Genomic DNA, 115,343 nt, shown 5'->3' with positions numbered 1-115,343 from the left:
AAAAACTTTTAAACAAAAATGAATGGGGTGTGTTTTGTGAGTGTGAATTTTCAAGCAATTTATCAGAATTTGAAAAAATCAATGAAGAAAATTTCAATACTTTTTTAAATCTTGCTTTTGATTTGTTAAGTCAAGAAAAAAAGATTTATTTGAAAGATAAAAATGGCATTTATGAATTTTCTTTGTTTAAGAACGAATTTATAGGAGATTTTTTACTTCCTTGTGATATTAAAGCTATAAATTCAGTTTTTGTTTGTTCAAATGAAAATTTAAAACTTCTTGCAAGTTTGGAAAAACCTTTGATGAAGCTAAGGCTTAATGCCATATTTAGAAAAAATCACAATCTTGATTTTAATGATTTTAAAATCAGACTTGCTAGGGATTTGTTTTGTTTTGCTTTAGGTTTAAAACTTTTTGAAAATGAATATAAATTTTTAAGCGTAAAAAAGATAGAAGAATATCAAAAAGATTTTTATATCAGTGCTTTAGATGAGCAAGTGGTGGTTTTGGAAGGCTTTGAATTTATCAATGCTAAGGCAAGAGAGCTTATTTTTTCTAAAGAAGATAAAAATATGGCAAGAATTTCTTATCTTGTAAGCCGTTATAAAGAAAAGGCTTTTATTTTAGAGCTAAGTAAAGATGATGAAGATATTTTGCTTATCAACAAAGAGCTTAATTTGCTTAAACTTTGCTTACCAAAACACAGCAAAGAGCTTTATGAAGAGATCAAAAAAGATGAAATTGGTGCAAGGCTTTTAGAAAATTTTAGCAAGGAATTTCCTCTTTTAGATGAAAATTTTGAGCTTCAAAACAATTTTTATTCCTTGTTTGGCTTAGTAGGAAGAGTGCTAAATTTGGGTAAAAATTTACAAGAGAGTGTTAGCGAGCTTTTAAAAATCGCTGATGAGTCAAAAATGCCTCGTGGAGTAAAGATTGATTATCGTTTGAAAGAAGATAAAAGTTTTGATTATACAAGAACTTTAAGATCTGCTATGAGTTTTATGTTAGCAGGTGTGGATAGTGCTAATATCGCTTATGGAGCGGTTGAGAGTTTGGCTTATTTCTTGCGTGATACTTATGATGAATTAAGAGAGAAAAAGCAAAGCGACTTAGCGCTTATAAGCGGCTCTTTGTTTGAACATAAATCTTTACTTAAAAATACTTTAAAACATCTTAAAAATTGTCAGTTAAGCGATGTGCCACTTAGGATATAAGATCAAAATTTCAGGTCTAGTTCAAGGGGTGGGTTTTCGCCCCTTAGTTTATGAACTAGCTTTGAAATCAAAGCTTTTTGGAGAAGTAAGAAATGATGGTTTTGGGGTAGAAATCATCCTTGCTTGCACTCAAAAAGAATGTGAAAATTTCATAGAAAATTTAAAAAATCATCTCCCGCCTTTAGCAAGAATAGATCAGCTTATAATCACGCAAATTTCTATTTCAAACTATGAAAATTTTAGCATTACTCCTTCTTTAGAGAATACAAAAAGCACGCCTATGTTAAGCGATTTTGCGCTTTGTAAGGAGTGTAAAAAAGAATTTTTTGATGAAAAAAATCCACGCTTTTTGTATCCCTTTATCACTTGCACACATTGTGGGCCACGCTTTAGTATTATAAAAAGTCTTCCTTATGATAGAGCCCATACTTCCATGCAAGAATTATTGATGTGTGAGTTTTGTAAAAGCGAATACGAAGATCCTAAAAATAGGCGTTTTCATGCCCAGCCTATTAGTTGTCCTAAGTGTAAAATCAATGTTTTTCTTAAAAATCCAAAGGGTGAAATTTTAGCCAAAGATCAAGAAGCTTTTATACAAAGTGCGAAGTTTTTAAAGGAAGGTAAAATTTTAGCCATAAAAGGCATAGGTGGTTTTCATCTCATGTGTGATGCGTTTAATGAAGAAGCTTTAAAAACTCTAAGACTTAGAAAAAATCGCCCTAAAAAACCTTTTGCTTTGATGTGTAAAGATTTACAAAGTGCTAAAGAACTTGCCTTTATAGATGAAAAAGAAGAAGCTTTGCTTGGTGGGGTTTTAGCTCCTATTGTGATTTTAAAGGCAAAAAAAGCCTTTTCTTTAATCGCTCCTGATGTTGATAAAATCGGTATTATGTTAGCTTATACACCTTTACATCTTTTGCTTTTTGAGTATTTTAAAGGAAGCCTTGTAGCAACGAGTGCAAATTTAAGCGGAGAAAGTATTATTAAAGATGAGTTTAATTTGTGTAAAAAACTTGATAAAGTTTTTGATTTTTATTTGGATTATGATAGGGAAATTATCAATGCAAGTGATGACAGCATAGCTCAAGTGGTAAATGGTGAAACTATGTTTTTGCGTACTTCAAGGGGTTTAAATCCTTTTTATTTGGAAAGAAATTTTAATAAAAAAGGCACTTTTTTAGCTTTGGGTGCGGAACTTAAAAATGAATTTGTGATTTTTTATGAAAATAAACTTTTAATTTCTCCTTATATAGGGGATTTGAAAAGTCTTGATGTGCATGAGAGATTTTTTAAACTTTTAGAATTTTTTAAACAAAATTATGATTTGAAATTTGATGCGATTTTGTGCGATAAACACCCGCATTTTAGCTATGCAAAAGAATTTGAAGAAAGGATTAAAATTTCTCATCATTATGCGCATTTTTGTGCGGCTTATTTTGAATACGAAGAAAATTTTGCAAAAGATGAAAAGGCTTTAGCTTTTATTTGTGATGGAACAGGTTATGGCGAAGATGGTAAAATTTGGGGTGGAGAAGTTTTTGTAGGAAATTTAAAAGAATATGAAAGAATTGCACATTTTGAAAATTTCACTCTTATAAATAGTGATATTAAAAATATACAAAATTTAGCCTTAAGTCTTATTTTTCATTATGATTTAGAAGATAAGGCTAAGGATTTTTTAGCAAAAATTCCAAAAATTAAACTTAAAAATCTTAAAAAAATTTATTCTCATTCTAACTTACAAACAAGTTCTTTAGGACGCATTATCGATGCTTTTGGAAGTATTGTTTTTAACTTAGAAAAAAGTTCTTATGAAGCTCAAGTTGGCTTAATGTGTGAAGCTTTTTATGATAAAAATCTTGATTTTTCTTATAAGCTTTTTGTAGAAAAAGGGCAGGTTAATTTTAAAAATTTAATCCTAGGGGCTTTGCAAGATGAAAAAACTAAGGCGATTACAGGTATGTTTAATGCCTTGGCAAATTTTATCATAGATTTTAGCAAAGATTATGATTTAAAAGTGCTTTTAAGCGGAGGGGTTTTTCAAAACAAAACCTTGCTTGAAATTTTAAAAGCTAAAAATTTTGATTTTTTTATACCTTTAAAGTACCCTTGTAATGATAGCTCCATATCCTTAGGACAAATGGTGCATTTTTTAAATTTAGAAAAATAAAGCAAATATTCTAAAAACTCATAATTTTTTAATGCTTTTAAGGTTAAAATGAAACAAAAAATATATAAGGAAAGAAAATGTGTAAAGATTGCGGCTGCTCTATAAATTCAAGCCATACGCATGGTCATCATCACGACCACCATCATGAAAATCCAAGCTTAAAAGAGGGTAAAACCATAGAAGTGATTTCTAAAATTTTAAGCAAAAATGATGAAGAAGCTAAGCACAATAGAGCGCATTTTAATGAAGCTAACACGCTTTGTATCAATTTAATGAGTTCTCCAGGTAGTGGAAAAACCACGCTTTTAGAAAGCACGATTAAGGCTTTGAAAAATGAACTTAAAATTGCTGTGATTGAAGGGGATTTAGAAACCAATAATGATGCTCTAAGGGTAAAAAATGCCGGAGCTTTGGCGTATCAAATCACTACAGGACAAAGCTGTCATTTGGACGCTTTTATGGTGCATGAGGCTTTGCATCATTTAGCCATTGATGATGTGGATTTGCTTTTTATAGAAAATGTTGGAAATTTGGTTTGTCCTGCAAGTTATGATTTAGGAGAGCATTTAAATGTGGTTTTGCTTTCGATAACTGAAGGAAGTGATAAACCGCAAAAATATCCTGTGATGTTTAAAAAGGCTGATATAGTTTTAATCACAAAGGCAGATTTAGCTCATCATTTTGATTTCGATATTAAAGAGGCGACTAGGTTGATTAAAGAATTAAATCCTAGAGCAGATATTATCACCCTTGATGCAAAAAATGGCACCAATATGGAGCTTTGGTATAAGGTGCTTAAACTTAAAAAGGAGCTTTTTTAATGTGTTTGTCTATACCTTCTGAAATTTTAGAAATCGATGAGTTAAACAATGCTTTAGTACAAACTTTAGGCGTGAAAAGAAAAGTTAATTTGGATTTGATTGATGAACCTTTAAAACAAGGCGATTATGTATTAATCCATGTAGGCGTTGCTATGGAAAAAATCGACAAAGAAGCTGCACTAGAAAGCATTAAAACCTATCAAGAAATAGTAGAAAAAATGAATAGTGGAGAGATAAAAAGTGATGAAGGAGATTTGGGTTTAAATGAATTTCATCGATGAATTTAGAGATAAAGAAAGCATTTTAGCTTTAAAAAAACTCATAGAACAAGAACTTAAAAATCCTATTAATATCATGGAAATTTGCGGTGGGCATACGCATAGTATCATGAAATATGCTTTGCCTTCTATTTTGCCAAAGGAAATTAACTTTATCCATGGGCCAGGATGTCCTGTTTGTGTTATGCCAAGAGTTCGCATTGATACAGCTATCAAGTTAGCCTCCATGAAAGATACGATTTTTTGTACTTTAGGGGATCTTTTAAGGGTGCCTGGAAGTGAAATTTCTTTACTGGATTTAAGAGCTAAAGGGGCTGATGTTAGAGCGCTTTATTCTCCGCTTGAGGTTTTGGAAATTGCTAAGCAAAATTTAAACAAAAATATCATCTTTTTTGCTATAGGTTTTGAAACTACTACGCCTATGAGTGCTTTACTTCTTCAAAAGGTTATAGAAGAAAAAATAAATAATGTCTTTTTTCATATCAATCATATCACAGTTCCAGCACCTGTAGAAGCGATCATGAATGATGAAAATGTAAAAATCAATGCTTTTTTAGGTCCTTCTCATGTGAGTGTGATAACAGGTTATGGTATTTATGAGCCTTTAGCAGCAAAATTTAAAACCCCTATAGCGGTGAGTGGTTTTGAGCCAGTTGATATTTTAGAAAGTGTGTTAAATATCATAAAACAAAGCAATGAAGGCACTTTTAAAGTGTATAATCAATACAAAAGAGCCGTAAGCAAAGAAGGCAATGTTAAAGCACAAAATTTAGTAAAAAAATACTTTAGGGTGTGTGATTTTGAATTCCGTGGCTTAGGACTTATTAAAGATGGAGGCTTGGAGTTAAAAGAAGAATTTAGCGCTTACGATGCGAGTAAAAAATTTGATTGTACGGTTCAAAGTAAAAATGAAAGCAAAGCCTGTATTTGTGGGCAAATTTTAAGAGGTTTGGCCAAGCCTTATGATTGTAAAGTTTTTGGCAAGGCTTGTACGCCAAGAAGTCCTATAGGAAGTTGTATGGTTTCTGGCGAGGGTGCTTGTGCGGCGTATTATAAATACTCAAAGGTGAATGCATGAAAAATATTTCCTTAGCCCACGGAGGCGGTGGAGAAGAGATGAATGAGCTTTTAACTAAGCTTTTTAAGATCTTTGATAATGAAATTTTAAACGCAAATAATGATGCAGCGATTTTGGGAAATTTGGCTTTAAGCACGGATTCTTTTGTTTTAAGTCCGATTTTTTTAGATGAAGAGGTTAATATAGGTAAACTTTGTGTTTGTGGTTCTATTAATGATGTTTTGATGGTAGGTGCTAAGCCAAAATATCTAAGTTTAGGGCTTATCTTAGAAGAAGGTTTTGAGCTAGAAAAATTAGAACGTATTTTAAAAAGCATTAAAGAAGAATGTGAAAAATGTGGAGTTATGTTAGTTTGTGGCGATACTAAAGTTGTTCCTAAGGGTAAAGCAGATGAAATTTATATCAACACTACAGCCTTAGGTGAAATTATTTCTAAAAAAGAAAGTAAAAATATCAAAGCAGGGCTTAGCATACTTCTTTCAGGCGATATAGGAAGGCATGGAGCTAGTGTTTTAATCAAAAGAAATGAGCTAGAAGCTGATATTAAAAGTGATTGCAAGGCTTTGAATAAAGAGGTTTTAGAGCTTTTAGAAAAAGATATAAAGGTTGTGGCCATGAGAGATGCTACTCGCGGGGGGCTTAGTGCGGTTTTAAATGAGTGGGCAAAGCAAAGTGGAAATGATCTTTTGATCTTTGAAGAAAAAATCATCGTTCAAGATGAGGTTTTAGGACTTTGCGAGCTTTTTGGTTACGAAGCGTATGAGCTTGCAAATGAAGGCACTTTTATACTTTGTGTGGAAAAAGAAGATGAGTTAAAAGCCTTGGAAATTCTAAAAAAATACAATGTAAATGCGAGTATTATAGGAGAAGTTTTAGAAGAGAAAAAAGCACGCGTGATCTTACAAAACGCTTATGGAGCAAAACGCTTTTTAGAAAGTCCTAAAGGCGAACTTTTACCAAGAATTTGCTAATGCACGAATTAAGTATAGTAGAATCTTTAATCGAACTTTGCGAAGAAAATGCCTTAAACAATAAGGCTTGTAATGTGCAAGAAATTTATGTAAAAATCGGGCGTTTAAGTGGTATAGAAGTGGATCTTTTTAAGCGTTGTTTTGAAACTTTTAAAGAAAACTCAAATATTTGCAAAAATGCTAAACTTTTTATAGAGCTTGCTCCGCTTGAAATTTTATGCTTAAAATGCGATCAAACAAGTATTTTAGAAGAAAATGTTTTTAAGTGTCCTAAATGTCAAAGTATAGAATATAAAATCATACAAGGTGAGGACTTACATCTTATGCGACTTGTGATGAAATAATATATTTGGCGTTTTTGTTACAATAGTAAATATTTTATCGATATTATTATTTTAATATTTAACAACCAAGCTAAAAAATCATAAATTTTGAAATTTTATCTAAAAATGCAAAAACTAAAAAAAATATATTTTTAAATTTATTTTAAATAAAATTTAAAAATATTATAAAAATATTGATAATATTTCATACAAATTTATTCTTATTAAGATATTTTAATTTAAACTAAAAATTTAAACCAAAATTTTAATAATAATTTAAGTATAATTATTATATAGTCTTCACTATTTTCTTATTATAGTTTTATATTATTTTTAAATATAAACAAGAAAATATAAATATAAAAGGAAAGGGAATATTTATGAATAAAACTGCATTAACTAAAACATACACAAAAGATATACAAAATTCCTGTTTAAATTCTAAAAAGATAGTTTTATCTTTAGCTACTATTTCTTTTTTGGCAAGTTGTACTCATGCTACACTTACTCCTGAAATAAAAACTTACGAAGAGACAAATAGACATGCTAAAGCTAGGTCAGGTCTTCAATCTAGAAATTCGAATAATGAGACTATAAATAATTTACAAACTTCAACTAAAACTATAAGTGGCACCGGCAATACTCTAGTTATAGAAAGTAGTGGAACTATTACTATTTCTAATGGTGGGCAACAAGCAGTAAACTTTCAACCAAATTCTTCAACTTCTACCTTTTTAAATAAAGGAACTCTTATAGGTGGAAATAATACTGCTAGTGTTCAACTAGGAGCAAATGGAAATAACGGTGTTACCATAGAAACCTTTGATAATCAAGGTATCATAGGCAATGGTTCTTCTAAATTTGGAGTAACAGTTTTTTGGGGGGGGGGAGTAAAGATAACCCTAAATCTATAATCAATAATTTTAGTAATAGTGGAACTATTCACTCTAATACTGGTGAAAGTATTTATTTTGGTAACGCCAATATATCAAGTTTTGCTAATAGTGGGACTATTAAGAGTAAACAAGGCACAGGAGTAAATATATCTCAAGGAACAAGTATAGAGAATTTTAACAATACCGGAACCGGAATTATTGAAGGCAAGAGAATGGGTGTAAATGTTCGTTCAACAATAAATACCTTCGTCAATGACGGTTTAATTGCTGCAACGAACGATGGAATACAGATAAATGCTAATGTAAAAACATTAATAAATAAGGGAACCATAAAAGGAGATGCTATATCTATAAGATCATTAGGTGGAACTATAGAAACATTGACCAATGAAGGCATTATGTATGGTAAAAGTGCTGGTATTTACATGAACAGAAGTCTTGTTAAAACTCTTACAAATAGCGGTACCATTAATCAAAACAATTCGGCAACTTGGTCTGCTGGTATAAAACTCGAAAATGGTAGTATCATAGAAAATATCATCAACACAGGATCTATCCGTTCTAATGCTTTTGGAATATCTGTAACTGGTGGTAAATTTGGAACACTTACTATAAAAGATGGAGGTCAAGTTTATGGAAAATACTCGGCAATAGGAGTGGGTCGATCGCAAACTCTAGGAGATTTATATATAGATGGACGTTCAAATAATGGCACAGTAAGTGGAATTTATAGTGAAGAACATGGAATTTTATTAGAGAATAACTCACGAACTCAAAAAATAGAACTTAAAAATGGCGGCATTATAAAAGGTAATATCGATGGTATAAGATTGATAAACTCGGCCTCTTTAAGTGGAGAAATGATTTTATCTGGCGAAGGTTCTAGGGTAGAAGGTGGAAGAGGTGTTGGTATATTGAATCGAAGTGGAAAAATAGAAGGCTCTATAAAAGTAGAAGATGGAGCAACTGTTACGGCTACTTCGAATCGAGCCATAGCTAACTCTGGCTCAGGAAGTATAACAGGTGGTATTATTGTTAGTGGGAAAAACACTAAACTTGAAGGAAATATAATCAATACAGGTAATGCTTCTATAGGTAGTGATATCAAGATAGAAGGTGGAGCTAAGGTAGAAGGTGGTCTTGTTAATCAAGGTAATGGAAGTATCTCAGGAAGTGTTCAAGTAAGTGGTGGTAGTAGTATTGATTCCATTACCAATGAGGGTAATGGAGCTATTTCTGGTTCAATTACTGTAGATAAAGATAGTAAACTTGATTCTATCACTAACACTTCTACATCATCTACAGGTATAAGTGGTTCTATTACTAACAATAGTGATAATAAACTTGAAATTTCTAATTCAGGTAATATCGGTGGTAAGATTGAAAGTACAGGTAGTGCTGATATGGTGATTAGCAATAGTAATGGTGGAACTATTAGTGGCGGTATTAGTTCTTCAGGAAGTGGAAGCACTAGTATTTCCAATTCACAAGGCTCAACCATAAATAACGGCATCACTGTTTCAGGATCAGCACAAGTTGAAATCTCCAATCAAGGCTCAGTAGGTAAAGATGAAAATGGTAATACAGTAACTAACAATGGTAGTGGTAGTGTTGGAATCAAAGATTGGCTTGTTTCTACAGATAAAAACACAGGTAAATTAAACACTGTGGTTATAGGTGGAAGTAGAGCTTTTAATGTAAAAGTAGAAAACATCACCGTAGATCAAAGCAATGTTGATCTTGAAGAGCTAAACGATATAAACAACATCATCTCAGGTGTTAATCAAAACAATATTGGCAATATAGGAACCAATGGAAGTGGAGAAATATCTTTAAGCTATGATCCAATAACAGGAAAGCTTACTACAGATTTTAATCTTAATGCTTCCATATCAGGTGCAACCTTTAGATCTTTAATCTCTACTACTTCAAGAAGATCAACCTTTATAGATAATGTTATGGGTAATTCTATGCAAAGCTTTGCTTTAGCTTCTTCAAGTAAATCTCAAAGCATCGCTATGTCTGAAAAGGGTAATTTATATGCAGATGCAAGTGATTATATAAAGAGTGATTTAAATAATGGAAGCTATGGTTCTAATAAAGAACATTCTTTATTCATCCTTCCTTATACTTCTTCACAGAATGTTGAACTTTCTTTAAATGAAGAAAGTAAAGGACACACTAAAGGAACCATTATAGGTTATTCTACTTTAAAAGACAGTGGAATATATGGTGTGTATGCAGGTTATGAAGATACAAAAATGGGTTCAACTTATTTTGATATTAATAATAGAACCTATTATGCAGGTTTAAAATACTTTAATACCTTATTTACTACAGAAAAAGGTCAAGAAGTTTATATCAAAGCTCAAGGTAAAGCTGCTTTGATTAAAAATGATTTAACTGAAAAAATAGGAAATAATGAAGCTAAAGCTGAACCTAATTCTTATGCTTATGGAGTCAATACAGCCTTAGGTATGAATTTTATTTCTAATAAAGATATATTCTCTCCTGAAATAGGTCTTGCTTATGAAGGAGGTTATACTGAAGCTTTTTCTATGAAAGACACCATAGGACAAGCAACAGTTAAAGGTGGAGAAAGAACCTATGCAAACTATTTAAATCTTTTCTCTACTAAAACAAGTCTTACTTGGTTTAGAGATTGGTTGCCTAATTTAAAAACTTCAGTAGAACTTGGAGCTAAGTTTAATATCAATCCTAAAGTAGAAGCTGAGGCTAGATTTGGTAATATAAAAGTAAGTGATGAGTTTGATTTACCAAGAGTACAAAAATTTGTAAGCACTTCTTTTATCGTTCCTGTTAATGAAGCTTTCTATTTTAGTTTAAGCTATAATGGAATGTTTGATAAAGATGGCAATACCCATACAGGATTTGCTCAGTTTAATTATCTTTGGTAATCTTATAAAAGATAATACTTAGTTTAATTAGTTTACTCTCCTACTTGTTAAAAATTTCATCCTGATAATTTTAAAATTATTAGGATGGATGTTTTTAAGGTTATTAAACTCTTTTTAGATTGCAATCATTCTTTTAAAGTATTTTAAAAACTCAGTTAAGATTAACAATACAATCATTTTAAATTATTTTAATACGATTAAAAGAAGTGAAGAGGATTGAAGAGTAAAAATTAATTTTTTAAAATCCTTGCAAGTTTAAGCAAATTTGAAATTAAAAATTCTTTTTTTACGAGCTTAGAATTGGTTTTAAGCTCGTATTCGCATTTAAGCAAAAGAGTGAAAATTTCTTTATATTGTTCGATTTTTAAACTAAAGGCTTGAGAGCTTAAATTTTGTCCCACTTGAGGAGGTGGAGTATAGCCTAAAAGATCTTTAAAATCAATTTTACCATTGACTTTAGCATAAAGTGCGATTTTAAACAAACGATAAAAAGAATTATACAAAGAGTTGATTAAAGCAATTTCATTAAAATTATCTAAAATTTTTTCAAGTTCGCTTTTAAAGTCTTGTTTCTTTAAAATTTTATCAAAAAAGCTTTCAAAACTTCCTGTATTCAAACTATAGCAGTATTGTTCTATGGTTTTTTCATCTACTCTTAAACCACTAAATTTATTAAGCTCACTCGCAGCAAGATATAAGTTTTCATCAAAACTTGTAAAAAGAGTAAATAAAGCATTTTGAGTGATTTCAACCCCTAGTTGTTTTGCTTTTATGCTTAAAAGCTCCACGCCTTCTTTAGCTCCGTTAGCTTTAAAAAATCTTACAAAATGAGGAGAGAAAATTTTTTCTATATCGCTTTGTTTAGAACTTTCATCATAAAGCTCTAAAAGAAAGAAATTGTCCGTATTGTTTTTACAAAGTTCGACTAAAACTTTAAGATCTTTTGTTGGAATTTTTTTAGAAGTTTTAATTTCTAGTAATTTTTTTTCACTAAAAAGCGATCCTGCGCTTAAAAAATCACTCGCACGAGTGAAGTTGTATTCTTCAAAAAAAAGTTTCAAAGTTTCATCGGGCTTATATTTTTCTTTTATAAATTCAGCATAAAGTTCGCTTTGAAAATTATCTGCTCCATAAAGAAAGAAAAAATTAGGTATTGAATCTTTAGAAAGTAAGATTTGAAGCTCTTTTCTATACATTTTCTTCCTTTATAAGTCTTTGGGTGATTTTAGCATAAATTTTTGCCATAACTATATCCGCTTCCATGATTTGTACTTCAACATTTTCTAGCAAATTTACACGCGTATCATAAAGGATTATATCCGCTCCTTTGATTTCATCATCTAGTTTGGCTATGCAAACTCCATCATTTTGGACAACTAAAGCTTTAAATTTTTTGCCTATATTTTTAGCTGCCCATCTAGCAAATTTTCTATCCATAAAATCAAAAGCAACCTTATCCGCCTCTCTTTCAAGTGTGCTAAGATTCTCACAAGTGCTTTCTATGTTTAAAAGTAGATAATTAAAAAGTTTTTCATCGTTTTTTTGCTTGGCTTTTAAAAGTCTGTGCAAAATAAGATCAGAATACCTTCTTATAGGGCTTGTAAAATGTGAGTATTTATCAAAACCTAAGCCAAAATGTCCCGCATTGACGCTAGAATATTCCGCTTTTTTTTGTGCTTTGATGATGAGTTTATCTACTTCTGCTCTTAAATTTAACTCATCAGCTAAAGCTTGTATGTCGCGTATGAGCTCAGGAAGATTGGGCTTAAAATTTACATCGATGCCTAATTCGCGTAATTCATTTAAAAGCTTATCGATTTTTCTTACATCAGCACTTAAGTGATTTCTAAAAACACCTATATCTATGAGTTTTGCTGCGGCTTTATTGGCTAAAAGCATACAATCTTCGATCAAATTATGCGAAGGCGTGTCTTTTTCAAAAACTGTACTTTTTAGACTTAAATTTTCATCTAAATTCATTCTTAATTCTTCGGTGCGAAATTCAAAGGCATTTTTAAGACGCATTTTGCGTAAATTTTTTGTGATTTCAAAAAGCTCATAAAGCCATGAAAGCTCTTTTAAATCAGGTTTTTGTATTAAAATTTCATCAACTTCATCATAATTAAAACGGCGTTTTGAGTTGATAATACCTTCAAAAAGTTCTTCTTTTATGACTTTATTTTCATGATTGAGTGTGATTTTAAAACAATACGCTAAGCGATCTAAATGAGGTTTTAAAGAACAGATATTTTCACTTAAAGGACGAGGTAGCATAGGTATAGCAATATGTGGAAAATAAATAGAAAATCCACGATTTCTTGCTTCTTTATCTATAGCACTATAAGCATAAACATATTCGCTAACATCAGCAATAGCTACATAAATTTCTCGTTTTTGAGTGTCAAAATAAATCGCATCATCAAAATCTTTTGCATGTATAGGATCTATAGTGCAAAAAGGCAAGGCTCTTAAATCCATGCGATTTTCATACATACTCGCATCAACACTATCGCCGTTTGCTAGGGCTTCTTTGATACAAGCGTCGCTAAATTCGTTGTTTTTATTGAAAAGGGCTAAAGAGATTTTTTCATCTATACTTTCATCGTGGATATGCCCTAAAACTTCTATGATATTGTTATTTTCATTTTCTATTTTTAAAACTGTTCCTAAAGGTAGTGCTTTTAAGGATTTTTGAGAAGCTTTTAAGGCGGTGCTTAATCCTGTTTTGATATTCATTCCAAGTACGGCTTCGCCATACCTTTTGGTGATCACTAAAGAGGTTTCATTGGCTCTTTTTAGAACCAAAATCACCTTTGCACTGGGGCGTTTTTTCTTTAAAGGTAGAAGTTTTACTGCAACTATATCTTTATAGTTTGCACCTTTTAGGTTTTTGTTTTCTATCAAAAGATCTTTTTTAAAACTTTCATCAAAGCATTGTAAAAAACCTGTACCTTTGCTCGAAATATCAAGCACCCCAAAGGCAAAACCATTGTTAAGATAGTATTTGTTTTTGTGTTCTTTAATGATATGATTGGCTAAAAGCTCTCTTAAAATTTGTTTAAATTCATTGCTTACTTCGTGAGAGCTAATGCCATAACTAAGACTGTTTAAAAATTCTTTCACTTTTAATACTTTATGATTTTTTGTAAAATTCTTACATAAAGTTTATAAAAAAAATATGAAATTTATACTTTAATTGCTATAATAATACCTTTAATTTTTGAATTTTTAAGGAGTGAATATGGCTATTACAGTATATTATGATAAAGATTGTGATTTAAATTTAATCAAATCAAAAAAAGTAGCAATTATAGGTTTTGGCTCTCAAGGACACGCTCATGCGATGAATTTAAGGGATAATGGCGTAAATGTAACTATCGGACTTCGCGAAGGTAGTGTAAGTGCTGTTAAAGCAAAAAATGCTGGTTTTGAAGTAATGAGTGTAAGTGAAGCTTCTAAGATAGCGGATGTGATTATGATTTTAGCTCCTGATGAAATTCAAGCAGATATTTTTAATGTCGAAATAAAACCAAATTTAAGTGAAGGTAAGGCTATAGCTTTTGCACACGGTTTTAATATCCATTATGGTCAAATTGTTGTTCCAAAAGGTGTAGATGTTATCATGATAGCACCTAAAGCACCAGGACATACAGTAAGAAATGAATTTACTCTAGGTGGTGGCACTCCTTGTTTAATAGCTATCCATCAAGATGAAAGTAAAAATGCTAAAAATTTAGCTTTAAGTTATGCAAGCGCGATTGGGGGTGGACGCACAGGCATTATAGAAACAACCTTTAAAGCTGAAACAGAAACAGATCTTTTTGGTGAACAAGCCGTGCTTTGTGGTGGACTTAGTGCTTTGATTCAAGCAGGTTTTGAGACTTTAGTTGAAGCAGGTTATGAACCTGAAATGGCTTATTTTGAGTGCTTGCATGAAATGAAACTCATTGTGGATTTGATTTATCAAGGTGGTATTGCAGATATGCGTTATTCTATTTCAAATACTGCAGAATACGGCGATTACATCACAGGGCCAAAGATTATCACTGAAGAGACTAAAAAAGCGATGAAAGGTGTTTTAAAAGATATACAAAATGGTGTTTTTGCAAAAGATTTTATCTTAGAACGCCGTGCAGGTTTTGCTAGAATGCATGCAGAACGCAAAAATATGAATGATTCTTTGATAGAAAAAACAGGACGCAATTTGCGTGCTATGATGCCTTGGATCAGTGCTAAAAAATTAGTAGATAAAGATAAGAACTAAACATTGTCAAAGAAAAAATTAGTTCAAATTCAGCGTTATTTAATCATAGCTATACTTTTTTTACTTTGCATAGCTTTAGCTTTGGGAATTTTAGTAAAATATCAAAATTCCCAAGATGTTTCTTCTGTTAAGCCGGATTATTTTATTGATAAGCAAGAAGATTTAATTTCATTAAATAAAGATCATTATGAAATTGGTATTTTTCAAGAGAATGAGTTTGATAATAATAAATCTGTAAGTATTTTAGAGCAAAAAATTCAAGAAATTGATGATTTAAATACAAGTTTAAATGAGCAAAATTTAAGCAGTGTGGAGCAGAATTTAAGTTTAGAGCAAAATCAGAGTTTAGAACAAAATTTTATTCTAAAAGATACAAATTTAACCCAAGATCAAAATTTAACTTTTAATGAAGATATTCATTTAAATAAAATTTCTAAAAAACCAAAACTTGCTATTATTATCGATGATATGGCAAATGCAAGTCAGGTTAGAGGTTTAAAAGCTTTAAATTTAAAGTTAAATCCTTCTTTTTTTCCGCCAGATAAAAACCATAGCGAAACGCCAAAACTTGCTTTAAAATTTGATTTTTATATGGTGCATTTACCTTTAGCAGCGATTAATTACAATAAACCTGAGCTTGATACTTTAAATCCAAATGATAGCAAAGAAAGAATTTTTAAAAAAATTAAGCAAATTAAAAAAGATTTTAAGGATTTAAGATATATCAATAATCACACAGGAAGTTTATTTACAAGCAATGAAGAAGCTATGAGAAAGCTTTATGAGGTTTTAAAAAATCAAAATATATTTTTTGTAGATTCTAAAACTATAGGAAATTCTAAGGCAAATAAAATCGCTAAAGAACTCAGTATGCCTTATATACAAAGAGATGTGTTTTTGGATAATGAAGATGATGTTAATTATGTTAAAAAACAACTCGAAAGTGCAGTAAAACTTGCACAAAAAAAAGGTTTTGTTATAGCCATAGGACATCCTAGGAAAAATACTTTTAAAGCTTTAGAGCAAAGTAAGGATTTGTTAAAAGGCGTTGATCTTGTGTATTTGAGTGAAATTTATGGCAAGTGAAATTTTGCCTGATGAGTTTTTAGAACTTTTTAAAGATTTAAAAAAGCCTCCTAAAAAATTACACTATAAAGGAAATTTATCTTTATTAAAACAAGATAAAATCGCTATTATAGGTTCAAGGCGTATGAGTGTTTATACGAAAAATCGTGTTTTTTCTTTAGCGAGTATGCTTAAAAATGCTCATCTTTGTGTGGTAAGTGGCGGTGCTTTGGGTGTGGATATCACCGCAAGTATGGCAGCTATGCCAAATATTATAGGTATTTTTGCCAATGGTTTAGATCAAATTTATCCAAGAACTAATGAAAAAATCATTAAACAAATTTATGAAAATGCTTTGGCTTTAAGCGAATACGAAGATGATTATTTGCCAAAAAATTATGACTTTTTACTAAGAAATCGTTTGGTTATTGCTTTAAGTAAGGCCGTTGTAGTTGCACAAGCAGATATAAAAAGTGGTTCTATGCAAAGTGCAAAACTTGCTTTAGAACTCAATAAGCCTTTATATGTTTTACCGCAAAGACTAGAAGAAAGCACAGGAACTAATTTTCTTTTAAAGGAAAATAAAGCAAAGTTAATTTGTGATTTTAAAGAATTTGTAAGTGAGTTTGCAAGTATAGATATAAATCAAGATGAATTTTTAGAGTTTTGTAAAAAAGGTGTGAGTGTTGATGAGGCTTTAAAAATTTATGGACAAAAAGTTTATGAATATGAACTTGAGGGAAAAATTTCCATAGAAGGGCTTTTTATAAGGGTTTTAGCATGAGAGCTTTGGCTTTAGATATAGGTTTAAAACGCATAGGTGTAGCGCTTTGCATAGATAAAAAGATCGCTTTGCCTTTAGATGCAGTTTTAAGAAAAAATCGCAATCAAGCCGCTAATGAAATCAAAAATTTACTTAAAATACATGAAATTTCTTTACTCATTGTAGGCATTCCTAAGGGTGGATCAAGTGAAGAAGAAATGACAAGACGCATTAAGCATTTTGTTTCTTTGCTTGAATTTGATAAAGAAATTTGCTTTGTAGATGAAAGCGGAACAAGCAAAGAAGCTTTAGAATACGGCATAGCCAATACACGCAAAAAAGATGGTAAATTAGACTCTTTATCCGCTTTTATCATGATAAAGGATTATTTTGCTCTCTAGAATAGAAAAACTTTATACCAAAGATGAAATGCAAAATATTTTATCTTCTTTTACTCAAGAAAAAAATGTTTGTGTATTTGCAAATACTTTAAAAATTAGCATTGAAGAATTAGAAAAAGAATTTTTAAAACAAAAATTAAAATTTAAAAAGATCAATGCTTATTGTTATTTGTTTGATGCCAAAGATAAGGCTATCTTAAGTTCTATGAAAGCTTTTAATGAGGCGCACTTTTATATACAAAATTATTCTTCTTATTTGTGTGCTTTAAATTTAGAAGTCAAAGCAGGGCAAAGGGTTCTTGATATGTGTGCAGCTCCGGGTGGTAAAAGTATCAATCTTGCAAATTTTATGCAAAATACAGGTTATTTAGCTTGTAATGAGATAAGTAGGGATAGATTTTTTATTTTGCAAAAAAGTCTTAAAAATTACGGCGTGAATGCTAAAGTTTTTATGAAAGATGGTAAAAATATAGGCAATTTATGTCCTTTAAAATTTGATAAAATCTTACTTGATGCACCTTGTTCGACTTTTGCTAAAATAGGTTTTGATTTGGAAAAAAGTTATAAAGAAATCAAAAATATTGCAAAAACTCAAAAAAAACTTCTACATTCTGCTTTAAAGGCATTAAAAATAGGTGGAGAGCTTGTATATAGTACTTGCACCTTTACCAAAGAAGAAAATGAAGAAGTGATAGAGAATGCTTTAAAAAGTGAGTTTAAATTAGAGCTTTTAGATATTGATTTGGAAAATGTTGAGGCTAAAGTAGGGCAAAGTGAACAATTTGCTGAAATTTCAAAATGCAGACGGATTTTACCAAGCTTAGACTATGATGGATTTTTCATAGCTAAACTTAGGAAATTATGTTAATTAATAAAATTATTCACATTTAAATACAAATTCATAAAAAAACTTAAAAAACAATAAATAATTTTTTCTTTATTTTAAAGCTTAAAGTTCTATTTTTAAGTACTTTGAAAAGAAAATCACAGCGTGAAAAGGCTGTGAATAAAGTTGAATTTTTTTTAACCTTAAAAAGATGAAATTAGTCTGATTGTATTTTTTGCAGTTTTGGAGCTATTACAGCTTGACAATATCCTTGATCGGGATTATTTATAAAATAATGTTGATGATAGTTTTCAGCTTTATAGTAAGTTTGCAATCTTGAAATTTTAGTAACTATTTTTTTACTAAATATTTTTTGCTGTTCTTCAATGAAATTTTGAGCTAAAATTTTATCTTCTTCATTTTCGTAAAATATTATTGAGCGATATTGTATGCCAATATCTTCACCTTGTTTATCTATACTTGTTGGATCATGAATTTTAAAAAAGAGTATTAGGATTTCAAGAAGAGAGATTTGTTTTTCATCGTAATTTATTTTGACAACTTCTATGTTACCATCACCATTACACACGCTTTCATAGCTAGGATTTGGTTTTCCTCCGCTATATCCAACTTCAGTATTGATTACACCTTTTAGACGTTCAAATACGGCTTCAATACACCAAAAACAACCACCACCTAAAATGATATTTTTCATTGCGAGTTTTCCTTAATCTTAGCCCTTTCAAAGGGCTAAGATTATTTATAGTTTTTGATTGCTTTTTCTAAAATTTCAATTGCGGCTTTTTCATCTTTGAAGTCTTGCACTTTAACCCATTTATTTGGTTCTAAAATTTTATAAGTTTCAAAGAAGTTTTTGATTTTATTCAAAGTTGCCTGTGGTAAGTCTGTATAAGTTTTTATATTATCATATCTCGCATCTATTTTTGAATTTGGAACTGCAAGAAGTTTTTCGTCCATTCCACTTTCATCTTCCATGATTAAAACACCGATTAAGCGGCAAGGAATCACAGCTCCAGCTTGGATAGGATATTCATTAAGCACTAAAATATCTACAGGATCACCATCATCAGCCAAAGTATTAGCAATAAAACCATAGTTTGCTGGGTAAAACATCGCGCTAGCCATAACGCGATCTACCATGATAGCACCGCTATCTTTATCGATTTCGTATTTTATATTTGAGCCATATGGAATTTCAATTACGGCATTGATTTTATTTGGAATATCTCCGATTTTGATTTTGTTTAAATTCATTTTTTCTCCTTATATACTTTGAATTTTTTTAATCAGTTCTTTCATGTCTGCAACGATAGGTTCGATAGCGCGCTCTCCATCGATAATAAAATGAAGTTTTTTCTTTTGATAAAAATCTAAAATTTCATTTAAAGGTTCTGTATAAACTTTCATTCTATTGTAAAACACTTCTTCATTATCATCTGCGCCACGATTTCTGCCTAAAACTCTTTCTTTGGCAACTTCTTCGCTTACTCTTACTTCTATGACGCCTTTAAGACAAATTTCATTTTGCTCACTTAAAACCTTATCAAATTCCATCATTTGCTCTACGCTTCTTGGATAGCCATCAATGATGATAGTTTTAGTTGGAGCAGCTTTTAGAGCACAAACTATAGTATTTATAACAACATCTAAAGGAACAAGATTGCCTTTGGAGATAAAACTATCTATAGTTTTTCCAAGCTCACTCCCACTTGCTACTTCAGCTCTTAAAAGATCTCCTGTTGAATAGTGTGTAATATTTGTCGCATCTGCTTGTGCGATTAAACTAGCATCGGTAGTTTTTCCACTACCTGGTGCACCTATGATTAAAAACAATTCTTTCATTTTATATTCTCCCTTAATTTGATTCCTAATTCTCTCATTGCTTCATTGCTAGCAGGCGATGGTGCATCTGTCATTAAGCATTGCGCTCTTTGGGTTTTTGGAAAGGCTATAACCTCTCTTATGTTGTTTGCTCCTGTAACTAGCATGATGAGTCTATCAAGTCCTATAGCGATACCTCCATGTGGTGGAGCACCAAAACTTAAAGCATCAAGCAAGAAGCCAAATTTTTCTTTTTGTTGTTCTTCATCGATATTTAAAAGTTTAAATACTTTTTGTTGAATATCATTTTTATGGATTCTTATACTACCTCCACCTAGCTCAACGCCATTTAACACTACATCATAAGCAATAGATGAAATTTCTTCTAAATCAGTCTCATCAATATTTTTTGGCATGGTAAAAGGATGGTGCATCGCAGAATAACTTCCGTCATCATTTTGCTCAAACATAGGAAAATCAACAACCCATAAGAATTCCAAGGCATTTGGATCTATAAGTTTTAACTCGTTGGCTAAGAAAATTCTAAATCTTCCCATATAATCAAGCACGGTTTTTTTAGCTCCTGCACCGAAAAATACCACATCTCCTACTTCAAGCTCACAGCGTTTGCTTAGCTCATTTAAATCTTCTTCGCTAAAGAATTTACAAAGTGGACCTTTAAGCCCATCTTTTTTAACTTGTATGAAAGCTAAGCCTTGGGCGCCAAATTTACGCACAAATTCTTCAAATCTTTGCATTTGTCTTTTTGAAAAAATAGTATCGCCTTTTGGAACGCGTATGGCTTTGATGCGATTTTTCTTTGTATCTTTGGCAATATTTGCAAAAATTTCATTATTTGACTTAGTGAAAATATCAATCACATCAATAAATTTAAGATCAAATCTTAAATCCGGCTTATCAGAGCCATAATTTTCCATAGCGTCTTTGTATTGCATTTGTCTAAAAGGGGTTTGAATTTCTTTGCCGCAAGCTTTGAAAATATCTTTTAAAAAAGTTTCAGCTACCTTGATCACATCTTTTTGTTCGCAAAAGCTCATTTCAACATCAATTTGTGTGAATTCAGGTTGGCGATCAGCTCTTAAATCTTCATCTCTAAAACATTTTGCAATTTGAAAATAACGATCAAAACCGCTACACATTAAAAGTTGTTTGAAAAGCTGAGGGCTTTGTGGAAGAGCATAAAATTCACCCTGATGCACACGAGAAGGCACGAGATAATCTCTTGCGCCTTCGGGAGTAGCTTTGGTAAGAATAGGGGTTTCAACTTCTAAAAATCCCATATTTGCCAAAGAATTTCTAGCTGCTATACAAGCTTTAGAACGCAAGGCAAAATTTTCATAAAGTTTAGGATTTCTTAAATCTAAAAAGCGATATTTTAAGCGTAATTCTTCATTTACACTTTCATCAGCGATAGCAAAAGGAGGTACGGCACTTTCATTTTCTATGGTAAGTTTAGAAACAACTACTTCGATTTCTCCTGTTTTTAACTTAGGATTTACAAGTCCTTCGCCACGCGGACGAATAGTACCTTCTGTAATAAGTACAAATTCATTTCTTGCATTGGAAGCGATTTCATGAGCTTCTTTACTATCATTTGGATCGCAAACAAGTTGGATAATACCGCTTCTATCTCTTAAATCTATAAAAATAACTCCACCATGATCGCGGTAGCTATTTACCCAACCGCAAAGTTTAACGCTTTGACCAACATGGGAAATTCCCAAGTCTGTATTATAATGACTTCGCAAATTTATTCCTTGAAAAAGATTTTTTAAGATAATGAGCAAAATTATAGTATTTTTATTCTTTTGCTTTGCTAAGATTTGATATAATTTTTTATGCAAAATAAAATAGATTATAAAAATATTAAAAAAATTGGACTTGTTACGCGACCCAATGTGAGTTTAGATAAGGAAATTTTAAAACTTCAATCGATTTTATCTATATATAAAGTTGAACTTGTATTGCTTAAAGAAAGTTCTGAAATTTTAGATTTGCCAAAGTATGGATTGGATGATTTGTTTAAAATATCCGATTTTGTTATTTCTTTAGGTGGAGATGGAACTTTGATTTCTTTATGCCGTAAAGCTTGTGAATATGATAAAGCAGTTTTAGGAATTCATGCTGGACATTTAGGTTTTTTAACAGATTTTAAAGTTGATGAAGCTGAAAATTTTTTTCAAGCTTTTTTTCAAGGAGAATTTAGAATAGAAAAGCCTTATTTGTTAAGTATTTTTTTAGAAGATAGGCAAGGAAAAATTTTAGAAAAATTGGCTTTTAATGATGTGGTTATCAGTAAAAACAATCAAGCTTCTATGGCTCATATAGAAGTTTTTAGAAAAGAAAAGAAATTTAATGAATATTTTGGAGATGGGCTTATTGTTGCAACTCCTGCGGGTTCAACAGCTTATAATTTAAGTGCAAATGGACCCATAGTTTATACTTTAGCTCAAGCTTTTATCTTAACTCCTGTTTGTTCTCATTCTTTAACACAACGCCCTATTGTCTTGCCAAAAGGTTTTGAAATAGAGATTATGGCAAAGGATTGCATGCTTTGCATTGATGGGCAAGAAAATTATAAAATGAATGATTTTAAAAGTATAAAAGTGGGTTTAAGTGATAAAAATGTGGCTTTAATTCACCCAAAAAATAGGGATTATTTTCAAATTTTAAAAGAAAAATTACACTGGGGAAATTGATGATAAATAGAATTTTTATGAAAGAAAATCTTGGTTTTAAAAAGGCTGAGCTTGAAATTTCTAAAGGGCTTACCGTTTTTACAGGCCTAAGTGGAGCTGGAAAATCGGTCTTGTTTAAAGGAATTTTATCCGCATTTTCTTTGAGTGAAAGTGAGGCTAAAATTGTCGAAATAGAAGTAGATGATAAGTTGGATTTAGAAAGTTTTGGTATAGAAAGTGAAGAGGAGAATGTTTTTAAGCTCTTAAAAGAAAAAAACACAAAATATTTTATTAACAATCAAAGCATAGCGAAAAAAAGTTTGCAAAATTTAAGTAAAACTTTTATTAAGTATTTAAGCGCAAAGGAAAATAACGAATTTGGAAATGAAAAATTTTTAAATCTCTTAGATGCCTTGGAGATGCAAGAAAATACAAATTTTGTTTCCTTTTTAGAAGATTTTAAAAAAGATTTTAATGCTTATAGTCAAATTTCTAATGAGCTTAATGCAATTTTAGAAGAAGAAAAAAAAGTAGAAGAATTAAAAGAACTAGCTAGAGCACAAATTGAAAAAATTTCAAGCATTAATCCTAAAATAGGTGAGTATGAAGAGCTTTTAATACTTAAAAAAAAGCTTTCTAAAAAAGATAAATTAGAAGAAGCTTGGAGTAAGGCAGAGCGTATTTTTGAGCTTGAAAAAGTTGTTATTGAAGCTTTAAATTTAAGCGAAGTTGATGCGAGTTTTTTTAGTGAATGTTTAAATGAATTGCGTGTGATTTGCGAAAATCAAAAAATGGAAGATTTGGATTTTGATGTGGAGGCGCTTTTAGATCGCATTGAAAATTTATCCTATCTTATCAAGCGTTATGAAAGCATAGAAAATGCTTTAGAAGTTTTAAAACAAAAAAAATATGAGCTAGAGCATTATGAAAATTTAAGTTTTGAAAAAAAAGAACTTGAAAAAAAATTTCAAGAATTAAAACAAAAATTAGAAGAAAAAGCACAAATTTTAACTCAAACAAGAAAGAAAAACCTTAAAAAATTAGAAAAATGTTTAAATAATTATCTTAAAGATCTTTATATGAAAGATGCAAGTTTGACGCTTAAAGAAAATGAAAAAATTTCAATTTTAGGCAAAGATGAGATAATGCTAGATATTAATTTAGCTAATTTAAAAAATTTAAGTTCGGGTGAATTAAATCGCTTAAGACTTGCTTTTATAGCTACAGAATGTAATATTTTAAATGCAGGCAAAGGGATATTATTTTTAGATGAAATTGATGCAAATTTAAGCGGAAAAGAGGCTATGAGTATAGCTAAGGTTTTAGAGGAACTTTCTAAGTTTTATCAAATTTTTGCTATTTCTCATTTGCCTCAACTTTCCTCTAAGGCACATAATCATTTTTTAGTTGAAAAAAATGGTGAAGAAAGTAAGGTAAAAAAGCTTGATCAAGAAGAAAGAATTAAAGAACTTGCTAGGATGGTAAGTGGAGAGCTTGTTAGTGATGAAGCGATCGAATTTGCTAAGACTTTATTTAAGAATTAAGCGGATTTTTTATTTTGCTATGTTAAAATATATAACTATAAAAATTTCCTTTCTTTTGAAACAAATATAATAAAAAATTTTAGATATAAAGGTATTTTACACACTATGAATAAGAAAATTTTAATTATTGATGACAATAAAATGCTCGGCAAACTTTTGGCTAAAAAAATTCAAATGACTTTAGATTATGAGGTAGATATTGCTTTTGGTTTTGCTGAAGCTAAGGAGTTAATGAATAATGATTATTTTTTAGCTTTTGTGGATTTATGCTTGCCAGATGCCCCAAATGGTGAAGTTGTGGATTATGTTATAGAAAAGAAAATTCCTGCTATTGTTCTTACGGCTAGTGGTGATAAGGCTACTAAAGAAAAATTTATGGATAAAGATATATTAGATTATATTTTTAAAGAAAGTGAAACTTGCATTGATGAGATTATTAGTTCTATTGTAAAACTTAATCAATATGCAAAAACTAAAGTGATTGTAGCTATGAGCAAGCTACCTGAACGTAATGAAATTAAAAAAATACTTACTCAAAGACAATTTAATGTTTTAGCTGCGGCTCATGGTGAAGAAGCAATGAGTTATTTAAATGATAATAATGATGTTAAGCTTATTATAGCAGATGTCAATATGCCAGTAATTAGCGGTTTTGAGCTTTTGACTCAAGTAAGAGAACGTTTTAGTGATGATGAATTAGGTGTGATTCTTTTGGGGGATCATAATGATTCATTTGAAGCGAATTCTTTTAAAAATGGAGTTAATGAGTATTTGTTTAAGCCTTTAAGCAAAGAAAGTTTTAATTGTCGCTTAGATCGTTGTTTATCTTACATGGATGATAAAAAATTTTTAAGCACTTATAATGTTTTAGATCTTGTATCTGGGGTTAAAAATTATAATGCTTTAATCGATGGAATAGATGATTATTTTAACGAAATAGCAACAAAAGACGAGGAATTTGCTTTTGCTTTCTTAGATATAGATAATCTTCAAATGATTAACGATGAATACGGCCGTGAAGTTGGCGATGAAGTAATTAAAATCTGCGCCAATGAAATAGTTAATGAAACTAAAGGAAGAGATCTTGTAGGTAGATATAGTGCAGAAAAAATTTGTATTTTACTTAAAAATATATCCCAAGAAAGAGCGATTAAAATCTTTTCTCGTATACGAGTAAATATAAAAAAAGCTGGTGTTTTAGTTAATTTAGATGAAGTCTTTTTTACAGCTTCTATAGGCGTGGTTTTTGGAAAAAGTGGAGATAAGATTGATTCTTTGGTTGATAAAGCAAGTAAAATATTGTCTCAAGCAAAAGATAACGGCAAGGATAGAGTTGAAGTATGTTCTTAAATCTTGATTTTCAAGATGGTTTAAGGATTGTTGATACGCATTGCCATCTAGACAGTGAAGCATTTAAAGATGATTTAGATGAAACTTTAAATCGTGCTTTTAAAAATGGTATAGAGAAAATCATCATACCTGGTGCTGATATAAAAGACTTGCCTTATGCAGCTACAATTGCTCATAAATATAAAAATATTTTTTTTGCAGCAGGGGTGCATCCTTATGAAATTGATAATTATGATGAGAAAATTTTAAGGCAGTATTTATGCGATGAAAAGTGTGTAGCTGTAGGTGAATGTGGGCTTGATTATTTCCGTTTTAAAAGTGATCTTGCTGAAGAAATTCAAAAAGAAAAAGAAAATCAAAAAAAGATTTTTATCGCACAGCTTGAACTTGCTATTGAATTTAAAAAACCTGTTATCATTCACTCAAGAGAAGCAAATCATGATACTTATGAGATTTTACATGGGTATTCTAAGGATCTTGTAGGAGGAGTTTTACACTGCTTTAATGCAAGCGAACATTTGCTAACTCTTTTTGAAGATGGATTTTATTTTGGTATTGGGGGAGTTTTAACTTTTAAAAATGCTAAGAAATTAGTTGAAATTTTACCTAAAATTCCAAAAGATAGACTACTACTTGAAACTGATGCTCCATATCTTACTCCAGAGCCTTATCGCGGTAAAAGAAATGAACCTTTGTTAACTCAATTGGTAGCAAACAAAATGTGTGAAGTATTGAATTTATCAAGAAAAGAACTTCTAGAAATTTGTTTTAACAATTCTGAAAAATTATTTTTTAAAGGTTATTAATGAAAAAAAATTTATTGTGTTTTTTAATATGTTTTAATTTTCTTTTTGCACAAATTAATACTCCTGAATTTTATGAAAGACAAATGAATGTTTTAAGAAATTTAGATATTAATCCAAGTTTTATTAGTGATTTGATTTTTGTGCAAACTCAACAAGATATAAAATCAAAACATGCTCAAACTTTAATAGATAGTATGCAAAATTTTTCAAAAGTTACTCCTATGATAAGAAAAATTTTAGCCCAGCAGGAAGTTCCTGATGAGATTTTGTATCTAGCTATGGTTGAATCAGGCTTGAAAACTCATAGCGTTTCTAATGCCAAGGCTGTAGGGGTTTGGCAATTTATGCAACCAACAGCTAGAAATTTGGGTTTAAGAATCGATGCTTATGTTGATGAAAGGCGTGATCCAGTCAAGTCAACTTATGCCGCTACAAATTATTTAAAAGAGTTAAAAGAAGAATTTGGCAAATGGTATTTGGCACTTTTAGCTTATAATTGCGGAAATGGCAAGCTAAGACAAGCTATCAAGCAAGCAGGAAGTGATGATTTAAGTGTTTTATTGAACCCTGATAAGAAATATCTTTCTTTAGAAACTAGAAATTTTATAAGAAAGATTTTAACGCTTGCTTTTTTAGCTAATGATAGGGATTTTTTACTAGATAAAGATGCGTCTTTAATGAATTATGCTTTAAGCAATGAATTTGCAAAAGTTGATGTGCCTTCTTCTGCATCTTTAAAAGAAATAGCTAAAAATTTAAATATGGATCTTGCAACTTTTAAGAAATATAATCCACAATTTAAACATAATTTTACGCCTCCTGGTAAAGGGTATTATATGTATATACCACTTAATAAAGTAGCATTTTTTGATAAAAATTTTAAAGCAGAAAAACTTGCAAAGGTTGATACAACTATACCTATGACAAGAACTTATACCGTTAAGTCTGGTGACTCTTTATATAAAATAGCAAAAAATTATAATATAAGTGTTGATGAAATTCGAGAATTCAATAAAATAGCAAAAAATCATCTTAGCATTAATCAAAAATTAATTATACCAATCAAGGAGAATAAAAATGCAAATAAAAACAATTACACTAAAGTTGTCAGCCGTTAGTCTAGGGGCTTTATTTTTTAGTGGTTGTTTAGGCACTAGTTTTTTTTCTAGCTTGGATAATGCTCAAGTGTATTATCCTTCAAATGATTTTAAAAGCAGTCCTAGTTCTTCAGGGGCTAAAGGAACGATGAAGCCTTATACTATCAACGGTAAAACTTATTATCCTACTGTCGTAGCAGTAGGCGAAACTGCTGATGGTATTGCGAGTTGGTATGGGCCAGGCTTTCACGGCAAGAAAACCTCTAATGGCGAAACCTATAATCAAAATGCTTTAACCGCGGCTCATAAAACTTTACCTATGAATACCATCTTAAAAGTAACCAATCTAAATAACAATCGTCAAGTTACCGTTCGTGTGAATGATAGAGGTCCTTTTGTAAATAATCGTATTATAGATTTATCAAAAGGAGCTGCTAGTCAAATTGATATGATTGCTTCAGGAACAGCTCCAGTAAGGCTTGAGGTTATAGGGTTTGGATCAAGTAATTCGGGTAATAATATTGTACATTCTAATGTAAACTATGGAAATAGTGGAGAGATTGCAAATAATGGACAAATTTATGAAGGTGGAAATTTCATGGTTCAAATTGGAGCCTTTAAAAACCCAGCTGGAGCACAAACGATAGCAGCAAGATATAAAACTTATAGAACTTATAGCTCTACTATACGCACAAGTTCAGTGGATGGGTTAAATCGCGTTTTCTTAACAGGCTTTAGAAGTGAAGATGAAGCAAGGGATTTTGCTGCAAGTGGTGCATTTGCAGGCGCATTTGTTGTAAGAGAATAGAAATTATGACAGAATTGATTTTTTTGGATGTAGATGGCTGTTTAACTGATGGAAAAATTATTTATACTTCTAATGGAGAATTTATTAAAGAATTTGATGTAAAAGATGGAGCGGCTATTGAGGCTTGGCTAAAGCTTGGTAAAAAAATTGCTATTATTACAGGTAGAAATTGTCCTTGTGTTGAAAAAAGAGCTAAAGATTTAAAAATAGAAATTTTATATCAAGGCATCAAGGATAAGTTAGCTTGTGCAAAAGAAATTTTACAAAAACTTAATTTAGATTTTTCTCAGTGTGCGGCTATTGGGGATTATTTTAACGATAAGGCTTTACTTGAAAGTGTAGGACTTAGTTTTAAGCCAAAAGATGGTCATAAAGATTTAAATGTAGACATAGTGCTTAGCAAACAAGGTGGTAAGGCTGCTGTAGCACAAATGATAGAAATTTTAGTAGAAAAAAATCATCTAAAAGAAGAATGGAATAAGCTTTGGCTATAAAAATTTTTGGAATTTTAATTGCTCTTTTTACAATTACTTTTACGATTTTAAGTTTGCAAGATCCGTATTCTTTGAATTTGCAAACTAATGCTTTAAATTTTAAAAATATTGAGGCTAAAAATTTGAAAGCTTATGAGAGTAATGCTAGTACAATTAAGGCATATTATAAGGCAAATTCTTGGGTGAGATATGCAGATAGAGATGAATTTAATGACTTTATTACTTTAAATTTAGATTTTAATCTTAGTGCGAATCGTTTAGAGTTTTTCAATAAAGATATGAGCAAGGTTTTGTTTGAAGGAAATGTTACTTATATAGGTTCTAATAATGTCAAAATTATTTCTCAAGAGGTAGAATACCAACCTAAGGATAAAATTTTACACACAAATACTAATTTTAAAGCTCTGATCAATGGAAGTATTATTAACGGAAATACTTTAAACTATGATATAAAAAACAAAATTTTAAATATCCAAGGAGTAAGTGCGTGGTTGCAAGACAAATAATTTTATTGTTGGCTTGTGTAAGTGTAACTTGGGCAACTCAAATTGAAGTAAAAGCTTTAAATTTTTACTCAGATGAAAATAAGGGTGAAAGTATTCTTAGTGGAAATGTAGAAGTAATTAGGGGTGATGATATTTTAAATTCTGAAAAATTGATTATTTATACGGATAAAAATCGCAAACCTATTCGTTATGAAGCAATGCAAAATGCTAGCTTTAAGATTGTTTTAAAAGGTAAAACTTATAAAGGTAGTGGAGATAAATTTATTTATAATGTTATTAAAGATACTTACGAGATTAATGGTCATGCTTATATAAATGAGCTTGGAAGCAATCAAAAACTTTTTGGTGATAAAATAATGGTCGATAGAAAAGCTAATATTTATCGAGTAGAGAGCAAGGATCAAAAACCTGCTCGTTTTGTATTTGACCTTAAAGACAAATGATAATTAGTGCTAAATTTATCACTTCTTTAGTGAAATTTGATGAGAATTTGAGCTCAAATTTTAGTGAAGTAGCATTTTTGGGGCGTTCCAATGTCGGAAAAAGTTCTTTAATCAATTCTTTGTGTAAACAAAAAAATTTAGCCAAAAGTTCGGCAACTCCTGGAAAAACTCAGCTTATAAATTTTTTCGAAGTAGCTTGCAAAAGAAATGAAGAAAAATTTAATATCAATTTTATCGATTTACCAGGGTTTGGTTATGCAAAGGTTTCTAAAAATTTAAAAGAAATATGGAATCAAAACTTAGATGAATTTTTAAAATTAAGAACCTCGATAAAGTTATTTATACATTTAATCGACTCAAGACATACTCATTTAGAGATCGATGTAAATTTAAATGACTATTTGAAAAGATTTTTACGACCTGATCAAAAAATTTTAAAAGTTTTTACCAAATGCGATAAATTAAATCAAAGTGAAAAAGCTAAGTTAAAAAATGAATTTAAAGACTCTATTTTAGTTTCAAATTTGAATAAATTTGGCCTTGATTCTTTAGAAGATATTATTATCAATCAAACTTTAGGTCTTGATAAATGAGAAGAAATTTAAGTGCTTATAAAGCAAAATTTAATGGAGCTTATGTCTTTTTAGGATTTTTTTTTCTAATTTATCAGATTCTTGGTTCGACTTTTGTATATACCCCGTTACTTTATGGGATTTTTTTCTGTTATATGTTTTGCTTATTAGAAGAGAGAGAGAGAACTTTTTCAAAGCTTGATTTTAGATGGTATTTTTCTTTATTTTTTTTATTTTTTACTGATATAACTTATAATTTTTTTATTTTTTCATCTTGGTTGGCATTTTTTATTTTTTATTATCTTTGTGCAGATTGGATTAAGACAAATTTAAAAATTGGTAAATTTATCCCTGTTGTTTTTGTGCTTTGTGCTTACGGCATTATTTTGTTTTTGGATATGATATTGTCTTATATTGGAGATGAAAAAATTAAAATTTTAGGATGGGCGTATATTGTTTCAGTTTTTATAGAATGTTGTTTAACTTATGTGTTTTTTAAAGGTAAAATTTAAATGAGAATGCGTTTAGTTGTTGGATTTATACTATTGTTTTTTATATTTTTATTAAGTCGTGTGTATTATTTGAGTATAAAATCAAATGTATATTATGAAGAACTTGCCAAACAAAATGCCATAAAAACTGAATTTTTAGCACCTGTTAGGGGTCAAATTACAGATAGAAATGGAACTTTATTGGCTATTAATGATTTGGGTTTTAGTATTTCTATTAAACCTTATTTAAGTATTAAAAAGTCAAATAAAGGAATTTTAGATAAAGAATTATCTGAACTTACAAATTTATTTCCCGATTTAAATGCTAGTAAATTAGCAGAAATTTATAAGAGAAATGATTCTTACTATAATCAAGATTTTATTAAAGTTGTAGATTTTATACCCTACGATGAGATTATTCCGCATTATTCAGAGTTAAATCTTAATAAAACAATAAAAATAGATCCTGTTGTAAAAAGAAAATATCCTTTTGGAAAATTGGCTTCGCATATTATTGGGTATGTAGGTAAGGCAAATTTGCAAGATGTTCAAGAAAATGAAATAGCAAAACTTTCTAACTATACGGGAAAAAGCGGTATAGAACGCTATTATAATGATATTTTACAAGGAGAAAAAGGAACTAGGGTTTATAAGGTTAATGCCTTAAATCAAGAAGTAGAACAGCTTTCTTACACTCCTGCTATGTCTAATGATATAGAACTTACGATAGATATAGAGCTTCAGTCTTATTTAACTTCATTGTTTGAAGGGAATGCTGGAGCTGCTATAATTATGAATGTAAATGATGGATCTATTTTAGCTGCAGGGAGTTTCCCTGAATATGATCTTAATCCTTTTGTAACAGGGATTTCTTTTAAGGATTGGGATGAGCTTTCAAATAGTCTTGATCATCCTTTTACAAATAAACTTATAAATGGATATTATCCTCCAGGTTCTGTTGTAAAAATGGGAGTAGGGCTTTCTTTTTTAAATTCTAAAAATATTAGCCCGTCGACTCATTATGTTTGCAATGGAAGCATTGAGCTTGGAGGCAGGTTTTTTAGATGTTGGAATCGATCAGGCCATGGACCTGTGGATTTAAAACATGCGATAAAATATAGTTGTGATGTTTATTTTTATAATGGCAGTTTGCAAGTTGGAATCGATCAAATAAGTGAAACTTTATCTCGCATTGGCTTTGGAGCGAAAACAGGGGTAGATTTACCTAGTGAATTTGTAGGAACTTTACCAAGCAAAGAATGGAAGATGCAAAGATATAGACAATCTTGGTTTCAAGGTGATACTTTAAATACAGCTATAGGTCAAGGTAATTTTCTTGCAACACCTATGCAAATTGCTAGATATACGGCTCAAATCGCAAAAGGTGGAGAGGTTATACCTCATTTTTTAAAAAGCATAGAAAATAATAATACAACTATAGAAAATCAAATGGATGAAAATAAAAAAGAAATTTTTACTTTATTTGAAAAGAGTCAATTGCCTTATATAAGAGATGCAATGTATGCTGTTGCTAATGAGCAAGGAGGAACCTCTTATCGTTATTTGCATAATCTTGATGTGAAAGTTGCAGCAAAAACAGGAACTGCTCAGGTTGTGGGATTTTCACAGACAGATAAAAATAGGGTCGATGAAAAACAATTTGAGTATTATACTAGATCTCATGCGTGGCTTACTTCTTATGCTCCTTATTCTAAGCCAAAATATGTAGTTACCGTTCTTTTGGAGCATGGTGGGAGAAATATTACTTCAGGGGCAACTGTAGCTAAAATTTATCAAAAAATGATTGAACTTGGATATTTTAAATAATTTTTAGTTGTAAATTGAGTTTTTCAAAAAAAACTTTTTTAGCAATTGGTTTAAAAACCTTGTATTAAACAAATTATAAGTTTAATACAAGGAAAATTTATCTATGTTAACAAAAGTATCTTAAAAGATGGCTTTTGTTCTTTTTTCAAGCCAAACTAGAGCTTTTGGAAAATCACCTAGCTTAGGAGAAAGTTTTTCAAATACTTCTTTGTGGTAATTGTTTAACCACTCTTTTTCTTTTTCATCTAACATTTTTGTATCAATACAAGATATTTCAAAAGGACAAAGAGTAACAGGTTTAAAGTATAAAAATTCTCCAAAATCTTTATTTTTAGGATTTTCTACTTTGGTATGAATAACTAAATTTTCAAGTCTTATACCCCATTTGCCTACTTTATAAATACCTGGCTCTATGGAAGTTAGCATACCTTCTTTGGCTTTTGTTTTTTCAAGCATAGGGGATAGATAAGATAAAACTTGTGGACCTTCATGGACATTTAAAAAATATCCCACGCCATGTCCTGTGCCGTGCATATAGTCAATTTGTTCTTTCCATAAAGGTACGCGTGCGATTGCATCAAGTAAGGGCATAGCTACATCTTTTGGAAAAATTGCACTAGAAATGGCAATATGTGCTTTTAAAACCAAGGTATAGTCATGAATTTGTTCTGCATTAGCCTTTCCTATAGGCACAACGCGTGTAATATCTGTTGTGCCGTTTTTATATTGTCCACCAGAATCAATAAGTAAAAGCCCATCTTTTTTAAGATAAGCAAAACTGTCTTTTGTGGCTTTATAATGTGGATATGCTGCGTTTTTGTTAAAGCCTGCTATAGTGGCAAAGCTATCACTTATGTAGTACTTGCTTTGCGCTCTAAATTCGCTCGCTTTAGTATCTATGTCCAATTCGCTTATTAATTCTTTATTTTCTATCGCTTCTTCAAGCCAAGCAAAAAATTTACATAAAGCCACTCCATCTTCTATCATAGCATCTTGTATATGCGCTATTTCTTTTGTATTTTTAGCTGCTTTTAAATGAGTGCTTGGATTAATTTCTTGAATGATTTTTACGCTTTTGTCTAAAGAATTCATGAGTAAAGCGGTCATTTTTGAAGGTTCAATAAGCAAATTTGTATTTGCAAGTTTTTCAAGCTCCATGATGATTTCATCATAATTTTTAAGCCAAAACCCATCTAAATTTAATTTTTTTTCAAGTTCTGAATTTACTTTTTTCTGATCAACAAAAAGCAAAACTTTGTCTTCCAAGATTAGTAAATGACTTAAAAATACAGGATTGTAATTTACATCATTCCCCCTTAAATTTGTAAGCCAAGCTATATCATCAAGGCTGGAGATTAAATGAGAAGTAGCATTTAAATTTTTCATTTTTTGACGCACTAATGCTAATTTTTCTTTTCTTGAGTAAGAGCAGTATTCTAGTTCGTGTTCATAAATTTTTTCTTGTGGTAAAGTGGGACGATCTTTCCAAAGTGGACTTATCAAATCTATATGTTTTAAATTTGCCTTGCAATTAATCTGTAAATCTTTTTGTAAAGATAAAGGTAAAAGTGCAAAATCGATGCCTAAAATTTGATCTTCGCTTAAATTTTTTTCCAACCATTTGGTAAAAGTATTTTTAGCATCTTGCTTTTGTAAAAGTATGCCACTACCTTCTAATTCCTTTTGTGCTTGAAGCCAATATCTTCCATCTACCCACAAAAAGCCCTCTTCTTGCGTGATAAGAACTGTTCCAACAGAACCCTTAAAGCCACTGATAAAGACTCTGTTTTTGTAATATTCTGGTAAATATTCGCTCAAATGCGGATCCGCACTTAAGATGAGATAGGCGTCAATATTATTTTCTTTCATTAATCTTCTAAGTTCTAATACTCTTTGTTTGTAAATACTCATATTTTCTCCTTAATATTAATTTTTAGTATTTTATTGATAGGTTTTTTGAGTATAAGTAAAATTATAACAGCACCAAGTAATATCCACATACATTGGTAAAATAAATTTGGCAAATAAGCTATATTTTCTTCACTTGCTTTACCACCTATGAATCCAGCTAAAGCATTGCCTAATGCACTTGCTACAAACCAAAGTCCCATGATTTGATTTTTGATTAAATCAGGGGCAACCTTAGCCATTATAGAGAGTCCAATAGGAGACACGCATAGTTCCCCAAGTGTTAAAAAGAATATACTTATGATAATCCAAGCCATGGATATTGGTAAACCATTGTTGTTTATTAGATTTTGTGAAGCAAAGGTCATCATCATAAAACCAATACCGGCAAATAATATTCCTAAAGTAAATTTTCCAATGGAAGAAAAATATATATTTTTTTCTCTAAAAATATCCAAATATAACTTGCTATAGGAGCAAGTATGATGATAAAAATTGGATTAAAAGATTGAAACCAGTTTGTTGGAATTTTCCAATCAAAAATATTTCTATTTGTAAAATCTTGCGCAAAAAGATTATAAGCGGTAGGTTTTTGTTCAAAAGTACTCCAAAAAAAGTGGCCGCAAAGAATAAAACAATTAAAATTGTTAATTGCTGTTTTTCTCTTTTATTTAAGGTTTTAAAAACAAAAAAATATATGAAATAAATTACCAAACATAGTAAAATTACAATTAGAAGTTTTTTTGATAGTATTATGGGATTAATATCTGCAAGATTAATAAAAATTAGAAAAAATCCAATAATACTTAACAAGCTTATACTTAGTATAAGAGTTAAATTTTTACTTTTTTTAAATGGTTGTTCCCAGTTTTGCTTTAAAGTACAATTTTTATGAAATTCTTCAAGTTCAGGGGTAGCTTTAAAATATAAAATAAGCAAAGAGATTAGCATACCTAAACCTCCTATGCCAAATCCTAAATGATAATTCCATTTTGCTTGAACAAAACCACATATAAGAGGAGCAATGAATGCTCCAATGTTAATTCCTATATAAAAAATCGTATAGCCAGTATCGCATCTTGTATCATTTTGTTTATATAACATTCCAACTGTTACAGAAGCGTTAGTTTTAAAAAATCCAGTACCAATAACGATAAAAGTAAGCCCTAGGAAAAACATAGGTGTGCTTAAAATAGATAAGGCTATGCTAATATGTCCTAAAGTTATAATAAAAGAACCTAGAAATAAAGCCTTTTTTGCCCTGAATAATTATCAGTAATCCAGCCTCCAGGAAGCGTGCTGCTAAATACAAGCTCCTGCAAAAATACCATAAAAGCAAATCTTTCCCAAAGTTCTACCATTGATAGAGAGAATAAAGGCTTGCGATGACCTAGGAAATTTGTATCGAGTTTTTGTATTTCTTGTTTAGTCACTTCCCAATACCTTTCTTTTTTATGTTTAAAATATTTTAACTAATAGTAATAGAAAAATAATTAAATTACAATATTTTTAAATATTTTTTTATAATAATATTTAAAAATATAATATTTTAATATTATTATAAATTAACAAATTTAAACATTAAATCAAGCTTTAATTTTAAACCCTGTGTATTGTATAGTTTTATTTTATCAATTTTTAAAGCTATAGGAAGATTTTCTAAATTTTGTATAAAATTGAGTAAGTCTTTAAAGTTGCCATTTAAACTTAGAGAAACATAATTATAGTGAATAAAATTTTTGTTTTCTTGGGAAAATTTTATTTCATTAATGATTAAATTTTTGGATAAATTATTGATTTTTTTATTGAAAAAATCTTTATCATAAGAAAATAAATGCAATTTTTCTTTATAGTATTTTAATTTTTCTTCCTCTATTTTTATCTGTTTTGTTAGCTTTGTCTCTATTTCTTTAAGATGTGAATTTTCTATTTTTGCTTCATTTAATGCAAGGTAATTATGTTCTACTAATGTTTTTTGAAAAATATCTTCCAAAAAGTGATCGTGAATTTTAAAAGCTAAAAACAAAGCACAAAGACAGATAAAAGAAATAAAAAGAAATTTTTCCCTAGGATTTAAATTCTGCAAAAATACTTCTATTTTATTCATGTATGACTTCTAATATGATATTAAATGTTTCTTCATTTTTATCAAGAATTTTAAAAGCAGAATTTAGATTTTCTAATGCTCTTTTAAAGTGGTTTTCATCGATAAAAGAAAGAATGATTTTTGTTTGTTCAAATTCAAGATTTGTGATTTTAAGGTCATTGGAGTTAAGCCATGATATGATTTGATTTAGAATGATTGCCTTATTTTTGTCTAAATTGATTTCTTTTGTTATGGTGGATAAAATATGAAATTGTTGTTGTGTAGATGATATTTTATTGGAAAGAGTAAAGTTTAAATCTTGTATGTTTGTTAATAATTTTTGCTTATCTTGTTTTAGTTTAGAAATTTCTTCTTGTATGATAAAATTTTTATTTTGAATTTCCTTATTTTGTTTGTACTCTATAAAATCTTTAAATAATAAAATCATCATGCTAAGACTAAAGCTAAAAATAAATATTAATATAATTTTAAAAGAAATAGATATTTTTATTTTATTATGCTTGATAAAATTACAATTTTGATCTAGATTTTTTATACTATATGAACTTAATTTCAATAAACTATTTTTATCAAGAATATCATTTAGATTTAAACATTTTATTTGAGATGAGAAGTAATGTTTGATTGTATTCAAATCCTGATAAAGTAGCAATTTGCTTTCATAGTGTTTTAAAAGTTCTGTAAATCGATTTTGTTTAAAAAATAAATCCATATTACCTGGATTGAAATTTTCGATTTTTTTAAGATTGATAAATTTTCCTTCTTGGTAAAAATATAAATATAAAGTTTGATCATATAAATTTAAAACACAATAATCACTTTCCTCAATAAATCTTTCATCAAACAAAGCTTGAAAAATTAAAGGCTCAGGAAAGCAAAAACGACTTTTTTTCAATTTGTAAACAGGCGCTAAAAAACAATGATAAATTTCATTATGTTTAAAAAAAGCTATTTGATAGTCAAAGGGTTTGCTTAGCTTAAAATCTGCGGTTAAATTGTTAAAAAGTTCGTCTTCTTTGGATATTCCTGTTCTTTGAGCATAAAGCAAATCTGTAGATTTTATAAAATTTATTTTATTTAATGAATTAATTTTCATCATTTAAAAGTTTTTTTAAAAATTCTTCATCTTTTTGCCAGTTTTTTTTCACTGTTATGAAAAGCTTTAAAAGTACTTTTTTTTGTGCAAGTTTTGAAATTTTAAAGCGTGCATCTTTGCCTATCCTTTTTAAAGTTGCCCCTTCTTTTCCTATAAGCATACCCTTGTGAGAGTTTGTATCTGTGATGATATTGGCTTCTAGGATTAAAAGATTAGGTGTGTCTTTGGTGCGATTGATAAGCACTTCGCTACTATAAGGAAGCTCATCGCTTAAATTTTCATAAATACTTTCAAGTATGAAATCTCTATAAAGTTCTTTTTCGCTACTCGCACTTAAAAATTCAGGATCATAAAAATACTCATGTTCATCAAGGTATTTTACTATCTCATCTAACAAGCCTTTTTTATAGCTTTTTTTCTTAGAAGAATAAGGAATGATAGCCTTAAAATGTTGGCTAAATTTTGCATATTCGCTAAGTTTTTTTAAAAGCGTAGCATTGTCGGTTAAATCTACTTTATTTAAAGCGATGATATGTGGTACTTGTGGGTTTAGACTAAGGAAATTTTCATAGTCTTTTGTACTATCAAAAACACTTGCCACAAATAAAATCACATCACAATCTCCCATGGATTTAATAGCACTTTGGACAAGCAGTTGATTAAGCGTAGCACCGCTTTCGTGAAGTCCTGGGGTATCGATAAAAATGATTTGATTTTTTTCATGCATCACTATGGCTTTGATTTTACGCCTTGTGGCATTTTGTTTGTGAGAAACTAGGGCGATTTTTTCTTCTAATAAGGAATTGATTAAAGTACTTTTTCCTGCATTAGTACGCCCTATGATGCTAACAAAGCCACTTTTCACAAAATATACCTTGCAAGATCTTTATTTTCTATGATATCTCCGAGTTTTTCTTCTACCATTTTTTTATCCACTACGAATTTTTTACCCGCATACTCATCAGCTTCAAAGCTTAAATCTTCAAGTAATTTTTCTATCACAGTATGTAAGCGTCTAGCACCTATATCTTGCATTTCTTCATTGGCTCTTGAAGCTATTTTTGCTATTTCTTTAATTGCCTCATCATTAAAATCAAGTTCTAAATTTTCAGTTTTTAAAAGCTGAGAGTATTGTTTTAAAAGTGAATTTTTAGGGCGTGTTAAAATTTCATAAAGAGCTTTATCATCAAGACTATCTAATTCCACTCTTAAAGGAAAGCGTCCTTGCAATTCAGGGATAAGATCGCTTGGTTTGCTAAGATGAAAAGCTCCTGCGGCGATAAAGAGAATATGATCGGTTTTTAAAGTACCTATTTTTGTTTGTACATTTGATCCCTCGACTATAGGAAGTAAGTCTCTTTGCACCCCTTCTTTGCTTGGATCTTGGCGGTTTGAATTTCCGCTTGAAACAGCGATTTTATCGATTTCATCAATAAAAATAATCCCTTCATTTTCCGCTCTTTTTAAGGCTTCGCTTTTGATGCTTTCTTGATCTAGGATTTTTTCTCCTGCTTCGTTTTTTAAAGCATTTTTAGCGTCTTTGATTTTCATTTCTTTTTTGACTTTTTTGCTGCCAACGCCTATAACCTTAACTATATCTTGCATTGCACCCATTTCAGGAGGTAGGTTAGGATTGGTATCAAACATATTTTGTGAAATTTCTATCTCTATGGCGCTTTCATCAAGATCGCCATTTCTTAGTTTAGTTCTCATTTTTTCAAGACTGTTTTTATATTCTTCTTGTTTTTCATCGCTGATACCTTTTGGTAGAGGTGGCAAAAGTTTTTCTAAAATTTTATTTTCTATAAATTCATCGATTTTATCTTTGTTTTTTTCTCTTTGTTCGTTTTTTACTAAATTTAAAGCTGCATTGGCAAGATCTCTTACCATGCTTTCTACATCACGACCTACAAAACCTACTTCAGTATATTTACTTGCTTCGATTTTGATGAAAGGAAAGCCCATCATTTTAGCTAAACGCCTAGCGATTTCTGTTTTTCCTACACCTGTAGAACCTATCATCAAGATATTTTTTGGCACTATATCATCTTGCAACTCAGGGCTAAGTTGCATTCTGCGGTAGCGATTTCTTAAAGCTATAGCTATGATTTTTTTAGCTTTTTTTTGTCCTATAACATAATCATCTAAAAATTTAACGATTTCTTTTGGAGTTAGATTCATTTCTCATCCTCGATTACATAAGTTTTGATATTGGTATTGGTATAAATGCAAATTTCACCTGCGATTTGAAGACTTGATTTTACAAGTTCTTCTTCATCTAAATCGGTATGTTTTGCTAAGGCTCTAGCAGCTGAAAGTGCATAGTTTCCACCACTTCCTATGGCTGCGATTTGCCCATCTTCAGGTTCGACCACATCGCCTGTACCAGAAAGTAGAAAAATGTGATTTCTATCAAGTACAAGCATCATGGCTTCAAGTTTTCTTAGGTATTTGTCTTTTCTCCATTCTTTAGAAAAGTCAATTGCTGCTTTTAAAAGATCGCCTTTAGAACTTTGAAGGAGATTTTCAAACATATCAAAAAGATTAAAAGCATCAGCTGTTGATCCTGCAAAACCTGCTAAAACTTTGCCATTGTTGAGTTTTCTAATCTTTACAGCATTGCCTTTTAGCACCGTATTTCCAAAGCTTACTTGTCCATCTCCGCCAATTACGGATTTATTTTTACCTTTGTAAGCTAAAATCGTTGTTGCGTGAAACATTATTCTGCCTTTATATTTATGTTAAATTTAGCATGGATTGCGTGTCCAAGTTTTACGCTTACTTCGTGGACTCCTAAGCTTTTTAAGGTATCACATTCTAAACTTTTTTTATCGATTTCTATATGGCTTTGTTCTTTTAGGGCGTGAGCGATTTCATCTTTGGTTACGCCACCAAACAAACTTCCATTTGCACCTACGGGTTTTGAAATTTCAAGAGTGATTTTGCTAAGTTCTTCTTTGAGTTTTTCTAAATTTGCGATTTCAAAGCGTAAATTTTCAGCCTCTTTTTTCTTGTCGCTTTCATATTTTCTTAAAACTTCATTAGTAGCTGCTTTAGCAAAGCCTTTAGCGATTAAGAAATTTTGTCCGTAACCGTCTTTTACTTCTTTTATTTCTCCTGCTTTTCCAAATGCTTTTACATCTTTGATTAATAATACTTTCATTTTATTCCTTTATTAAAATTTTCTTCCATTTTTTCCTGCGATGATAAAACGCAAAGCATTAAGCTTGATAAAGCCTGCTGCATCTTTTTGATTGTACACTTCATCTTCTTCAAAAGTACAATAAGCTGCGTTAAACAAGCTATCGTTCGAACTTTCTCGTCCTATAACCATCACATTGCCTTTATAAAGCTCGAGTTTTACTCTGCCATTGGCGTGAATTTGAGACTCATCGATTAAGGCTTGAAGCATCATTCTTTCAGGCGAGAACCAATAGCCATTGTAAATTAAACTTGCGTATTTTGGCATGAGTTCATCTTTTAAGTGTGCTGCTTCTCTATCAAGCGTGATGCTTTCAAGCGCCCTGTGTGCTTTTAAAAGTATGGTACCACCTGGTGTTTCGTAACAACCACGGCTTTTCATACCTACATAGCGATTTTCTACTATATCAAGGCGTCCTATACCGTGTTTGCAGCCTAGTTCGTTAAGTTTGGTTAAAAGTCCTGCAGGACTTAGTTTTTCTCCATTTATCGCTACTAAATCTCCTTTTTGGAAATCAAGTTCTATAATTTCACTTTCATTTGGAGCATCTTTTGGGCTTTTACTCCATCTCCACATATCTTCTTCAGGTGCGTGTGCAGGATCTTCTAAGACAAGTCCTTCGTAAGAAATATGAAGTAAATTTGCGTCCATAGAATAAGGAGATTTTCCTTTTTTCTTAGAAATATCAATACCGTGTTTTTGTGCATAAGCAAGGAGCTTTTCGCGACTGTTTAAATCCCACTCACGCCATGGAGCGATGATTTTTAAATCGGGATTAAAAGCAAGATAACCAAGTTCAAAACGCACTTGATCATTTCCTTTACCTGTGGCACCATGACTTACTGCATCAGCACCTGTTTGCAGGGCGATTTGTGCTTGAGTTTTTGCTATAAGTGGTCTTGCTATACTTGTTCCTAAAAGATATTCTCCTTCATAAATCGCATTGGCTCTAAACATAGGAAATACATAATCTTTAACAAATTCATCTCTTAAATCTTTAATGAAAATATTTTCTTCTTTTATGCCTAAAGAAAGGGCTTTTTTTCTTGCAGGTTCGAGTTCTTCACCTTGACCAATATCTGCTGTAAAAGTTACAACTTCACAATTATACTCATCTTGAAGCCATTTTAAAATAATGCTCGTATCAAGCCCCCCAGAATACGCTAAAACTACTTTTTTTACTTCATTTTTCATAAGATATCCTTTGTTAAAATAGATTTGAAAATTGTAAAATTGTATCCAAATTTCATTAAAGAAAAGTTTTTACTTGCTATTTTCTTAAAAAATAAAGCAAAGGCGTAAGCAAATTTTGTTCCAAAAATTGATTTTTTTTGCTAAAATTGCTTTTATGAGAGTAGATAAATTTTTAAATGTAGTTAATATCACGAAAAGAAGAGCTATTTCTGAAGATATGTGTAAAAGTGGTGTAGTGGGGATTAATGGCGTTATTGTTAAAGCGAGTAAAGAGGTTAAGGTGGGTGATATTATCACTTTACATTTTACTGAATACACTCAAAAATATAAAGTCCTAGCTATACCTAGCACGAAAAGTATTCCTAAAAACGCACAAAATGAATATGTGGTAAAATTATGAAAGAATTTATTTTAGCAAAAAATGAGATCAAAACGATGCTTCAAATAATGCCTAAAGAAGGTGTTGTTTTGCTTCAAGGAGATTTGGCTAGCGGAAAAACAAGCTTAGTGCAAGCTTGGGTTAAATTTCTTGGTCTTGATGCAAGGGTGGATTCTCCAACTTTTTCCATTATGCAAAGATATGAAAATCATGATATTTGCATTTATCATTATGATATTTATCAAGAAGGTTTAGAAGGACTTTTAGCGAATGGTTTATTTGAAAATTTTTTTGAAAAAGGTTTGCATTTGGTTGAATGGGGCGGTGAAAATTTGAAAAAAACTTTAATGAAATTTGGAATTTCTACTATCCAGATTAAAATTAGCATTAAAGATGACAAAAGAAAGTATGAAATTTATGAGTAAATTAGAAATTGTAAATTTAGAAAAAATTATTAAAAAAACTAAGATTATACATGGAATTTCTTTAGAGGTTAATAGCGGAGAAGTTGTAGGACTTTTAGGGCCAAATGGTGCAGGAAAAACGACAACTTTTTATATGATATGTGGACTTATTTCCCCAAGTAGTGGAAAAGTTCTTTTAGACGGTTTAGATGTGACAAAAGATCCTTTAAACAAAAGAGCTAGATCAGGGATAGGTTATTTACCTCAAGAAAGTAGTATTTTTAAGGATTTAAGTGTAGAAGATAACCTGCTTTTAGCGGCTCAGATTTTTTATAAAGATAAAAAAATTTTACATGATAAAGTTGAGCAAATGCTTGAACTCTTAAGTATAGAGCCTATTCGTTTAAGGAAAGGTTTAAGTTTAAGTGGAGGTGAAAGAAGGCGTTGTGAGATCGCTAGAAGCTTGATGTGTGAACCTAAGTTTTTGCTTCTTGATGAGCCTTTTGCAGGTGTTGATCCTATAGCAGTGGCTGAAATTCAAACTTTAATTAAAGAGCTTAAAAGATTGGGGATTGGGGTTTTAATTACCGATCATAATGTGCGTGAGACTTTGGCTATTTGTGATAGAGCTTATGTTATAAGATCGGGCTCTTTGCTTGCTAGTGGGAATGCTGATGAAATTGCAACCAATAAAGACGTGAAAAAGTATTATTTAGGAGCGGAGTTTAAACTCCTTGATTGATGTTAAAGCAAAAAATCACCCAAGCACCCAAGACTAAAATTTCTCAAACTTTACGCTCTTGGTTGCCGATTTTACAAGCAAATATAGAGGATTTAAAAGAAAATTTAGATAAATTTGCTGAGGATAATCCTTTCTTAAATGTTCAAGATTCGATACAAACTCATGATAAGGGTAAGAATTATTTTGATTCATTTTATAAACATAATGTAAATTCGGCTTTTGTGGATAGTAAAGGACTTGCCAAAAAAAGTGTTTATGAGCTTTTAAATGAACAGATTCTTCCTCCTTTGTTTCCTACAAACAAATCTCAAGAACTTGCAAAAAAAATTATAGAATGCTTAAATGAGGAAGGATATTTTGAATACGATGAAGAATTTTTAAAAGAGTATTCTTTGGAAGAAATTGAGCGAGTAAGAGCAAGATTTAAATTTTTAGATCCTGTAGGAGTGGGAGCTAAAGATTATAAAGAAGCATTTTTATTTGCTCTTGAAAATATGGAGTTAGATGAAGATATTGATGAGTTTTGTAGAATGTTGATTATGGATTTTGAAAATATACAAAACTATACCAAAGAGCCTTTATATAAAGAAGCATTAGCTGTACTTAAGCGCTTTAGCACTCCCCCTTTTTTGGAATATTTTGAAGATTCTCGTATAATTGTTCCTGATATTTTTGTTTATAAAGAAAATGGTGAAATTAAAGTAAAAATCAATGATGATTATTATCCTGAAATTTCAATCCAAACTGATGGTTTAGAGCATGATTTTTTAAGTCATTACATCAAAGAAGCAAAAAATTTAGTTGATGCTTTAGCGATGAGAAAAGCTACTCTTTATAAAATAGGGCTTATGATAGTAGAATATCAATATGATTTTTTCATGGGAAAAGAGATAAAACCTATGACTTTTAAGGATTTAGCACTTGATTTAGAACGCAATGCTTCGACTATATCAAGAGCTGTGGCAAATAAATATTTAAGTTGTGAAAGAGGACTTATCCCTTTGCGTGATTTTTTTGCTTTTGCTCTTGATGAAGAGGGAGAGACTTCAAATGTAGGTGTTAAAGAATTTGTGGCAAATTTAGTAAAGAATGAAGATCGCAATAAACCTTTAAGCGATAGTAAAATTTTAGAATTAATCAAAGAAGAATTTAAAGTAGATATAGGGCGAAGAACTATTACAAAATATCGCAAACATCTTAATATAGCAAGCTCTACAGATAGAAAAAAATTATATGAACTTGAAGGATAAAATTCTATCAATCTATCAAACCCATTACACTTTTGTTTTATATTTAAATTTAATTTAAATAATATAAAAAATTATTGTTTTATTTTTAGAAATATTATTCTTTAATTTAAAAATGTGATACAATAATAACTGTTTTTAAATATTAATTTTCAAAGGAGTTAAAATGGACTTTTTAACAAGCCTTAGTGAGGGAGGGCAATTTGCAATCCAAATCATTATCGTTTTAATTTGTCTTTTTTACGGTGCAAAAAAAGGTGGTATAGCGCTTGGTTTGCTTGGTGGTATAGGTATTTTAATGCTTGTATTTGCTTTTCATATAAAACCTGGAAAACCAGCTATAGATGTTATGCTTACAATTTTAGCGGTAGTGGTTGCAAGTGCAACTTTGCAAGCAAGTGGTGGTCTTGATGTTATGCTTCAAATAGCAGAAAGAATTTTAAGACGCAATCCTAAATTTTTAACGATATTAGCGCCTTTTGTAACCTGCTTTTTGACTATACTTTGTGGAACAGGACATGTGGTTTATACTATTATGCCTATTATTTACGATATAGCGATTAAAAACGGTATTCGTCCCGAGCGTCCAATGGCAGCAGCTTCTATATCATCACAAATGGGTATTATTGCATCTCCTGTATCTGTGGCTGTTGTGAGTTTGACCGCTTTGCTTTTAAATGCTAATCATAAATTAGCGGGTTTTGATGGTTATATCAATCTTCTTCAAATTACTATACCTAGTACATTGTTTGGCGTATTGTGTGTAGGAATTTTTTCTTGGTTTAGAGGGAAGGATTTGGATAAAGATGAGGTATTTCAAGAAAAACTTAAAGATCCTGAATTTAAAAAATATGTTTATGGGGATTCTAAAACACTTTTAGGTGTTAAACTTCCAAAGAGCAATTGGGTTGCAATGTGGATTTTCTTAGGAGCTATTGTTTTAGTGGCTTTACTGGGCGTATTTGATTTTTTACGTCCAAATTGGGGTCAAGTTGTAAAAAATGGCATTCCTCAAGTAGATGCTTTAGGCAATCCTAAAATGGACGTTTTATCTATGGTCTCAGTCATTCAAATGTTCATGCTTTTAGCAGGTTCTTTGATTGTTATCTTTACTAAAACAGATGCAAAGAAAATTGGCTCTAATGAAATTTTTAAATCTGGCATGATAGCACTTGTTGCGGTTTTTGGAATTTCTTGGATGGCTGATACTATGTTTGCAGTTCATACTCCTATGATGAAAGCAGTGCTTGGAGATATAGTAAAAGAGCATCCTTGGACTTATGCTGTAATGCTTCTTTTGATTTCGAAATTTGTAAACTCTCAAGCAGCGGCTATTTCGGCTTTTGTTCCTTTGGCTTTAGGAATTGGTGTTGAACCCGGTGTGATTGTTGCTTTTGCAGCTGCTTGTTATGGGTATTATATTTTACCAACTTATCCAAGCGATTTAGCTACTATACAATTTGACAGATCAGGTACTACTCATATTGGTAAATTTGTTATTAATCATAGTTTTATTTTACCAGGTCTTATAGGTGTAATTACTTCTTGTATAGCGGGTTATTTTATCGCTATGGTAGCGGGCTATCTTTAAAAAATTTTAGCAGGATTGTTCCTGCTAAATTCTCCATTTATCTTTTTGTTTAATGTAAATAAAAATTATAAATAAATCATAAAATTAGTATTAATCAAAATATAAGCTTAACAAGGATAGAATAAATCCTATTTTGAATCAATGAGAAAGGGCTATCCTATGGATGTTATCTTTGCTTTTGCTTTTAGCTTTTGGTAGTTTATGATTTTTTATCCATTTTTGTGAAATTCAAACTAGGACATGCGGATGATGTTTTTACTAGTTTTAAGCTTAATACTTGCTCTTTATTTATTTTATGCTTATTATATCCTGAAAAATTTTAAAGGAAAAATATGCTAGAAATTTTAATAACACTGATTATAGCTTTTATATTGGCTTTAATTTTTGGAAACTATCTTTATAAAATTGCAAGCTGTAAAAAAAACTATTTTTGATTTTATTTTTAATCCAATTGATAACTTAATTTATAAAATTTGTGCAATTGATAGAAAAAATATGACTTGGCAAAAATTATTCTTTGCATTTAATTGCTTTTAATGCCTTAGTGGCTATTTTTTCTTTCGTGATTTTTTATTTGCAAGATAAACTTTTTTTAAATCCCAATTCGATAAATTCTATGAAAGGGGATTTGAATTTAAACACTGTAATTAGTTTTACTACAAATACAAACCTTCAGCATTATAGTGGAGAGAGTGCTTTAAGTTTGCTTTCCCAAAATACAGGCATTTTACTTGCTATGTTTGTTTCAAGTGCAAGTGGATATTCTGCTTGTATGGCTTTTTGTCGTGCTTTATGTGGTATGCAAATGGGAATTTTATGAAGATTTTACGCGTATTATTACGCGTTTGATGTTGCCTTTAAGTTTTATTTTGGCTGTAATTTTATCTCTGAAGGCGTGGTGTAAAATTATCACGCAAATTTTAGCGTGCTTACTTTAGAAAATAAATTTCAAAGCATTGCCACAGGTCCTGTTGCAGCTCTTGAGTCTATAAAACATTTAGGGACAAATAGGGGTGGTTTTTTTGGTGCTAATTCAAGCATGCCTTTTGAAAATCCTGCTTTACTTACAAATTTTTTGCAAATTTTATCCATGATGCTTATTCCTAGTGCCTGTGTTGTAGCTTTTGGATTGATGGTTTATCATAGAAAAGAAAGACAAGGTTTTGCTCTTATGGGAAAAGAAGGGGGAGTTATTTTTGGTGCAATGGGGATTATTTTTATCATTTCTTTGCTTTTAATTTATTTTAGCGAAAAAATGTCAAATCCAAATTTGGATTCTTTGGGTTTAAATGCAAATTTGGGAAATTTGGAAGGTAAAGAAATAAGATTTGGCACAGATGGTTCGAGTTTATTTAGTGCTGTAACTACTGCTTTTACTGCAGGAAGCGTTAATAATATGCACGATAGTTTAAATCCATTAAGTATCAGTGCTACTTTGCTAAATATGATGCTAAATGTAGCTTTCGGTGGCGAAGGAGTAGGGCTTATGAATATGATTATTTATGTGCTCTTAACCGTGTTTATTTGTGCATTAATGATAGGTAGAACTCCAGAATTCTTGGGTAAAAAAATAGAAAGCGCACAAATGAAGCTTATAGCTTTGGTAATTCTTATCCATCCTTTATTAATCCTTGTTTTAAGTGCATTAGCTGTTGTTTTTGCAAAAGATAGTATAAGCAATCCTAGCTTTCATGACTTGGCTCAAATTTTGTATGAATTTAGTTCTTCGGCAGCAAATAATGGTTCAGGACTTGAAGGTTTAAAAGATGATAATTTATTTTGGAATTTAAGCACAGCTTTTGCTATGTTTTGTGGGCGTTATTTGGTTTTAATAGCTCAGCTTGCTATAGCTGGATCGCTTTTGGCTAAAAATACACAAGAAAATACTGCAAATTCTTTAAAAACAGATAATTTAACTTTTATGTTTGTGCTTGTTTGTATTATATATATTTTTGCTGCACTTACTTTTTTTCCAGTGCTTACTTTATCAAGCGTTGCAGAATATTTATCTTTATGGCATTAAGGAGAGTCAATGTCTAAAAAACAAAATAAACTCATTACAAAAGAAATTTTAAATAATGCCATAAAAGGAGCATTTTTAAAATTTGATCCACGCTTGATGGTAAAAAATCCTGTTATGTTTATGGTGGAAGTTGGATCGATTCTTACTTTGATTTTAAGTATTTTTCCTACTTTATTTAATGGAAATTCTGATGAAAGAATTTATAACATCTTAATCACTTTTATTTTATTTATAATCTTGCTTTTTGCAAATTTTGCAGAAAGTATTGCAGAAGGAAGGGGTAAAGCCCAAGCAGCTACCTTAAGACAAAGCAAAAAGGATTCTAAAGCTAGACGCATAAAAAGTGATGGCAGTGAAGAAATGCTTAATTCTAGCGAGTTAAAAATAGGTGATATAGTTTTAGTTAAAGCAGGTGAACTTATACCTAATGATGGAGAAATTATAGAAGGTGCTGCAAGTGTTGATGAATCAGCTATTACAGGTGAAAGTGCACCTGTTATGCGTGAAGCGGGCGGTGATTTTTCTTCTGTTACAGGTGGGACTACGGTTTTAACTGATTTTTTAAAGATTAAAATTTTAGTTGGAGCTGGGGAAAGTTTTTTAGATAAAATGATCAATCTTGTAGAAGGTGCTGCGCGTCAAAAAACTCCAAATGAAATTGCTCTTAATACTCTTTTAATTGTACTTAGTTTGAGTTTTTTGGTGGTGGTTGTAAGTTTATATCCTTTTATGCAATTTTTAGGCGTGAGTTTGCCTATTTCATGGTTAGTAGCATTGCTTGTATGTCTTATTCCTACAACTATAGGGGGGCTTTTATCAGCTATAGGAATAGCAGGTATGGACAGGGTAACGCGTTTTAATGTGATCGCACTTTCAGGCAAGGCTGTTGAAAGTTGTGGTGATGTTGATACTATGATTTTAGATAAAACAGGAACGATTACTTTTGGAAACCGTTTGGCAAATGAATTTTATGAAGTTCAAGGTATAAGTAAAGAAGAAATGATTAAAGCTTGTGTTTTATCCTCTTTAAAAGATGAAACTCCAGAAGGTAAAAGCATAGTTGCATTGGCTCAAAAAATGGGTTATGAATTAGAAGGTAATGATATTAAAGAATTTATCGAATTTAGCGCTCAAAATAGAATGAGTGGTGTGGATTTGCAAGATAATATAAAAATTCGCAAAGGTGCTTTTGATGCTATAAGAGCTTATATAAGCGAAATGAATGGAAAAATTCCTAGCGATTTAGAAACGAAGGTAATGGAAATTTCAAATCTTGGTGGTACTCCTTTGGTAGTGTGTAAAAATGAAAAAATTTTAAGAGTGATTTATCTAAAGGATACAGTAAAACACAGTAAAACCAGGACTTAAAGAGCGCTTTGATGAGCTTAGAAAAATGGGCATAAAAACTTTAATGTGTACCGGAGATAATCCTTTAACAGCAGCTACTATAGCCAAAGAAGCAGGGCTTGATGGATTTATAGCAGAATGCAAGCCTGAAGATAAAATAGAAGCTATTAAAAAAGAACAAGCCCAAGGTAAGATAGTAGCCATGACAGGAGATGGAACCAATGATGCTCCAGCTCTTGCACAAGCTGATGTAGGTATAGCTATGAACTCAGGAACTCAAGCAGCCAAAGAAGCAGCCAATATGATAGATCTTGATTCTAATCCTACTAAAATTTTAGAAGTAGTTGAAATAGGAAAAGGTTTGCTTATTACTAGAGGCAGTCTTACAACTTTTAGTATGGCAAATGATATTGCTAAGTATTTTGCTATTTTACCTGCTATGTTTAGTGTGGTTTTACCTCAAATGCAAATTTTAAATATTATGCATTTAGCTACCCCGCAAAGCGCTATTTTATCAGTACTTATTTTTAATGCTATTATTATACCTTTGCTCATACCTATTGCTATGCGTGGAGTTAAATTTAAGCCTATGAAAAGCGAGCATTTGCTTTTAAGAAATTTAAGTATTTATGGTTTGGGTGGTATGATCGCACCTTTTATAGGGATAAAAAATAATTGATATTCCTATAGCTTGGATACTTAGAATTTTAGGAGTGTGATATGTTTAGAACTTTGCTTAGTTTTTTTGTGGTAATGCTAATATTGTGTACTCTTGTTTATCCTTTTGCTTTAAATACAGTTGCAAAATTTATTTTTCCTTATCAATCAAGTGGAAGTTTAGTAGATAAAGAAGGTCGTCCGACTTTGGATGTAAGCAAAGCGGTAGGTTCAAAGCTTTTGGGTCAAGATTTTAATAAACCTTATTTTCTACATTCAAGAACATCTGTGTCAAATTACAATACAAGCGATACAAATGAAAGCAGTGTAAGTTTAGGTGGATTTAATTATGCTATGTCAAATCCTGCTTTAAAAGAGCGTGTGCAAAAAGATTTGCAAAAATTTTTAGATGAAAATCCGCAAATTACAAAAGAACAAATTCCTTTGGATTTATTAAGTGCTTCAGGATCAGGTCTTGATCCTCATATCAGTCTTCAAGCAGCCCTAGTGCAAATTCCTAGGATAAGTCAATCTTCAAAAATCACCAAAGAAGAACTAGAAAAAATCATTCAAGAAAATACCGAGTCTAAATTTTTAGGGATTTTTGGGGAAGAAAAGGTTAATGTTTTAGCTGTTAATATAGCTATTGCTAAAGCCATGAAAAAAGAATAAACATGCAAAGACAAAGTCCTGAACAAATTCTAAAAAACTTGAGGTTAAAGCTAAGGAAGAAGAAAAAAACAAACTTGCAAAATTAAAAATTTTCTTAGGTTATGCTGCAGGTTCTGGAAAAACTTATGCTATGTTAAGTGAAGCTAGAACTTTAAGGGATAATGGAGTTGATGTTGTTTTAGGCTATATAGAGCCTCACGATAGACCTGAAACAATGGCTTTAACACAAGGTTTTGAAAGTATAGCTAATCTTGAAATTCCTTATAAAAATATAGTATTAAAAGAATTTGATTTAGACGCTACCCTTAAGAGAAAGCCTGCTTTGGTTTTAGTAGATGAGCTTGCACACACTAATGCTAAAGGCTTGCGTAATGAAAAGCGTTTTCAAGATATAGAAGAACTTCTAAAAGCAGGGATTGATGTTTATACTACTTTAAATATACAACATTTAGAAAGCTTAAATGATTTAGTCGCTAATATCAGTAAGATAGAAGTTAAAGAGCGTATTCCTGATCGTATTTTTGATGAGGCTGATCAGGTTTGAACTTGTTGATATTGAACCTAATAAGCTTTTAAAAAGAATGCAAGATGGTAAAATTTATAAGGAAAAACAAGCTAAACTAGCACTTGAAAATTTCTTTCGCCAAGAAAGACTTATAGCTTTGCGTGAGATTGCCTTAAGAAGACTTGCTTCAAGAGTGAATTTAAGAGCAAGTGAACAAAGGCTTATTAATGATGATTTAGCTTATCATACTGGAGAGCATATTTTAGTTTGTATTAATGCTTCAAATGCAAAGGTTATTCGTGCAGCTGCAAGACTTGCTTTAGCTTTTCATGCTAAATTGAGTGCGCTTTATATAAAAAATCCCAATATTAAAGAAGCAAAAGCCTTAGAAGAAAATATAGAACTAGCTAAAAGTTTTGATGCTGAAATCATTAGCGTATATGATGATGATATAGCAAGACAAATTGCAGAGTATTCAAGCCTTAGCAATGTCTCTAAAATTGTTTTAGGCAAAAATAAAGATAAAAAAAGTTTAAAGAAGAGATTTTTGAAGCTGTCGCTAAAAAAGCACCCAATATTGATTTATATCTTGTCAATGAAAATCAAATTTCTACTCCTAAAATACGAAGTAAAAAAGGTTTTGATTTTTTAGGTTTTTTAAAAATCACAGGAGTTTTGCTTTTAGCAACTTTTATAGCTTTTGTATTTCATAAATTTAATACTCAGCCAAGTAATATAGTTATGATTTTTATTTTAGCAGTTTTTGCTTCTTCTTTTATTTCTGACAATAAAATTTTCGCCTTTTATTCTTCTTTGGTAAGTGTTTTGATTTATAATTTTTTCTTTTTAGAACCTATTTTTAGTCTTAAAGTTCATGATAGTGGAAATATTATTACTTTTACAACTATGTTTATAGTTGGATTTTTAACAGCTGTTTTTACTAGAAGATTAAAATTGCAATCTAAAGAACTCACTAAAAGAGCTTATAGAACAGCTATTTTACTTGAAAATAGTGAAAATTTAGCAAGAGTGAAAAGCAAACAAGAGCTTTGGGAACAACTTGGAAATCAAGCTTTAAAATTATTAAATTTGCCTATTATTATTTATCCTATAAATAAAAACAATATTTTATCGAAACCTTTGCTTTTTTTTAACGATGATAAGCAAATGTTAAAAAATTGTTTTAGTGCCGATGAGATTGCTATTGCTCAATGGGTTGCAACAAATAAAGAAAGAGCAGGTGTTTGTACGAATACCCTGCCTAATGCTAATGCTATGTATTTACCTATAGAAGATGGGAAAAAACTAAAGGGGTTATAGGTATAGTTTTAAAAGAAAAACGTCCCTTGCAAGACTTTCAGTATGAAATTTTAAGTGCTTTACTTAATGAGGCAGGAGTTAGAACAAGGGATATATTTTTATTATAAATCCCTTAATTTATTAATCTCATCTCTAATTGCAGCAGCTTTTTCAAACTCAAGTGCTTTAGCTGCTTCAAGCATTTGTTTTCTTAACTCTTTGACAAGTTTTGCTCTTTCGTTAGCAGGCATTTTTTCTAGTTTTTTACCTTTGCGATAAATTTCGCCCAAATCCTCTTCATTTTTCAAGCTCTCTTCAATATGGCGTTTAACTGAAGTCGGCGTGATATTGTGTTTTTTATTATAAGCCATTTGAAGTTTGCGGCGTTCATTGGTGGTATCCATAGCTTCTTGCATGGATTTTGTGATTTTTTTGCAAAAAAGCAAAACCTTACCATTGACATTTCTAGCTGCTCTTCCCATGGTTTGGATTAAACTTGTAGCACTTCTTAAAAAGCCTTCCTTATCTGCATCCATAATGGCAATGAGTGAAACTTCAGGTAGGTCTAGTCCTTCTCTAAGTAAGTTAATGCCAATTAGCATATCAAAAGCACCGCTTCTTAAACCTCTTATAATTTCATTGCGTTCTATAGCATCGATATCTGAGTGCATGTATTTGACTTTTATACCAAGCTCTAAATAATACCTTGTAAGCTCTTCGGCAAGTTTTTTAGTCAGTACAGTTACTAAAACTCGCTCGTTTCTTTGTATGACTTTTTTAGCCTCATCAAATAAAATTTCAACCTGATTATCACTATCTTTTAACTCTATTAAAGGATCAAGCAGTCCTGTAGGACGCATGATTTGATGAAAGATGTTTTCTTTGCTAAGTTCAAGTTCTAAAGGTGCAGGTGTGGCTGAAACAAAAAGAAATTGACAATTTTTATGGATAAATTCATCAAACATTAAAGGACGATTATCCAAGGCTGAAGGTAAACGAAAACCATAATCTACCAAAGTTTGTTTTCTGCTTCTATCTCCTGCAAACATACCTCTAAATTGTGGTAAAGATACATGGCTTTCATCGACTATAACAAGAAATTTCCTATTTTTAATCGCAAAATAATCAAAAAGCGTATAAGGAGTATCACCTTCTTTAAGCCCTGTTAAATGTCTTGCATAATTTTCAACGCCTTTACACATTCCTGTGCTTGTAAGCATTTCAAGATCAAATTCAACCCTTTGTTTAAGGCGTTGATATTCTACGAGTTTATTTTCATGTTCAAAATAAGCAAGGCGTTCGTTAAGTTCTGCTTTTATGTCTTTTATCGCTTGTTTTAGTCTTGTTTCACCTACACTAAACTGGCTTGTAGGATAGAGTATGAAGCGTTTTAAATCTTTACCTTTTTTATTTTCTAAAACATTGTAATGATACATAGCATCAAGCTCATCGCCAAAAAATTCAAGTCTTACTACTTCATCTTCATAATAAGCTGGATAAATATCTATAATATCTCCTTGAACTCTAAAATCTGCACGATCAAAAAAATTATCATTTCTTTTATAACCCATATCTACAAGTTTTTTTAAAAGTTCTTTTTGTGAAATTTGCATACCTAGTTCAAAGATTAAAACCATGCCTATGTATTCATTTGGATTACCAAGTCCATAATTTGCCGAAACACTAGCTATGCAAACTACATCTTCATAACTTAAAAGAGAAGCAGTGGCACTCAGTCTTAAACGCTCTAAGTCTTCATTAGTGGAGCTGTCTTTTTCTATGAAAACATCAGTGCGTGGAATATAGGCTTCAGGTTGATAATAATCATAATAAGATATAAAATATTCCACATGATTTTTAGAAAAAAAGCCTTTAAATTCGCTATAAAGTTGTGCACAAAGGCTTTTGTTGTGACTCATGATAAGAGTGGGCATATTAAGTTCTTTAATGACATTTGCCATGGTAAAGGTTTTTCCACTTCCTGTAACGCCTAGTAAGGTTTGATATTTGTTGCCTTTTTTTATACTTTTTACTATACCTTTTATGGCTTCTTGTTGATCAGGACTAGGTTTAAATTCGCTGGTAAGTTCTAACATTTTTCTACTTTATTTTTATTTTTTGAAAAAATTTTAAAAGAAAATGCTTTAATTAAAAATTAATTGACAATAAAAACCTAAATTTAAATTTTTTTCTGCTACAATATCAAATAATATTTTCCATAAATTACAAATTTTTTAAGAAGGCAAAAATATGTTTGATGAAAAAATAATCAATACTATGACAGATAAAGTAAATGAATTAATTGAAAAGTATAACGAAGTTTGTGAAGCCAATGAGGCTTTAAGAAATGAGCTTGTAAGCGTTAAAGCACAAAATGAAGCAAAAAGTAATCAAATTATGCGTTTAGAAGAAGAACTTAAATCTCGCAATATAGAAAGCGAAGATATTTATAAGAAAATAGAGGCTGTTCTTGGCAGATAATCTAAAACAAGTCATTGTTAATGTTAATGCAAAAGATTTCATTGTTAAGTGCAGTGAAGAATTTGCAAATTTTTTAGAAGATGATATCGCTTTGATTTCTGGCGGTACTAAAAAAATAGAACTTAAACGCTTTGTAGATGCGTTTGTTAAAAAAAGTTATGAAAATTATATTTTAGAAAGAGAACTTAAGAAACTAATAAAAGCAATCAATGAAGAACTCCCGACAAAATGAATAAAGCTTTTACTCTGCTTGAGCTTGTTTTTGTGATTTTGATTTTGGGAATTTTGTCAAGCTTATCTTTATCTTTTATCAATACTACAAAAGATGAGGTTAAAATTTTAAAATTAAAAATGGACTATGAAATGCTAAGCTCAGCTCTTGCTTTAATGCGTAGTCAAATGAGACTTAAAAATTTAAATTTTCCAGAAATTTTAGATAATGCGCAAAACAATCAAGCCAAAGAAAAACTCTTTTATTGTTTAAATGATTGTGATTATTCTTTGCTTGATACACCTATTTATTCTGATTTTAAATCTTGGATAAAAATAGGTAAAAATCACTATAGATTTGCATTAAATGCTAAAGAGATGGTTGAATTTATTTATGATTCTAAAGAAGGTTTGTTAAAGTGTATAGGAAGTTCTAGATGCAAAGATCTGATATAAGATATTATGAACTTGCAATTTGTGGTTTGTATTTGGATAATTTAACTTTTCATAGTTTTGATGAAATCAAACCTTTAACACAAGTATTAGTGGATTTAAAAACTAAAAAAAACCTTAAAGCTATCGTGCTTAAAGAATGTCAAAAACCTGATTTTAAAACCGTAGAAATTAAAGAAATTACAGGGTATTTTCTAACTCCTTTGCAGTTTGAATTGGCAAATTTTATTGTTTATTATTATGCTTCAAAACTTGGTTTTGTTTTGGGTTTTTTTGAAACTAGTCCTAAGTATGAATGTCACAAAATGTTTTTTAAAGATACTCCTAAACTAAGCAATCAACAACAAAATGCCTTAAGTTTTCTTCAAAAAGAAAATAATTCCTTGCTTTTTGCTGATACGGGTAGTGGCAAGACTGAAATTTATATTTCTTTGATAAAAGAGTGTTTAGAACAGGGTAAGCAAGCTTTGCTTTTGATGCCAGAAATCGCACTTACTCCACAAATGCAAAAGCGTTTAGAAGTGTATTTTAAGGATAATTTTTTCCTGTGGCATTCTAAAATTTCAAAGAAAAAAAAGCAAGAATATTTAGAGCGTTTTTGCAAGGGAGAAGTGCTTTTAGTAGCGGGTGCAAGATCGGCTTTGTTTTTACCTTTTAGAAATTTAGGACTTATTGTAGTAGATGAAGAACATGATAATTCTTATAAGGCTTCTAACCAGCCTTTTATCAATGCAAGAGATTTAGCACTTTTTTTGGGTCAAAAAAATAATATTCAAGTGGTTTTAGGTTCTGCAACCCCATCTTTAACGAGCTTTTACAAACAAAAAAGTTTTAGATTAAAAGGAACTTTTTTTGAGAGTAAAAAACATTTTTTATATGATGAAAATGAGCTTGGTATAACGCCTATGCTTTTAAGTGAATTAGAAAAAAGTTTAAAACATCAAAAGCAAGCTATAGTGTTTTTACCTACAAGGGCTAATTTTAGGCAAATCATTTGTAAGGATTGCGGAGAAACGATAAAATGTCCTTTTTGTTCTATTGCTATGAGTATGCATAAAAAGAAAAATGTTTTAAAATGTCATTATTGTAATTATACTTCTTTAATAGAGCAAAATTGTCCAAGTTGCAAAGGAGAAATGTTAGAAGCTAGAAAAATGGGGACTGCTGAACTTTTAGAGCTTTTGCAAAATGCTTTGCCTTTAGCAAAAATAGCAAAATTTGATAGCGATGAAATCACAAGCGTTAAAAAGCTTAATACTATTTTAAAAAACTTTAATGAAAATAAGATCGATATACTTATTGGCACTTCTATGCTTGCTAAAGGACATGATTATCATAGTGTGGATTTGAGTGTGATTTTAGGGCTTGATGAATATTTGTTGCGTCCTAGTTTTAGAGCGAGTGAAGAAACTTTAGCTTTAGCTATGCAAGTTGCAGGCAGGGCAGGGCGTAAAGGCGAAGCAAGAGTACTTTTGCAAACAAAAAATAGAGCTTTTTTTGAAAGGTATATAGAGAATTATGATGCTTTTTTAAAAGATGAGTTAGAAAATAGAAAAGATCTTTACCCCCCATTTAAACGCCTTTTAAGAGTTCTTATAGAAGATAAAGATCAAAAAAGTGCACAAAAACTTTGTGAAAAATTTGCTTCTCAATTTAGAAATATCAAACAGGTAGAATTGGTAGGCTATGGAATTTGTGGAGTTGAAATGCTGTATGGAAAATATCGTTTTTATTTGTTGCTTAGAAGTGAAAATCATAAAGCTTTAGTGGCAATTGAAAATTATATTTTGCAATTTAAAAATGCAAGTGCGGATATTGATCCTATTGATTTTGTGTAAGTGATATGATTATTTATCTTTGTATATTTTTTCAAATTCTTTATAATATTTCCAAGAATCAATAATATGAGGATGTGTTTGTTTTAAATGATTTAGTTCATTTTCAAATATATTAAAAAAAGTGTAAATAAGTGATTTATTTTTTATAAAATAATCTATTACATCTTTTTCTTTCATCATTTTTGATTCTGTTTCATCTATAGTTATTTTAATTTGATATAAAAAATCATACAAATAATGTTTAATTGTTGAAAATAAAAGATTGTTTTGTTCCAATTGTTTAAAATCATTTTTGTCAATATATACACCCATATCATTACATAGGTCGTTTTTTATAATTTCTTGTATTATGTCTATTTTTTCATGATTGATATGTTTTCTGTCTAAAATTATGGGAATGCTAGAAGTTTTATCAATATTAAAATTTTTATTATTTTTAGGAGTATTAAGATAAAAGGTGTTTATTAATATCTTTAGAATTTGCATAGAGCGTGATAGGAAAAAGATAGCGAATATAACCTCTAAATTCTTTAATTTTAAATAAATCTAATTTATCTTTATGGGGGGGGGTAAAATTAAAATTTATAGCAAGTAAATTCATGGTATCGAAGGTCTTTGATTGGCGGATTTCTTCCATATCAAGATAGCATACATTGTCTTTGTTAAAATATTTTAATAAATAAGAGATGATAAAAACTCCTTGTTGTAGTTCGTTTATATCGATTTTAATTTTATGATTTTGATGAGTAAGATAGTCAATATAATAACGCCAATCATAAGTTAGATTAAATTCAGGGGGATAGTTTCTTAAAACTTTACTCCAATCTCTTCCCCAGCTATGCTTTAAAAGTCCCATTGGATCTCGAACTCCGCAAATAATCTTAGAATTAAAATCTAATAAAGATAGATATTTATCAAAATAAGGTAGATTAATTTCTGATATATTAATAGCATATTGAGCAATTGTATTATCATTTAGACACATGTAATTAATACAATATCTCTCTTTGCTATCAGGTGGTAAAACCCAGGAGGCAAAACAAGTTACATCGCAACATTGATTAAGGTATCTAAAAATGCTGCTGCTCCAACGCCATGTGGAGAAATATAGATAAATTTATAGTGTTTAGGCAGGGGTAAATTTAAATCCCAAGCTAATTCTGCGCAATGTCGACTAGAATCTATTTCTATAAAATTAGGATTGATTAAAGGTGGATAAGGATGTTTTGTTGATAAATATCTATCCCTAAATTCGTTAGAATTGAGCCAAGTGCAAATTGTTTCAATATTTTCCAAAACAAAGGTAAAAAAATTTTTCATTATTCGAATTTTTTAAAGCTTGTAAAAGAATTTGAGCTAGGGTTGGAGTTAGGTTATTTTTTATATAGAGTAAAAGATTTTGCATATAACCTCTTTTAATTGTATTTAATTTATATATAATTCATAAATATTTAAATGTCATGAAATTTAAATATATTATCAAAAATAAACTTTAATTAAAGCAATAAAAAGTTAAAATTTGATATTAAAATTTTTCAAAGAGTGAAGTTATGGAGTATAAAAGATTTAAAACCAGACAAATCAAAGTAGGAAATGTTTTAATAGGCGGTGATGCACCCATTTCAGTTCAATCTATGCTTTTTACTAAAACAAGAGATATAGAAGGTTCTTTAGAACAAATCAATCGTCTTTATTTTGCAGGAGCAAATATAGTGCGTTTGGCGTGCTTGGATATGGCTGATGCAAGGGCTTTAAAAGAGATTAAAGCTAAAAGTCCTCTACCTTTAATCGTAGATATTCATTTTAATCATAATTTGGCTGTATATTGTGCTGAATTTATCGATGGCGTGCGTATAAATCCTGGCAATATAGGCTCTAAAGAAAATATTAAAGAAGTGGTAAAAGCATGTAAAAAACGGGGTATCCCTATACGCATCGGTGTAAATCACGGCTCCATAGAAAAACAATTTAGTGATAAATTTGGTTATGGTGTCGATGCCATGCTAGAAAGTGCGATGTATAATATCAAGCTTTTAGAGGATTTAGACTTTTTTGATATTAAAATTTCCATGAAGACTTCAGATGCTCAAAAAACTATAGAAGCTTATGAGAGATTAAGACCGCTTTGTGATTATCCTTTTCACTTAGGGGTAACTGAAGCAGGAACTAAATTTCATAGCACTGTAAAAAGTTCTATAGCTTTAGGAAATTTACTTCTTAAAGGTATAGGTGATACTATGCGTGTTTCTATGACGGGTGAGCTTGAAGAAGAAATTCGTGTAGCAAGGGCGATTTTACAAGATAGCGGAGTGCAAAAAAGCGGAGTAAATATCATCTCTTGTCCAACTTGCGGTAGGATTCAAAGTGATTTGTTAAGTGCGATTAAAATCGTAGAGGAAAAAACTAAGCATATAAAAGAACCTTTAAATATCAGTGTCATGGGTTGCGTGGTAAATGCTTTAGGTGAAGCTAAGGGCGCTGATGTGGCTATAGCCTTTGGGAAAAATCAAGGACTTGTTATAAGACATGGTGAAGTTGTAGCTAAACTGAAAGAAAGTGAACTTGTAGATAGATTTTTAGCTGAAGTTGAAGATGAGGTTAAAAGTAGGGCTGTAAAAGAATAAAAGCCAAGAAGCAAGGTTTAACCTTGCTTTTAGAATGGCCATATCGCTTCTATAACTTTGCTACCCCAAGGTTTTCTTGTGCTTCTATCCACTTCACCTTCTGTTTTATAAAGAATTTTAGCATCTGCTATATATTTACTATCTATAGTATTGTCTTGACCGATGTCATAAGGACGAATAACACCGCTTAATTGTATGATTTGCTTCTCTCCGTTGATTAAAAGCTCTCTTGAACCTTCGATAAAATAATTACCATTTGATAAAATTTTAATTACACGTGTTGAAATTGTAGTATTGAAACTTTCATTTCTGCTTTGCGAGCCTGTTCCTGTGTAGTTGTTTGAACTATTGGTTTGAAAGCCTATATTAGAATAAGCATTGACTTTATTAAGAGCATTAGCTACCACTCCTGAACTTCCTGTTAAAGCACCTCCGCCTAAATTTGAGGTATTAGTTCTGCTTGTTGCTTTATTAGCTTGTGTGCTTTGAGTGGTACTTTCTTGTATAACAACTGTAACTAAATCATTTACATTCATAGCTTTTTTATCTGAAAATAAAGGATTATCTCCTTTGCCAAAAAGCGATCCTGGCGCACTTTCTATATTATTACTTTGTTTTGGTGCAAGTTCTTCTACATAAGCAGGTGGTTTCATTGAAATTTGCGGATCAACCGTTGCAGAACAACCAAAAAACACAAACGGTAACACATAAAATAAAACTTTTTTCATTTTCGTCCTTTAAAATATGAATTTTTATTTTTCTTTGTTAAAATTAGAAAAAGCAAAGAGTGTTCCACATTTATAAATTCAAGGAGAAAATGATGGCAAATCTTTATTTGATGAGATCTAGAAGTGATGAGTTAAATACTATTATTAGTACAAATTTGCTTAAAAATTATAGCAAAATTTACAAAAATATCGCAATTTATTGCCCTGTGATATACATACATCGCGTTCCTGTTTTGCAGGGTTGGTTGGAAGAATTTAATATCAATCAAACCGTAAAAAGCGCCTATGGTTTTACCTTTAGAGAGGCAATGGAAGAATTTAGCAAAGATCCTCATAATTTTTTTAATGTTATTTTAGAAGAATACGAAGAGTTAAAACGCAAATACGATTTTGTGCTTGTAAATAGTTTTTGCGAATTTGGAATACTTGATGGATTTGATCTTAGTATAAAATTAGCTAAAAATCTTAATACACCTATTGCTGCTATTATCAATGATGAAGATAAACTTATAGCTCAAAAATATTTCGATCATGCTCTAGATGGTCGTAATTATGTTTTGATTAATGAAAATTTTAATTTTGAAGAAGTGCAAAAACTTAAAGAATATGATTTTATAACTCCTCATCGTTTTAAATATGAATTGATTAAACAAAGTATAAAAAATAAAAAAACCGTTGTTTTGCCAGAAAGTAATGATGAGAGAATTTTAAAAGCTGCTGAAATTTTATTGAAAAGTAAAGTTGTTGATCTTATTTTATTGGGTGATGAAGAAAAAATCAAGCAAGATAGTGCTAAATTAAGTCTTGATTTAAATACTATACGGATTATAAATCCACTCAAATCAGAATATAATCAAGAATTTGCTTCTATTCTTTATGAAGCAAGAAAATCTAAAGGTATGAGTTTAGAAGAGGCTAGGAAGCTAGTTCAAGATAAAACTTATTTTGGAACTTTACTTATACACACTGGAAAAGCTGATGCTATGGTTAGTGGAGCATCAACTACTACGGCTGAAACGATTCGCCCTGCATTACAGCTTATTAAAACTAAAGAAGGTATTAGTTCCGTTTCAGGAATTTTCTTTATGGGACTTGAAGATCAAGTTTTAGCTTTTGCTGATTGTGCTGTAAATCCAAGCCCAAGTGCTGAGCAACTTGCAACTAGTGCCTATGTAAGTGCTATGACTGCTAAATCTTTTGGACTTGAACCAAGAATAGCTTTGCTTTCTTATTCTAGTGGTGATAGCGGTAAAGGAGAAAGCGTAGATCTTGTAAAAGAAGCATTAAAGATTGCTAAAGAAAAATATCCTGAGTTGAATATAGATGGTCCTATGCAGTTTGACTGCGCTTATGATCCAAAAACTGCAGCAAAGAAAATGCCAAATTCTAAGATAGCAGGTCATGCAAATGTGTATATTTTTCCTGATCTTAACGCAGCAAATATTTGTTACAAAGCAGTTCAAAGAACTGCTAATGCTTTAGCAATCGGTCCTATTTTGCAAGGTCTTAAAAAACCTGTTAATGATTTAAGTCGTGGATGTTTGGTAGATGATATTGTAGATACCGTAATTTTAAGTGCAATACAAGCTCAATAGAAAGGAATGATAAATGAAAATTTTGGTTTTAAATTCAGGTTCTTCATCGATTAAATTTAAATTTTTTGATAATAAAATCGTTAAAGCCAGTGGATTGGTAGAAAAAATTGGAGAGCAAAATTCAAAGGTTGTATTAAAAAATACTTTAAATAATGAAAGTTTTGAAAGAGAATTAACAATAAATAATCACGAAGAAGGCCTTAGTATAGTTAATGAGCTTTTTAAAGAATCAGGAATTTTAGCAGATTTAAATGCACTTGATGGCTGCGGTCATCGTATAGTTCATGGAGGAAGAAATTTAAGCGAGCATTGTTTAGTGGATGATTATGTTCTTAAAGAGATAGATAGGGTTAGTATTTTTGCTCCTTTGCATAATCCTGCGCATTTAGCAGGTATAAAAACAATGATCAAAGCTGCACCTAGTGTTGCTAATGCAGCTATTTTTGATACAGCTTTTCATTGCACTATGCCTGATTTTGCTTATATGTATGCTTTGCCTTATGATTTTTATGATAAGCATAATATTAGAAGATATGGTTTTCATGGGACTTCTCATGCTTATGTTAGTTCTAGAGCGGCAAAATTTCTTCAAAAAGATCAAAATGAATTAAATGTCATCTCTGCTCATCTTGGAAATGGTGCAAGTGTATGTGCTATAGAAAAAGGTAAGAGTATGGATACTTCTATGGGCTTTACTCCACTTGAAGGACTTATTATGGGAACGCGTTGTGGAGATTTAGACCCTGCTATTTTACCTTTTGTTAGTCATCTTAAGGGTTTAACTATAGAAGAAATAGATACACTGATGAATAAAAAAAGTGGAGTATATGGAATTTGCGGTTATAATGATTTTAGAGATATAGAAAGAGAGATAGAACAAGGTAATGATAAAGCACGCTTGGCTCTTGATATGTTTTGTTATCGTCTTGTTAAATATATAGGATCCTACTTTGCTGTGTTGCCAAAAACCGATGCTATTATTTTTACAGGTGGTATAGGAGAAAATGATAGTTTGGTTCGACAAAAAGTATGCGAGAGATTAGCTCATCTTGGTATCGAGTTAGATTTTAAACTTAACAAACAAAGGATTTTGGGCGAAAGAATGATAAATCATGCAAATTCTAAAGTTAAAGTGCTTGTTATTCCTACAGATGAAGAATTAGAAATCGCTAGAATTACAGAAGAACTTATCGGTAAAAATTAAATTTTAAAAACTATATAAATCTTTCATTTATATAGTTTTTAGCAAGGTTATATATTCACTTTGCTTTTCATTTAAAACTTTAAAAGTGCTTATCATGTAAGAAAATTCATCATCACTTAAACCATAAAGTTCTTTAACCAATAAATCATTTTTTGCTCTTAAGATATCATAAGCCTTTTTAGTTTTTGGAATTTCTTCATTTTTTATATTAAATTCTTGTTTTAGCTCATCAAAATGACGATTTTGATCATTGTAAAGCTGTAAAAGCAAAGCATTTTTAGCGAGGGTTTTATAAATTTCATTGTTTTGAATTTCTTCATCACTTGGTTGAGGCAGGGGAATTCTTTCTAAATAAGATTTGCTTACATTGATTTGCACCATATTTCTTATGATAAAATCAACCACTAAAGAATTAAACAAAGCTAAAACAAATAAAATTCTTTCATAAGGCACTATATCCATGCAAATTACATCATCTTTTAAAACATATTGTTTTGGAATGTTACTATAAGTACTATCAGCTCCACCGCAATTTTTTGGCAATAAAGAAGCTATCAAAGTTCTCTCATTTGTATCACTTGCAATTTTTCTATATCCGAGTCTAAAAAATTCTCTATCGTATTTTATTAATTTAGGATTTAATTCTTTCCCAGTAGCTTTTTTAGCTCTATAAAGTTCTTTACTTTTTAAACGCTCATCAAATTTAGCCTTTTCTAAAAAATAAGTAGCTTGGCTAAAATTTGCATCAAATTGATGTATCATTTTACCTTCATATAAGGGTAAAAGTCCTTCCCTAAACTCTTCTATAAACAAATCTTTATCGTTTGTCATATCAAGTTCTCTTCTAAAATCTATATAATCAAAAGACAAGTTTTGAAAAGCATTATAAGATTTTCTTAGAATTTCTAAAGCTTGTTTGTCTTTTAACTTCATTAAGGCTAGGTGAGTTGGGCTTAGCTTTTTGATATCTTTTAAATTTAGAGTTAAAATTTCATCTTTGTTTTTTAATGAGTTTATATCTGTTTTATAAAACATCATTTTGATTTTATGAGTGTGATTTGCTTGCGTGTTTTTTATAAGCATAAGAGCAAATTTATACCTTGAATCCACATCAGCAAATATAGCTTGTCTATTTTCAAAACTATAAAAATACTCTAAAGTTTTATTTTCTAAAATTTCTTTTCTTAAAGTTAAGCTTCCATCTTCAAACATCAAAGCACTAGGAAGTACATAAGCTAAATTTCCATCTTGTTTTAAAAGAGAAAGATTTTTTTCTACAAAAAGACGAAATAAATTTCCATCTCCACTGCCTTTGTTTAAAGGATAGGTTTTTTTATAATACTCGTTTAAATCATTTATATATGCTTTTTGTTTTTCGTAATTTTGCTTTATATAATCTTTTGCTAGCAAATTGTCTTGAATTTCTTTTTTCTTGCTAGCGATTAAGCTTCTATAATCGCTTTTGTATTGTGGAAAGAAATCGCTATCACTAAATTTAGTTTTATCCCAAGGTGGATTACCTATAATGATATCAAAGCCTTTAAAGACTTGATTTTCTGTGATTTCAGGAAATTCTAACTCATAGTTAAAGAAGTTAAATTCTTTTTGATATTTGCTAATGATAGCTTTTGCTTGTTCATTTTGGCTTAAATTTTGTATATCATCTTGACTTAGGGCTTTTAGAATTTGTAATTCTTCTTTGTTGACAAAATGAAGCGTGTTGATATAGTTTAGATATAAATTTAGTTTATTAAGTTTTGGTGTGATTTCATTTTGATAGATTTGTTTGGATTGTTTGATTTGTTCTTCGTTGGTATCTTTTAGGTTGTCAAGTTTTTCAAATACTTCTTGTAAAATTTCAAATTCTTGTGTTATGGAATTTGTAAAAAGGTTGCTTGAGTTTTGTTTTATCAAATCTTTAAAATCACTTAGATTAGAATTTATCAAAGCATTGCCGCACTTTATGTGGTGTTCTATAAAAGAAAGTGGGGTTGTAAAGATAAAACTATCTATCCAAAGGCTAAGTTTAGTAAGCTCTATGCTAAAAGGGTTTAAATCCACCCCATAAATAATGCGTTTTAGTAAAAGTCGTTTTAAAATATCACTCTCATCTACTTCATAGTCTTGCACAAAATCTTTTATATAGTTTAAAATATTTTCTTTTTCTTCTTCGTAAAGTTCTTTTAAATTTGTAAAATGATCAAAATCTGATAAAACAATGTGTGTAATAGCATTTAAAACTCCAACTAAAAAATGTCCACTACCGCAAGCATTGTCTAGTATTTTAAATTTCAAAATATTTTCATTGTTTAGTTTGTCTTTTAAAGCACTTTGGATTAAAAAATTAGCTATGGATTGAGGTGTGTAAAAGCTTGCGCTTGCTTTTCTTGAGTTGCTAGTATTTTTAAGGTAAATTTGTCCTTTTTTGTAAAAGGTGTATTTTTCTACTTTTTTTGATTTTTCTAAAATTTTAAAATCATAATTATCAAAATAACATTCTATTTCTTTTGATTTTTCTTTATAACTTACATAGTAAATATCTTCATTTGCTATTTCAAAAAAATAAGAAAGCAAGCCTTCATAAATCGTGCCTAAATGTTCTACACTTAAAGTTTTGTAATCTCTTTTAAAGCTTAGATTTTTATCTTTAAAATTTAATAATTGGTTTAAAATGAATTTTAAATCTTTATCGTTAAAGATTTTTGGCGTGCTTAAAAGAGCGGTTTTGCTTTCATCAAACAAACCGCCATTAAAAACAGGCATGTCAAAATTGCCTTTGCCTTTGTTGTAAATGTTGAAAATATTTTCAAGTTCTCCAAAGCCACCACTTGAGCTTTCATCTTCTTGTAAATTTTCAAGTAAGGTTCTAAGACTGATTTTACTTTTAAAATACTTATGTTTTTCCAGTATAATTTCAAATTTATCTTCAAAATAAGCAATAAATAAAAGCCTAAAGATAAAATATAAAGAATTTTCATAGATTAGTTTTAAATCCGCCTTTGTTTTATTGTAAATTCTAGAGCCTATGAATTCAAATAAAGATTCATTTCCATTGGTTCCGTAAATGATAGATTTTAAATCATCTTCTATTTTGATTTTTGAAAGTTTATTGTTTTGTAGAGTTATTTCTAAATGATCTTCTTTTTCTGTGAAATTAAAAGCGCTAAATACACTATAAAAATACGCAAAAGCTTCAATATTTTGATCTTCAATGATTTTTTCTAGATTGATTTCGTAAAAAACTTTGTTTGAATTCAGTATAGAATTATCATAAAAACGCCAAAATCTACCATTGGTTAAAAAACCATAATTTTTCTTAAGATTGCCTAGATATCTTAGAATTTGAAAGTGAGGGTTGTCTTTTACTTTTTTTATTGTCTATTTCTATATTATAAGCTTTTGACTCTAAAATGATTGTGAAATCATTGCTTGATTTTTTTGTTTCTTTGTCTAAATTTTCGTATTTTGTTTTTAATTTTTCATTGCTAAAAAGTAGAAAATCAGGTTTTTCCAATTTTCCTTGTATGATTTTTTCATCTTGTCTTACAAAGCACCACTCTAAAATTTCTAATACTTTTGATATAAATTCATCTTCAAATTGATGTTCGTTTTGTTTTATAAATTTGTTTTTGTCGTAAATTTTTGTAATTTTAGTTAAAATATCTCTAAAGGCTTTTTGATTTGCGTTGAAATTATAAATCTTAGGAAAGTCAATTTCTAAAGAATAGCTTGTAAAAAGATTATTGTTGAGGTATTTTTTAAGTTCTTGATAGTAATTCATGGCTTTCTTTCTAAAGTATTTTTAAAAATTTGACATTTTAAATTATATCTAAAAAATTTAAAGACTTGTGCTTATTTATGAAAATGATTTTTTAGTTGGAATTAATTTTCTTTGGATAAAATTTTAATTAAAAAATAAAGCGTGGATTATGAAAAAATTTAAAGAATTTAGCCTTCGTTTTTTATTTAAAGTATCAGAGCAACCTGTTCTTATAAGAGATTTATTAGAGGCAAATGCACTTTTTAACGATGGAATGCTTGTAGATCCTTCTAAGCTAAATTTTAATTTCAAAATTCTAAATTCTTATATTTATTTTGGTGTTTTTTGCGCTGTGATTTTATTGCCATTGCTTTTGATTACTCATTATTTTTTAACAAAGCTTGACTTTCATATAAGCATAGTGAGCGCTGTTATGGTTACTGCTTGTGTATTTATAGGATATGATATTTTTAAAGTTTATATTCGCAAAATAATCTCAAAAAAAATAATACAAAAAGCCTGGGCTTTACACTTTCCTTATTTTGCTTATGAAAAGTACTCTACAATGGCGGGTGAATTTTATAAAGAAGCTTTAAAAGAAGAAATTCCAAAAGCAAATTTAGAGCAGTATGTTTTAGATAAGATTATTCATTCTAAATAATCTAAAATTTGATTTTGGAATCGCATATTTTCAAGTCTTCTTTTTAAGTCTTTATTTTCCTCGTTTAAAACACTTTCTTCTGTTCTTAATGTAGCAATCTCTCTACTAAGATAATAAATTTGATTTCTAATATAAATTTGTGGGGCAAATAAAAATAATGCAAAACTAACAAGTAAAGCTGCAAAAAGAAGATGATTGAAGTTTAGGTTTCTATCTTCTTTGGTAGCATTAGAGAAGCCTTCTAGTAAAATATTTTTTGCCTTTTGAGCATCTTCATCATTTTGTTGTTTTTTTTGAGCTTGATTAGATGGTTTTGGAAGTTCTTGTTTATTTTCTTGTGGTGTTATTTTTTTTTGTAAATTTTCTAAACTTTTCTTGATATTAGGTTGATTTTTAACATCTAGTTTTTTTTCTATAATTAGAGGTTTTTGTATTTTAGTTTCTGTTTTTTGAATTTTTTCTATAGAATTTGTAAGTTCCTTTTTTTCTTGTTTTGTTTGAGTGGTAGCTTGATTGCTTTTTGTTTGAATTTGCGTTTTGGTTTGGATATTTTTTATTTCGTTTGCTTTTTTTCTGCTAAATAAAAAATTTTTTTTAGTTTTTTTATTTTCTTCTTTTCTTCTTTCTTTCATTTTGGAAAAAATTTTTTTAGCAAGAGATTGCTTTTCTTCTAATTTAACATTGATTAGATCTTCTTTTAAATATATATTTGATTTTTTAGCATGTTTTGACTCATACTCTTCATCAAGTTCTTCTAAGAATTTATTAGGAGTCTTTTTTTTAAAACGACGTCTTAAAATATCATCGCTAGAAATTTCATCTCTTAAATCATCATCAAGCGGTTTGCCTTGATTTATGGCGCGAGAAAATTTCAGCATTTTTTGGCGTATGTTTTGGCGTTCTTTTATAAAATCATCTTCTAGCATTATTTATTGTCCAAATTATTAAAATAAAAAGCCCGCATTTTAGCACAACTAGAGCGAGAATTTTTTAAAAGTTCTTCCTTGCTTGCACTTATAGCTTTTTTGGTTATTATTTGCCCTAGGCTATGGTTATTTCCACATTCGCAACGCATTATTTTTTCATCACAAATGCAGTTTTTTGACCATTTTTTGAAAAATTTTTTTACTATTCTATCTTCTAAAGAATGAAAACTAATGATTGCTAAAATGCAATTTTTTGGTTTTAAATTTTCTAAATGCCCAAGAAAATCTTTAAGCACTTTAAGTTCTTGATTTACTTCTATTCTAATGGCTTGAAATGCTAAAGTAGCTTTGGAAATTTTTCTATGATTTTGTTTACCTTTTCCTATGATTTGATAAAGCTCTTTGGCACTTTTGATTGGATTTTTACTTCTTTCTAGGCAAATTTTTTCAGCAATAAAATGTGCATCATGTAATTCTCCATAATCTTTAAAAATGGAAGTTAATTGCTCTTTTGTATAAGTATTAATAATCTCATAAGCCGATATTTTGGAGTTTTGATTCATTCTCATATCCAAAAAGTCAGAATTTACACTAAAACCTCTTTCGTTATTATCAAGCTGAAATGAAGAAACTCCAATGTCTGCTAAAATACCTCTTAATTCTTCTTTTAGTGAAATTTTTTCTAAAACTTCACTAAAATTACTTTGCATAAAAGTTATCCTATTGCGAAAATCTTTAAGACGTTTTTTAGAAAATTCTAAAGCTTGTTGATCTTGATCACAAGCAATGAATTTAAGATCAGGATGATTTTTAAGCAAAGCTTCACTATGTCCGCCAAATCCTAAAGTGCAGTCTAAAAAATAACCTGTTTTAAGATTTTTAAAAATCTCTTGAACTTCATTAAGCAAAACTGGGATATGAGGAATTTCCAAAATCAATCCTAATAAATTTTTATAAACTATAATTATAACTAAATTTCATTGTAAAAATCATAAAATTTAAAGAACAAATATTTTTTGGTAAAAATTTTATAATTAAACTCCACTTAAACACTTCTACGATACAATATCTGGTTTAAATTTAATCAAGGAATGATATGCTTACTTGGATGCAACATCACAAAAAATATCTTGTTGTTACTATATGGGTTAGTACTATAGCTTTTGTTGGCGCTGGCTTTTTAGGTTGGGGTGCTTATGATTTTAATCTCAATAGAAGTTCGAGTGTTGCAACTGTAGGAAATGAAAAGATAGGTTTTAGCGAATTTGATACTAGATATAGACAAATTTTAAGTTATTATAATCAAATTAGCAATGGTGCTTTAACTCTAGAAAATGCTGAGCAACTAGGCATTAAAAATATAGCTTTAAGCTCTCTTGTTGAAGATAAGCTTTTGTTAAATTTTGCCAAAGATTTGGGTATTGGTGTAAACGAGAATGAAATTTTACAAAAACTTGCAAATACTAGAGAATTTCAAGATCCTACAGGGGATTTTAACAAAACAATTTATTATGAACTTTTAAATGCCAATAATTTAGCTCCAAAAGATTATGAAACACAACTTGCAAATGAAGTAATTACCGATAAACTTAATCAAATTTTTAATATTCCTAGCAAAGATGAGGAATTAAAAATGTTAGCTTCTAGTTATTTCATGCAAGATGCTTTAAGTATTGCAAAAATTGATTATGACAAAAAAAATATTAAGATTAACGAAGAGGATTTAAAAAAGCTTTGGAATGAACATAAAGAAGATTATAAAACTAAAAAAATATATGAAATTTCAACTTATTTTTTGCCAGTTAGCAATGAGAAAATTGACGACAAAGAATTAGAAAAATTTTATAATCAAGATGAAAATAAACTAAAATATAAAGATTTTGCAGGTAAAGTGATGGATTTTCAGTCTGCTAAAAATGAAGTTGCTAAAGATTACGCCTTAATGCAACTAAAGAATGTGGCTAATGCTAAATTTTTAGATTTAAAAAATGGGAAAGATAATTTTCAAAAAGATCAAAATATTAGTGAATCTGATGTTTATTATCCAATTGATCTTTTGAATAAAGCTAAAAATGGAGATGTTTTACGGCCAGCACCTTATAATAACGGATATATCATAGTTAAACTAAATAAAGTAGATCCTATAAGAAATAAAACTTTTGAAGAAGCTAGAGAAGAAGTTTTACCTATGTATTTAAGCGAACAAGCTAGAAAAAATTTAGAAGAAAAAGCTAAAAATAGTTTAGTAAATTTTAAAGGCGATGATATAGGCTTTGTAAGTCGAGATAGTTCTCGCGAGAGTGTAAAGGTTAGCGATAAAATATTAAACGATTCTGAATTTGCTTATTTTTTAATGAATGTATTTAATACTGATCAAAATAGTTCTTATGTGGTCATTAATGACAATAAAGCAATATTATATAAAATAAATAAACAAAAATTAGATATGAACTCCGATAAATTTGAACAATACAAAGCTATGCTTGAACAAAATTTGCAAAATTTAAAAGCAAATGAGCTTAAGCAAGAACTTGTTGATGAACTTAAAAAGATATATCCGATAAAAATTTATTATAAAGGGAATTGATTTTGAATATATTAGGAATTGACTTAGGCTCAACCCAGACTTGTGCCATTATTGCTCAAAAAGATGAAGATGGATTAAAAATTATTGGTTTTTCCAAGTCGAAAACCAACGGGGTTAAAAAAGGTGCCATTACCAATATAGAGCTTGCTTCTAAATCTATTGAAGAGGCTGTTAGAAGTGCTGAGATGATGAGCGGAGTTCATTATGATAGGGTTGTGGTGTCTATATCAGGTGCTTATACTAAAAGCGTTGATAGCATAGGTGTTGTTAATATTCCAAATCATGAAATAGGCATTAAAGAAATTCATCGTGCTGTAAGTACAGCTAAGCATACTGCCAATCTACCAAGTGGTTATGAAATTATCCATGTTTTGCCTTATAATTTTAAGGTTAATGATCTTGAACATGTTGATGATCCTTTGGGAATGAGTGGTAATCGTTTAGAAGTTTCAACCCATATAGTGATTTCACAAGAATCTCATATTAAAAATCTTAAGAAAGCAGTTGAATTAGCTGATTTAAGAGTGGATAATATAGTTCTTTCAGGATATGCTTCAGCTATAGCTTGTTTAGATGATAGCGAAAAGGAATTAGGTGCTGTTTTGATTGATATGGGTGGAGCGATTTGTGATATGGTTGTTCATACTGGAAATTCAATTAGATATAATGATTGTTTGCAAATTGGCTCGATTAATATCACCCAAGATTTATCAATGGCATTGCATACACCTTTAAAAGAAGCAGAAAAAATCAAGCTTAATTATGCAGCTCTTTCACAACAGCCTAATACCCTTATACAAATTCCTTCAATGGGTGATGAAAGAAAAGTTAATGAAGTTTCTTTGGATATTATTTCAAACGTAATTTATGCAAGAGCGGAAGAAACTTTGATGATTTTGGCAAAAATCTTAAGTGATAATCGTTATGCCAATGCTATAGGTGGCGGAGTTGTTTTAACAGGTGGAATGACTAAGTTAGCAGGTATTGATGAGCTAGCTCCTGCAACATTTGATAATCGCTCAGTTAGACTGGCTACTGCAAGAAAAGATTTGATTACTGGTTTTAGTGAAATTTTTAATGATCCTGAAAATACTTGTGCTATAGGACTTTGTTTATATGGAGCGGGATATTTTACGCCTTATGAACTTGATTCTAATGAAAAATTAAGATATAAAGGGGAAATTGAAAATTTTAATCGTCAAATTAAACAAGATATTGTTTTGCAAAAAGATACAGAAAGTGAAATAAAATCTGATTTTTTTGATGAAAATTTGCAAGAAAATGATACAATTGCAATACAAGAACAATTAGATTTTAAAGAGCCAAAAGAAAAAAAACCTAGTGTTTTTTCAAATATCTGGCATAAAATTATGAATCAATTTTAACAAGGAGAAATTTTTATGAGTGAATTTTTAGTAGAAGAAATGCAACATAATAAAGGTGCAAAAATTAAGGTTATAGGCTGCGGTGGCGGTGGCGGTAATATGATTAACCATATGGTTAAAATGGGATTAAATGATCTTGATTTAATTGCAGCGAATACTGATGCACAAGCTATTTCAATTTCATTAGCAAAAACTAAAATTCAACTTGGCGAGAAAAAAACTAAAGGTTTGGGCGCTGGTATGCTTCCTGAAGTAGGTGCAGAAAGTGCTAGAGAAAGTTTTGAAGAAATAAAAGCAAGTCTTAGTCAAAGTGATATTGTATTTATTGCTTCAGGTTTTGGTGGAGGTACTGGAACGGGTGCCACTCCAGTTATTGCACAAGCAGCTAAAGAGATTGGAGCTTTAACTGTTTCTGTTGTAACTATGCCTTTTGCATTCGAAGGAAAACAAAGAAAAAAACTTGCTGAAAGCGGTCTCCTTGAGCTTAAAAAAGAAAGTGATTCTATTCTTGTAATTCAAAATGAAAAATTATTGAGCATTATTGATAAAAAAGCAGGCATTAAAGATGCTTTTAGGTTGGTTGATGATATTTTAGCTCGTGCTGTAAAAGGTATGGTGTCTATCTTACTTGATAATGGAGATATTAATGTTGACTTTGCGGATGTAAGAACCATCATGAGTCATCGCGGACTCGCGCTTATGGGTGTTGGTAGTGCTAGCGGTGAAAATGCTATAGAAGAGGCTCTTTCAAACGCTATAGAATCTCCTTTGCTTGATGGAATGGATATTAAAGGTGCCAAGGGAGTTATTTTACATTTTAAAACAAGTTCTAATTGCTCTTTGTTTGAAATTTCGGCAGCAGCAAATAGTATACAAGAAATTGTTGATGAAAATGCTAAGATTATTTTTGGTTCTACCACAGATGATAGCATGGAAGATAGAGTTGAAGTAACTATTATTGCGACAGGGTTTGAAGATAAAGATACAGTAGCTAAAAAATCTACCGAAGAAGCTCAAGCTTCTAAGAAAAATCCTTATTTAAGTCTTAAAAAGGTAAGCGGTGGTTACGATGAAGAGATAATGGCGCAAATTGAAACACCAACTTTCTTGCGTCGTCAAATGGATTAAAATTGATTTTTAAAGCAAGATTGAGTCAAATCTTGCTTTTTATAGTTTAAAATTCTCTCCTAATAATCTTTCAAATATTTATTTTTCTTTGTTTTTAAAAGTTGGAACACTCTTTGCTTTTATAGTTATAAAATCTTAAATTTATAGGTGAAAATATGCAAAATGGATATTATCAAGCAACTGGCGGAATGGTAACTCAGTTTAATAAACTTGATGTGATTACTAATAATCTTGCCAATATCAATACAAGTGGATATAAAAGAGATGATGTGGTTATTGCAGATTTTAAAAGGATTTTTAAAGAAACTCAGGATGAGTTGCCTATAGAAAATCACACAAGAGATTCATCTCGTTTTGTAAATACTACAATAGATGGCATCCCGCAAGTTTCTCAAGAATATACGGATTTTAGCCTAGGTTCTTTAAAGGCCACAAACAATCCTTTGGATTTGGCAATGACTAGAGAAGATGCTTTTTATTTGGTTCAGACCAAAGATGGAGAAGTAAGATTAACTAAAGATGGAAATTTTCAACTTGATGATGAGGGTTATTTGGTAAATAAGCAAGGATACAAGGTATTAAGTAGTGATTATTTTAATAATCCTCAGAATGCTGGCATACGCATTCCTAATGGTGCTGTTCAAATTAGCGTTGATAAAAACGGAAGCATTGAAGTTGATGGAGCTCAAAATGCAATATTATTTGTAGCACAAGTAGATGATATAAGAGCTTTGCAAAAAGATGGGGATAATGTCTATAAAATAGATGATCTAACCCGTATTAGAGATTTGAAAAACTCCAATGCTATTCGCCAAGGTTTTTCTCAGGGATCAAATGTTAATCCAGTTACTGAAATGGTAGGACTGATTGAAGCAAACAGAATGGTAGAAATGTATCAAAAAGTTATGACAGCTCATATGGATGACTTAAATCAAGAAGCTATCAATAAGCTTGCAGCTGTTAAATAATTTAAAATAAAATAAAAAAGGATTCAAGATGATGAGATCACTTCATACTGCTGCTACAGGAATGGTAGCGCAGCAAACACAAATTGATGTTACTTCAAATAACATCGCCAATGTTAATACAGCAGGTTTTAAGAAAAGTCGTGCAGAATTTGCTGATCTTATGTATCAAGTTATGAAGTATGCAGGAACTTCAACTTCAGCTACTACTCTTTCTCCTTCGGGTATAGAAGTGGGTGTGGGTGTTCGTCCAACAGCGGTAACTAAAGTTTTTACTGAAGGAAATTTAAAATCAACAAGTACTGATGGTCTTGATATGGCTATTGCAGGTAATGGGTTTTTTCAAATACAACTTCCTGATGGCACTATAGGATATACTAGAAATGGGCAATTTACAAAAGATAATGAAGGTAATATTGTAAATTCAGATGGCTATAGACTTTTACCTGAAATGACAATACCTGAAGGCGCAACAGCAATTAATGTTGCTACAGATGGAACCGTTTCTGTAATGCTACCAGGGGAGCAACAAGAAACTCAAATTGGCCAAGTGGAGCTAGTTCAGTTTATAAATCCAGCGGGTCTTCATTCTATGGGTGATAATCTTTATCTCGAAACAGGAGCAAGTGGTGCACCTGTTGCGGGTATAGCAGGACAAGATGGGCTTGGAACAATAAGACATGGATTTATAGAACTTAGTAATGTTCAGCTTGTTGAAGAAATGACAGATCTTATCACAGGACAAAGAGCTTATGAAGCGGGTTCTAAGGCCATTACAACAAGTGATGATATGCTAGGAATTGTAAATCAGCTTAAGCGATAGTTGATATAAAATAAATAATTTTTAATTCTTTTTTGTTTAATGGCGTGTTAAACGCCATTAAATTTTTAGCAAGAGTAGCAAGTTTTAAATTCATAAGCAGTTGGACGAGCTTCTACTGGCCAAACTTGTGTTTCAAATTTTAAATGCTGATAGTCATCGATAAAAATATCGCTCATTACAGGTTTTAAATAAGAATTATGTCGGATTAAAGCTTCTAAACTTCCTCTTAGAGTATGTGGTAATTGCTCTATCCCTTTTTCACGTATTTCATCCAAAGTAAGATCAAATAAATTTTCATCCATAGGACCCACAGGAATGGTTTTATTTTTGATTCCATCAAGACCTGCCATTAAAAGACTAACAAAAGCTAAATAAGGATTAGCAGTGCTATCAGGGAAGCGAATTTCTATACGAGCTGAATTTTTGCCTATGCCATAAGGAACGCGACAACTTGCTGATCTGTTTTGACAAGAATAAGTTAAAATACAAGGAGCTTCAAAGCCAGGAACTATTCTTTTGTAAGAGTTGGAACTTGGATTTGTAAAAGCTGCAACACTTCTAGCATTTTTTAAAATTCCACCTATATAATTTATAGCAGTTTGACTAAGTCCACTGTATCCATCTTTATCGTAAAATAAATTTACTCCATTTTTCCATAAGCTCATATGAACATGCATACCATTGCCATTATCTCCGTATAAAGGTTTTGGCATAAAAGTGGCAGTTTTGCCATTTAAATGAGCTACCATTTTTACAACATATTTATAAATTTGAACATTGTCAGCTGCTTCTACAAGCGTGCCAAAATTTACTCCTATTTCAGCTTGTCCTTGTGCAACTTCATGATGATGAACAAAAGTTTTAAGACCTACTTTTTCAAGGGTTTGAACCATTTCAGAACGAATATCTACTAAAGAATCAATTGGCTGAACTGGAAAATATCCACCTTTGTTTCTTGGCCTGTGTCCAGTATTGTAGCTATCGGTAAATTCTCTATCATCATTCCACTCTCCTTCTTCGGTATCAACTTCATACTTAGAACAATGAGTAGTATCAACTATTTTTACACTATCAAAAACAAAGAATTCATTTTCTGGTCCAAAGTAAGCAGTATCAGCTATGCCACTATTTTTAAGGTGTTCCATTGCTTTTTTTGCTATGCTTCTTGGACATTTTTCATACATTTGTCCTTTGTAAATATCATACACATCACAAAATACTATGATAGTAGGATCAGCCGTAAAAGGATCTAAAAAAGCACTTTGAGCATCAGGTTTTAAAATCATATCTGATTTTTCTATAGGTTGCCATCCATGAATTGAGCTTCCATCAAATGGAATGCCAGTTTGAAATGTTTCTTCATTGATTGCATGAAGATTATAGGTAATATGATGCCAAGTTCCTATCATATCTGTAAAACGAAAATCAACAAAAAGCACTTCATTTTGTTTGCAAAATTTGAAAAAATCATCTATATTATTAACAAATTTTCCCATATTTTTACTCCTTTATGTAATTAAATTTATAAAATTATATCATAAAATTTTTAATTAAGATTTAATTAATATATTTTTTTTAATAAATTTAAAAATTTAATTTAAAAAGATTAAAAAATAAAAATTTATATTTTTGTTTTAGATAAAATTGATTATAATTTTGAGCAATTATTGAAAATCTAGATTTAAAAAAGGGAAAAAAATGACTCAAGAAGAGCTTGATGCTTTGATGAATGGTGATGTTGATCTTGATTCAGAGACAGAAGCAGAGGTAAAAACCGAAGAATCGAATACCGAAGAAGATGCTTTGATGTTAGAAGATGTCAAAATAGCTGATTACAAACCTAATCCTAGCGTGGTATGGCCACCACCCCCACCAAATCAGGAGCATAAAGTTGTACATCAGTTAGATGATGTTACAAAAGATAGCGAGCTTAAAGCAACGGAAATGATGGATAAGCTTGAAAGTATTAATAATTTTTTTGCGGATTCTGAAAGTTTACTCAAAGAGATAAATAAAGCAATAGAAAAAAATATTGATATTTTTTCTAAACTTAGTGAAAAATTTCCTAATGTGGAAAGTTTCAGTGAAGCTTTAGAATTAAACAATCAAGCTAAAAAAAGTTCTAAGGAGATTGTCGGAAATCTTCAAAGCGGACAAGATGAAGTGATGATGGCAATGGATGCAATGCAGTATCAAGATATACATCGTCAAAAAATCGAACGTGTTATTAATGTAATGCGTGCTTTAAGCCGTTATATGAGTTCCTTATTTGAAGGTAAAATTGATGATAAAAAACGTGTAAGTTCTGCAGTGCATATTGAAGGTGATAGTACTGCTGATGTTGTAAGTAATGATGATATAGAAGCTTTAATTGCAAGTTTAGGGCAAAAATGATCATTCCTGAAATAGTAGCTCCTGCAGGAAATTTCACAAAATTAAAAATTGCTTTAGCTTATGGCGCAGATGCGGTTTATGCGGGTGTGAATAATTTTTCTTTAAGATCACGCACTGCAAGAGAATTTAATTATGAAAGTTTTGAAGAAGCTATTAAATATACCCATAAGTGTGGTAAGAAAATTTATGTTACTTTAAATGGTTTTCATTTAAGCTCCCAAATTGAAGGTTTAAAAAGACATATTTTAAAATTGCGTGAGATGAAACCTGATGCTTTTATTGTAGCTTCTGTTGGAGCTATGCGTCTTGTTAAAGAACTTGCACCTGAAATTTCTTTACATGTTTCTACTCAGGCAAATATTTTAAATTATTTAGATGCTCAAGTTTATAAGGATATGGGTGCTAAAAGGGTTGTAATTGCCAGAGAATTAGGGCTTAAAGACGCTAAAGCTTTAAAGGAAAATTGTGATATTGAACTTGAAGCTTTTGTGCATGGTTCTATGTGTTTTGCTTATTCAGGGCGTTGTTTAATAAGCTCTGTGCAAAGTGGAAGAATGAGCAATCGTGGATCTTGTGCAAATGACTGTAGATTTAATTATGAGCTTTATGCTAAAAATCCAGAAAATGGCACTTTATTTCGCTTAGAAGAAGATGAAAATGGTACTCATGTGTTTAATTCTAAGGATTTAAATCTTTGTTCTTATATAGAAAAAATCATGCAAGAAAATTGTATCAGTGCTTTTAAAATAGAAGGGCGTACTAAAAGCGAATATTATGTTGCGCTTACAACAAGGACTTATAAAATGGCCATACAAGATGCTTTAGAGAGTAAATTTGAGTCAAGTAAGTATGAAAAAGAGATTACTACACTTAAAAATCGTGGTTTTACAGATGGTTATCTTGTTTCGCGTCCTTTAGAAAAAACCGACACGCAAAATCATAATACAAGCATAGAAGAAGGTTCTCATCAAGTGCATGCTATAAGCGAAGATGGAAGCTTTTTTAAATGTAAAGGGAAAATCGTTTTAAACACGCCTTATGAAATTTTAGCCCCTTTAGGCGATGTGATTCAAACTTGCGATAATGAACTAGGTAAAATTTATCAAAAAGAGGATAAATATTTTATAGAGTTTAAAAAACTCATTGCTAAAAACAATAAAGAATTTAGCGAAATTCATAGCGGCAATGAACATGAAATCCAATTACCAAATAAAATCAGTGCATTAAGTTTTTTAAGAAAGGAAATATAGATGAATTTTGTTTCTATTTTAATGGGAAGCAAGAGTGATTATGAGACTATGAAAGAGGCTGCTAAAACTTTAGAAAGTTTTGGGGTAAAGTATGAACTTATTATCTCATCAGCTCATCGTAGTCCAAAAAGAACAAAAGAGTATATTGCAAATGCTGAAGAAAAAGGTGTGAAAGTTTTTATAGCAGCAGCTGGAATGGCAGCGCATTTAGCTGGAGCTGTTGCAGCTTATACAACAAAACCTGTTTTGGGAGTGCCTATGTCAGGAAGCAATCTTGCAAGTATGGATTCTTTGTTTTCTACGGTGCAAATGCCTAGTGGAATTCCTGTAGGAACTTTAGCTATTGGTAAGGCTGGAGCAATCAATGCTGCTTATTTGGCTATGCAAATTTTAGCTATTTATGATGTTGATTTAGCACAAAAGCTTAAAGAAGATCGTCTTGAAAAAGAAAAAAAACTTGTATCTGATTCAAAAGAAGTAGAAGTTTTATTATAAGGGATAAAAATGCAAACCTATCTTGAACTTGAAGAATTTTGTAAACTTGTGCATTTAAATGAAGATGTGGTTAAAGGTATGATGGCTAATGGGGCTTTAAATTTTAAAGAAGAAGAGGGTAAAATTTACATCGAAGCTCATCAAGGTACTTTTAGTGTAGTACCTGGTTCTGCAAAATCTCAAACTGCAATGGTAAATTCAATGACTTTAGCAGGGGAAAGTTTTGTTGAAAAAACAATAGGAACTATTTTAAATTTACATGAAAAAGTTTTAGATGCTAAAGATGAAACACTTAAAGCATTAAAAAATGAGAATAAATTTTTAAAAGATGCTCTTTATTCTATGCAAGAACTTTATGATGAAGATAGAAAAACTATAGAAACCTTAAACAATGAGCTAAAACATGCGCGTGAAGAGATAGAATTTCTCAAGCGTAAATATAAATTAATGTGGAGTAAAACTGCAGAAATTTTTGGAGCTAAGACAGAGCCTGATTTGGAAATGAATAAAAAATTAGAAAAACCTATTGAAAATATGGAACAATAAAGAGAGATACAATGACTTTTTCACAAATGATACTTAATTTACAAAATTATTGGCAAGAGCAAGGTTGTGCGATTATGCAACCTTATGATATGCCAGCAGGTGCAGGAACCTTTCATCCAGCAACTTTTTTAAGAAGTTTAGGAAAAAAACCTTGGGCAGCTGCTTATGTGGCTCCAAGTAGAAGGCCTACTGATGGACGTTATGGTGAAAATCCTAATCGCTTAGGTGCTTATTATCAATTTCAAGTTTTAATTAAACCTAGTCCTGATAATATCCAAGAATTATATCTTAAAAGTCTTGAAAATTTAGGTTTTGATTTAAAAAGTCATGATATTCGTTTTGTTGAAGATAATTGGGAGAGTCCAAGTTTGGGTGCTTGGGGTTTAGGCTGGGAAGTATGGCTTGATGGTATGGAAGTCACTCAATTTACTTATTTTCAGCAAGTTGGTGGTATAGCGGTAGATTTAGTAAGTGCTGAAATTACCTATGGTCTTGAAAGAATAGCCATGTATCTTCAAAATGTTGATAATGTTTATGATATAGTTTGGAGTGAATTTAATGGAGAAAAAATTAAATACGCAGATGTGCATAAGCAAAGTGAATATGAATTTAGTAAATACAATTTTGAAATAAGTGATGTTAAAATCTTAAATGAGCAGTTTGAAAACTCTTACAAAGAATGTAAAAATGTTTTAGAACAAGGATTAGCTTTACCTGCTTATGATTATTGTATGCTTGCTGCACATACTTTTAATCTTTTAGATGCAAGAGGATCAATTTCTGTAGCACAAAGACAAGATTATATGTTAAAAATTCGTGAACTTTCAAAAAATTGTGCTGAAATTTATAAGAAAAATTTAAATGAAGCTGAGTGAAATTTATAATTTTTTAGATCAATTAAGTCCCTTTAATATCCAAGAATCATGGGATAATAGTGGAATTTTGCTTGGAGATAGGGATAACGAAATTTCAACTGTTTATTTAAGCTTAGATATTGATGAAAATATCATTAAAGAAGCGAGTGAAAATTCTTTAATTATCACACACCATCCTTTGATATTTAAAGGTTTAAAAGATTTATATGACAAGACTTATCCTAGAGCTTTTATTAAAGAAATGATTTGTAAAAATATTTCTTTAATCAGTATGCATACAAATTACGATTTAAGTCATTTAAATACTTATTTTACGGAAGAAATTTTAGGTTTTAAAATTTCTTTTAAAGACGAATTTTTAATTTATGTAGAAAATTCTATGTCTTTTGAAGCTTTGTGTGACTGGGTGAAAAAAAAGTTAAATTTGCAAATTTTACGTGTAAGTGATTGTGGTAAAAAAGACATTAAGTGTATTGCTATATGTACTGGAAGTGGTGGGGATTTAATTTCTAAAGTAGATGCGGATTGTTTTTTAAGTGGAGATTTTAAATATCATCAAGCTTTAGAGGCGCTTAGTAATCAAATCAGTCTTATTGATTTAGGTCATTTTGAAAGTGAGAGATATTTTTCTCAATGTTTAGCAAAAGACTTGAAAAATTTGCCGCTACAAGTTATAATAACAGTTTCAAAAAATCCATTTCAATATTTTTAAGGAAAATAAATGAATAAATATCTCGAACAATTAGTGCTTTTATCAAAAATAGATCAAGAAATTGATAGTTATGAACCAAAAATAGACAGTATTAATAAGACTTTAAAAGATGCTGAGTTAAAAATAGGAAAAATCAACACAGATTTAGAAAAAATCGATGAAGAAATCAAAGATATAGAAAATCAAAAAGTGCAAAATAATGCTCATATTTCCGAGTTCTCGGCAAAAATTAAAGAGCTTTCTAAAAAAAGTGGTGTAGTAAAAACAGAAAAAGAAGCTAATGCTTTAAAAATTGAAGAAGATATTGCAAAAGAGCAATTAGACGCTGCAAATGATGAGATTGTAAGACTGGATAAAATTTTAGAGAATAAAGAAACTTATAAAAAAGAACTCGAAGAAGAAAAAATCAAACAAGAGCAAAATATTAATGAGATTAGAGTAAGTATTAAATCTGAAATGGAAGTTCTTGAAAAAGATAGAATGAGTGTTTATGATAAAAAAACCAAACTTGTGGGCGAGATGAATCAAAAAGTTCTAAGTTTTTATGAGAAAATTCGCAAATGGGCGAAAAATACTGCTGTAGTACCCGTTAAGAAACAAGCATGCTATGGATGTTTTATGAAAATTTACGATAAGACCTATCTATCTGTTGTAAAAGGCGAAGAGATTGTAACTTGTCCTCATTGTGGAAGAATTCTTTATAAAGAGCAAGAAGAACAAAATTGATCTTTTTTTATTATTTTTTAACTTGGACGGCATTTTTATTTTGTGCTGTCTTTATTCTTTTGCTTTCTTTTTTAAAATCCAAATACAAAACTAGTTTAAAATCCCGATTTTTTCTTTATAAAAATTTACATCAAGAAAAAGCTGATGTACATTTTCATGCTTGTTCTTACGGGGAGGTAAGAAGTATTAAAACTTTGGTTTTGAAATTTGATTCAAGAATAACTACTATTACTCAAACAGGTTTTGAATGTGCAAAAGAATTTTGTAAAAAGGTAAATTATCTTGCTTTTGAAAATTTTTTGCCTTTTTGGCTTAAGCCTTGTAAGGTTTTGGTAATTTTTGAAGCAGAATATTGGTTTATGCTTGTTTTTATGGCACGTATTTATAAGGCTAAGATTATTTTGCTTAATGCGAGAATATCTGATAAGTCTTATCATTCTTATCAAAGATTTTCTTTTTTTTATAAAAAAATTTTTTCTTATATTGATGAAGTTTTTGCTCAAAGCGATTTAGATAAAGCAAGACTTGAAAGTTTGGGAGCTAAAAATGTTAAAATTTTTAAAAATATTAAGGCAAATTTAGAAATTAAAAATAATAAAATTTATACCAAACCTAAGGAAAAACTTATCATTTTTGCCAGTACTCATAAGGATGAAGAAGAGCTTTTGCTTGATTATTTTAAACTAGAAGAAAATGAAAAACTCATTATCGCCCCACGACACCCTGAACGTTTTAAAGAAGTTGAAAATTTGCTTTTAAACAAAGATTTAGAATTTGAAAAATTTAGTTCTTTAAAAGATGAAAATAAGAAATTTTCTAAAAAAATTTTGCTTTTAGATGCTTTAGGGGAGCTTGTAAATTTTTATGCAATTTCTGATGTTGTTGTGCTTGGAGGTTCTTTCATAGAAGGCATAGGAGGACACAATCCTATAGAAGCGGCATATTTTGATAATGTATTAATTAGCGGGAAATTTATTCACAATCAAAAGGTTTTGTTTGAAGAAGTGGAAAATGTATATTTTTGTGAAAAATTAAAAGATTTAAATGATAAAATTCATTATTTAAATTTAAAAGCTAAAATTTCCAAAAAAGAAAATTTAGATCTTATCATACAAACTATACAAAAGGGAATTGATGCAAGAAAAAGCTTATAAACTCTTAGCTTTGCAAGAAAAAATTTCAAATCGTGAAGCTAAAGATTTGATTGATAAGGGTTGTGTTTTTTCACATGGAAAAAAAGTTGTGGTTGCTAGAGCTTTGATGAGCGATGAGGCAAGATTTAATGTGATAAAAGCTAAAAATCCTCAAATTATTTTTGAAGATGATAAGATTATTGCTATTAATAAACCTTATGCTTATGTGAGTGAAGATTTAGAGAAAAAATTTAATGCCAAGCTTTTAAATCGTTTAGACAAAGAAACAAGTGGTGTGATTTTGCTTTGTAAAGATGAAGATTTTAGAAAGCTTTGTATAGAAGAATTTAAAAAACACAGGGTTTATAAAAGTTATATTGCGGTTTTAGATGGGGTTTTGGCTGAAGAGGTTGAAGTGAATGAACCTATTTTTACTATAAAAGTAAAAGGCGGGGCGTTAAGTAAAGTTTCAAAAGATGGTTTAAGTGCCTTAAGTATCATTACTCCTATCATGATGCAGTCAAAAAAAACCTTAGCAAAAATAGTTATTCAAACAGGTAGAACTCATCAAATCAGAGTGCATGCTAAATTTATAAAACATGGCGTTGTAGGTGATGAAAAATATGCTAAAATTTCAAGCGATAGAATGTATTTGCATAGCTATGAAATTAAAATTTTTAATTATCATTTTAGGGCTAATTTAGATAGTGGTTTTGCAAAATTTGGCTTTGATATAAAAAATTTAGATTTTTAAAGCCATTTAAGAAAAAATTTTGTATAATGCAAGGTTTAATTTAAAAATTTTATAGAAAGGTGATAAAGTGTTTGAGTTAGTCAGCGAATCTTTTAAATCAGCGATTAATAAATTACGTTTTGTTGATGATGAAAAAGCACTTAAGAACGCTTTAGAAACCTTAAAAAAAGCTCTTTTAAAAGCAGATGTTCACCATAAGGTAACTAAAGAGCTTTTAACTTTGATAGAAGAAGATGCAAAGCAAAACGGAATAGGTCAAAAACAATTTTTAAATGCCATTAAAATAAATTTAGAAAATATTTTAAGTGTCAATGGTAAGAATCAAGGTTTTGTTTTTACTTCTAAACCCCCAACAGTAGTTCTAATGGCAGGTTTGCAAGGAGGCGGTAAGACTACAAGCACTATCAAACTCGCAAATTATTTAAAATTACGCAATAAAAAAGTTTTAGTTGCAGCTTGTGATTTGCAGCGTTTAGCGGCAGTGGAGCAACTAAGACAACTTTGTGAAGCTAATGAAATTGAACTTTTCTTTATAGAAAATGAAAAAGATCCTATTAGAGTTGCTAAAGAGGCTTTAAAAAAGGCTGAAAGTTCCATGGTGGATGTTTTGCTTGTAGATACTGCTGGACGTTTGGCTATAGATGAGGCTTTGATGAATGAATTAAAAGCAGTTAAGGATGTTTTAAATCCTGATGAGATTTTCTATGTTGCTGATGCAATGAGTGGTCAAGATGGGGTTAAGACTGCGGCTAGTTTTAATGAAGCTTTGAATATCAGCGGGGTAATTTTATCAAAATTTGATGCAGATACTAAAGGTGGAGTAGCCTTGGGTATAGCAAAACAAATCGGTATTCCTTTAAGATTTATTGGTGTAGGTGAAAAAGTAGCAGATTTAGAAGTTTTTATACCAGATCGTATAGTAAGTCGCATTATGGGCGAGGGTGATTTGGCTACTTTAGCTGAAAAAACTGCTGCAGTGATTGATGAAAAAGAAGCTAAAAAACTCAATCAAAAAATCAAAAAAGGGGAATTTAATTTTAATGATTTTCTTAACCAAATGGAAAGTATTAAAAAATTAGGAAGTATGAAGTCTTTAATCGGTATGATACCAGGACTTGGTGGAATGGCAAATGCGGTAAAAGATATAGATTTGGATAATTCTAAAGAAATTATACACATTAAAGCAATGATTTCTTCAATGACTCCAAAAGAAAGAGAAAATCCTGATTTATTAAATAATGCTAGAAAGCGTCGTATAGCAGAGGGAGCAGGTCTTTCTCAGGTAGAAGTCAATCGTTTTTTAAAACAATTTAGCAATGCAGCAAAACTTGCAAAAAGATTTTCAGGTAAAAAAGGAATGGAGAGTTTGACACAAATGATGAGTCAAGCTAGAAGACAATTTTAAATTTTATTTATAAATACTTTTTATAGTATCTATAAATAAAATTTTTAATTTTTTAAGGAGTATAAATGACAGTTATTAGACTTACAAGAATGGGTAGAACCAAAAGACCATTTTATCGTATTGTAGTTACGGACAGTAGAAAACGTCGTGATGGTGGTTGGATAGAAAGTATTGGGTATTATAATCCTATGGTAGAACCTGAAGTAATTAAAGTTGATGCAGAGCGTTTAGCTTATTGGAAAAGCGTTGGTGCAAAACTTAGCGATAAAGTTGCTTCTATCACTAGCAAATAATCATGGTAGAGAATTTTCTTAGAGAATACGCAAAATTAATTGCAGATTATCCTGAACAGATTGATACTCAAAAAATTGAATTAAGTGAAAATTTTTTTGAGATTGTTCTTTTTGCACATAAGGTTGATACAGGTAAGCTTATAGGTAAAAATGGAAAAATGATCAATGCTATAAAAACTGCAATCTCTGCTTATAAGAGCAAGGATGCAAGTTCTTATAGAGTAACGGTAAAAGCACTTGAGTGAAAAAGATTTTGTTCAAGTTGCAAAACTTGGTAAAACTGTGGGTCTTAAGGGTTATGTAAAATTGCATAACCTGAGCGACTTTTCTTCTCAATTTAAAAAAGATGCTACTTTTTTTATAAAAAACACTAAAGAAATGTTAAAGATTAAGCATTATAATACAAGCAATTCTACTGTTTTATTTGAAAATTATGAAGATATAGAAAAGGCCAAAGAATTAACTAATCTTATTCTTTTTCAGAGTATCGAGAAAAGTAGACAAACTTGTAAATTAAAAAAAGATGAGTTTTTTTATTTTGATATTTTAGAGTGTGAAGTTTTTGAAGAAGATAAGAGATTAGGTAAAGTGGTTGATATCTTGGAAACTGGAGCTTCTTATTTATTTGAAATTCAAAGTGATGAAAAATGGGTTGAAAAAAAATATCCTAAAATATTTTTTATTCCATATTTAGATAAATTTGTTAAAAATATAGATATAGAAAAACGACAGATTTTTTGCACGCAAGATGCTTTTTTAATTTTAGAAAATTCATGAAATTTAGCTTCGTTTCTTTGTTCCCTAATCTTATGGAATTTTACTTTCAAGATTCTATACTTGCAAGAGCAAAAGAAAAAAAACTTTTCAAACTTAATTTTTATAATCCAAGAGATTTTTCTAAAAATTCCTATCATAAAGTCGATGATTATAAAATAGGTGGTGGAGCTGGACTTTTGATGCAAGCTGAACCTATGTATGAGGTGCTAAAAAGTATTCAAGAAAAAAAAGAAAATCCCTATTTTATTTTTTTAAATCCAAGTGGTAAAACCTTTAATCAAAAAGACGCCAAACGCTTAAGTAAAAAAGAACATATAGTTTTTGTATGTGGGCGCTATGAAGGTATAGATGAAAGAGTGCTTGAAATTTTTGCGAATGAAATTTTTAGTATAGGGGATTTTATTTTAACAGGAGGAGAATTACCTGCGCTTGTGATGTGTGATGCGATTTTAAGAAATGTTAACGGGGTTTTAGGAAATATGGAAAGCTTGAAAGAAGAAAGCTTTGAAAATAATTTACTCGAAGCGCCTGCTTTTTCAAAACCTTTTATTTTTGAGAAAAAAAATAAAAAATTTTATACTCCTTCAGAGTTTTTAAAGGGTAATCACGCTAGAATTGCAAGTTTAAAAACTACTTTGGCGTCTTGCAAAACGAAATTTTTTCGTCCAGATTTATTTTTAGAGCATGAACGCAAAAAATAAGGGATTTTTTATGAAAAATAAATATATAGAACAATTTGAAGCAAAACAAATTGAAGGTAAAAATGTTCCAGATTTTCGTGCTGGTGATACTTTAAAGCTTGCAATTCGCATTAAAGAAGGGGATAAAACAAGAATCCAAAATTTTGAGGGTATTTGTATTGCTAGAAGAGGTAATGGCGTAAGTGAAACTTTTATCGTGCGTAAAATTGGCGCTAATAATGTTGGCGTTGAGAGAATTTTCCCTATTTATAGTGAAAGTTTAGAAAGTATTACTGTTTTGCGTCGTGGTCGTGTACGCCGTGCAAGATTATTCTACTTAAGAGATAGACGTGGTAAAGCAGCGCGTATTAAAGAGCTTAAAAAATAATTTATAATTATTTTCTATTATAAGTCTAACAATTAAATAATTATAATTAATTTATAATTATTATTTATTTGATTTTAATTATTAATAATACTCTTGTATAATATTTCTTGTAAATATTATACAAGGAGAGAAAATGTTTTCTATTAAAAAAACTTTATTAATACTAGCAAGCGTGCCAATGTTTTTGAGTGCTACTGAATATCAATTAAGTACTCATGTCTTGGATATTACTTCTGGACAACCTGCTCCTAAAGTAAAAGTTGAGCTTTATAAGTTGGAAGCAAATCAACAGTGGAAAAAAGTAAGTGAAGAATTTACCGAAGAAAATGGTAGAATAGGAGATTTATTACCATATGAAAAAGCTGAAAATAGGGCTTTTGGAATTTATAAGCTTAAATTTTTTACAAAAGACTATTACACATCACACAAAATAAATACTTTTTATCCTTTTGTAGAGGTAAGTTTTGAGCTTTCTAAAGATCAGAAACATTATCATGTTCCAATAACCCTTTCTCCTTTTGGTTATTCAACTTATAGAGGAAGCTGATAAATAAAACGAAAGAAAAAACCATGTGGGCTAAGAATTCTTGGAAAAACTATCCTATAAAACAGCAACCTATCTATCCAGATCAAGAGGAAATGAATAGAGTTTTAGCAAGACTTGAGAAACTTCCTCCTTTGGTTTTTGCTGGAGAAGTGAGAAATCTTCAAAAGTCTTTAGCAAGAGTTTGTAAAAAAGAAGCTTTTTTACTTCAAGGTGGAGATTGCGCTGAAAGTTTTGAAAATTTTGGCGCTGTAAATATCCGTGATATGTTTAAAATTTTACTTCAAATGGCTATAGTACTTACATTTGCTGGTGGATGTCCTGTTATAAAAATTGGTCGTATTGCAGGGCAGTTTGCCAAGCCAAGAAGTAGTGATTTTGAAGAGTTAGATGGTATAAGTCTTCCTAGTTATCGTGGTGATATTATTAATGGTTTTGAATTTAGTGAACAAGCACGCATTCCTGATCCACATAGAATGCTTGAAGCTTATTATCAAAGCGCAACAACGCTAAATTTGTTGCGTGGATTTGCTAAGGGTGGTTTAGCAGATTTACATGAAGTACATCGTTGGAATTTGGGCTTTTTAAAAAAGAGTGAACTCCATAAGCAATATACTGATATCAGTGAAAAAATTTCACAAGCTTTAGCTTTTATGGAAGCTTGTGGAATTAATACAAGTAATACTCCAAGTCTAAGAGAAGTTAGTGTTTATACTTCACATGAAGCTTTACTTTTGCCTTATGAAGAAGCTTTAACTAGAGTGGATAGTTTAAGTGGAGAAATTTACGATTGTTCAGCTCACATGCTTTGGATAGGTGAAAGAACAAGGGCGCTTGATGAAGCTCATGTGCATTTTTTAAGTGGAGTAAAAAATCCTTTAGGGGTTAAAATAGGACCTAGTGCAAGTGCTGATGATATCATAGCTTTAGCAAATGTTTTAAATCCAAATAATGAAGAAGGAAGATTAAATATTATTATCCGCATGGGTGCAGATAAAATTATCAATAATTTGCCAAAAATTTTCTCTAAACTTAAAAGTGAAGGTTTAAATTTAGTATATAGCATAGATCCTATGCATGGAAATACGGTAAAAGCAGGCAATTTTAAAACACGTGAGTTTGATAAAATTATGCAAGAAGTGAGATCTTTTTTTGAGATTGCAATAAGCGAAGGGGTTTATCCAGGTGGAGTGCATCTTGAAATGACTGGGAAAGATGTAACAGAATGCACAGGTGGTGCAAGCAATGTTACTGCTCAAAGCTTGGAAGATCGTTATGAGACTCAATGCGATCCAAGACTTAATGCGGATCAAGCATTAGAACTTGCTTTTTTAATCGCAGATTTGGTAAAAAAGGCTAGAAAATGAAATTTTATGGTATTAAAAATTGCAATTCTGTAAAGAAAGCTATAGATGCTTTAACACAAAAAGGTATTGTGTTTGATTTTATGGATATTAAAAAGATTAATCAAGATATTTTATACACATGGTTAAAACAAAAATCTTTTGAAGAACTTATCAATACTGCTGGATTAACTTCTAAAAAACTTGGCTTAAACAAAGAAAAAGTTAAAAATTTAAATGAAAAAGAACTTGAAAAAATTGTATTAGAAAATCCAAGTTGTATTAAGCGTCCTATTATCGAGTATGAGCAAAACATATATATTGGTAAGGAATATGAGAAAATGTTATGATAGAGTGTTTGATTACACTCTATTTTTTATTAATTGATTAATTTCATTTTGATATGGAAATCTTTCACTTTCGCAATTAATAAGTTGTGTTTTAGAGAAGATAACTTTTCCGTCTACTTCAACGATAAAATCACCTCTGCCGCCAATTTCAAATTCTACTTCAACATCTTTGAAATCGCTTTGTAGTTCCTCTGCAATCCTTGCAGCTTGTGGGCGATAATTTCAAAGATTGCAATAAGCAATTTTTACTTTCATCATTTCATCCTTTGAAAAGTTCTTTTTATTAAGATTAAAATCTTAGACTTTATTATAGTTTATTTTGGCTGAATTTTTGCCTTTTTGTCAAATTTAAGTTGAAATTTAGGGCTAATTTCTTTCAAATTCAGCGAGAAAAATTTATAATTTTTATCAAAATTAAAATAAGCCTTAAAAAATTAAAGGAAGAAAATGAGTCAATTTACACACTTGCATTTACATACAGAATATTCTTTGCTTGATGGAGCCAATAAACTTAAAGAATTAGCTTTGACTTTAAAAGAGCAGGGTGCTACAAGTGTTGCTATGACAGATCATGGAAATATGTTTGGGGCAATTGATTTTTATCAAACAATGAAAGCACAAGGTTTAAAACCTATCATTGGTATGGAAGCGTATTTACATAATCATGATGAATTAGATGATAAAAGTTCTCGTCAGCGTTTTCACCTTTGTTTGTATGCAAAAAATGAGATCGGATATCAAAATTTAATGTATTTAAGTTCTCAAAGTTATATTAAAGGTTTGTATTATTATCCGCGTATCAATAAAAAGCTTTTGGAAGATTATAGTGAAGGTCTTATTTGTTCTTCTGCTTGCTTGCAAGGTGAAGTAAATTGGCACTTAAATACTTATAGTGAAAGAAATGTGCGTTTTGGTGCAAAAGGCTATGAAGCAGCAAAAGAAGCAGCATTATGGTATAAAAAAGTTTTTAAAGATGATTTTTATTTTGAAATCATGCGTCATGGTATAGGTGATCAAAGAATGATAGATGATGATATTATCAGACTTTCTAAAGAATTAAATATAAAAATTATTGCTACAAATGATACGCATTATACTTTTAAAGAAAGAGCGGCTGCCCATGAGGTTTTTATGTGTATAGCTATGGGAAAAAAACTTAATGACCCTGATAGAATGCGTCATAGTGTGCATGAATTTTATGTTAAAAGCCCTGAGCAAATGAGTGAGCTTTTTGCAGATATTCCAGAAGCTATAGAAAATACACAAGAAATCGCGCAAAAATGTAATTTAGAGCTTAATCTTGGCAATCCCACTCCACCGAATTTTAAATTTACAAGAGAATATGCTAAAGATCATAATATTATCTTACCTGAAGAAACAAAAGAATTTAGCTTTGATAATGATGACATAGTTTTTGAAGAACTTTGTAAAAAGGGACTTGAAGAGAGATTAAAATTTATCGATGAAAGCAAGCATGAAGAATACAAACAAAGACTTGAAGTAGAAATTAACATCATTAAAAATATGAAATTTTCAGGTTATATGCTTATTGTTCATGATTTTATTAAAGTGGCTAAAGATAAAGGTATTCCAGTAGGCCCTGGAAGAGGATCAGCTGCAGGAAGTTTGGTTTCTTATTGTTTAAGGATTACGGATTTAGATCCTATTCCTTATAGTCTACTTTTTGAGCGTTTTTTAAATCCTGAGCGTGTGAGCATGCCTGATATTGATGTGGATTTTTGTCAAGACAGACGTGCTGAAGTGATTGACTATGTGATTGATAAATATGGAGCGGATAAGGTTGCACAGGTGATTACCTTTGGTAAACTTTTGGCTAAAGGGGTGATTCGTGATGTGGCTAGAGTTTGTGATATGAGTATTCAAGATGCTGATGAGCTTGCTAAACTTGTGCCTGAAGAGCTTAAAATCACTCTTGATGCTGCTTATGAAAAAGAACCTAAAATCAAAGAATTTATTGATCGTCATCCTAAAGGTCCTGAAGTTTGGGAGTATGCAAGAGCTTTAGAAGGATTAAATCGCAATGCGGGTATGCACGCAGCAGGTGTTGTAATTTCTAATGAAAGTTTATGGAAGAAAACTCCGCTTTTTAGACAAAGTAAAAATGATGAAAGACATTTGGTAACGCAGTATTCTAAAGATCATTTAGAAGATGTAGATTTGATAAAATTTGACTTTTTAGGTCTTAAAACCTTAACAGTAATCAATAATGCGATCAAGCTTATTAAAAAGCGTTACAATAAAGACATTATTTGGGAAACTATAGATGTAAATGATAGCAAAGTTTATAAAACCATACAAAGTGGAAATACTTTGGGAATTTTTCAAATCGAATCAGGCGGTATGCAAAGCTTAAATGCACGCTTAAAACCAGAGCGTTTTGAAGATATCATTGCGGTTCTTGCGCTTTATCGTCCAGGCCCTATGGAATCAGGAATGCTTGATGATTTTATCGACAGAAAGCATGGTTTAAAAAGTATAGAATATCCTTTTGACAGTTTAGAAAAGGTTTTAGAGCCTACTTATGGGATTATTGTTTATCAAGAACAGGTTATGCAAATTGTTCAAATTATAGGTGGCTTTTCTTTAGGAGGTGCTGATGTAGTGCGTCGTGCTATGGGTAAAAAAGATCCTGAGAAGATGAAAAAGCTTAAAACTGATTTTGCAGATGGAGCAGAAAAACAAGGATATGATAGAGCAAAAGCTGAGGATTTATGGGAGCTTATCGTAAAATTTGCAGGATATGGTTTTAATAAATCTCACTCTGCGGCTTATGCGTTGATTACTTTTCAAACAGCTTATTTAAAAACTTATTATCCTAGTGAATTTATGGCAGCGCTTTTAACAAGCGAAGAAAACAATGTGGATAAAATTGCTGTTTATATTGATGAGATGAAAAAAATGAATATTAAACTTTTACCTCCATCGATTAACAAAGCGATCCGTGAATTTAGTGCTTTAGAGCAAGATGGCAAGGATGCTATTATATACGGACTTGGGGCTATAAAAAGTGTGGGTATTCCTGCAGTTGAAAATTTACTTGAAGCAAGGCAAGATGGAGAATTTAAGGATATTAATGATTTCTTAGGTAAGATAGATCCTACCAAGATAAACCGTAGAACATTAGAAAGTCTTATTAAGGCAGGGGCTTTTGATGAGTTTGGTTTTACTAGAAAAGCTTTGTTTGATAATATGGAAAATCTTAGCGAAGCATCGCGTAAAATGGCTGAAGTAAGAAAAAATGCTGCAAGTTCTCTTTTTGGTGAAGAGGAGTTAACTTCAGGTGTTCAAGTAAATTTTACTCCCAAAAATGAAGAATTTGAAGTGATGGAAAAATTGGGATATGAAAAAGAAATTTTAGGAATTTATGTTTCAGGCCATCCTTTAGATCGATTTTATGAACAAATTAATGCCATAGATTATGTTAAAAGTTTAGAGTTTGAAGGTTTAAAAAACAATGGAGAAATTTTAAGTATAGGTAAAATTGAAGATTTTAAATCTATGATGAGTAAAAATAATAAGCGTTATGGTAGAATTGAAATTTTGGATTATTATTCTTCGTTTGATGCTACTGTATTTGAAAGTAATGTAGAAGAAATAGAAAATATCATTAAAGATGAAAATTTGAAAAATAATGCTTATGGTTTTGTATTGGGATTTAAAGCTGAAGGAGGGGAAAAGCCCAGCTTTTTTTTAAAAGCAATTAAAGACTTGCAAAGTCTTGAAGATGGTGAGATTAAAGCTATAAAAAAATTTGGCACAAAAAAAGATTTTAAAAATAAAGAAGAAAATCATTTTACCGCAGAACCTAAGGAATTTGAAAAAAATATCATAGAGCTAGATTTGACAAGGTTAAATAGAGAATTAATCTATGAAATTCATGAAATTGCTAGAAATGCACATAATCCTAATGAAAAAAATAATAAAAAACTTGTTTTAAAAGTTATTAGCGCGGGATCTTGCCTGCTTTATCATACAGATTTTATTATCTCTGATAGTATAGTAGAGGAAATTTCTAATAAATATGCTTAAGTAAGATTGTTTTACTTAAGATTTTTAAATAAAATGCTTCCGAGTCTTACCAAGTTGGATCCGCATTTTATAGCAATTTCAAAATCATTACTCATCCCCATAGAGCAAATCTTAGCCCCATGTTTTTGAAGAATTTCATAAATTTTAAATGTAGTTTCAAAGCTTTTTATAATATTTTCTTTATCTTGGCTGTGTGATCCTATGCTCATTACGCCACAAAGATTTAAATTAGAGCATTCTTCTTGTATTTGTAAATATTCTTCTACGGCTTGATTTGGATCTAGACCGCTTTTGCTATTTTCATTTGCACTATTGATTTCTAATAAAGTATTTAATTTATAATCAAGTCTTTTGTCCATAGCTTTAGCTATTTTAATACCATTACAAGAGTGCCATAATATAGGTTTTTGTTTGATTAAGAGATTGATTTTGTTGCTTTGTAGCGTTCCTATAAAATGCCATTTTATGTCTAGTTTTTTTTCATCAAGATTTTCTTTTTTTTGTGCTAGAGCTTGGACTTGATTTTCTCCAAATTCTACTATACCTTGATCAAAAAGCTTTTCAATTATACTTGCATCGACATACTTGCTTGCGGCTACAAGACGAACGTTTTTGGTTTTTTCTAAAATTTGCTCTAAAGTCATTTTGATAAAAAATAAGCCCTATTTAGGGCTTATTTTATTGTAATAAATTAGCAATTTTGCTTTGAAGCTGCATGTTGGATTGCGCAGCAACAAAAGCAGCAGCATTTTCTTTTAGATAATTGGCATTAAAATCATTAACATTTTTTGCCATGTCATTATTTAGTAAATTATTTTCAGCTGCTTTTGAGTTGATGCTATTTTGAACACTTGCATTAATATTTGATGTGATGGCATTGATACCTGAGCCTATTTCACTTCTTAAACTTCCAAGTTGATCCATAAAATTTGTAATACTATCTTGATTATCTATGCTTAATCCATCTGTTGCTAATGGATTTAAATTTGTAGTTTCAGTTCCGCTACCTACTACAAAATTCATAGTTTGAAAGACATTTTTTCCATTATAAGTTGCATTATTAAAAGAATCATTGATGGATTCTTGTATGCGTGTTGCTTCTGTTCTTAGCATTCCTTTTTGAGAATCATTAAGTGCAGCATTGTTCATTTTTACTGAAAGTTCATTAAGTCTATCTGCGCTTTGAGAGATATTGGTAAGGCTAGCATCTGCAATTTGTAAAACCCCTATAGCATCATAAGCATTTGCGACACCTTGATCTATAGTGCTTGATTGAGATCTTAAAGAATCAGCAATAGCTAAATTAGCACTATCAACTCCACTTATTGCGCGAACAGCTGCAATATTTTCTAAAGCTTTATCGCTAGCTTTTTGTGCATTATTTAAATAATAATTTTGTTGCATTATAGTTGCATCAGAGATCATCATGGCCTACTCCTTCTCTTTTGGATTTATTTAATATTTTATCATTTTTTTGCTATTTTAAAGCTTAAGAAATATAAAAAAACTTGCATTATCAAGATGATTTTAATCACCACTTCACTTGCATTATGGATGCTGATAAATTCTTGAGTTTTTGTAGTGTTTTCGCCTAAGTTTTGGAGTTCAATTATGGTATTAGTAAAATAAAAAACAAATATTAAGCTTAAAATCAAAATAAGCAAACTCAGCATAAATTTTGAAAATTTTATTTTAAATTTCATTTCATCTTTTATAAGAGAATAAATTTCATATAAAAAATTAACCACTGAAACAAAAATCAGCAAATATCCCATCTTAATAAAAATTTGCGTCATCATTAAGCCACTTTGAAAATGGCTCAACACTCCTTCTCCTATAAGATTTTGAGGAAAAAAAATTGTTGGTGCAACAACTATTCCTAGTATGAGTTCAACCCCTATGATAGAGGCAAGTAAAAATAAATTAACAGCTTTCAAGAGTTTCTCCTTTTATTTTTTATCATAACGCATATTTGTAAATTTAGCTATAAAAGCACGATTATAACCTTGTTCATCTTTGAAAAAATCAACAATGAAATTATTTTGATATAAAATTTTTTCCAAAATTTCTTTTTGATCATAGCCAAATTCGCAAGCTAAAAATTTAACTTTTTTATCAAGGGAAAAATGTATGATTTCTTCTAGAATTTCATATCCTTTTTCTCCGCCAAATAAAGCCTCTTTCGGTTCTTTTTGCACCCAAATATCTATAGGATATGAATTTTTAATATAAGGTGGATTTGAAAAAATAAAATCATAATTTTCTTTAATTTGCTTAAAATGACAAAGTTTAAAGTCAATCAAGTGATCGACTTTGTGTAATTTGGCATTCTCTAAAGCTAATTCTAAGGCTTTGGGATTGATATCACAGGCTGTGATTTTTAATTCAAGTTCTTTGGCTAAAACAATGCTTAAAATTCCGCTTCCAAATCCTATTTCTAAAATCCCATTAAAAGTATTTTTTTTGCATAAATTTAAAATTTGAAAAAGTAAAATTTCACTATCATAGCGAGGGATTAGAACGCCTTTTTTTATATTAAATTCTAAGCCCCAAAAATCCACTTTTTCAAATATATATTCAAAAGGTTCTCCAGATTTAAAACGCTTTATAAGCTCAAAATAAGGTTCATGATCTATTTTTATATCTTGGTTTAAAAATAACCAAGCTTTATCTTTTTTTAGATATTCACAGAGTATAAATACTGCTTCATTTTCATAACCTTTTAAGCTAGATTTAGCTTCCATAAGAGCATTTTTTATAGTCAAGAAAGAGCCTTGATTCTATCACTAATACTTGGATGACTGAGATAAAAAAATGCATATATTTTACTTGTTTTGATAAAAGCTTTATTTTCTCTTGCTAGAGCTATCAATGCATTTTTCATATCTTCTTTGCTTGTAACTTTAGCTCCGTGTTGATCAGCTGCAAATTCATTTTTTCTACTTAAGGCGTTAAGTATAGGAGAGATTAAAAAGCTAAAAATATTTGCCAAGATAAATAAAAGAGCAAACACGCCACCATTTACTCCTTCTAGATGACTTTCTAAGTAAACAAATTCAGGTAAATTTGCAAAAACAAAAAAAAGTAAAAACATAATTATAACGCCGTTAAATAAAGCTTTGATAATATCCTTATGAACAAAATGTCCAAGCTCATGTCCTAAAACAGCTAAAAGTTCTCTTTCATTTAAGGCTTTTAATAATGTATCAAAAAGCACCACTCTTTTGCTTTTAAAAAGTCCACCAAAATAAGCATTTAAACGCTTATCTCTTTTGCTTGCATCAATAACATAAACCCCATTTGCACTAAACCCACATTGTTTCATCAAAGAGCTGATTTTTTTCAGCAAATTTTCATCGTCTAGTTTTTTCATTTTATTAAAAATAGGTGCTATTAAGGTAGGGTAGATGAGATTTATAATCACTATAATACAAAAGGCAAAAATAAAGGCCGCAATCCACCAAAAAGTTCCAAAAAAATCATAGCAAAAAAGCAAAGCATAAAGGATTAAAAATCCAAATATTAAAGTTAAAATAAGACTTTTCATAGTGTCTTTGATAAAAAGTTTTACAGTCATATTTGAAAAACCATGGGCTTTATCTTTGATAAAACTTTCATAAATACTTAAAGGTAGATTTAAAATACTTGTGATTATTAAAAAAGATAATAAAAATAAAGTATTTTCAAAACGAGTGTTGTTTAAGATAAGCAATTCTTTAAGATATAAAAATCCAAAACCTATCCATGCAATATTGATGATTAAATTATAAAAATTGGAAAATAGTTTAAATTTTTCATTTTCGATGGCAATATCTGCTGCATTTTGATAGTCTTTTTCGCTTAAAATTTGAGCTTGTTTGTCTTTTTCTCTTTCTAAGAAACGAATTTGAGCATAGGAAATCCAAGATAAAAGTGCTGTGTAAAGACATAAAATTGCAATTAAAGTCATTATTTTTCCTTGATTGGTTTTTTGCGAATTCTAGCTTAAAATAATGAAATAAAGTTAATAGTTTAAAATCTAAAATAATATTCTTTTCAACTAAGTTGGTGTATATTTATAAAAAAAGGATTAAAGAATGTTTTTTAAGAAAAAGATTTCACAAAAACAAAAAGAAAAGCCTAAAATTCCAATCAATGATGTGATTTTAGATGACAGACTTTGTAAGTTTAAAAATAAAGTGCAAAAGATAAGCAAAGATGAAGCTTCGGCAAGTCTGCTTGCTAGACAATTAAGCAGACTTATCAGAGCTAATAAATTTTAATTTTGACATTTTTTCTTAGGGCGAAAAACCTTAATAACTTCATCATTTGCTTCTATATAAGCACCTTCTATCAAATCGATACAGTAAGGTATAGCCGGAAAAACAGGCTCTAGGCATTCTTTTATAGCCTTAGGATTTCCTGGTAAATTAATGATAAAAGATTTATTGCGAATTCCTGCACTCTGTCTTGAAAGTATAGCTGTTGGGACATATTTTAAACTTTCTAAGCGCATAAGTTCTCCAAAACCTGGCATCATTTTATCACACATAGCTTCCGTGGCTTCTGGGGTTACATCACGAAGTGCTGGACCTGTACCTCCGCTTGTAACAATCAAATCACATTTTTTTTCATCTGCTAGATAAAGTAATTTTTTAATGATCAAATCATAATCATCAGGGATTAATTCTTTATGATAAATAATATCATTTTTTATATATGAATTTAACACTCTTTCAATTTCAGCAGTGGCTTTATCTTCGTATATGCCACTACTTGCTCTATCGCTTAGGGTTAAAATTCCTATGTTTATTGTATCCATTGTTTCTCCTTAATAAATTTTTATAACCATCCTTTTTTCTTAAAAACAACCAAAGGTAAAATGATAGAAATTACCATTACGCCAAGCACTATGGGATAAGCATAGTGAAGTTCAAGTTCGGGCATGAATTTAAAATTCATACCATAAACAGTTCCTATTAAAGTAGGTGGCATCATGGCAACAGTTGCAACGGTAAAAATTTTAATGATTTTGTTTTGTTCTATGTTGATTTGGCTGGCTAAAATAGTTTGAATATTATCTAAGATATTAAGTTGCGAAACACTAAATTCAACCAAAGAATTTAAGTCTTTTAAAACTATAGTGAGATTTTGTTTTATATCTTTATCGATTTTATCGCTTTTTAGCAAAGAAGTCATAGCACGACGCTTATCAAATAAAGAATCTCTTACGCGCATATTAAGCTCTTGCAAACTTGAAATATCCTTTAGCATTTCATCATAACTATATTCATCTTTTTTTTCTAAAACACTTGTTCTTAAGCGTCTTGCTTCTTTATCTATCCATTCTAGTAAATCCGCATCTTTTTCAACGCGTACTTCAAACATTTTATCAATAATATCAAAACCATCTTCAAAATTCTTCGGACTAGCTAAAATCCTTGCTTGAATTTCTTCAAAAGTGCTAAATTCGTTATATCTTATAGTAAATAAGATATTTTTAGCGGTAGCAAAAGTAACAATTTCTGTGCGAAGCTTGATTAAATTCCTATCTTCTTCATCACTTTTAAGATCTCTTACTAAAAAATGAGCATTGATGGTTATTGTCGCATTATCTTCCCAATATTTTGCGCTAAGCTCTATTTCTTCCCTTTCTTCTTTTGTAGGAAACTCAAGATTAAATTCACTTGATATAAAAGCAATTTCTGCTGCACTTGGATGAAGTAAATCAATCCATAAAATATTTTGCGGTAGTTCTTGGCTATCGAGATTAAAATTGATTCTTTGAACTAAAGCATTTTGAGTTTTGATATAAATATAAAGCATGATCGCTCCTTGTTTATGACTTTAAAATTATAACCTTGTTTGCTTAAAAATTAACTTGTTTCTAAAATGTTTCTAAAACTCATTAAATTTCCAAAATATTTTTTGAAAGGAAAAAAATGAGTAAAAAATTTTTCTTAAGTTTAGGTCTTGTTGCCTTATTGTTTTCAAATTCACAAGCTATTGATGAGAATTTGATTAAAGCTGCGCAAGCAGAAGGTAGGGTAAATTCTTTAGCTATGCCTGATACTTGGGCAAACTGGAAGGATACTTGGGCAGATCTTAAAAATCTTTATGGCATAGAACATAGTGATACAGATATGAGTTCAGCTCAAGAAATTGCTAAATTTAAAGCCGAAAAGAAAAATGCAAGCGGTGATATAGGGGATATAGGGGCTTCTTTTGGAGAGATAGCGGTTAAACAAGGAGTGGCTCAGCCTTTTAAGACAAGTTACTGGGATCAAATTCCAACTTGGGCTAAAGATAAAGATGGAAATTGGCTTTTAGCTTATACAGGAACCATAGCTTTTATAGTCAATAAAGATGTAGTAAAAGATATACCTAAAACTTGGCAAGATTTGCTTAAGGGAAATTATAAAATTACCGTGGGTGATGTAAGTGTAGCAGCTCAAGCTGTGAGTGCAGTTTTGGCAGCTAATTATGCCTTAGGTGGGGATGAAAAAGATTTAAGTCCTGCTTTAGCTTTTTTTAATACTTTAGCTAAACAAGGAAGACTTGTAAATAATGATGTAAGTATAGCCAATCTTGAAAAAGGTGAAGTTGAAGTGGGTTTAGTTTGGGATTTTAATGGTTTAGGCTATAGAGATAAAGTGGGCAAAGATCGTTATGAAGTTTTAATCCCTGCTGATGGTAGTGTTATTTCGGGTTATACAACTATTATCAATAAATACGCAAAACATCCAAATGCGGCTAAATTAGCTCGTGAGTTTATACTTTCTGATAAAGGACAAATCAATCTAGCAAAAGGTTATGCAAGGCCAATAAGAATTGATCATATTACCTTGCCAGATGATATAAAAGCCAAACTTTTACCAAGTGAGCAATACAAAAATGCAAGAGCAATCAAAGATCAAAAAGCTTGGGAAAAAAGCGCTAAAGAATTACCACAACTTTGGCAAGAAAAAGTTATAGTGGATATGAAATAAAGGAGATTGGATGAAAAAGGTTATTTTAACAAGTGCTATGCTTTGCAGTGTTTTATTTGGAGTTCAAGAGTATGAGGCCAATTTAGCAGGGCATATTATCATAGATTCTAAAAGTACAGTAAAACCTCCTAAGGATGCTCCTGATTTTTTTAAAACTTATGGGAAATTTGCAAATATCACTAGAGAAGAAAAAATTGGAACTTTTAAATCTAAGGGAAACAGGGAAACAGATTTTTATTTACCTTTTAAAAATCAACCTATACAAGGACATAGTGGGATAAAATATATTCCAAAAAAAGATGTTTTTTGGGTAATTAGCGATAATGGCTTGGGTAAAAAGTATAATTCTTATGATTCTATGCTTTATGCTCACGAGTTTAAATTTGATTTTAAAAACTCAAAATACGAACTTTTAAAAACAGTTTTTTTTAAAGATAGTGATAAAAAATACCCCTATCCTATAACCACCGAAACAACTAAAGAAAGGTATTTAAGTGGGGCTGATTTTGATACTGAGAGTATACAGGTTATCAATGATGAATTTTATATAGGTGATGAATTTGGTCCTTATTTGCTTCATTTTGATAAGAATGGGAATTTGAAAGAAGTTTTTGATGTGTATGTGGAGGGTAAAAAACTTATTTCTCCTGATAATCCAAGTTTAAAATTTAGCGATAAGCCTGATGGAGAAAATGAGAAATTTAATATCAAGCGTTCTAAAGGCTTTGAAGCTATGGCAAGCTCTAAAGATGGTTCTAAACTTTATTTGCTTTTAGAAGGAAGCATTTATAATAACAACGCTTATGAGAATGAAAAAGGTAAAGAATATCTAAGAATCATAGAATTTGATGTAAAAAATAAAAAATTCACCGGAAAAACTTATAAATATTTCTTAGAAGATAAAAGCCATTCCATAGGTGATTTTAATATGATAGATGATAAATACGGCATCATCATAGAAAGAGATCAAAAAGAAGGCACTAAAGATAAGGCTTGCAAAGAAGGTGAAGATACTAAGCATTGTTTTAATAATGTAGCTCAATTTAAAAGAATTTATAAGGTTAAATTAGATGATAAAACTCATGAAGCTCAAAAAATTTCTTATATAGATCTTTTAAATATTAAGGATAGAAATAAAATTTCTAAAAAGCCTTTGGTAAATGATAAATTTGTTTTTCCTTTTGAAACCATAGAAGGTGTGGATATAGTAGATGACTCTCATATAGTTGTAGAAAATGACAATAACTTTCCTTATTCTTCAAGTAGAGAACCTAATAAGACTGATGATAATGAGTTTATTTTGCTTGAAGTAAAAGATTTTTTAAAGAGTAAATGATGTCCAAAGTTATTTTAGTTGTGCTTGATGGCTTAAATTGTAAAAGCACTAGTATAAATATGGGATATTTGAATGCACTTTGCAAAGAGAATTTAGGCAAATTTTATTCTTTAGAATGCGAACTTCCTAGTATGTCTCGTCCCTTTATACGAGTGCTTATTAACAGGCGTAAAGCCTGTTTTAAGTGGGATAATTAATAATAAATCGAGTTTTTCAAAACAAACAAGCATTTTTGATCTTTGCAAAGAACAAGGCTTAAAAGCTGGAGGCGCAGCTTATCATTGGGTTTTTGAGCTTTATAATAAAAAAGAATTTATTCCTTCTTTACATCGCCATATAGAAGATGAAAATTTAACTTTACCTTATGGACATTTTTATTATGAAGATGATTATTTAGATTCTCATTTATTTGCAGATGGGGAGCATTTAAGAAACAAATATAATCTAGATTTTACTCTTATACACTCTATGAATATAGATGATGCAGGACATAAATTTGGCTCACACTCTATCGAGTATGCTAATAAAACCAAAAAAGTTGATGTTTTGATTTCTGAGTATTTGCCTACTTGGTTAGAACAAGGTATTAATGTAATCATCACAAGCGATCATGGTATGACAGAGGGTAAAAGTCATGGAGGCTTAAGCGAAGATGAAATTTTAGTGCCTTTTTTCACTTTTGGTAGTGCTTTTTCGTATGAAAATGCTAAGATAAAACAGGATGAAATTTGTGGCAGTGTCTGTGAAATTTTAGGACTTAAACACGATAAGAGATATAATGATGAAATTTTAAAGGCCAGAAAATGAAAGAAAAATTTCTAGCCTTTTTAAGTATTTTACCTTTTTTTATAGTTTTTACTTTTTTTATGATAGCACCTTTGATTTGGATTGTTTTTAATGCTTTTTATGTAGAAGAGGATGAAATTTATTCTTTAGCCAATTTTATACATATTTTTGAGTCCAAATTCTATCTACAAAGCATTATAAATTCTTTACAAATCAGTTTTATTTCTAGTATTTTTGGACTTTTAATAGGGCTTTTGGCGAGCTATTCTTTATTTATTTTAGCTCCATCAAAAATATGTAATTTTCTCTTTTCTTTAAATACTATGATAAGTAATTTTTCAGGAGTTCCTTTAGCTTTTGCTTTCATTATAGTTCTTGGAAGCAATGGTGTAGTTAATGTGTTTTTGAAGAATTTAGGTATAGAGCCTTTTGTTAGTGTTTATGCTAATTTCGGGGTAAATATTGTTTATGTGTATTTTCAAATTCCTTTGGCAATCTTGCTTTTGCTTCCAGCTTTTAAAAGTCTTGAAAATTCACATTTAAATGCTTGTAAAATGTTAGGTGGAGGCAATTTTTTATATTGGTTAAAAATAGCTTTGCCTTTGCTCGCTCCTGCTTTGTTTGGTGTTTTTGTGATTTTATTTGCCAATGCTTTTGGAGCTTATGCGACTATTTATGCTTTAAGTTCGGGAAATTTTAATGTCGCCCCTGTAAGAATCGCTGCTTTAATCGCAGGCGATATCAATCTTGATCCTTATATGGCTAGTGCTTTAAGCATCATTATAACTATTATCATGCTTGCTATTACCTTTATAGCCAATTTTCTTTCTAAAAAATATAATTTTAAGGTGCTTTAAATGAATGAAAATTTGAGTTTAAAAGCTAAAATTTATCATTATGCAGTTTTGTTTTTGGTTTTTTTATTTTTAGCTTTGCCTTTAATGGCTACTTTTTTATATTCTATTTCCACTTCTTGGGGTGTAAGTGTTTTGCCTGATGATCTTACGCTTAAATGGTATCAAGAACTTTTTCATGATGAAAGATTTTTACTTGCTCTTTGGCATTCTTTGCTTGTTTGTGTGGGCAGTATTTTACTTTCTGTGATTCTTGTTTCCCCTTTGGTTTTTGTGCTAAATTATTATTTTTTAAAATTAAAAGCCTTTGTAAATATACTTATTATCATGCCTTTTGCTGTACCTCCTATAGTTAGCTGTGTAGGGCTTTTGCAACTTTATGCTGACAATATGGGAGGCACAGCTTGGATACTCATTTTTACTTATTTTACTATAGCTTTGCCTTTTATATATAGGGCTTTAGATAATGCTATGTCTAATGTCAATTTAAATGAACTCATCGCATCTAATGCTATGCTTGGAGGTTCTTTAATGGGAGCGATTTTTAAGCTTGTCTTGCCTAATTTAAGAAATGGAATTTTGGTGGCAGTTTTTTTAAGTTTTTCTTTTTTAATAGGCGAATTTTTATACGCAAATATTCTTGTAGGAAGTGCTTATGAGACTTTGCAAGTTTATCTTTATAATATCAAAAATCAAAGTGGGCATTATTCTAGTGCTTTGGTAATAGTTTATTTTGTGTTAATTTTTATAACAACTTTTATAGCTAGTTTGATTAAGGAGTAAAAAATGGCTTATTTAAAGATTAAAAATTTTAAAAAAGCTTATGGGGATAAAATTATTTTTGAAGATATTAATTTTAGTGCTAAAAAGGGTGAGTTTATAACCCTTTTGGGCCCAAGTGGCTGTGGAAAATCCACTCTTTTAAGGTGTATAGCAGGGCTTAGCCAAATTAATGGAGGAAAAATTTCTTTAAATGATAAAGATCTTACCAAATTAAGTCCTCAAAAAAGAAATATAGGTATGGTTTTTCAAAATTACGCTCTTTTTCCAAATCTTAACGTTTTTGAAAATGTAGCTTTTGGTTTAAAGATCAAAAAAATGGATAAAAAGGACATAGAAAAAAGAGTGAAAAAAATGTTAAAACTCGTCGAGCTTGAAGAATACGCTAAAACTTATCCACATAAGCTTTCAGGCGGACAAATGCAAAGAGTGGCTTTAGCAAGATCTTTGGTGACTAAACCTGATTTACTTTTACTTGATGAGCCTTTATCGGCACTTGATGCTAAAATTCGTAAGCATTTAAGGGTGCAAATTAAAGAAATTCAAAAAGAACTTGAACTCACCACTATTTTTGTAACGCACGATCAAGAAGAAGCTTTAGAGTTATCCGATAGGATTATTTTAATGAATGAGGGTAAAATCATACAAAATTCCAACGCAAACAATCTTTATCTTTTGCCAGAATCTCATTTTGTGGCTAGCTTTATAGGAAATTACAATATTTTAAGCCCTAAAGAGCTTGATAGCTTGGGTTTAAAACACGATTTTAAAAAAGATATAGCCTTGCGTCCTGAAACCATAGAAATTTCTAACGAAGGCTTAGAGGCTAAGATCAAAGAAAAATCATTGCTAGGTAATATCATACGCTATAGGGTTAGAGTGCAAGAAATTGAATTTAAGGTAGATACTTTAAATTTTAGCACTCATAGTACTTATGAAGCAGGTGATAAAATCGCTTTAAAATTCAATCTTTCTTTAGCAAAAGAGTTAAAATGAAGCTTGTTTTATTTGATTTAGATGATACTTTAATACAAGGCGATAGTGCTAAACTTTGGCTTAAATTTTGTGTTGAAAAAGGTTTTTTACCTCAAGAATATTTAGAAAAAATCGTTTTTTATCAAAAACAATATCAAGAAAAAAAGCTTGATATGGATGAATTTATGACTTTTTTTCTTCAAAGTGTTAAGGGTAAAAATGAAGATAGAATTTCATCTTTAGTAGATGAATTTATAAAAATTTATATAAAACCTTATGAAAAAGCTAAAGAACTTATAATCAAATATCAAGATCAAAGGTGTATTATAATTTCAGCTACGGCTGAATTTTTAGTTAGAAAAATCGCCTCTTTTTTGGGAGTGAGAGAAAGCATAGCCATAAAATGCGAGCGTGTGGGTGATAAATTTAGTGGAAAAGCTTATGGGATTTATAGCTTTAAGGAAGGCAAGGTTTTAAGACTTAAGGAATATTTGGGTAAAGATTATGAAAAATGGATGAAAGATTCTTATTTTTTTAGTGATTCTATCAATGATTTACCTTTACTAGAGTCTGTTAGCAAAGCCTTTGTATGTAATGGCGATGAAAAAATTTTAAAAATTGCAAAAGAGAGAAAATATGAAATTTTAACTTTTTAAGCTATAAGCGTGAAAATTCACGCTTATTCTAATTCATATTTTTTAATTAAAGTATCATAAAATCCATCAGTTTTTGCTTCATCTATGCCTTTGTTAAATATTTCAATAATATCTTTTTGTTTATTTTTATCAAAAGCAAAACTAAAGCCTTCTCCTCCATCTGTTTCTTGGTAGAAACTTACCAATTCTGGATTTTCAGCTAAAAAACCTTTAGCAGTATCTTGATCAGCTACAATAGCATCAATTTTGTTGTTTTTTAGTGCTAAAACAGCTATGTTTAAATCTTTATTGCTTTGTACTTGTGCATTTTTGATAGCTTTTGCAGTATTTTCTTGTAAAGTTCCTAATTGAACTCCTATTTTTTTACCTTCTAAATCATTTTTTGTTTGAAGAGAGTCGTTGTTTTTTAGCTTAAGATAAAGATTTTTACTCATATAGTAAGGTTTGGTAAAATCAACACTTTGTCTTCTTTCATCAGTTGCGCTCATAGCTGAGGCAATCATATCGATTTTGCCAGCTTTTAAGGCAGGAATCAATCCATCGAAATTGGTTTCAACCCAAACAATTTTAATACCATTTTTTTTGGCAATCTCTTCAACCAAATCAGTATCAAAACCTGTAAGTTTTGAGTTTTCTTTATAATTAAAAGGTTTATAATTTGGAGCAGTTCCAACCTTTAATTCTACACTTGCATTTGATTCTTTATTTTTAGAATCACTACAAGCACCTAAAAATAAACCAACTAAAGCAACTAGAGCAATGCTTAATATTTTTTTCATTTTTTTCCTTTGATATAAAATGTTTTAAAATTATACTTATTTTAAATTTATATTTAATTAAGTCTGGATCAATTTTTAGAAAAGTTATATTAATGTTGTGCTTTTAGATGATATTTAAATAATTATAAAAGTATTTTTTTAATATTTAAAATAAAATTTTATTTAAGAATATATTAATATAAAATTTGTTAAATTTTCATTAAATTTAAATATTGAAAAATAAAATATCAAATTAATATTTTATAATCAACTCAGGACATACGGGATAGTGTTGCAAATAATCAATTTGCGATAAATCAAAAGGTTTTATTTTAGTGAGAAATGAGATGAAAAAATATTTTAATATTTTTAAAATTTTTACAAATAAGACAAATGCAAAATTTGGCTTGGGCGTTTGTAGTGTGGTTTTATCTTCTTCGGTTTGTTTTGCGGCGGTTCAGGCTACAAGCAAGGATGGAAAAATTTTTTATATTTCTGAACATTCTTTTAAGGATAATCAAGTTTATGATCCTCAAGCAGAAATTTTTAAAAAAATTAATGGAAAAAATTTCTATGCTTCTAAGTCAAAATACCCTATATCAAATTTAACTATGATTCATAATAACCCTAAATCTGGAAATAAAAATTTATCCAAGCTTGAAATTTTAACTCCGGATACTTCAAAAGAAGAGATCATAACAGCTTTTAGCACTTTAGGAACCGTATCTTCAGATACTCAAGCCGTTCCTAGTTCTTTTATACCTTTTATTGTAATAGCTTATGCTCAAAATACAAATGCAACAAATAATAAACTTATATTAGAAAATGGAGAATTATCTTCTGTGTATTTTTGCAAACCAAGCATAGGGGATTGTGGAGTACCTAATAATTCTCAAAAAGGCGATCGTTTTAAGTATTTAATTACTGCGGCGTTTACTGACAGGCGGGCGGGGGGGGGGGGAATTTAACAATCAAACCATTTTAAAAGAAAACTCCTATATTAATAATGGGTGTAGAAAATATCTACACCTTGCCCTTAAATGGAGCTCCTTATATTTCAGGATCTGTAGCTTTTGATGGTGAAGCTAAAGACAATAAATTAATCTTAGAGTCAAATACAAAAATTGACCTTCATAATTCCCAGTATTTTTCAGATGAAGAAGGTAAGGATATTTATGATGAAAGAATTACTCGTTTAATGGGAGCTTTTGGCATAAATTCTAATTTACAAAACAATAAAGTTCTTATCGATTCAGCCAATATCGTCCTTCATGGGCCAGATGGTGAGTATACAGCTCGTTCGACCTTTGAAATTTTAGGTGCTTTAGCTGATGTAAATAATCTTAAAAAATACAATGTAAGTAAAAATTCCGTAATAATTAAAAATTTAAATTTAGATTTAATGGTAAATTCGCAAAATAAAATAACTTTTTATGATGCTGTTTTATTTGGAGAAATTTATGGCGGAAGAACATTACAGGGTAATGCAGAGAAAAATTCTATAGAAGTTTATCATTTTAACTCATTAGATCATCTTGATAAAAACATTAAAACACATGCATCGTTAAACCTCTATGGTGGGTATTCTAACGATGGTGAAGCTAATGGAAATAAAATTGTATTTCGTCTTAAAAAACCTTTAAAAATCAGTGATAATTTTTATGGAAAAAATTATTACAATCTTTACGGAGGTTTTGCTACGGAGGGTGCGAATTTTAATATTATTGATATACAAAATGATTTAACCTATGAAAAAGTTCCACAAAATTATTCTGATAAATTTACTGTATATGCAGCTAGAACTTTAAGTGGAAAAGCAAATAATAATACCTTAAGTATAAAAGATTCTGTTATTTCATTGCCTTTATATGCTTTTATTACAAGTGAAACTACGCTAGATGGTATAGACTATATCGCTGATGAATCAAACAATAATGAAGTAAATTTTGAAAATATTAAATCATCTAAAAATTTAAGTTTGATGATCAATACTAAAAATGTTTCAAATAATAAAATAAATTATAATCTCATTCAGAGTTTAACCGAAGCGAGTTCTTTAGGAAAGGGCTCAAAAATTATTTTAAAAGCAACTCAAAATGCAAACAACAATCTTATAAAGCTTAAAGATTGTTCTTCGGCTGCCGTGGAAAGTTCGTGCATCATAAAAGCAGACAAAGAAAGTGCTTTTAATAAAATCATCATCAACAACACAGTTTTTAGTACTGCCTCAGATAAAAGACAAGGTTATGTGGGGTTGATAGCTGGAGTGTCTGCAAATTCTCATGATAATATCATGGAGCTTGTTAATTTAAATATAGATGAGTATAAAAATCAAGATGCTATATTTTTAGCTCCATCTGGAACTTCGGATATTTCAAATTTTAAATCTTATAACAATACTTTATATTTAGGTGGAGAGTTAAATTTCTTTAAAGATGTAAATATCGATTTGCTTTCTGGTTCTGTTTTTCATGAAGTAAATAAAAAAGGCAAAATAATCACTCAAATTCTACCGCATCAAGAAGATTTTTCTAAAAATAATCGTTTGATTATAGATACTCAAGATGTCAAATCAGAAGTGGTAAATAACTTTGAAAATTTTACTTTTATTTTACCAAATAAAATAAAAAATCCTATCTTGACTATAGAAAAACTTATAAATCTTCCTTCAAATGGAAGTATGGAAATTCTTACTAAAAATAAACCAACAAAAGGAAAATATATTCTCATACAAAGTGATGTTGGAATTTATGATGGTGACAATAGATTGTTAAATCAACAAGAATTAGAAAATTTGTTAGAAAAAATGAAAAATAATAAAAATAAATTTAATTACAACAAGATAGAAAAGTTGGCTAAAAGTACATTGAAAAATGTAAATTTTAGCTTTGAAGTTTCAGATGATGCAAAAATAATTTATATCAACATACTTTAAAGGAGAGTAACATGAAAAAGATGAGTAAACATATAGTTTTATCATTTGCGGTGAGTTCTTTGCTCTTTTCTCAAGCTTATGCTTTGCCACAAGGAGGTAAATTCACTCATGGTTCAACAGGAAGTATAAGTTCAAGCAATGGCACGATGAATGTCATAGGAAACAATAAAAACTCTGTTATTCAATGGGGTGGTGGTTTTAATATAGGACAAAATGAAACTGTAAAATTTAACGGAAATCAATAAAACTACCTAAACATTGCTTATCAAAAAGATGCTTCTAAGATAGATGGAAAACTAGATGGCGGCACCAATAACATCTTTTTAGTTAATCCCATGGGAGTTTTGATTGGCAAAACAGGAACTATCACTGCGGGAAAATTTGTAGCTAGCACAACACCTTTAAAAGATTCAGATGTCCAAAATTTTATTTCTCAAGGGATGAATTTTTCTCCAGTATTTGATGTAAGCAAGCAAGGAAATATTATAAATCTTGGAAAGATCAATGCAGATAATATTGTTTTAATAGGAAATAAGGTTGAAATCAATAAAGGAAAAATTACTTTGGATGTATTAAAACTTGAAGGTAACAAAGTTTATGTTGATGCTGGAGTGGTAAAAGATACAAAAAATATCGTAGCCAAAGCAGAGCAAGAAGCTATCATTCAACAAAGCATAACAAGTTTTGAAGAAAATGGAGCTTTATTGGGTAATTCTAGTAGTAAATTTAGTTTTGATGATAGTAGTAAAGTTAAAAACTGGACTAAATATGGAAGTATTGCGGATCCAACAGAATGGAATAAATTTGCTGATTTTTGGAATGTAAATAAAGAAAAATTTAGAACAGCTTTTGATCATTTTCGTTTGATTGATGATATTGATTTTAGTGGCGTGAAAACATACATAGTAGGTGATAATACAAGCAATGCTTTTGCTAAATCTTTCGATGGTTCTGGTTATGCTTTAAAAAATGTTAATATTAATTCATCAAATCAATATGTAGGAATTTTTGGAGTTGTTCAAAATAGCTATATAAGAAACCTTAATATTCAAGGATTGAAAATTGCTTCAACTGGTTATGATGCTTATGTTGGAGGTATAGTAGGGCAAAATATTGCAAACAGTTATACGGGTTTTGAAAATGTGACTGTTAATGATCTCGTTATTAATACAGCTGTAAATACTAAAGTTGGCGGAATAATAGGCTGGGGAAATGGTAGTGGAGGGAATAACACTATCAATTTTACAAATGTTGTTATTAATAATATAAGTATAGTAACAAAAGAAGGTTCTTATGTGGGTGGCATAGGCAGACAAATTGATGGTGGTAATTTTAATAATGTTGTGGTTAATGACATAGAAAAACTTATAACTTCTGGGAATGATAGTAAAACAGGAGGATTTACTGGAAAAGTTGGAAATTTAAAGATTAATAATGCTTACTTATTTTATAAAAATGGAGCAATTTTGAGTGCTGGAAATTATAAAACACAAGCTGGAAAAGTTATTGGTGATCCTGGAATTAGTGTAAATAATAATTTTAGTAATATTTATGTTTATCATAATTTAGAAAATGGTTACATTGATGAAGGACAGAATTTTTTTTAAGTCTGTGCAATATAATAGTGAAGTAACAGGAAAAAAAAGATTTTGATAGTGCTGTAAGAAAGAAATTTAACGATATAAAATATCTTGATAATAATTCTTATGCTTTTGCTGATTCTTTTACCAAGGTAACAGATGCTGTGAAATTATCCAAAGACGACTTTGACCCTAAATTGCTTCAAAGAATTTTAGATGATTTGATGAATGGAAAATACACTTATGGTTTTGATACCAAAACTTGGATTTACGTAGATAGCAAGGGTGTGGCAGGGGAAAATGAAGCCAGTGAGATCACTCAAAGTTTAAATTTCTTAAATACATTTAAAGATACTGGAGTAGAACAAGAATTTTTAAAGTTATGGCAAGGTTCGCAAGAACAAAGTTATAAAAATTATACCAATCTTTATGAAAAATGGACGCAAAAGAAAACTGCTATGGATAAAATCAAAACCGGCAAAGGTTGTTTCGCTAGTTTTAAAGAAGAATTACAAAAATACCAAGAAGCCTTAGCTCAACTTGACAAAGAAAATAAAAACTATGAAAAAATCAAAGAATCAGGCTTAGTTAGCGATGAAACGCTTAGAGTTATGTATGCAAAACTTTTAGAACAAAAAGAAGCTCTTGAAAAGCAGTTTGCGGATCTTAGTGGAAATGAAGGATTTCACTATAAGCTTGAAAATGAGATTCTAAATTCTCAAGGTTTTGCTATAAATGGAAGCGATGTAGATGGTAAAGTGTACACTGGAAAATATAATTTTGAAGGAAAATTAGCCTCATTGCCAGAAAAATCAAATATATCTATCTATGAGCCAGATAAACAAAAAAAGAGGGAGGGGGTGAAGATCCAGACAAACCTTCTGTATTGCCGCCTGAAATTCCTGAAAAGGTTGTAGAAGCTCCTATAAAAATTCAAACTAAAGTAGACACAAAAAAAGAAGATGATGATCAAGTGGACATAGGAAAAGCAGATGCTAGAAGTAGTGGTTTGCGTTGTATTGTAAGTGATAATTTTAAGACAATGAACATTTGTGTAAATGTAAAATAGGAAATAAAAATGAGAAATTTAATCTTATTGCAAGTATTTTCACATGCTGAAGAGCTAAATAATAATAAAATAAGAGAGCTTATAGAAAGCTCTTCTGAAGCAAATGGACCACAAAATAAAAATTAAAAAATACATTAAAAAATCAAAAAAGCCCTGTAAATTTTAAAGAGCAAAATACTACAAATATTGCAAATTTACAAACTGATCAAAATGAAGCTAAGGTTTTTGTAAGAGAGTATGTTTTGCATATCGATAATAAAGATTTGACATTTAAAAAATTAAGAATTAGCGAAAAATAAATTCAAGATGCAATAGCTGAATATCGCAACCAAGAATTAAGCTTACAAAATTTAAAAGATATAACAAACATTATAGCTTATTATTGTCAATTAAGTAGTCATCCTTCGGCAACTGCTTATATACCACCGCAAGATTTAAGTTCTAACAAAGTGCAAATTAACATAGCTTTTGGAACTTTTAGGAAAAGTAATCATTAAAAACAACTCAGGTGTCAGAGATTATGCTTTAGAGAGTAAATTGAACAAAAATCTTAAAGGGAAAGTTATCACAACTAAAAATGTGGAAAATGAAATTTATAAAATCAATGAAATATACGGAATCCAAACCAATGCTAATTTACAATCAGGTGATGGTTGTGGAGAAAGTGATGTTATTATAGAAGTAAAGAAAGGTGAGATAGTGCAACTTTAACTTTATATTCTAACAACTATGGGACTAAAGAAACAGGTCGTTTTAGAGCAGGAATGAGTCAAAGTTTAAACAATATAGCAAGATAAGGGGATAACTTAAATTTTTATCTTCAAGATAGTGATAAAAATCAAACAGATTATGGGATTAATTATAGTACTTTTATAGGGAATTTAAAAATTACTCCATTTGCAACTCAAGGACATTATATTCCTGGCAGAATTTATAGAAATCTTAGTTTTTATAGGGACTCTATGAATGTTGGAGTAAATTTTTCTTATCCTGTGTTTTTATATACTGAGTATTCTTTATATCTTGTTTCGGGTTTTGCTCATAAAAAGATTAAAGATTATTATCTTGATGGTTTAGTAAGCAATGAAAAAGCGAGAAATAGTGTAAATTTGGGCATAGAAAGAACTTATAGAGGTTTGGAGAATAATGTCCTAAGTTATACTTTAAATTTTATATATGGTAATGTTGAAAATGATGGTGATTTTTCTGGATTTAATGGAGTAAATTTAGGAAATTTTGGAAAAATGAATTTAAATTTAAGCAACAAATATCAATTCTAAGAACGCTTAACTCACATTTTTCAACTCAATTATCAAAAAGTTATCAGCGATACTGTTTTAGATAGTAGTGAATCCGTATCTTTAGGTAGACCTTGTGGTGTATGTGTTTGTTTGGAAGGTGAGGGAAGTGCGGATAATGTTGTTTCTGGCACCTTGGGAATAAGATTTCAAACACCTTTAGAAGGGCTTTACTCGACTCCTTTTTATGATATAGGGTATTCTTGGTATGAAAATAAAAAATATCAAAGTGAAAATCATTATCTTATGGATGCAATGGGTATACAAATACTCTATACAAGAAGTGCTAATTTTTATGTAAAAATGGATGCTGCAAGAGCTGTTTATCGGCTTAAACACGATGGAGAACATCGAGCAAGAGTTTATGCAAGCCTAGGAAAATACTTTTAACTTTGGGGTGATTGGAAATTCCCCGCCCCCATTTT

At 30.2% G+C, this 115,343-nt stretch carries 111 protein-coding genes and 9 pseudogenes (1 of these 120 running past the window's edge); 88 read left to right on the top strand and 32 right to left on the bottom strand.

The window, feature by feature from the left end; translation table 11 throughout:
• The 8 genes and pseudogenes from FBF15_RS05035 to FBF15_RS05000 form a co-directional block, all read left to right on the top strand.
• On the top strand, positions 1-1,214 hold the 3' portion of the coding sequence (locus FBF15_RS05035; protein ID WP_002898531.1) for a hypothetical protein. The gene continues 307 nt to the left of window position 1, outside the view; 1,214 of the gene's 1,521 nt are visible here — the last part of the coding sequence; its start codon lies beyond the left edge, outside the window; it ends in the stop codon at positions 1,212-1,214.
• Positions 1,195-3,384: a carbamoyltransferase HypF gene (hypF, locus tag FBF15_RS05030; RefSeq protein ID WP_165432930.1), complete on the top strand. Its 2,190-nt coding sequence runs from the start codon at positions 1,195-1,197 to the stop codon at positions 3,382-3,384. Before FBF15_RS05035 ends, hypF begins: the two co-directional genes overlap by 20 nt.
• Positions 3,385-3,461: 77 nt before the next feature.
• Positions 3,462-4,205, top strand: coding sequence for a hydrogenase nickel incorporation protein HypB (gene hypB / locus FBF15_RS05025; protein ID WP_002776330.1), 744 nt, complete (start codon positions 3,462-3,464; stop codon positions 4,203-4,205).
• On the top strand, positions 4,205-4,486 hold the full coding sequence (locus FBF15_RS05020) for a HypC/HybG/HupF family hydrogenase formation chaperone (protein WP_002776342.1): 282 nt from the start codon (positions 4,205-4,207) through the stop codon (positions 4,484-4,486). The genes hypB and FBF15_RS05020 overlap by 1 nt, the downstream gene beginning before the upstream one ends.
• On the top strand, positions 4,470-5,561 hold the full coding sequence (gene hypD, locus FBF15_RS05015; RefSeq protein WP_002776343.1) for a hydrogenase formation protein HypD: 1,092 nt from the start codon (positions 4,470-4,472) through the stop codon (positions 5,559-5,561). Before FBF15_RS05020 ends, hypD begins: the two co-directional genes overlap by 17 nt.
• Positions 5,558-6,532 carry a hydrogenase expression/formation protein HypE gene (gene hypE, locus FBF15_RS05010; protein ID WP_002776344.1) on the top strand — a complete coding sequence of 325 codons (975 nt, stop codon included), beginning with the start codon at positions 5,558-5,560 and terminating at the stop codon, positions 6,530-6,532. Before hypD ends, hypE begins: the two co-directional genes overlap by 4 nt.
• Positions 6,532-6,876, top strand: coding sequence for a hydrogenase maturation nickel metallochaperone HypA (hypA, locus tag FBF15_RS05005; protein ID WP_002826529.1), 345 nt, complete (start codon positions 6,532-6,534; stop codon positions 6,874-6,876). Before hypE ends, hypA begins: the two co-directional genes overlap by 1 nt.
• Positions 6,877-7,235: 359 nt before the next feature.
• Positions 7,236-10,669, top strand: a pseudogene (locus FBF15_RS05000) (autotransporter outer membrane beta-barrel domain-containing protein).
• 230 nt (positions 10,670-10,899) lie between these two features.
• Here FBF15_RS05000 and holA read toward each other — a convergent pair.
• Both holA and FBF15_RS04990 read right to left on the bottom strand, forming a co-directional pair.
• Positions 10,900-11,865, bottom strand: a complete 966-nt coding sequence (gene holA / locus FBF15_RS04995) for a DNA polymerase III subunit delta (RefSeq protein WP_052784021.1) — start codon at positions 11,863-11,865, stop codon at positions 10,900-10,902.
• Positions 11,858-13,792: a ribonuclease R family protein gene (locus FBF15_RS04990; protein ID WP_165432954.1), complete on the bottom strand. Its 1,935-nt coding sequence runs from the start codon at positions 13,790-13,792 to the stop codon at positions 11,858-11,860. The genes holA and FBF15_RS04990 overlap by 8 nt, the downstream gene beginning before the upstream one ends.
• Before the next feature lie 118 nt (positions 13,793-13,910).
• On the opposite strand from FBF15_RS04990, the gene ilvC reads away from it, so the two are divergent.
• Genes ilvC through FBF15_RS04965 form a run of 5 tightly spaced genes read left to right on the top strand, consistent with a single transcriptional unit; the run spans position 13,911 to position 18,030 of the window.
• The gene (gene ilvC, locus FBF15_RS04985; protein WP_002852218.1) at positions 13,911-14,933 is read left to right on the top strand and encodes a ketol-acid reductoisomerase; all 1,023 of its coding nucleotides are present in this window, start codon (positions 13,911-13,913) and stop codon (positions 14,931-14,933) included.
• A 3-nt stretch (positions 14,934-14,936) separates the two neighbouring features.
• Positions 14,937-16,019: a divergent polysaccharide deacetylase family protein gene (locus FBF15_RS04980; protein ID WP_002852295.1), complete on the top strand. Its 1,083-nt coding sequence runs from the start codon at positions 14,937-14,939 to the stop codon at positions 16,017-16,019.
• The gene (locus tag FBF15_RS04975) at positions 16,009-16,782 is read left to right on the top strand and encodes a DNA-processing protein DprA (RefSeq protein ID WP_165434589.1); all 774 of its coding nucleotides are present in this window, start codon (positions 16,009-16,011) and stop codon (positions 16,780-16,782) included. Before FBF15_RS04980 ends, FBF15_RS04975 begins: the two co-directional genes overlap by 11 nt.
• The gene (ruvX, locus tag FBF15_RS04970; RefSeq protein ID WP_002918422.1) at positions 16,779-17,162 is read left to right on the top strand and encodes a Holliday junction resolvase RuvX; all 384 of its coding nucleotides are present in this window, start codon (positions 16,779-16,781) and stop codon (positions 17,160-17,162) included. The genes FBF15_RS04975 and ruvX overlap by 4 nt, the downstream gene beginning before the upstream one ends.
• 28 nt (positions 17,163-17,190) lie before the next feature.
• Positions 17,191-18,030 carry an RsmB/NOP family class I SAM-dependent RNA methyltransferase gene (locus FBF15_RS04965; RefSeq protein WP_079460160.1) on the top strand — a complete coding sequence of 280 codons (840 nt, stop codon included), beginning with the start codon at positions 17,191-17,193 and terminating at the stop codon, positions 18,028-18,030.
• A 175-nt stretch (positions 18,031-18,205) separates the two neighbouring features.
• Here the strand turns inward: FBF15_RS04965 and msrA are convergent, their stop codons facing one another.
• The 4 genes from msrA to aspS are packed head-to-tail and all read right to left on the bottom strand — an operon-like array spanning position 18,206 to position 21,599.
• Positions 18,206-18,703 carry a peptide-methionine (S)-S-oxide reductase MsrA gene (msrA, locus tag FBF15_RS04960; protein WP_002852283.1) on the bottom strand — a complete coding sequence of 166 codons (498 nt, stop codon included), beginning with the start codon at positions 18,701-18,703 and terminating at the stop codon, positions 18,206-18,208.
• A 41-nt stretch (positions 18,704-18,744) separates the two neighbouring features.
• Positions 18,745-19,263, bottom strand: a complete 519-nt coding sequence (gene ppa / locus FBF15_RS04955) for an inorganic diphosphatase (protein WP_002867724.1) — start codon at positions 19,261-19,263, stop codon at positions 18,745-18,747.
• Positions 19,264-19,272: 9 nt separating this feature from the next.
• Complete coding sequence (locus FBF15_RS04950; protein ID WP_002859580.1) at positions 19,273-19,851, bottom strand: adenylate kinase; 579 nt, start codon at positions 19,849-19,851, stop codon at positions 19,273-19,275.
• Positions 19,848-21,599 (bottom strand): aspartate--tRNA ligase, encoded by a 1,752-nt coding sequence (aspS, locus tag FBF15_RS04945; protein WP_002890710.1) that lies wholly within the window; start codon positions 21,597-21,599, stop codon positions 19,848-19,850. The genes FBF15_RS04950 and aspS overlap by 4 nt, the downstream gene beginning before the upstream one ends.
• Positions 21,600-21,689: 90 nt before the next feature.
• Between aspS and FBF15_RS04940 the strand changes: the two genes are divergently transcribed.
• The 12 genes from FBF15_RS04940 (at position 21,690) to mrdA (ending at position 32,467) form a co-directional block, all read left to right on the top strand.
• The gene (locus FBF15_RS04940; protein ID WP_002858573.1) at positions 21,690-22,550 is read left to right on the top strand and encodes an NAD(+) kinase; all 861 of its coding nucleotides are present in this window, start codon (positions 21,690-21,692) and stop codon (positions 22,548-22,550) included.
• The gene (locus tag FBF15_RS04935) at positions 22,550-24,073 is read left to right on the top strand and encodes an AAA family ATPase (protein ID WP_038814104.1); all 1,524 of its coding nucleotides are present in this window, start codon (positions 22,550-22,552) and stop codon (positions 24,071-24,073) included. Before FBF15_RS04940 ends, FBF15_RS04935 begins: the two co-directional genes overlap by 1 nt.
• A 105-nt stretch (positions 24,074-24,178) precedes the next feature.
• Positions 24,179-25,423, top strand: a complete 1,245-nt coding sequence (cbrR, locus tag FBF15_RS04930; RefSeq protein WP_002870095.1) for a bile resistance response regulator CbrR — start codon at positions 24,179-24,181, stop codon at positions 25,421-25,423.
• Complete coding sequence (locus tag FBF15_RS04925) at positions 25,414-26,229, top strand: TatD family hydrolase (RefSeq protein WP_002872377.1); 816 nt, start codon at positions 25,414-25,416, stop codon at positions 26,227-26,229. The genes cbrR and FBF15_RS04925 overlap by 10 nt, the downstream gene beginning before the upstream one ends.
• Positions 26,229-27,347 (top strand): lytic transglycosylase domain-containing protein, encoded by a 1,119-nt coding sequence (locus tag FBF15_RS04920; protein ID WP_002855040.1) that lies wholly within the window; start codon positions 26,229-26,231, stop codon positions 27,345-27,347. The genes FBF15_RS04925 and FBF15_RS04920 overlap by 1 nt, the downstream gene beginning before the upstream one ends.
• The gene (locus tag FBF15_RS04915) at positions 27,307-28,134 is read left to right on the top strand and encodes a septal ring lytic transglycosylase RlpA family protein (RefSeq protein ID WP_032582492.1); all 828 of its coding nucleotides are present in this window, start codon (positions 27,307-27,309) and stop codon (positions 28,132-28,134) included. The genes FBF15_RS04920 and FBF15_RS04915 overlap by 41 nt, the downstream gene beginning before the upstream one ends.
• Before the next feature lie 5 nt (positions 28,135-28,139).
• A complete protein-coding gene (locus FBF15_RS04910) occupies positions 28,140-28,628 on the top strand; it encodes an HAD-IIIA family hydrolase (RefSeq protein WP_038817039.1) in 489 nt (162 codons plus the stop codon).
• Complete coding sequence (locus FBF15_RS04905; RefSeq protein ID WP_002898565.1) at positions 28,619-29,134, top strand: hypothetical protein; 516 nt, start codon at positions 28,619-28,621, stop codon at positions 29,132-29,134. Before FBF15_RS04910 ends, FBF15_RS04905 begins: the two co-directional genes overlap by 10 nt.
• The gene (locus FBF15_RS04900; protein WP_165434588.1) at positions 29,116-29,577 is read left to right on the top strand and encodes an LptA/OstA family protein; all 462 of its coding nucleotides are present in this window, start codon (positions 29,116-29,118) and stop codon (positions 29,575-29,577) included. The genes FBF15_RS04905 and FBF15_RS04900 overlap by 19 nt, the downstream gene beginning before the upstream one ends.
• Positions 29,574-30,170 carry a ribosome biogenesis GTP-binding protein YihA/YsxC gene (gene yihA / locus FBF15_RS04895; RefSeq protein WP_002859990.1) on the top strand — a complete coding sequence of 199 codons (597 nt, stop codon included), beginning with the start codon at positions 29,574-29,576 and terminating at the stop codon, positions 30,168-30,170. Before FBF15_RS04900 ends, yihA begins: the two co-directional genes overlap by 4 nt.
• Positions 30,167-30,661 (top strand): membrane protein, encoded by a 495-nt coding sequence (locus FBF15_RS04890; RefSeq protein WP_038817040.1) that lies wholly within the window; start codon positions 30,167-30,169, stop codon positions 30,659-30,661. The genes yihA and FBF15_RS04890 overlap by 4 nt, the downstream gene beginning before the upstream one ends.
• Positions 30,662-32,467: a penicillin-binding protein 2 gene (gene mrdA, locus FBF15_RS04885; RefSeq protein ID WP_052773629.1), complete on the top strand. Its 1,806-nt coding sequence runs from the start codon at positions 30,662-30,664 to the stop codon at positions 32,465-32,467. It begins immediately after the preceding gene.
• Between the two features lie 120 nt (positions 32,468-32,587).
• On the opposite strand, the gene FBF15_RS04880 is transcribed toward mrdA, so the two are convergent.
• The 10 genes and pseudogenes from FBF15_RS04880 to FBF15_RS04840 all read right to left on the bottom strand — a co-directional run bounded on the left by FBF15_RS04880 (position 32,588) and on the right by FBF15_RS04840 (position 41,974).
• Positions 32,588-34,378 (bottom strand): aminopeptidase P family protein, encoded by a 1,791-nt coding sequence (locus FBF15_RS04880; protein ID WP_038817006.1) that lies wholly within the window; start codon positions 34,376-34,378, stop codon positions 32,588-32,590.
• Positions 34,375-35,581: pseudogene (locus FBF15_RS09675) on the bottom strand (peptide MFS transporter). Before FBF15_RS09675 ends, FBF15_RS04880 begins: the two are co-directional and overlap by 4 nt.
• A 32-nt stretch (positions 35,582-35,613) precedes the next feature.
• A complete protein-coding gene (locus FBF15_RS09435) occupies positions 35,614-35,808 on the bottom strand; it encodes a hypothetical protein (RefSeq protein ID WP_019109091.1) in 195 nt (64 codons plus the stop codon).
• A 125-nt stretch (positions 35,809-35,933) separates the two neighbouring features.
• Entirely contained in the window at positions 35,934-36,482 is a 549-nt protein-coding gene (locus FBF15_RS04870; RefSeq protein ID WP_002873342.1) for a hypothetical protein, read from the bottom strand.
• On the bottom strand, positions 36,475-37,581 hold the full coding sequence (locus FBF15_RS04865) for a membrane protein (RefSeq protein WP_010891874.1): 1,107 nt from the start codon (positions 37,579-37,581) through the stop codon (positions 36,475-36,477). The genes FBF15_RS04870 and FBF15_RS04865 overlap by 8 nt, the downstream gene beginning before the upstream one ends.
• A complete protein-coding gene (gene era, locus FBF15_RS04860; protein ID WP_002873340.1) occupies positions 37,568-38,443 on the bottom strand; it encodes a GTPase Era in 876 nt (291 codons plus the stop codon). Before era ends, FBF15_RS04865 begins: the two co-directional genes overlap by 14 nt.
• Positions 38,440-39,759 carry an ATP-dependent protease ATPase subunit HslU gene (hslU, locus tag FBF15_RS04855; protein WP_002860001.1) on the bottom strand — a complete coding sequence of 440 codons (1,320 nt, stop codon included), beginning with the start codon at positions 39,757-39,759 and terminating at the stop codon, positions 38,440-38,442. The genes era and hslU overlap by 4 nt, the downstream gene beginning before the upstream one ends.
• Positions 39,756-40,298 carry an ATP-dependent protease subunit HslV gene (hslV, locus tag FBF15_RS04850; protein WP_002781630.1) on the bottom strand — a complete coding sequence of 181 codons (543 nt, stop codon included), beginning with the start codon at positions 40,296-40,298 and terminating at the stop codon, positions 39,756-39,758. The genes hslU and hslV overlap by 4 nt, the downstream gene beginning before the upstream one ends.
• A complete protein-coding gene (gene rplI / locus FBF15_RS04845; protein ID WP_038816880.1) occupies positions 40,298-40,741 on the bottom strand; it encodes a 50S ribosomal protein L9 in 444 nt (147 codons plus the stop codon). Before rplI ends, hslV begins: the two co-directional genes overlap by 1 nt.
• 12 nt (positions 40,742-40,753) lie before the next feature.
• Positions 40,754-41,974, bottom strand: coding sequence for an argininosuccinate synthase (locus FBF15_RS04840; RefSeq protein ID WP_002860003.1), 1,221 nt, complete (start codon positions 41,972-41,974; stop codon positions 40,754-40,756).
• A 154-nt stretch (positions 41,975-42,128) separates the two neighbouring features.
• Here FBF15_RS04840 and FBF15_RS04835 point away from each other — a divergent pair, with 154 nt between their 5' ends.
• From FBF15_RS04835 to FBF15_RS09660, 14 genes and pseudogenes are all read left to right on the top strand, one after another.
• Positions 42,129-42,374: an RNA-binding S4 domain-containing protein gene (locus tag FBF15_RS04835; RefSeq protein WP_002860004.1), complete on the top strand. Its 246-nt coding sequence runs from the start codon at positions 42,129-42,131 to the stop codon at positions 42,372-42,374.
• Entirely contained in the window at positions 42,371-42,778 is a 408-nt protein-coding gene (tsaE, locus tag FBF15_RS04830; protein WP_002867644.1) for a tRNA (adenosine(37)-N6)-threonylcarbamoyltransferase complex ATPase subunit type 1 TsaE, read from the top strand. The genes FBF15_RS04835 and tsaE overlap by 4 nt, the downstream gene beginning before the upstream one ends.
• Positions 42,771-43,499, top strand: coding sequence for an LPS export ABC transporter ATP-binding protein (lptB, locus tag FBF15_RS04825; RefSeq protein ID WP_002855252.1), 729 nt, complete (start codon positions 42,771-42,773; stop codon positions 43,497-43,499). The genes tsaE and lptB overlap by 8 nt, the downstream gene beginning before the upstream one ends.
• Complete coding sequence (locus FBF15_RS04820; RefSeq protein ID WP_002854994.1) at positions 43,499-44,749, top strand: RNA polymerase factor sigma-54; 1,251 nt, start codon at positions 43,499-43,501, stop codon at positions 44,747-44,749. Before lptB ends, FBF15_RS04820 begins: the two co-directional genes overlap by 1 nt.
• Before the next feature lie 163 nt (positions 44,750-44,912).
• Positions 44,913-46,337: an anaerobic C4-dicarboxylate transporter gene (locus FBF15_RS04815; protein ID WP_038816785.1), complete on the top strand. Its 1,425-nt coding sequence runs from the start codon at positions 44,913-44,915 to the stop codon at positions 46,335-46,337.
• Between the two features lie 141 nt (positions 46,338-46,478).
• Positions 46,479-46,660: pseudogene (kdpF, locus tag FBF15_RS04810) on the top strand (K(+)-transporting ATPase subunit F).
• Between the two features lie 194 nt (positions 46,661-46,854).
• Positions 46,855-47,157 carry a potassium-transporting ATPase subunit KdpA gene (locus tag FBF15_RS09880; protein ID WP_002859597.1) on the top strand — a complete coding sequence of 101 codons (303 nt, stop codon included), beginning with the start codon at positions 46,855-46,857 and terminating at the stop codon, positions 47,155-47,157.
• Between the two features lie 28 nt (positions 47,158-47,185).
• Positions 47,186-47,275: a hypothetical protein gene (locus tag FBF15_RS09875; protein WP_250485199.1), complete on the top strand. Its 90-nt coding sequence runs from the start codon at positions 47,186-47,188 to the stop codon at positions 47,273-47,275.
• Positions 47,263-48,360 (top strand): potassium-transporting ATPase subunit KdpA, encoded by a 1,098-nt coding sequence (gene kdpA, locus FBF15_RS04805; RefSeq protein WP_038816784.1) that lies wholly within the window; start codon positions 47,263-47,265, stop codon positions 48,358-48,360. The genes FBF15_RS09875 and kdpA overlap by 13 nt, the downstream gene beginning before the upstream one ends.
• A 9-nt stretch (positions 48,361-48,369) precedes the next feature.
• Positions 48,370-50,426: pseudogene (kdpB, locus tag FBF15_RS04800) on the top strand (potassium-transporting ATPase subunit KdpB).
• Position 50,427: 1 nt separating this feature from the next.
• A complete protein-coding gene (gene kdpC, locus FBF15_RS04795) occupies positions 50,428-51,036 on the top strand; it encodes a potassium-transporting ATPase subunit KdpC (protein WP_038816783.1) in 609 nt (202 codons plus the stop codon).
• 130 nt (positions 51,037-51,166) lie between these two features.
• Positions 51,167-51,580, top strand: a complete 414-nt coding sequence (locus tag FBF15_RS09670) for a hypothetical protein (RefSeq protein WP_237925952.1) — start codon at positions 51,167-51,169, stop codon at positions 51,578-51,580.
• Entirely contained in the window at positions 51,561-52,193 is a 633-nt protein-coding gene (locus FBF15_RS09665) for a hypothetical protein (RefSeq protein WP_230100280.1), read from the top strand. Before FBF15_RS09670 ends, FBF15_RS09665 begins: the two co-directional genes overlap by 20 nt.
• A 23-nt stretch (positions 52,194-52,216) precedes the next feature.
• Positions 52,217-52,861 (top strand): DUF4118 domain-containing protein, encoded by a 645-nt coding sequence (locus FBF15_RS09660; RefSeq protein WP_223212446.1) that lies wholly within the window; start codon positions 52,217-52,219, stop codon positions 52,859-52,861.
• 101 nt (positions 52,862-52,962) lie between these two features.
• Here the strand turns inward: FBF15_RS09660 and uvrB are convergent, their stop codons facing one another.
• Positions 52,963-54,936, bottom strand: a complete 1,974-nt coding sequence (gene uvrB, locus FBF15_RS04785) for an excinuclease ABC subunit UvrB (protein ID WP_038816781.1) — start codon at positions 54,934-54,936, stop codon at positions 52,963-52,965.
• A gap of 154 nt (positions 54,937-55,090) precedes the next feature.
• Here uvrB and FBF15_RS04780 point away from each other — a divergent pair, with 154 nt between their 5' ends.
• Genes FBF15_RS04780 through FBF15_RS04765 form a run of 4 tightly spaced genes read left to right on the top strand, consistent with a single transcriptional unit; the run spans position 55,091 to position 57,822 of the window.
• The gene (locus FBF15_RS04780; RefSeq protein ID WP_002852327.1) at positions 55,091-55,321 is read left to right on the top strand and encodes a hypothetical protein; all 231 of its coding nucleotides are present in this window, start codon (positions 55,091-55,093) and stop codon (positions 55,319-55,321) included.
• Complete coding sequence (locus tag FBF15_RS04775) at positions 55,311-55,553, top strand: hypothetical protein (protein WP_002854947.1); 243 nt, start codon at positions 55,311-55,313, stop codon at positions 55,551-55,553. The genes FBF15_RS04780 and FBF15_RS04775 overlap by 11 nt, the downstream gene beginning before the upstream one ends.
• Positions 55,550-55,987: a prepilin-type N-terminal cleavage/methylation domain-containing protein gene (locus FBF15_RS04770; protein ID WP_002852324.1), complete on the top strand. Its 438-nt coding sequence runs from the start codon at positions 55,550-55,552 to the stop codon at positions 55,985-55,987. The genes FBF15_RS04775 and FBF15_RS04770 overlap by 4 nt, the downstream gene beginning before the upstream one ends.
• Complete coding sequence (locus tag FBF15_RS04765) at positions 55,969-57,822, top strand: primosomal protein N' (RefSeq protein WP_002873331.1); 1,854 nt, start codon at positions 55,969-55,971, stop codon at positions 57,820-57,822. Before FBF15_RS04770 ends, FBF15_RS04765 begins: the two co-directional genes overlap by 19 nt.
• A 9-nt stretch (positions 57,823-57,831) precedes the next feature.
• Here FBF15_RS04765 and FBF15_RS09870 read toward each other — a convergent pair.
• Positions 57,832-59,227 (bottom strand): annotated as a pseudogene (locus tag FBF15_RS09870) (DUF2972 domain-containing protein).
• Between the two features lie 145 nt (positions 59,228-59,372).
• Here FBF15_RS09870 and ispG point away from each other — a divergent pair.
• Positions 59,373-60,446, top strand: coding sequence for a flavodoxin-dependent (E)-4-hydroxy-3-methylbut-2-enyl-diphosphate synthase (gene ispG, locus FBF15_RS04755; protein ID WP_002859602.1), 1,074 nt, complete (start codon positions 59,373-59,375; stop codon positions 60,444-60,446).
• 29 nt (positions 60,447-60,475) lie between these two features.
• Here the strand turns inward: ispG and flgH are convergent, their stop codons facing one another.
• Positions 60,476-61,174: a flagellar basal body L-ring protein FlgH gene (gene flgH, locus FBF15_RS04750; protein ID WP_002852146.1), complete on the bottom strand. Its 699-nt coding sequence runs from the start codon at positions 61,172-61,174 to the stop codon at positions 60,476-60,478.
• Between the two features lie 89 nt (positions 61,175-61,263).
• On the opposite strand from flgH, the gene pta reads away from it, so the two are divergent.
• Both pta and FBF15_RS04740 read left to right on the top strand, forming a co-directional pair.
• Complete coding sequence (pta, locus tag FBF15_RS04745) at positions 61,264-62,769, top strand: phosphate acetyltransferase (protein ID WP_072223312.1); 1,506 nt, start codon at positions 61,264-61,266, stop codon at positions 62,767-62,769.
• Positions 62,770-62,782: 13 nt separating this feature from the next.
• Complete coding sequence (locus tag FBF15_RS04740) at positions 62,783-63,973, top strand: acetate kinase (RefSeq protein ID WP_038816998.1); 1,191 nt, start codon at positions 62,783-62,785, stop codon at positions 63,971-63,973.
• Positions 63,974-64,000: 27 nt separating this feature from the next.
• Here FBF15_RS04740 and FBF15_RS04735 read toward each other — a convergent pair.
• Positions 64,001-67,754, bottom strand: a pseudogene (locus tag FBF15_RS04735) (Eco57I restriction-modification methylase domain-containing protein).
• A 148-nt stretch (positions 67,755-67,902) separates the two neighbouring features.
• Here FBF15_RS04735 and FBF15_RS04730 point away from each other — a divergent pair.
• On the top strand, positions 67,903-68,394 hold the full coding sequence (locus tag FBF15_RS04730; RefSeq protein ID WP_002873326.1) for a hypothetical protein: 492 nt from the start codon (positions 67,903-67,905) through the stop codon (positions 68,392-68,394).
• Here the strand turns inward: FBF15_RS04730 and FBF15_RS04725 are convergent.
• Together FBF15_RS04725 and rsmH are read right to left on the bottom strand one after the other, a co-directional pair.
• Complete coding sequence (locus tag FBF15_RS04725) at positions 68,382-69,320, bottom strand: hypothetical protein (protein WP_002873325.1); 939 nt, start codon at positions 69,318-69,320, stop codon at positions 68,382-68,384. The genes FBF15_RS04730 and FBF15_RS04725 overlap by 13 nt on opposite strands.
• Positions 69,320-70,258: a 16S rRNA (cytosine(1402)-N(4))-methyltransferase RsmH gene (gene rsmH, locus FBF15_RS04720; RefSeq protein ID WP_072233191.1), complete on the bottom strand. Its 939-nt coding sequence runs from the start codon at positions 70,256-70,258 to the stop codon at positions 69,320-69,322. The genes FBF15_RS04725 and rsmH overlap by 1 nt, the downstream gene beginning before the upstream one ends.
• Before the next feature lie 158 nt (positions 70,259-70,416).
• Here rsmH and FBF15_RS04715 point away from each other — a divergent pair, with 158 nt between their 5' ends.
• The 5 genes from FBF15_RS04715 to flgG all read left to right on the top strand — a co-directional run bounded on the left by FBF15_RS04715 (position 70,417) and on the right by flgG (position 76,208).
• Entirely contained in the window at positions 70,417-71,907 is a 1,491-nt protein-coding gene (locus FBF15_RS04715) for a peptidylprolyl isomerase (protein ID WP_052773631.1), read from the top strand.
• Positions 71,904-73,292, top strand: a complete 1,389-nt coding sequence (gene ftsA / locus FBF15_RS04710) for a cell division protein FtsA (protein WP_002859607.1) — start codon at positions 71,904-71,906, stop codon at positions 73,290-73,292. The genes FBF15_RS04715 and ftsA overlap by 4 nt, the downstream gene beginning before the upstream one ends.
• Before the next feature lie 15 nt (positions 73,293-73,307).
• Complete coding sequence (ftsZ, locus tag FBF15_RS04705) at positions 73,308-74,420, top strand: cell division protein FtsZ (RefSeq protein WP_002852071.1); 1,113 nt, start codon at positions 73,308-73,310, stop codon at positions 74,418-74,420.
• A 155-nt stretch (positions 74,421-74,575) separates the two neighbouring features.
• Positions 74,576-75,388 (top strand): flagellar hook-basal body protein, encoded by an 813-nt coding sequence (locus FBF15_RS04700; protein ID WP_038817127.1) that lies wholly within the window; start codon positions 74,576-74,578, stop codon positions 75,386-75,388.
• 28 nt (positions 75,389-75,416) lie between these two features.
• Positions 75,417-76,208 carry a flagellar basal-body rod protein FlgG gene (gene flgG, locus FBF15_RS04695; protein WP_002852142.1) on the top strand — a complete coding sequence of 264 codons (792 nt, stop codon included), beginning with the start codon at positions 75,417-75,419 and terminating at the stop codon, positions 76,206-76,208.
• Positions 76,209-76,273: 65 nt separating this feature from the next.
• Here the strand turns inward: flgG and glnA are convergent, their stop codons facing one another.
• Positions 76,274-77,704 (bottom strand): type I glutamate--ammonia ligase, encoded by a 1,431-nt coding sequence (glnA, locus tag FBF15_RS04690; protein WP_002874880.1) that lies wholly within the window; start codon positions 77,702-77,704, stop codon positions 76,274-76,276.
• A gap of 202 nt (positions 77,705-77,906) precedes the next feature.
• Between glnA and FBF15_RS04685 the strand changes: the two genes are divergently transcribed.
• From FBF15_RS04685 to FBF15_RS04600, 18 genes are all read left to right on the top strand, one after another.
• Positions 77,907-78,602, top strand: coding sequence for a hypothetical protein (locus FBF15_RS04685; protein WP_002867858.1), 696 nt, complete (start codon positions 77,907-77,909; stop codon positions 78,600-78,602).
• On the top strand, positions 78,599-79,852 hold the full coding sequence (locus tag FBF15_RS04680; protein ID WP_002867857.1) for a peptidase U32 family protein: 1,254 nt from the start codon (positions 78,599-78,601) through the stop codon (positions 79,850-79,852). The genes FBF15_RS04685 and FBF15_RS04680 overlap by 4 nt, the downstream gene beginning before the upstream one ends.
• On the top strand, positions 79,853-80,347 hold the full coding sequence (purE, locus tag FBF15_RS04675) for a 5-(carboxyamino)imidazole ribonucleotide mutase (protein WP_002852194.1): 495 nt from the start codon (positions 79,853-79,855) through the stop codon (positions 80,345-80,347).
• A 9-nt stretch (positions 80,348-80,356) separates the two neighbouring features.
• A complete protein-coding gene (locus FBF15_RS04670; RefSeq protein ID WP_165434587.1) occupies positions 80,357-80,893 on the top strand; it encodes a DUF3972 domain-containing protein in 537 nt (178 codons plus the stop codon).
• Between the two features lie 11 nt (positions 80,894-80,904).
• Positions 80,905-81,768, top strand: coding sequence for a glycine--tRNA ligase subunit alpha (gene glyQ, locus FBF15_RS04665; RefSeq protein ID WP_052803886.1), 864 nt, complete (start codon positions 80,905-80,907; stop codon positions 81,766-81,768).
• Positions 81,755-82,480 (top strand): Nif3-like dinuclear metal center hexameric protein, encoded by a 726-nt coding sequence (locus FBF15_RS04660; protein WP_052803885.1) that lies wholly within the window; start codon positions 81,755-81,757, stop codon positions 82,478-82,480. The genes glyQ and FBF15_RS04660 overlap by 14 nt, the downstream gene beginning before the upstream one ends.
• Positions 82,481-82,489: 9 nt before the next feature.
• Positions 82,490-83,206 carry a zinc ribbon domain-containing protein gene (locus FBF15_RS04655; protein WP_052775198.1) on the top strand — a complete coding sequence of 239 codons (717 nt, stop codon included), beginning with the start codon at positions 82,490-82,492 and terminating at the stop codon, positions 83,204-83,206.
• Positions 83,203-84,360, top strand: coding sequence for a lipid IV(A) 3-deoxy-D-manno-octulosonic acid transferase (gene waaA, locus FBF15_RS04650; RefSeq protein ID WP_165434586.1), 1,158 nt, complete (start codon positions 83,203-83,205; stop codon positions 84,358-84,360). The genes FBF15_RS04655 and waaA overlap by 4 nt, the downstream gene beginning before the upstream one ends.
• On the top strand, positions 84,341-85,093 hold the full coding sequence (locus FBF15_RS04645) for an RluA family pseudouridine synthase (RefSeq protein WP_052803883.1): 753 nt from the start codon (positions 84,341-84,343) through the stop codon (positions 85,091-85,093). The genes waaA and FBF15_RS04645 overlap by 20 nt, the downstream gene beginning before the upstream one ends.
• A gap of 67 nt (positions 85,094-85,160) precedes the next feature.
• Entirely contained in the window at positions 85,161-86,498 is a 1,338-nt protein-coding gene (gene ffh, locus FBF15_RS04640) for a signal recognition particle protein (protein WP_052803882.1), read from the top strand.
• Positions 86,499-86,563: 65 nt separating this feature from the next.
• On the top strand, positions 86,564-86,791 hold the full coding sequence (gene rpsP, locus FBF15_RS04635; protein WP_002852274.1) for a 30S ribosomal protein S16: 228 nt from the start codon (positions 86,564-86,566) through the stop codon (positions 86,789-86,791).
• Positions 86,792-86,793: 2 nt separating this feature from the next.
• Positions 86,794-87,036 (top strand): KH domain-containing protein, encoded by a 243-nt coding sequence (locus FBF15_RS04630; RefSeq protein WP_038816933.1) that lies wholly within the window; start codon positions 86,794-86,796, stop codon positions 87,034-87,036.
• On the top strand, positions 87,029-87,568 hold the full coding sequence (rimM, locus tag FBF15_RS04625; protein ID WP_002868041.1) for a ribosome maturation factor RimM: 540 nt from the start codon (positions 87,029-87,031) through the stop codon (positions 87,566-87,568). Before FBF15_RS04630 ends, rimM begins: the two co-directional genes overlap by 8 nt.
• Entirely contained in the window at positions 87,565-88,269 is a 705-nt protein-coding gene (trmD, locus tag FBF15_RS04620) for a tRNA (guanosine(37)-N1)-methyltransferase TrmD (RefSeq protein ID WP_038816932.1), read from the top strand. Before rimM ends, trmD begins: the two co-directional genes overlap by 4 nt.
• A 10-nt stretch (positions 88,270-88,279) precedes the next feature.
• Positions 88,280-88,636: a 50S ribosomal protein L19 gene (gene rplS, locus FBF15_RS04615; protein WP_002852307.1), complete on the top strand. Its 357-nt coding sequence runs from the start codon at positions 88,280-88,282 to the stop codon at positions 88,634-88,636.
• Positions 88,637-88,769: 133 nt separating this feature from the next.
• The gene (uraH, locus tag FBF15_RS04610; RefSeq protein WP_002852246.1) at positions 88,770-89,183 is read left to right on the top strand and encodes a hydroxyisourate hydrolase; all 414 of its coding nucleotides are present in this window, start codon (positions 88,770-88,772) and stop codon (positions 89,181-89,183) included.
• A 23-nt stretch (positions 89,184-89,206) separates the two neighbouring features.
• Positions 89,207-90,547, top strand: a complete 1,341-nt coding sequence (locus FBF15_RS04605; RefSeq protein WP_002867848.1) for a 3-deoxy-7-phosphoheptulonate synthase class II — start codon at positions 89,207-89,209, stop codon at positions 90,545-90,547.
• Positions 90,544-90,873: an ArsC/Spx/MgsR family protein gene (locus tag FBF15_RS04600; RefSeq protein WP_002859623.1), complete on the top strand. Its 330-nt coding sequence runs from the start codon at positions 90,544-90,546 to the stop codon at positions 90,871-90,873. The genes FBF15_RS04605 and FBF15_RS04600 overlap by 4 nt, the downstream gene beginning before the upstream one ends.
• Before the next feature lie 12 nt (positions 90,874-90,885).
• On the opposite strand, the gene FBF15_RS09865 is transcribed toward FBF15_RS04600, so the two are convergent.
• Positions 90,886-91,128 carry a SelT/SelW/SelH family (seleno)protein gene (locus FBF15_RS09865; protein ID WP_257225505.1) on the bottom strand — a complete coding sequence of 81 codons (243 nt, stop codon included), beginning with the start codon at positions 91,126-91,128 and terminating at the stop codon, positions 90,886-90,888.
• Positions 91,129-91,320: 192 nt separating this feature from the next.
• Between FBF15_RS09865 and dnaE the strand changes: the two genes are divergently transcribed.
• The gene (gene dnaE, locus FBF15_RS04590; RefSeq protein ID WP_038816931.1) at positions 91,321-94,923 is read left to right on the top strand and encodes a DNA polymerase III subunit alpha; all 3,603 of its coding nucleotides are present in this window, start codon (positions 91,321-91,323) and stop codon (positions 94,921-94,923) included.
• Between the two features lie 11 nt (positions 94,924-94,934).
• On the opposite strand, the gene FBF15_RS04585 is transcribed toward dnaE, so the two are convergent.
• From FBF15_RS04585 to FBF15_RS04565, 5 genes are read right to left on the bottom strand one after another with little or no spacing between them, the layout of a single operon-like run.
• On the bottom strand, positions 94,935-95,567 hold the full coding sequence (locus FBF15_RS04585) for a YggS family pyridoxal phosphate-dependent enzyme (protein WP_002852054.1): 633 nt from the start codon (positions 95,565-95,567) through the stop codon (positions 94,935-94,937).
• A 34-nt stretch (positions 95,568-95,601) separates the two neighbouring features.
• Positions 95,602-96,351: a flagellin C gene (gene flaC / locus FBF15_RS04580; RefSeq protein WP_002860035.1), complete on the bottom strand. Its 750-nt coding sequence runs from the start codon at positions 96,349-96,351 to the stop codon at positions 95,602-95,604.
• A 38-nt stretch (positions 96,352-96,389) separates the two neighbouring features.
• Positions 96,390-96,860: a DUF4149 domain-containing protein gene (locus FBF15_RS04575; protein ID WP_038816930.1), complete on the bottom strand. Its 471-nt coding sequence runs from the start codon at positions 96,858-96,860 to the stop codon at positions 96,390-96,392.
• A gap of 12 nt (positions 96,861-96,872) precedes the next feature.
• Positions 96,873-97,688 carry a HemK/PrmC family methyltransferase gene (locus FBF15_RS04570; protein WP_038816929.1) on the bottom strand — a complete coding sequence of 272 codons (816 nt, stop codon included), beginning with the start codon at positions 97,686-97,688 and terminating at the stop codon, positions 96,873-96,875.
• Complete coding sequence (locus FBF15_RS04565) at positions 97,685-98,872, bottom strand: M48 family metallopeptidase (protein ID WP_038816928.1); 1,188 nt, start codon at positions 98,870-98,872, stop codon at positions 97,685-97,687. The genes FBF15_RS04570 and FBF15_RS04565 overlap by 4 nt, the downstream gene beginning before the upstream one ends.
• A gap of 127 nt (positions 98,873-98,999) precedes the next feature.
• Between FBF15_RS04565 and FBF15_RS04560 the strand changes: the two genes are divergently transcribed.
• A complete protein-coding gene (locus tag FBF15_RS04560) occupies positions 99,000-99,185 on the top strand; it encodes a hypothetical protein (protein ID WP_002825403.1) in 186 nt (61 codons plus the stop codon).
• Here FBF15_RS04560 and mog read toward each other — a convergent pair.
• Both mog and corA read right to left on the bottom strand, forming a co-directional pair.
• Positions 99,182-99,724 carry a molybdopterin adenylyltransferase gene (gene mog, locus FBF15_RS04555; protein ID WP_038816927.1) on the bottom strand — a complete coding sequence of 181 codons (543 nt, stop codon included), beginning with the start codon at positions 99,722-99,724 and terminating at the stop codon, positions 99,182-99,184. The genes FBF15_RS04560 and mog overlap by 4 nt on opposite strands.
• A gap of 20 nt (positions 99,725-99,744) precedes the next feature.
• On the bottom strand, positions 99,745-100,728 hold the full coding sequence (gene corA / locus FBF15_RS04550; protein ID WP_002799370.1) for a magnesium/cobalt transporter CorA: 984 nt from the start codon (positions 100,726-100,728) through the stop codon (positions 99,745-99,747).
• Between the two features lie 116 nt (positions 100,729-100,844).
• On the opposite strand from corA, the gene FBF15_RS04545 reads away from it, so the two are divergent.
• The 7 genes and pseudogenes from FBF15_RS04545 (at position 100,845) to FBF15_RS04515 (ending at position 107,278) form a co-directional block, all read left to right on the top strand.
• Positions 100,845-101,891, top strand: coding sequence for an extracellular solute-binding protein (locus tag FBF15_RS04545; RefSeq protein ID WP_002855035.1), 1,047 nt, complete (start codon positions 100,845-100,847; stop codon positions 101,889-101,891).
• Between the two features lie 10 nt (positions 101,892-101,901).
• Complete coding sequence (locus tag FBF15_RS04540; protein ID WP_052773633.1) at positions 101,902-103,227, top strand: esterase-like activity of phytase family protein; 1,326 nt, start codon at positions 101,902-101,904, stop codon at positions 103,225-103,227.
• Positions 103,224-104,034 (top strand): annotated as a pseudogene (locus FBF15_RS04535) (alkaline phosphatase family protein). Before FBF15_RS04540 ends, FBF15_RS04535 begins: the two are co-directional and overlap by 4 nt.
• Positions 104,031-104,870, top strand: a complete 840-nt coding sequence (locus FBF15_RS04530) for an ABC transporter permease subunit (RefSeq protein WP_038817140.1) — start codon at positions 104,031-104,033, stop codon at positions 104,868-104,870. Before FBF15_RS04535 ends, FBF15_RS04530 begins: the two are co-directional and overlap by 4 nt.
• Complete coding sequence (locus tag FBF15_RS04525) at positions 104,871-105,650, top strand: ABC transporter permease (protein WP_002860042.1); 780 nt, start codon at positions 104,871-104,873, stop codon at positions 105,648-105,650.
• Between the two features lie 3 nt (positions 105,651-105,653).
• Positions 105,654-106,643, top strand: coding sequence for an ABC transporter ATP-binding protein (locus tag FBF15_RS04520; protein WP_002776579.1), 990 nt, complete (start codon positions 105,654-105,656; stop codon positions 106,641-106,643).
• Positions 106,640-107,278: an HAD family phosphatase gene (locus tag FBF15_RS04515; RefSeq protein ID WP_002781807.1), complete on the top strand. Its 639-nt coding sequence runs from the start codon at positions 106,640-106,642 to the stop codon at positions 107,276-107,278. Before FBF15_RS04520 ends, FBF15_RS04515 begins: the two co-directional genes overlap by 4 nt.
• Positions 107,279-107,301: 23 nt before the next feature.
• On the opposite strand, the gene FBF15_RS04510 is transcribed toward FBF15_RS04515, so the two are convergent.
• Positions 107,302-108,057 (bottom strand): basic amino acid ABC transporter substrate-binding protein, encoded by a 756-nt coding sequence (locus FBF15_RS04510; protein WP_002854837.1) that lies wholly within the window; start codon positions 108,055-108,057, stop codon positions 107,302-107,304.
• A gap of 326 nt (positions 108,058-108,383) precedes the next feature.
• Here FBF15_RS04510 and FBF15_RS04505 point away from each other — a divergent pair.
• The 9 genes and pseudogenes from FBF15_RS04505 to FBF15_RS09625 all read left to right on the top strand — a co-directional run bounded on the left by FBF15_RS04505 (position 108,384) and on the right by FBF15_RS09625 (position 115,308).
• Positions 108,384-109,113, top strand: a pseudogene (locus tag FBF15_RS04505) (hypothetical protein).
• On the top strand, positions 109,043-110,971 hold the full coding sequence (locus FBF15_RS04500) for a hypothetical protein (protein WP_038817009.1): 1,929 nt from the start codon (positions 109,043-109,045) through the stop codon (positions 110,969-110,971). Before FBF15_RS04505 ends, FBF15_RS04500 begins: the two are co-directional and overlap by 71 nt.
• An 11-nt stretch (positions 110,972-110,982) precedes the next feature.
• Positions 110,983-111,216 (top strand): hypothetical protein, encoded by a 234-nt coding sequence (locus FBF15_RS09645; RefSeq protein WP_019108674.1) that lies wholly within the window; start codon positions 110,983-110,985, stop codon positions 111,214-111,216.
• 12 nt (positions 111,217-111,228) lie between these two features.
• Positions 111,229-112,578 carry a filamentous hemagglutinin N-terminal domain-containing protein gene (locus tag FBF15_RS04495; protein ID WP_223212452.1) on the top strand — a complete coding sequence of 450 codons (1,350 nt, stop codon included), beginning with the start codon at positions 111,229-111,231 and terminating at the stop codon, positions 112,576-112,578.
• Between the two features lie 4 nt (positions 112,579-112,582).
• Positions 112,583-113,509 (top strand): annotated as a pseudogene (locus tag FBF15_RS04490) (hypothetical protein); the annotation flags it as partial.
• 410 nt (positions 113,510-113,919) lie between these two features.
• A complete protein-coding gene (locus tag FBF15_RS09640) occupies positions 113,920-114,117 on the top strand; it encodes a POTRA domain-containing protein (RefSeq protein WP_223212451.1) in 198 nt (65 codons plus the stop codon).
• On the top strand, positions 114,089-114,331 hold the full coding sequence (locus FBF15_RS09635) for a hypothetical protein (RefSeq protein ID WP_032598091.1): 243 nt from the start codon (positions 114,089-114,091) through the stop codon (positions 114,329-114,331). The genes FBF15_RS09640 and FBF15_RS09635 overlap by 29 nt, the downstream gene beginning before the upstream one ends.
• 251 nt (positions 114,332-114,582) lie before the next feature.
• Positions 114,583-114,900, top strand: coding sequence for a hypothetical protein (locus FBF15_RS09630; protein ID WP_242633115.1), 318 nt, complete (start codon positions 114,583-114,585; stop codon positions 114,898-114,900).
• 111 nt (positions 114,901-115,011) lie between these two features.
• Positions 115,012-115,308 carry a hypothetical protein gene (locus FBF15_RS09625; RefSeq protein ID WP_050554046.1) on the top strand — a complete coding sequence of 99 codons (297 nt, stop codon included), beginning with the start codon at positions 115,012-115,014 and terminating at the stop codon, positions 115,306-115,308.
• Positions 115,309-115,343 lie beyond the last annotated feature (35 nt).

The organism is Campylobacter sp. CFSAN093233 (genome assembly GCF_011068165.1).
Taxonomy (GTDB): Bacteria; Campylobacterota; Campylobacteria; order Campylobacterales; family Campylobacteraceae; genus Campylobacter_D; species Campylobacter_D jejuni.
This window is presented reverse-complemented; position numbering and strand designations above follow the sequence as displayed.

What these genes read in the sequence shown, in the direction of transcription:
- hypF (WP_165432930.1), top strand. Translation starts at nt 1,195, where the DNA reads ATGTGCCACTTAGGATATAAGATCAAAATTTCAGGTCTAGTTCAAGGG.
- hypB (WP_002776330.1), top strand. Translation starts at nt 3,462, where the DNA reads ATGTGTAAAGATTGCGGCTGCTCTATAAATTCAAGCCATACGCATGGT.
- FBF15_RS05020 (WP_002776342.1), top strand. Translation starts at nt 4,205, where the DNA reads ATGTGTTTGTCTATACCTTCTGAAATTTTAGAAATCGATGAGTTAAAC.
- hypD (WP_002776343.1), top strand. Translation starts at nt 4,470, where the DNA reads ATGAATTTCATCGATGAATTTAGAGATAAAGAAAGCATTTTAGCTTTA.
- hypE (WP_002776344.1), top strand. Translation starts at nt 5,558, where the DNA reads ATGAAAAATATTTCCTTAGCCCACGGAGGCGGTGGAGAAGAGATGAAT.
- hypA (WP_002826529.1), top strand. Translation starts at nt 6,532, where the DNA reads ATGCACGAATTAAGTATAGTAGAATCTTTAATCGAACTTTGCGAAGAA.
- holA (WP_052784021.1), bottom strand. Translation starts at nt 11,865, where the DNA reads ATGTATAGAAAAGAGCTTCAAATCTTACTTTCTAAAGATTCAATACCT.
- ilvC (WP_002852218.1), top strand. Translation starts at nt 13,911, where the DNA reads ATGGCTATTACAGTATATTATGATAAAGATTGTGATTTAAATTTAATC.
- FBF15_RS04975 (WP_165434589.1), top strand. Translation starts at nt 16,009, where the DNA reads ATGGCAAGTGAAATTTTGCCTGATGAGTTTTTAGAACTTTTTAAAGAT.
- ruvX (WP_002918422.1), top strand. Translation starts at nt 16,779, where the DNA reads ATGAGAGCTTTGGCTTTAGATATAGGTTTAAAACGCATAGGTGTAGCG.
- FBF15_RS04965 (WP_079460160.1), top strand. Translation starts at nt 17,191, where the DNA reads ATGCAAAATATTTTATCTTCTTTTACTCAAGAAAAAAATGTTTGTGTA.
- msrA (WP_002852283.1), bottom strand. Translation starts at nt 18,703, where the DNA reads ATGAAAAATATCATTTTAGGTGGTGGTTGTTTTTGGTGTATTGAAGCC.
- ppa (WP_002867724.1), bottom strand. Translation starts at nt 19,263, where the DNA reads ATGAATTTAAACAAAATCAAAATCGGAGATATTCCAAATAAAATCAAT.
- FBF15_RS04950 (WP_002859580.1), bottom strand. Translation starts at nt 19,851, where the DNA reads ATGAAAGAATTGTTTTTAATCATAGGTGCACCAGGTAGTGGAAAAACT.
- FBF15_RS04940 (WP_002858573.1), top strand. Translation starts at nt 21,690, where the DNA reads ATGCAAAATAAAATAGATTATAAAAATATTAAAAAAATTGGACTTGTT.
- FBF15_RS04935 (WP_038814104.1), top strand. Translation starts at nt 22,550, where the DNA reads ATGATAAATAGAATTTTTATGAAAGAAAATCTTGGTTTTAAAAAGGCT.
- cbrR (WP_002870095.1), top strand. Translation starts at nt 24,179, where the DNA reads ATGAATAAGAAAATTTTAATTATTGATGACAATAAAATGCTCGGCAAA.
- FBF15_RS04925 (WP_002872377.1), top strand. Translation starts at nt 25,414, where the DNA reads ATGTTCTTAAATCTTGATTTTCAAGATGGTTTAAGGATTGTTGATACG.
- FBF15_RS04920 (WP_002855040.1), top strand. Translation starts at nt 26,229, where the DNA reads ATGAAAAAAAATTTATTGTGTTTTTTAATATGTTTTAATTTTCTTTTT.
- FBF15_RS04915 (WP_032582492.1), top strand. Translation starts at nt 27,307, where the DNA reads ATGCAAATAAAAACAATTACACTAAAGTTGTCAGCCGTTAGTCTAGGG.
- FBF15_RS04910 (WP_038817039.1), top strand. Translation starts at nt 28,140, where the DNA reads ATGACAGAATTGATTTTTTTGGATGTAGATGGCTGTTTAACTGATGGA.
- yihA (WP_002859990.1), top strand. Translation starts at nt 29,574, where the DNA reads ATGATAATTAGTGCTAAATTTATCACTTCTTTAGTGAAATTTGATGAG.
- FBF15_RS04890 (WP_038817040.1), top strand. Translation starts at nt 30,167, where the DNA reads ATGAGAAGAAATTTAAGTGCTTATAAAGCAAAATTTAATGGAGCTTAT.
- mrdA (WP_052773629.1), top strand. Translation starts at nt 30,662, where the DNA reads ATGAGAATGCGTTTAGTTGTTGGATTTATACTATTGTTTTTTATATTT.
- FBF15_RS04880 (WP_038817006.1), bottom strand. Translation starts at nt 34,378, where the DNA reads ATGAGTATTTACAAACAAAGAGTATTAGAACTTAGAAGATTAATGAAA.
- FBF15_RS04870 (WP_002873342.1), bottom strand. Translation starts at nt 36,482, where the DNA reads ATGAATAAAATAGAAGTATTTTTGCAGAATTTAAATCCTAGGGAAAAA.
- FBF15_RS04865 (WP_010891874.1), bottom strand. Translation starts at nt 37,581, where the DNA reads ATGATGAAAATTAATTCATTAAATAAAATAAATTTTATAAAATCTACA.
- hslU (WP_002860001.1), bottom strand. Translation starts at nt 39,759, where the DNA reads ATGAATCTAACTCCAAAAGAAATCGTTAAATTTTTAGATGATTATGTT.
- hslV (WP_002781630.1), bottom strand. Translation starts at nt 40,298, where the DNA reads ATGTTTCACGCAACAACGATTTTAGCTTACAAAGGTAAAAATAAATCC.
- rplI (WP_038816880.1), bottom strand. Translation starts at nt 40,741, where the DNA reads ATGAAAGTATTATTAATCAAAGATGTAAAAGCATTTGGAAAAGCAGGA.
- FBF15_RS04840 (WP_002860003.1), bottom strand. Translation starts at nt 41,974, where the DNA reads ATGAAAAATGAAGTAAAAAAAGTAGTTTTAGCGTATTCTGGGGGGCTT.
- FBF15_RS04835 (WP_002860004.1), top strand. Translation starts at nt 42,129, where the DNA reads ATGAGAGTAGATAAATTTTTAAATGTAGTTAATATCACGAAAAGAAGA.
- tsaE (WP_002867644.1), top strand. Translation starts at nt 42,371, where the DNA reads ATGAAAGAATTTATTTTAGCAAAAAATGAGATCAAAACGATGCTTCAA.
- lptB (WP_002855252.1), top strand. Translation starts at nt 42,771, where the DNA reads ATGAGTAAATTAGAAATTGTAAATTTAGAAAAAATTATTAAAAAAACT.
- FBF15_RS04820 (WP_002854994.1), top strand. Translation starts at nt 43,499, where the DNA reads ATGTTAAAGCAAAAAATCACCCAAGCACCCAAGACTAAAATTTCTCAA.
- FBF15_RS04815 (WP_038816785.1), top strand. Translation starts at nt 44,913, where the DNA reads ATGGACTTTTTAACAAGCCTTAGTGAGGGAGGGCAATTTGCAATCCAA.
- FBF15_RS09875 (WP_250485199.1), top strand. Translation starts at nt 47,186, where the DNA reads ATGTTGCCTTTAAGTTTTATTTTGGCTGTAATTTTATCTCTGAAGGCG.
- kdpC (WP_038816783.1), top strand. Translation starts at nt 50,428, where the DNA reads ATGTTTAGAACTTTGCTTAGTTTTTTTGTGGTAATGCTAATATTGTGT.
- FBF15_RS09670 (WP_237925952.1), top strand. Translation starts at nt 51,167, where the DNA reads ATGTTAAGTGAAGCTAGAACTTTAAGGGATAATGGAGTTGATGTTGTT.
- FBF15_RS09665 (WP_230100280.1), top strand. Translation starts at nt 51,561, where the DNA reads ATGAGGCTGATCAGGTTTGAACTTGTTGATATTGAACCTAATAAGCTT.
- uvrB (WP_038816781.1), bottom strand. Translation starts at nt 54,936, where the DNA reads ATGTTAGAACTTACCAGCGAATTTAAACCTAGTCCTGATCAACAAGAA.
- FBF15_RS04780 (WP_002852327.1), top strand. Translation starts at nt 55,091, where the DNA reads ATGTTTGATGAAAAAATAATCAATACTATGACAGATAAAGTAAATGAA.
- FBF15_RS04770 (WP_002852324.1), top strand. Translation starts at nt 55,550, where the DNA reads ATGAATAAAGCTTTTACTCTGCTTGAGCTTGTTTTTGTGATTTTGATT.
- FBF15_RS04765 (WP_002873331.1), top strand. Translation starts at nt 55,969, where the DNA reads ATGCAAAGATCTGATATAAGATATTATGAACTTGCAATTTGTGGTTTG.
- ispG (WP_002859602.1), top strand. Translation starts at nt 59,373, where the DNA reads ATGGAGTATAAAAGATTTAAAACCAGACAAATCAAAGTAGGAAATGTT.
- flgH (WP_002852146.1), bottom strand. Translation starts at nt 61,174, where the DNA reads ATGAAAAAAGTTTTATTTTATGTGTTACCGTTTGTGTTTTTTGGTTGT.
- pta (WP_072223312.1), top strand. Translation starts at nt 61,264, where the DNA reads ATGATGGCAAATCTTTATTTGATGAGATCTAGAAGTGATGAGTTAAAT.
- FBF15_RS04740 (WP_038816998.1), top strand. Translation starts at nt 62,783, where the DNA reads ATGAAAATTTTGGTTTTAAATTCAGGTTCTTCATCGATTAAATTTAAA.
- FBF15_RS04730 (WP_002873326.1), top strand. Translation starts at nt 67,903, where the DNA reads ATGAAAAAATTTAAAGAATTTAGCCTTCGTTTTTTATTTAAAGTATCA.
- FBF15_RS04725 (WP_002873325.1), bottom strand. Translation starts at nt 69,320, where the DNA reads ATGCTAGAAGATGATTTTATAAAAGAACGCCAAAACATACGCCAAAAA.
- FBF15_RS04715 (WP_052773631.1), top strand. Translation starts at nt 70,417, where the DNA reads ATGCTTACTTGGATGCAACATCACAAAAAATATCTTGTTGTTACTATA.
- ftsZ (WP_002852071.1), top strand. Translation starts at nt 73,308, where the DNA reads ATGAGTGAATTTTTAGTAGAAGAAATGCAACATAATAAAGGTGCAAAA.
- FBF15_RS04700 (WP_038817127.1), top strand. Translation starts at nt 74,576, where the DNA reads ATGCAAAATGGATATTATCAAGCAACTGGCGGAATGGTAACTCAGTTT.
- flgG (WP_002852142.1), top strand. Translation starts at nt 75,417, where the DNA reads ATGATGAGATCACTTCATACTGCTGCTACAGGAATGGTAGCGCAGCAA.
- glnA (WP_002874880.1), bottom strand. Translation starts at nt 77,704, where the DNA reads ATGGGAAAATTTGTTAATAATATAGATGATTTTTTCAAATTTTGCAAA.
- FBF15_RS04685 (WP_002867858.1), top strand. Translation starts at nt 77,907, where the DNA reads ATGACTCAAGAAGAGCTTGATGCTTTGATGAATGGTGATGTTGATCTT.
- FBF15_RS04680 (WP_002867857.1), top strand. Translation starts at nt 78,599, where the DNA reads ATGATCATTCCTGAAATAGTAGCTCCTGCAGGAAATTTCACAAAATTA.
- purE (WP_002852194.1), top strand. Translation starts at nt 79,853, where the DNA reads ATGAATTTTGTTTCTATTTTAATGGGAAGCAAGAGTGATTATGAGACT.
- FBF15_RS04670 (WP_165434587.1), top strand. Translation starts at nt 80,357, where the DNA reads ATGCAAACCTATCTTGAACTTGAAGAATTTTGTAAACTTGTGCATTTA.
- glyQ (WP_052803886.1), top strand. Translation starts at nt 80,905, where the DNA reads ATGACTTTTTCACAAATGATACTTAATTTACAAAATTATTGGCAAGAG.
- FBF15_RS04660 (WP_052803885.1), top strand. Translation starts at nt 81,755, where the DNA reads ATGAAGCTGAGTGAAATTTATAATTTTTTAGATCAATTAAGTCCCTTT.
- FBF15_RS04655 (WP_052775198.1), top strand. Translation starts at nt 82,490, where the DNA reads ATGAATAAATATCTCGAACAATTAGTGCTTTTATCAAAAATAGATCAA.
- FBF15_RS04645 (WP_052803883.1), top strand. Translation starts at nt 84,341, where the DNA reads ATGCAAGAAAAAGCTTATAAACTCTTAGCTTTGCAAGAAAAAATTTCA.
- rpsP (WP_002852274.1), top strand. Translation starts at nt 86,564, where the DNA reads ATGACAGTTATTAGACTTACAAGAATGGGTAGAACCAAAAGACCATTT.
- FBF15_RS04630 (WP_038816933.1), top strand. Translation starts at nt 86,794, where the DNA reads ATGGTAGAGAATTTTCTTAGAGAATACGCAAAATTAATTGCAGATTAT.
- trmD (WP_038816932.1), top strand. Translation starts at nt 87,565, where the DNA reads ATGAAATTTAGCTTCGTTTCTTTGTTCCCTAATCTTATGGAATTTTAC.
- rplS (WP_002852307.1), top strand. Translation starts at nt 88,280, where the DNA reads ATGAAAAATAAATATATAGAACAATTTGAAGCAAAACAAATTGAAGGT.
- uraH (WP_002852246.1), top strand. Translation starts at nt 88,770, where the DNA reads ATGTTTTCTATTAAAAAAACTTTATTAATACTAGCAAGCGTGCCAATG.
- FBF15_RS04605 (WP_002867848.1), top strand. Translation starts at nt 89,207, where the DNA reads ATGTGGGCTAAGAATTCTTGGAAAAACTATCCTATAAAACAGCAACCT.
- FBF15_RS04600 (WP_002859623.1), top strand. Translation starts at nt 90,544, where the DNA reads ATGAAATTTTATGGTATTAAAAATTGCAATTCTGTAAAGAAAGCTATA.
- dnaE (WP_038816931.1), top strand. Translation starts at nt 91,321, where the DNA reads ATGAGTCAATTTACACACTTGCATTTACATACAGAATATTCTTTGCTT.
- FBF15_RS04585 (WP_002852054.1), bottom strand. Translation starts at nt 95,567, where the DNA reads ATGACTTTAGAGCAAATTTTAGAAAAAACCAAAAACGTTCGTCTTGTA.
- flaC (WP_002860035.1), bottom strand. Translation starts at nt 96,351, where the DNA reads ATGATGATCTCTGATGCAACTATAATGCAACAAAATTATTATTTAAAT.
- FBF15_RS04565 (WP_038816928.1), bottom strand. Translation starts at nt 98,872, where the DNA reads ATGACTTTAATTGCAATTTTATGTCTTTACACAGCACTTTTATCTTGG.
- FBF15_RS04560 (WP_002825403.1), top strand. Translation starts at nt 99,000, where the DNA reads ATGTTTTTTAAGAAAAAGATTTCACAAAAACAAAAAGAAAAGCCTAAA.
- mog (WP_038816927.1), bottom strand. Translation starts at nt 99,724, where the DNA reads ATGGATACAATAAACATAGGAATTTTAACCCTAAGCGATAGAGCAAGT.
- corA (WP_002799370.1), bottom strand. Translation starts at nt 100,728, where the DNA reads ATGCTTTATATTTATATCAAAACTCAAAATGCTTTAGTTCAAAGAATC.
- FBF15_RS04545 (WP_002855035.1), top strand. Translation starts at nt 100,845, where the DNA reads ATGAGTAAAAAATTTTTCTTAAGTTTAGGTCTTGTTGCCTTATTGTTT.
- FBF15_RS04540 (WP_052773633.1), top strand. Translation starts at nt 101,902, where the DNA reads ATGAAAAAGGTTATTTTAACAAGTGCTATGCTTTGCAGTGTTTTATTT.
- FBF15_RS04530 (WP_038817140.1), top strand. Translation starts at nt 104,031, where the DNA reads ATGAAAGAAAAATTTCTAGCCTTTTTAAGTATTTTACCTTTTTTTATA.
- FBF15_RS04525 (WP_002860042.1), top strand. Translation starts at nt 104,871, where the DNA reads ATGAATGAAAATTTGAGTTTAAAAGCTAAAATTTATCATTATGCAGTT.
- FBF15_RS04520 (WP_002776579.1), top strand. Translation starts at nt 105,654, where the DNA reads ATGGCTTATTTAAAGATTAAAAATTTTAAAAAAGCTTATGGGGATAAA.
- FBF15_RS04515 (WP_002781807.1), top strand. Translation starts at nt 106,640, where the DNA reads ATGAAGCTTGTTTTATTTGATTTAGATGATACTTTAATACAAGGCGAT.
- FBF15_RS04510 (WP_002854837.1), bottom strand. Translation starts at nt 108,057, where the DNA reads ATGAAAAAAATATTAAGCATTGCTCTAGTTGCTTTAGTTGGTTTATTT.
- FBF15_RS04500 (WP_038817009.1), top strand. Translation starts at nt 109,043, where the DNA reads ATGGGTGTAGAAAATATCTACACCTTGCCCTTAAATGGAGCTCCTTAT.
- FBF15_RS09645 (WP_019108674.1), top strand. Translation starts at nt 110,983, where the DNA reads ATGAAAAAGATGAGTAAACATATAGTTTTATCATTTGCGGTGAGTTCT.
- FBF15_RS09630 (WP_242633115.1), top strand. Translation starts at nt 114,583, where the DNA reads ATGAATGTTGGAGTAAATTTTTCTTATCCTGTGTTTTTATATACTGAG.